At 30.5% G+C, this 115343-nt stretch carries 97 protein-coding genes, 7 tRNA genes and 3 rRNA genes (1 of these 107 running past the window's edge); 36 read left to right on the top strand and 71 right to left on the bottom strand.

Annotation, left to right across the window (positions count from 1 at the left end):
* The 11 genes from QPK10_RS03195 to QPK10_RS03145 all read left to right on the top strand — a co-directional run.
* Positions 1-1818, top strand: partial view of an AAA domain-containing protein gene (locus QPK10_RS03195; RefSeq protein ID WP_368486584.1) — the end only. Its footprint begins 1845 nt before the window's first position; 1818 of the gene's 3663 nt are visible here — the last part of the coding sequence; its start codon lies off the left edge, out of view; the stop codon is at positions 1816-1818.
* A gap of 9 nt (positions 1819-1827) precedes the next feature.
* On the top strand, positions 1828-3279 hold the full coding sequence (locus QPK10_RS03190) for a hypothetical protein (protein WP_368486583.1): 1452 nt from the start codon (positions 1828-1830) through the stop codon (positions 3277-3279).
* A gap of 456 nt (positions 3280-3735) precedes the next feature.
* On the top strand, positions 3736-5964 hold the full coding sequence (locus tag QPK10_RS03185) for a glycoside hydrolase domain-containing protein (RefSeq protein WP_368486582.1): 2229 nt from the start codon (positions 3736-3738) through the stop codon (positions 5962-5964).
* Positions 5965-5966: 2 nt separating this feature from the next.
* Positions 5967-8741 carry a hypothetical protein gene (locus QPK10_RS03180; RefSeq protein ID WP_368486581.1) on the top strand — a complete coding sequence of 925 codons (2775 nt, stop codon included), beginning with the start codon at positions 5967-5969 and terminating at the stop codon, positions 8739-8741.
* Positions 8742-8752: 11 nt separating this feature from the next.
* Complete coding sequence (locus QPK10_RS03175; protein WP_368486580.1) at positions 8753-9787, top strand: acyltransferase family protein; 1035 nt, start codon at positions 8753-8755, stop codon at positions 9785-9787.
* 142 nt (positions 9788-9929) lie between these two features.
* Positions 9930-10946 (top strand): hypothetical protein, encoded by a 1017-nt coding sequence (locus QPK10_RS03170; protein ID WP_368486579.1) that lies wholly within the window; start codon positions 9930-9932, stop codon positions 10944-10946.
* Between the two features lie 159 nt (positions 10947-11105).
* Positions 11106-11783: a ribosome-inactivating family protein gene (locus tag QPK10_RS03165; RefSeq protein ID WP_368486578.1), complete on the top strand. Its 678-nt coding sequence runs from the start codon at positions 11106-11108 to the stop codon at positions 11781-11783.
* Between the two features lie 131 nt (positions 11784-11914).
* Positions 11915-12700 carry a hypothetical protein gene (locus QPK10_RS03160; protein ID WP_368486577.1) on the top strand — a complete coding sequence of 262 codons (786 nt, stop codon included), beginning with the start codon at positions 11915-11917 and terminating at the stop codon, positions 12698-12700.
* A 12-nt stretch (positions 12701-12712) separates the two neighbouring features.
* Complete coding sequence (dinB, locus tag QPK10_RS03155) at positions 12713-14008, top strand: DNA polymerase IV (RefSeq protein ID WP_368486576.1); 1296 nt, start codon at positions 12713-12715, stop codon at positions 14006-14008.
* Positions 13956-14582: a CatB-related O-acetyltransferase gene (locus tag QPK10_RS03150; protein WP_368486575.1), complete on the top strand. Its 627-nt coding sequence runs from the start codon at positions 13956-13958 to the stop codon at positions 14580-14582. The genes dinB and QPK10_RS03150 overlap by 53 nt, the downstream gene beginning before the upstream one ends.
* Before the next feature lie 99 nt (positions 14583-14681).
* A complete protein-coding gene (locus tag QPK10_RS03145) occupies positions 14682-15647 on the top strand; it encodes a spiralin repeat-containing protein (RefSeq protein WP_368486574.1) in 966 nt (321 codons plus the stop codon).
* A 77-nt stretch (positions 15648-15724) separates the two neighbouring features.
* Here the strand turns inward: QPK10_RS03145 and QPK10_RS03140 are convergent, their stop codons facing one another.
* Complete coding sequence (locus tag QPK10_RS03140) at positions 15725-18055, bottom strand: hypothetical protein (protein WP_368486573.1); 2331 nt, start codon at positions 18053-18055, stop codon at positions 15725-15727.
* A gap of 287 nt (positions 18056-18342) precedes the next feature.
* Between QPK10_RS03140 and QPK10_RS03135 the strand changes: the two genes are divergently transcribed.
* From QPK10_RS03135 to QPK10_RS03100, 8 genes are all read left to right on the top strand, one after another.
* A complete protein-coding gene (locus tag QPK10_RS03135; RefSeq protein ID WP_368486666.1) occupies positions 18343-19173 on the top strand; it encodes a hypothetical protein in 831 nt (276 codons plus the stop codon).
* The gene (locus QPK10_RS03130; protein ID WP_368486572.1) at positions 19142-19468 is read left to right on the top strand and encodes a hypothetical protein; all 327 of its coding nucleotides are present in this window, start codon (positions 19142-19144) and stop codon (positions 19466-19468) included. Before QPK10_RS03135 ends, QPK10_RS03130 begins: the two co-directional genes overlap by 32 nt.
* Before the next feature lie 150 nt (positions 19469-19618).
* Positions 19619-20791, top strand: coding sequence for a hypothetical protein (locus QPK10_RS03125; RefSeq protein WP_368486571.1), 1173 nt, complete (start codon positions 19619-19621; stop codon positions 20789-20791).
* A gap of 32 nt (positions 20792-20823) precedes the next feature.
* Positions 20824-22632, top strand: a complete 1809-nt coding sequence (locus QPK10_RS03120) for an ABC transporter permease (RefSeq protein WP_368486570.1) — start codon at positions 20824-20826, stop codon at positions 22630-22632.
* 19 nt (positions 22633-22651) lie between these two features.
* Complete coding sequence (locus QPK10_RS03115) at positions 22652-23611, top strand: ABC transporter ATP-binding protein (RefSeq protein ID WP_368486569.1); 960 nt, start codon at positions 22652-22654, stop codon at positions 23609-23611.
* A 21-nt stretch (positions 23612-23632) separates the two neighbouring features.
* A complete protein-coding gene (locus QPK10_RS03110; protein WP_368486568.1) occupies positions 23633-25216 on the top strand; it encodes a lipoprotein in 1584 nt (527 codons plus the stop codon).
* A 102-nt stretch (positions 25217-25318) separates the two neighbouring features.
* Entirely contained in the window at positions 25319-26902 is a 1584-nt protein-coding gene (locus tag QPK10_RS03105) for a lipoprotein (protein ID WP_368486567.1), read from the top strand.
* Positions 26903-27241: 339 nt separating this feature from the next.
* Entirely contained in the window at positions 27242-28798 is a 1557-nt protein-coding gene (locus QPK10_RS03100; RefSeq protein WP_368486566.1) for a lipoprotein, read from the top strand.
* Between the two features lie 52 nt (positions 28799-28850).
* Here QPK10_RS03100 and QPK10_RS03095 read toward each other — a convergent pair whose 3' ends face one another.
* The gene (locus QPK10_RS03095; protein WP_368486565.1) at positions 28851-28982 is read right to left on the bottom strand and encodes a hypothetical protein; all 132 of its coding nucleotides are present in this window, start codon (positions 28980-28982) and stop codon (positions 28851-28853) included.
* A 457-nt stretch (positions 28983-29439) separates the two neighbouring features.
* On the opposite strand from QPK10_RS03095, the gene QPK10_RS03090 reads away from it, so the two are divergent.
* The 3 genes from QPK10_RS03090 to QPK10_RS03080 all read left to right on the top strand — a co-directional run bounded on the left by QPK10_RS03090 (position 29440) and on the right by QPK10_RS03080 (position 34422).
* Entirely contained in the window at positions 29440-30288 is an 849-nt protein-coding gene (locus tag QPK10_RS03090) for a glycosyl hydrolase family 18 protein (RefSeq protein WP_368486564.1), read from the top strand.
* A 206-nt stretch (positions 30289-30494) separates the two neighbouring features.
* The gene (locus tag QPK10_RS03085; RefSeq protein ID WP_368486563.1) at positions 30495-33479 is read left to right on the top strand and encodes a hypothetical protein; all 2985 of its coding nucleotides are present in this window, start codon (positions 30495-30497) and stop codon (positions 33477-33479) included.
* Between the two features lie 145 nt (positions 33480-33624).
* Positions 33625-34422: a hypothetical protein gene (locus tag QPK10_RS03080; protein WP_368486562.1), complete on the top strand. Its 798-nt coding sequence runs from the start codon at positions 33625-33627 to the stop codon at positions 34420-34422.
* Between the two features lie 26 nt (positions 34423-34448).
* Here the strand turns inward: QPK10_RS03080 and QPK10_RS03075 are convergent, their stop codons facing one another.
* The 9 genes from QPK10_RS03075 to QPK10_RS03035 form a co-directional block, all read right to left on the bottom strand.
* Positions 34449-35042: a hypothetical protein gene (locus QPK10_RS03075; RefSeq protein ID WP_368486561.1), complete on the bottom strand. Its 594-nt coding sequence runs from the start codon at positions 35040-35042 to the stop codon at positions 34449-34451.
* A 422-nt stretch (positions 35043-35464) separates the two neighbouring features.
* The gene (locus tag QPK10_RS03070; protein ID WP_368486560.1) at positions 35465-35992 is read right to left on the bottom strand and encodes a hypothetical protein; all 528 of its coding nucleotides are present in this window, start codon (positions 35990-35992) and stop codon (positions 35465-35467) included.
* A gap of 1 nt (position 35993) precedes the next feature.
* A complete protein-coding gene (locus QPK10_RS03065; RefSeq protein WP_368486559.1) occupies positions 35994-36623 on the bottom strand; it encodes a hypothetical protein in 630 nt (209 codons plus the stop codon).
* A 4-nt stretch (positions 36624-36627) separates the two neighbouring features.
* Positions 36628-37233: a hypothetical protein gene (locus QPK10_RS03060; protein ID WP_368486558.1), complete on the bottom strand. Its 606-nt coding sequence runs from the start codon at positions 37231-37233 to the stop codon at positions 36628-36630.
* A gap of 11 nt (positions 37234-37244) precedes the next feature.
* Positions 37245-38495 carry a hypothetical protein gene (locus tag QPK10_RS03055; RefSeq protein ID WP_368486557.1) on the bottom strand — a complete coding sequence of 417 codons (1251 nt, stop codon included), beginning with the start codon at positions 38493-38495 and terminating at the stop codon, positions 37245-37247.
* Positions 38496-39115: 620 nt separating this feature from the next.
* Positions 39116-42415, bottom strand: a complete 3300-nt coding sequence (locus QPK10_RS03050; RefSeq protein WP_368486556.1) for an FtsX-like permease family protein — start codon at positions 42413-42415, stop codon at positions 39116-39118.
* Positions 42416-42521: 106 nt separating this feature from the next.
* Positions 42522-42767 (bottom strand): hypothetical protein, encoded by a 246-nt coding sequence (locus tag QPK10_RS03045; protein ID WP_368486555.1) that lies wholly within the window; start codon positions 42765-42767, stop codon positions 42522-42524.
* A 64-nt stretch (positions 42768-42831) separates the two neighbouring features.
* A complete protein-coding gene (locus tag QPK10_RS03040; protein ID WP_368486554.1) occupies positions 42832-43710 on the bottom strand; it encodes an ABC transporter permease in 879 nt (292 codons plus the stop codon).
* Positions 43703-44608 (bottom strand): ABC transporter ATP-binding protein, encoded by a 906-nt coding sequence (locus tag QPK10_RS03035; protein WP_368486553.1) that lies wholly within the window; start codon positions 44606-44608, stop codon positions 43703-43705. The genes QPK10_RS03040 and QPK10_RS03035 overlap by 8 nt, the downstream gene beginning before the upstream one ends.
* 261 nt (positions 44609-44869) lie before the next feature.
* Here QPK10_RS03035 and QPK10_RS03030 point away from each other — a divergent pair, with 261 nt between their 5' ends.
* Positions 44870-45742, top strand: a complete 873-nt coding sequence (locus QPK10_RS03030; protein ID WP_368486552.1) for a sulfite exporter TauE/SafE family protein — start codon at positions 44870-44872, stop codon at positions 45740-45742.
* Positions 45743-45775: 33 nt separating this feature from the next.
* On the opposite strand, the gene miaA is transcribed toward QPK10_RS03030, so the two are convergent.
* From miaA to QPK10_RS02935, 19 genes are all read right to left on the bottom strand, one after another.
* Positions 45776-46711, bottom strand: coding sequence for a tRNA (adenosine(37)-N6)-dimethylallyltransferase MiaA (miaA, locus tag QPK10_RS03025; protein ID WP_368486551.1), 936 nt, complete (start codon positions 46709-46711; stop codon positions 45776-45778).
* Positions 46712-47076: 365 nt separating this feature from the next.
* Positions 47077-48591 (bottom strand): hypothetical protein, encoded by a 1515-nt coding sequence (locus QPK10_RS03020; protein ID WP_368486550.1) that lies wholly within the window; start codon positions 48589-48591, stop codon positions 47077-47079.
* Between the two features lie 193 nt (positions 48592-48784).
* Positions 48785-49411: a hypothetical protein gene (locus QPK10_RS03015; RefSeq protein ID WP_368486549.1), complete on the bottom strand. Its 627-nt coding sequence runs from the start codon at positions 49409-49411 to the stop codon at positions 48785-48787.
* A gap of 40 nt (positions 49412-49451) precedes the next feature.
* Positions 49452-50246, bottom strand: a complete 795-nt coding sequence (locus tag QPK10_RS03010) for a hypothetical protein (RefSeq protein WP_368486548.1) — start codon at positions 50244-50246, stop codon at positions 49452-49454.
* Between the two features lie 139 nt (positions 50247-50385).
* The gene (locus QPK10_RS03005) at positions 50386-51033 is read right to left on the bottom strand and encodes a GntR family transcriptional regulator (protein ID WP_368486547.1); all 648 of its coding nucleotides are present in this window, start codon (positions 51031-51033) and stop codon (positions 50386-50388) included.
* Positions 51017-51559, bottom strand: coding sequence for a citrate lyase holo-[acyl-carrier protein] synthase (citX, locus tag QPK10_RS03000; protein WP_368486546.1), 543 nt, complete (start codon positions 51557-51559; stop codon positions 51017-51019). The genes QPK10_RS03005 and citX overlap by 17 nt, the downstream gene beginning before the upstream one ends.
* A 1-nt stretch (position 51560) precedes the next feature.
* The gene (gene citF / locus QPK10_RS02995; protein WP_368486545.1) at positions 51561-53117 is read right to left on the bottom strand and encodes a citrate lyase subunit alpha; all 1557 of its coding nucleotides are present in this window, start codon (positions 53115-53117) and stop codon (positions 51561-51563) included.
* A gap of 12 nt (positions 53118-53129) precedes the next feature.
* Positions 53130-54014 (bottom strand): CoA ester lyase, encoded by an 885-nt coding sequence (locus tag QPK10_RS02990; protein WP_368486544.1) that lies wholly within the window; start codon positions 54012-54014, stop codon positions 53130-53132.
* Between the two features lie 14 nt (positions 54015-54028).
* Entirely contained in the window at positions 54029-54310 is a 282-nt protein-coding gene (gene citD, locus QPK10_RS02985; RefSeq protein ID WP_368486543.1) for a citrate lyase acyl carrier protein, read from the bottom strand.
* Positions 54300-54962 carry a bifunctional 4-hydroxy-2-oxoglutarate aldolase/2-dehydro-3-deoxy-phosphogluconate aldolase gene (locus tag QPK10_RS02980; protein ID WP_368486542.1) on the bottom strand — a complete coding sequence of 221 codons (663 nt, stop codon included), beginning with the start codon at positions 54960-54962 and terminating at the stop codon, positions 54300-54302. Before QPK10_RS02980 ends, citD begins: the two co-directional genes overlap by 11 nt.
* Before the next feature lie 22 nt (positions 54963-54984).
* Complete coding sequence (locus QPK10_RS02975; protein WP_368486541.1) at positions 54985-55866, bottom strand: triphosphoribosyl-dephospho-CoA synthase; 882 nt, start codon at positions 55864-55866, stop codon at positions 54985-54987.
* Between the two features lie 18 nt (positions 55867-55884).
* On the bottom strand, positions 55885-57963 hold the full coding sequence (locus tag QPK10_RS02970) for a 2-hydroxycarboxylate transporter family protein (RefSeq protein WP_368486540.1): 2079 nt from the start codon (positions 57961-57963) through the stop codon (positions 55885-55887).
* 17 nt (positions 57964-57980) lie between these two features.
* Positions 57981-59030: a [citrate (pro-3S)-lyase] ligase gene (gene citC, locus QPK10_RS02965; protein ID WP_368486539.1), complete on the bottom strand. Its 1050-nt coding sequence runs from the start codon at positions 59028-59030 to the stop codon at positions 57981-57983.
* Positions 59031-59155: 125 nt separating this feature from the next.
* Positions 59156-59875, bottom strand: coding sequence for a hypothetical protein (locus QPK10_RS02960; RefSeq protein ID WP_368486538.1), 720 nt, complete (start codon positions 59873-59875; stop codon positions 59156-59158).
* Between the two features lie 22 nt (positions 59876-59897).
* The gene (locus QPK10_RS02955; protein ID WP_368486537.1) at positions 59898-61181 is read right to left on the bottom strand and encodes a hypothetical protein; all 1284 of its coding nucleotides are present in this window, start codon (positions 61179-61181) and stop codon (positions 59898-59900) included.
* A gap of 215 nt (positions 61182-61396) precedes the next feature.
* Positions 61397-62293 (bottom strand): Cof-type HAD-IIB family hydrolase, encoded by an 897-nt coding sequence (locus QPK10_RS02950; protein ID WP_368486536.1) that lies wholly within the window; start codon positions 62291-62293, stop codon positions 61397-61399.
* Between the two features lie 52 nt (positions 62294-62345).
* Entirely contained in the window at positions 62346-63434 is a 1089-nt protein-coding gene (gene yqeH / locus QPK10_RS02945) for a ribosome biogenesis GTPase YqeH (protein WP_368486535.1), read from the bottom strand.
* Complete coding sequence (locus tag QPK10_RS02940; RefSeq protein WP_368486534.1) at positions 63421-64017, bottom strand: YqeG family HAD IIIA-type phosphatase; 597 nt, start codon at positions 64015-64017, stop codon at positions 63421-63423. The genes yqeH and QPK10_RS02940 overlap by 14 nt, the downstream gene beginning before the upstream one ends.
* A gap of 92 nt (positions 64018-64109) precedes the next feature.
* Positions 64110-65216, bottom strand: coding sequence for an SGNH/GDSL hydrolase family protein (locus QPK10_RS02935; protein ID WP_368486533.1), 1107 nt, complete (start codon positions 65214-65216; stop codon positions 64110-64112).
* Between the two features lie 263 nt (positions 65217-65479).
* On the opposite strand from QPK10_RS02935, the gene QPK10_RS02930 reads away from it, so the two are divergent.
* The 5 genes from QPK10_RS02930 to QPK10_RS02910 all read left to right on the top strand — a co-directional run bounded on the left by QPK10_RS02930 (position 65480) and on the right by QPK10_RS02910 (position 69819).
* Positions 65480-66280 (top strand): hypothetical protein, encoded by an 801-nt coding sequence (locus tag QPK10_RS02930; RefSeq protein WP_368486532.1) that lies wholly within the window; start codon positions 65480-65482, stop codon positions 66278-66280.
* Between the two features lie 16 nt (positions 66281-66296).
* A complete protein-coding gene (locus tag QPK10_RS02925) occupies positions 66297-67034 on the top strand; it encodes an ATP-binding cassette domain-containing protein (protein ID WP_368486531.1) in 738 nt (245 codons plus the stop codon).
* Positions 67035-67036: 2 nt separating this feature from the next.
* On the top strand, positions 67037-67807 hold the full coding sequence (locus tag QPK10_RS02920; RefSeq protein ID WP_368486530.1) for a hypothetical protein: 771 nt from the start codon (positions 67037-67039) through the stop codon (positions 67805-67807).
* Positions 67808-68449: 642 nt separating this feature from the next.
* Complete coding sequence (ispG, locus tag QPK10_RS02915) at positions 68450-69535, top strand: flavodoxin-dependent (E)-4-hydroxy-3-methylbut-2-enyl-diphosphate synthase (RefSeq protein ID WP_368486529.1); 1086 nt, start codon at positions 68450-68452, stop codon at positions 69533-69535.
* A gap of 134 nt (positions 69536-69669) precedes the next feature.
* Positions 69670-69819, top strand: coding sequence for a hypothetical protein (locus tag QPK10_RS02910; protein ID WP_158500493.1), 150 nt, complete (start codon positions 69670-69672; stop codon positions 69817-69819).
* 28 nt (positions 69820-69847) lie between these two features.
* Here QPK10_RS02910 and QPK10_RS02905 read toward each other — a convergent pair whose 3' ends face one another.
* Positions 69848-70321, bottom strand: a complete 474-nt coding sequence (locus tag QPK10_RS02905; protein WP_368486528.1) for a dual specificity protein phosphatase family protein — start codon at positions 70319-70321, stop codon at positions 69848-69850.
* A 5-nt stretch (positions 70322-70326) separates the two neighbouring features.
* Positions 70327-71253, bottom strand: a complete 927-nt coding sequence (locus QPK10_RS02900) for a deoxyribonuclease IV (RefSeq protein WP_368486527.1) — start codon at positions 71251-71253, stop codon at positions 70327-70329.
* Positions 71254-71341: 88 nt separating this feature from the next.
* Here QPK10_RS02900 and QPK10_RS02895 point away from each other — a divergent pair, with 88 nt between their 5' ends.
* Entirely contained in the window at positions 71342-72328 is a 987-nt protein-coding gene (locus tag QPK10_RS02895) for a hypothetical protein (protein ID WP_368486526.1), read from the top strand.
* An 8-nt stretch (positions 72329-72336) separates the two neighbouring features.
* Here QPK10_RS02895 and QPK10_RS02890 read toward each other — a convergent pair whose 3' ends face one another.
* From QPK10_RS02890 to QPK10_RS02830, 13 genes are all read right to left on the bottom strand, one after another.
* Complete coding sequence (locus QPK10_RS02890; protein ID WP_368486525.1) at positions 72337-73554, bottom strand: YitT family protein; 1218 nt, start codon at positions 73552-73554, stop codon at positions 72337-72339.
* 121 nt (positions 73555-73675) lie between these two features.
* Complete coding sequence (gene fib / locus QPK10_RS02885; RefSeq protein WP_368486524.1) at positions 73676-75214, bottom strand: cytoskeletal motor fibril protein Fib; 1539 nt, start codon at positions 75212-75214, stop codon at positions 73676-73678.
* 291 nt (positions 75215-75505) lie between these two features.
* On the bottom strand, positions 75506-75742 hold the full coding sequence (locus QPK10_RS02880; protein WP_368486523.1) for a hypothetical protein: 237 nt from the start codon (positions 75740-75742) through the stop codon (positions 75506-75508).
* A 14-nt stretch (positions 75743-75756) separates the two neighbouring features.
* Positions 75757-76023 (bottom strand): bacteriocin leader domain-containing protein, encoded by a 267-nt coding sequence (locus tag QPK10_RS02875; protein ID WP_368486522.1) that lies wholly within the window; start codon positions 76021-76023, stop codon positions 75757-75759.
* Between the two features lie 86 nt (positions 76024-76109).
* Positions 76110-76580 (bottom strand): transcription elongation factor GreA, encoded by a 471-nt coding sequence (gene greA / locus QPK10_RS02870; protein ID WP_368486665.1) that lies wholly within the window; start codon positions 76578-76580, stop codon positions 76110-76112.
* Positions 76581-76680: 100 nt separating this feature from the next.
* A complete protein-coding gene (gene udk / locus QPK10_RS02865) occupies positions 76681-77331 on the bottom strand; it encodes a uridine kinase (protein WP_368486521.1) in 651 nt (216 codons plus the stop codon).
* Between the two features lie 102 nt (positions 77332-77433).
* The gene (locus QPK10_RS02860; protein WP_368486520.1) at positions 77434-80040 is read right to left on the bottom strand and encodes a hypothetical protein; all 2607 of its coding nucleotides are present in this window, start codon (positions 80038-80040) and stop codon (positions 77434-77436) included.
* Positions 80041-80292: 252 nt separating this feature from the next.
* On the bottom strand, positions 80293-82077 hold the full coding sequence (locus tag QPK10_RS02855) for an APC family permease (RefSeq protein WP_368486519.1): 1785 nt from the start codon (positions 82075-82077) through the stop codon (positions 80293-80295).
* 233 nt (positions 82078-82310) lie between these two features.
* The gene (locus QPK10_RS02850) at positions 82311-82880 is read right to left on the bottom strand and encodes a hypothetical protein (RefSeq protein WP_368486518.1); all 570 of its coding nucleotides are present in this window, start codon (positions 82878-82880) and stop codon (positions 82311-82313) included.
* 148 nt (positions 82881-83028) lie between these two features.
* Positions 83029-83628 carry a hypothetical protein gene (locus tag QPK10_RS02845; protein ID WP_368486517.1) on the bottom strand — a complete coding sequence of 200 codons (600 nt, stop codon included), beginning with the start codon at positions 83626-83628 and terminating at the stop codon, positions 83029-83031.
* A gap of 116 nt (positions 83629-83744) precedes the next feature.
* Positions 83745-84050: an MMB_0454 family protein gene (locus tag QPK10_RS02840; protein ID WP_236681342.1), complete on the bottom strand. Its 306-nt coding sequence runs from the start codon at positions 84048-84050 to the stop codon at positions 83745-83747.
* A 14-nt stretch (positions 84051-84064) separates the two neighbouring features.
* Positions 84065-84622, bottom strand: coding sequence for an elongation factor P (efp, locus tag QPK10_RS02835; protein WP_368486516.1), 558 nt, complete (start codon positions 84620-84622; stop codon positions 84065-84067).
* 94 nt (positions 84623-84716) lie between these two features.
* The gene (locus tag QPK10_RS02830) at positions 84717-85823 is read right to left on the bottom strand and encodes an SPE_1075/MLC_0560 family membrane protein (protein WP_368486515.1); all 1107 of its coding nucleotides are present in this window, start codon (positions 85821-85823) and stop codon (positions 84717-84719) included.
* A gap of 254 nt (positions 85824-86077) precedes the next feature.
* Between QPK10_RS02830 and QPK10_RS02825 the strand changes: the two genes are divergently transcribed.
* Positions 86078-87271, top strand: coding sequence for a hypothetical protein (locus QPK10_RS02825; RefSeq protein WP_368486514.1), 1194 nt, complete (start codon positions 86078-86080; stop codon positions 87269-87271).
* 30 nt (positions 87272-87301) lie between these two features.
* On the opposite strand, the gene QPK10_RS02820 is transcribed toward QPK10_RS02825, so the two are convergent.
* The 10 genes from QPK10_RS02820 to QPK10_RS02775 all read right to left on the bottom strand — a co-directional run bounded on the left by QPK10_RS02820 (position 87302) and on the right by QPK10_RS02775 (position 97110).
* On the bottom strand, positions 87302-87586 hold the full coding sequence (locus QPK10_RS02820; protein ID WP_368486513.1) for a GIY-YIG nuclease family protein: 285 nt from the start codon (positions 87584-87586) through the stop codon (positions 87302-87304).
* A gap of 2 nt (positions 87587-87588) precedes the next feature.
* A complete protein-coding gene (locus QPK10_RS02815; protein WP_368486512.1) occupies positions 87589-89121 on the bottom strand; it encodes an ABC-F family ATP-binding cassette domain-containing protein in 1533 nt (510 codons plus the stop codon).
* 20 nt (positions 89122-89141) lie between these two features.
* Positions 89142-91286 (bottom strand): AAA family ATPase, encoded by a 2145-nt coding sequence (locus tag QPK10_RS02810; RefSeq protein WP_368486511.1) that lies wholly within the window; start codon positions 91284-91286, stop codon positions 89142-89144.
* Between the two features lie 18 nt (positions 91287-91304).
* On the bottom strand, positions 91305-92438 hold the full coding sequence (gene mnmA, locus QPK10_RS02805; protein ID WP_368486510.1) for a tRNA 2-thiouridine(34) synthase MnmA: 1134 nt from the start codon (positions 92436-92438) through the stop codon (positions 91305-91307).
* 84 nt (positions 92439-92522) lie between these two features.
* Positions 92523-94199, bottom strand: coding sequence for a hypothetical protein (locus QPK10_RS02800; protein WP_368486509.1), 1677 nt, complete (start codon positions 94197-94199; stop codon positions 92523-92525).
* Positions 94200-94368: 169 nt separating this feature from the next.
* Positions 94369-94839, bottom strand: a complete 471-nt coding sequence (locus tag QPK10_RS02795; RefSeq protein WP_368486508.1) for a hypothetical protein — start codon at positions 94837-94839, stop codon at positions 94369-94371.
* Positions 94840-95038: 199 nt separating this feature from the next.
* On the bottom strand, positions 95039-95248 hold the full coding sequence (locus QPK10_RS02790) for a hypothetical protein (RefSeq protein ID WP_368486507.1): 210 nt from the start codon (positions 95246-95248) through the stop codon (positions 95039-95041).
* Between the two features lie 49 nt (positions 95249-95297).
* Complete coding sequence (locus QPK10_RS02785) at positions 95298-95636, bottom strand: lipoprotein (RefSeq protein ID WP_368486506.1); 339 nt, start codon at positions 95634-95636, stop codon at positions 95298-95300.
* A gap of 23 nt (positions 95637-95659) precedes the next feature.
* Entirely contained in the window at positions 95660-96256 is a 597-nt protein-coding gene (locus QPK10_RS02780; protein ID WP_368486505.1) for a lipoprotein, read from the bottom strand.
* A gap of 209 nt (positions 96257-96465) precedes the next feature.
* Entirely contained in the window at positions 96466-97110 is a 645-nt protein-coding gene (locus tag QPK10_RS02775) for a lipoprotein (protein WP_368486504.1), read from the bottom strand.
* A gap of 298 nt (positions 97111-97408) precedes the next feature.
* Between QPK10_RS02775 and QPK10_RS02770 the strand changes: the two genes are divergently transcribed.
* The 3 genes from QPK10_RS02770 to QPK10_RS02760 all read left to right on the top strand — a co-directional run bounded on the left by QPK10_RS02770 (position 97409) and on the right by QPK10_RS02760 (position 100748).
* Positions 97409-98065 (top strand): nitroreductase family protein, encoded by a 657-nt coding sequence (locus tag QPK10_RS02770; protein WP_368486503.1) that lies wholly within the window; start codon positions 97409-97411, stop codon positions 98063-98065.
* Between the two features lie 212 nt (positions 98066-98277).
* Positions 98278-99852: a hypothetical protein gene (locus QPK10_RS02765; protein WP_368486502.1), complete on the top strand. Its 1575-nt coding sequence runs from the start codon at positions 98278-98280 to the stop codon at positions 99850-99852.
* Positions 99853-99920: 68 nt separating this feature from the next.
* Entirely contained in the window at positions 99921-100748 is an 828-nt protein-coding gene (locus QPK10_RS02760) for a GNAT family N-acetyltransferase (RefSeq protein ID WP_368486501.1), read from the top strand.
* Positions 100749-100817: 69 nt separating this feature from the next.
* Here the strand turns inward: QPK10_RS02760 and rrf are convergent.
* The 7 genes from rrf to rdgB form a co-directional block, all read right to left on the bottom strand.
* Positions 100818-100924, bottom strand: a 5S ribosomal RNA gene (rrf, locus tag QPK10_RS02755).
* Positions 100925-100996: 72 nt separating this feature from the next.
* A 23S ribosomal RNA gene (locus QPK10_RS02750) occupies positions 100997-103912 on the bottom strand.
* 312 nt (positions 103913-104224) lie between these two features.
* Positions 104225-105744 (bottom strand): 16S ribosomal RNA (locus QPK10_RS02745).
* Together the 16S, 23S and 5S rRNA genes form the textbook arrangement of a ribosomal RNA operon.
* Before the next feature lie 395 nt (positions 105745-106139).
* On the bottom strand, positions 106140-107795 hold the full coding sequence (locus QPK10_RS02740) for a Na+/H+ antiporter NhaC family protein (protein WP_368486500.1): 1656 nt from the start codon (positions 107793-107795) through the stop codon (positions 106140-106142).
* A 318-nt stretch (positions 107796-108113) separates the two neighbouring features.
* The gene (locus QPK10_RS02735) at positions 108114-108437 is read right to left on the bottom strand and encodes a single-stranded DNA-binding protein (RefSeq protein ID WP_047792019.1); all 324 of its coding nucleotides are present in this window, start codon (positions 108435-108437) and stop codon (positions 108114-108116) included.
* A 96-nt stretch (positions 108438-108533) separates the two neighbouring features.
* On the bottom strand, positions 108534-109055 hold the full coding sequence (locus tag QPK10_RS02730) for a tRNA (cytidine(34)-2'-O)-methyltransferase (RefSeq protein ID WP_368486499.1): 522 nt from the start codon (positions 109053-109055) through the stop codon (positions 108534-108536).
* On the bottom strand, positions 109042-109650 hold the full coding sequence (rdgB, locus tag QPK10_RS02725) for an RdgB/HAM1 family non-canonical purine NTP pyrophosphatase (protein ID WP_368486498.1): 609 nt from the start codon (positions 109648-109650) through the stop codon (positions 109042-109044). The genes QPK10_RS02730 and rdgB overlap by 14 nt, the downstream gene beginning before the upstream one ends.
* A gap of 82 nt (positions 109651-109732) precedes the next feature.
* Here rdgB and QPK10_RS02720 point away from each other — a divergent pair, with 82 nt between their 5' ends.
* Positions 109733-110518 carry a phosphotransferase gene (locus QPK10_RS02720; protein WP_368486497.1) on the top strand — a complete coding sequence of 262 codons (786 nt, stop codon included), beginning with the start codon at positions 109733-109735 and terminating at the stop codon, positions 110516-110518.
* On the opposite strand, the gene QPK10_RS02715 is transcribed toward QPK10_RS02720, so the two are convergent.
* The 8 genes from QPK10_RS02715 to QPK10_RS02680 all read right to left on the bottom strand — a co-directional run bounded on the left by QPK10_RS02715 (position 110508) and on the right by QPK10_RS02680 (position 111845).
* Positions 110508-111101, bottom strand: coding sequence for a DxFTY motif-containing membrane protein (locus QPK10_RS02715; RefSeq protein WP_368486496.1), 594 nt, complete (start codon positions 111099-111101; stop codon positions 110508-110510). The genes QPK10_RS02720 and QPK10_RS02715 overlap by 11 nt on opposite strands.
* 92 nt (positions 111102-111193) lie before the next feature.
* Positions 111194-111267, bottom strand: a tRNA-Gly gene (locus QPK10_RS02710).
* A 67-nt stretch (positions 111268-111334) separates the two neighbouring features.
* Positions 111335-111421, bottom strand: a tRNA-Leu gene (locus QPK10_RS02705).
* 3 nt (positions 111422-111424) lie between these two features.
* Positions 111425-111500: transfer RNA gene (locus QPK10_RS02700), tRNA-Lys, on the bottom strand.
* Between the two features lie 15 nt (positions 111501-111515).
* Positions 111516-111590, bottom strand: a tRNA-Gln gene (locus QPK10_RS02695).
* 6 nt (positions 111591-111596) lie between these two features.
* Positions 111597-111680 (bottom strand) — tRNA-Tyr (locus QPK10_RS02690).
* Positions 111681-111686: 6 nt separating this feature from the next.
* A tRNA-Thr gene (locus QPK10_RS02685) sits at positions 111687-111763 on the bottom strand.
* A gap of 6 nt (positions 111764-111769) precedes the next feature.
* Positions 111770-111845: transfer RNA gene (locus tag QPK10_RS02680), tRNA-Val, on the bottom strand.
* A gap of 322 nt (positions 111846-112167) precedes the next feature.
* On the opposite strand from QPK10_RS02680, the gene QPK10_RS02675 reads away from it, so the two are divergent.
* Together QPK10_RS02675 and QPK10_RS02670 are read left to right on the top strand one after the other, a co-directional pair.
* A complete protein-coding gene (locus QPK10_RS02675; RefSeq protein WP_368486495.1) occupies positions 112168-113007 on the top strand; it encodes a hypothetical protein in 840 nt (279 codons plus the stop codon).
* A 185-nt stretch (positions 113008-113192) separates the two neighbouring features.
* Positions 113193-114161 (top strand): hypothetical protein, encoded by a 969-nt coding sequence (locus tag QPK10_RS02670; protein WP_368486494.1) that lies wholly within the window; start codon positions 113193-113195, stop codon positions 114159-114161.
* A 47-nt stretch (positions 114162-114208) separates the two neighbouring features.
* Here QPK10_RS02670 and QPK10_RS02665 read toward each other — a convergent pair whose 3' ends face one another.
* Positions 114209-115252, bottom strand: a complete 1044-nt coding sequence (locus QPK10_RS02665) for an SGNH/GDSL hydrolase family protein (RefSeq protein ID WP_368486493.1) — start codon at positions 115250-115252, stop codon at positions 114209-114211.
* Between the last annotated feature and the right edge of the window lie 91 nt (positions 115253-115343).

The raw sequence follows: 115343 nt of genomic DNA, 5'->3' as shown, positions 1-115343 counted from the left end.
AATTTATTTAAAATTGAAGAGCAAGACACTATTCTTGCATTAACTGCTGAATTTACTAAAGCTGATTACTTTGTTAATCGGTTAGATATTATTGACCAAAATGATCGTCTTCGCCGGGAAGATAAAAATTACCAATTATATTTTTATCTTACTAACTATGTCAACCAGAAAGATGATGTTTACTTAATTTATCAAAATTATTTTGTTAATCAATATCAAGATAAGTATGAAGATGTTATTAAAATTGGTAATCTTAATTGACGGGAAGAATTAACTGCTTTAACAAATAAATCAATGGTTAACACCAACGATTATTTAGATTATTTATACCACCAGCAAGTACGAGAGTTAATCAAAGAAAATTATGCTGATCAGATTCTCAAAATTATTGAACAATGCAAAAAGAAAAATAAAAAATCAATTACTTCTTTTTTTAAAGAAAATTATTTATTAATGAAAATTTTATTTCCCGTTATGATGTTAACACCTGACATTGCTTCACAATTACTAGCTTTAAACTACCAAGAATTTGAACAATTAATTTTTGACGAGGCATCTCAAATTTTTGTTGAAAAAGCAATTCCAATTATTTATCGGGCTCAGCGAATCTTAGTTGCTGGCGATAAAAAACAATTAGGACCAACTAACTTTTTCGCAACGAGATTTGATTATGAAAATTGAGATAATGATGAAACCTTTTCTGAAATTGAAGCAAACTTAACAGATAAAAGTTTACTTGATTTTGCAAGCAAACAATATAATTCTAGTATGTTACGATTTCATTATCGTTCAAAGTATAGTGAATTAATTAATTTTTCCAATGCTGCTTTTTATGATAATAACTTAGTAGTTGTTTCTAATAAAACTAAAAAAGATTTCCCCTTGAAGTTAATTGAAGTCACGGATGGAGTGTGGAAAAATCGTGGGAATATTCCCGAAGCTAAACGAGTAGTTAGTTTATTAAAAGAAATTATTCAGCAAAGAAAGCATCATGAAACAATTGGAGTTGTTACTTTTAACGAAATGCAAAAAAATTTAATTTGACAGTATTTAGTTGAAGAATTTGAAAAAACTCCAGCGTTAGAACAAGAATTGCACCGGATGGTTGATGGTCGTAATGAAGGTTTATTTATTAAAAATATTGAAAATGTGCAAGGTGATGAACGAGACATTATTATTTTTTCAATCGGTTTTGCCAAAGATCAGGATAATAAATTTTCCCAATTCTTTGGTCCATTATCTCAAGCAGGTGGGGAAAATCGTTTAAATGTGGCGATTACCCGGGCAAAAGAAAAAATATATATTGTAAAATCGTTCCCATCCAGTTTAATTTCTGAGAATTCTAAGCATCCTGGTCCTCGTTATTTTAAATATTACTTAGAATATGTTGAGCAGTTAAACCGGGGTGGTGATCATGAGGATAAAGTTTTAGAAAAATTAAGTTCTGCTAAAAATGACCAAATTCATTTTAATCTTTCAAAAGATAGTAAGCAATTTGTTAAAGAAGTTGCTGAAATGTTAGAAGCTGCATTAAATAATAATGACCGCTATATAATTGCCACTCATACTATTCAGGGAACATATGATATTGATGTCAGTATTTATGATAAAAAGAAAGATTACTATGTGATGGGAATTATTTGTGATAACTTAACATATCCTCCCGGAATTGAACAAAAAGAATATGATTTTTATCGCCAAAAATATTTAGTTGAACGTGGTTGATTAATTGAAGCAATTTTATATAGTAATTGAAGAACAGCAAATAATCGTTTAGAAATAATTAATAAAATTGTTAAAAAAATCGATGGTAAGTAGGAGGGTGCAATGAAATTTAATTTAACTAAAATTAAAAAAATGGAAAGTTTTCAAGACTTTCAAGATTATTTATTAAAAACATATCTGCCAAAAAATAATAATCGAATTATTAAAGCTGAACTATTAAATATTATTCATGATTATTTTCCGCTAGTAAGTCAAGAGGAAGCTGATCAGTTTATTGAAACATTAAAAAATAATAAAGTTCTTTTTCTTCGTGGTTATGGTTTTGTTGGGAATGAAACTTTAGAGTTAGTTAGCAAAATTAAGCAAGTCCAAGCAAGTTTGACCAGTACCCAAATTTTTACTGCCGATGAAATTACTAGTGAATTACAACAGACAGAATTAAAACCACGGTTGAAAAAAACTTCAGCCTCAAAAAAAGCAACGACTGTTAAACAACCAACAATTGATCTTACTAATTTGCCATTTAATGAACGGTTTACTAATTTTATTCATTTATTATATCCAGTAAAACCGGATAAGGTCAAACCACAAATTACATTGCCAGATATTCCTGATCTTTTCCAAACCAAAGTTGAACCAGATGAGGATTTTATTGATCCAGCAAAACGAAATATTATTCCGAAAGCATTAGATGATGAGTTGCCAACTACTAAATTGCATCCTAATAAACATGAAAAATTGGTTTTTGATTTTGCAAATATTACTAGCTCAGAAGAAATTTGAGCTAAGATGGGGATTAGTGATTATCGTAAATATTTTTTAGCCTATTATCGAATTAGCCTCTTTCAGTACCAGGGGTTATGTAAATATTTTATTGATTATTTATTGGCTTTACCAATTTCGGATAAGTTAATTAATAAATATTTTAGTTCGATTTTTGCCAATAAAAAACATTATCAAGAATTTTATGATAATTATTTACGAAATCGGATCAAATATTCTTATATTATTGATTATAATTTATTTTATGATGTTAAATTATTCAAAGAAAAAATAACTAAGTATGAACCAGTTATTAAATTAACTGCTGAAAAATTAATTGTAAACTTATTTCTCCAATTTTTAACATCAACTTTTAATGTCGATGACCATAAATTGCAAATTGATCCGGTTGTCCTAACCAACCTGAAAAATCTTTACTGGGATTTTAATCAAAAAATGCATTTATTTGAATTTAAGGAATATATCTTTTCTACTAACCCAAAATGAAAAGAAGAATATGCAATGAACTTTATTAATTTTTTTGAAAAATATAAGTTTGCTTCTAATCAACAAGCAATTAATTTAATTACTAATAACCTTGAAAGTGGTAAATTACAAGAGTTACTAACAGCTAATCTTAGCAAGATTAATTTTAAAGATAGTACAATTAATGATAAAACCTTATGGTATGATGTTAAAACAACTTGTCGTTTATTAGATAATGAACTAATATATCTGAAAGGAAATTTATTAAATAATATGCAAACTATTTTTGAAGAAGCAAAACAATAAAAAAAATAACTTAATTTTTTAAGTTATTTTTTTAACCTTTAATTAATTTAAATATTTTTAAGACTAAATGTAATTGAGTTAGTTGTGTATAAATTTAAATTTTAGATATAATTTAAAATTGATATTCTCCATTTTAAAGTAATACTAATTTTGTAATTTTTAATTTTATCCTTGTAATCTATTTTTAATTAATGCTGCCTAAATTAATTTTACTAATTATTAAAATTAAATAAATTTTTAGTTTTAATTTTTTTAGTATTAAATTTTTAGAATGGTTATTGTTGGTAATAATGTCTTCTTTTTAAAAAAGAAAGATTAAAATTATAATTCATATTAATTTGTTATTTTATGTTTTCTAAATCCAAAATTTATTTACTCTGTGTTTTCATATTTCTTGCTTTTAACTATTATTTTATGTTAGTATTATACAGTAATTTTAAAACGGAGGCTTATTTTATGAGAAAACAAGTATTATCCTTAACAGCCATTACGACACTTATTTTTGTACCAGCTCAAGTTACGGGTTGCTTTTTTAAGTTATCAACATTAGTGACAACAAGTGAGCGAAACGATAATTTTCAAACTGGGTTTGTTAGTTCTCACCAGGGGGATCAAAAGGAAACCACTCCAATTCATACTTTTTTTGGTGATCCTTATCATTTATACTCAATTTATAATGTTAAAAAAAGTACTGTTCAAAATGGATTATGAAGCCCGGATAATAACTGGCAATTTTATGGTAATTATAATCAGCAACTAAAATATTTTAATAACCAAACCACAATAAAAATGTGGCGAAATGAAACTAGTTATGCCCAATTAATTGTTGTTAATAAAGATGTTCCCCTAAAAAATATTACTTATAAAATTATTAATAAAAATAATGCTGATTTCGCTGTATCAGCTAAATTTTTAGGATTTACCTATTCACAAAATCAAACAACAAAATCATCACAATGAGTAACAATTCCCACTAATCAACCTCAACGCGCCCCAGATTCGTTGCGTTATGACAGTTTAACAATTTTGCCGGGGCGCAGAGTCCAACCACTTTGATTAACTTTTAAAAGTTTTGCCACAACAACCCCCGGAAATTATGATTTTGATGTGCAAATATATAGCGATAATGCTCTATTAACAACAAATACAGTTACCATAACAGTTGATTCGCGGGTATTAGTTAATGACAATTCTTTTGCAACGGGTGGTTCCTATTCACCGTTTGCTGCTTCTGCGGCATATGGTGAAAAGAAGAACATGTTCATTAATATTGATGAGCAAAAGACAAATAATATTATTATTAACACCGATGCTGTTGTTCGGGGCTTAGATTTTTTATCAACAGAACATAAAAAATATATTGAAAAAGAATTATTAGATTTACGATCAGCTGGCCAAACGTATGTGACTGGTAATGTTGATCAGTTTTATAATGCTGATCAAGTTAACTATTATCGTGGGGGAACCAACAATGGTTTGGTTAATTGATACCAAACAGATGATAATTGTTCGCCGTTTTCTAGTTATTGTGATCAAAGTGTTAATAGTACTTGGCAATTTGATTTTACTAATTTTAATAGTTATTTTGAATATGCCCAAAGTTTAGGCTTCACAAAAATTTGGGCAAATGCCTTTGGAAACAACTTTGATGATACCCAGTCTAATCCATCGGGAACATTTCCTCATTATGCGTTGAAAAAAGATGGTTCGAAAAAGTTATTTTGAGATAAATTATATTATTATTCAAATCGTGGTCGTGATGCTCAAATCCAGTTTTTAAAAGCTTTTGCCGAAAATATTAAAAGTCATCATTGGGAAGGAAAAGTCTATATTGTTTTTGATGAACTATCACCGAATGGTTTTAAATACTATTATGACTTGTTTAAAAGTGTTGATCCTGACCATCAGATTTTTAAATTTCAGTATTATGCTGGTTGAAAATGGGTAACAGATTGAAATAACTCCGCTTGGGTTGATGCCTTATATGGGAATGTTAAAAATGAATATACAATTGATGAGTTAGTTTTAGAAGGGTATAAAATTCAATCAAATTTATTTGGTGATAATTTACCATTCCCAACATTAATTGAAAAAATGAATGACTTGGCTGCTTCCCGCCGGAAAAATGGTTTAACAACTGAAATGTATACAACACAATATACTTATCCCTCAAGTAATATTTTATTTGATTATGGTGAAAACTTATGAGGACCAATTTTTAGTTATGCCTTAGGATTGGATGGCTATGAAAAGTGAGCATTTAATTATTGGTTAACATGAGCAGGCAAAGATGAAAAAGCACTTTATACTAATCCTGATGAATTTGCTTATGGGCCATTGAACCAAGAGGAAAGTGCATATGGGATGCCAGTTGGACAAAATTTTATGATTTATCCAGCCCAAGCGGGGAGTTATCAATTCGTCTCTTCAGTTCGTTGAGAATTAATGAAATATGCTGTTCAACAAGTATGAAAAATTAACCAGTTAAAAAAAGACCCAATTACTAGTCAAAAAATTACGGAATTATTAAATAATTTATCGTGACCAAAAAATCCGTCTCAAGGAACACCAATTTGGTATGACCAGTATTATAAATTTGCTCGTGATTTTTATCCACAAAAATCAACAAACATTGTGACAACGAGAGAAATGATTGAATTTTTACAGAAAATAGGAGAATTATAATAATGTGAAAAAATAAGAAATTTATTACTAGTTTTATCTTCTTACAATTAGCATTATTAATTGTGTTATTTTTTGTTGTTTTTGCAAGTATTAATACCGTTATTATGCAAAATAAAACAACGACAATTACTGGTTTTCAAATTTTTAAAATAATAAATAATAATTTTCATTCGGGATATATTCCGATCCCTGGTTTTGTGTATGTCATTATTTATGGTAGTTCAAATTCGTTGGCAAATTTTAACTTTGATTATTGATGAACCCTTAAACTTAGTTTACTTTTAGCACTAGTTGTAGCACCAATATTACTAATAATTGGTACTGTTATGATGACAAAATATTTCACAAAAACTAGTCCCCAGGTTTATCAGTTTTTGATAAAATGTCGTAATTTTTTTAATTATAAACATGTTTTTATCCTTTTACTTATTATTTCCTTAATACCTAATTTAATTGCTCCGTTTTATTATAAACAAAATTCTCGTCAAAATGATAAAGCATTTATTCCTTTCGATTTGGCACAAATTAGGAAGCCAACTTCATCTGCTGTTTATTTAGGTGCTAATCAGGAAAGATGAACGACAATTTTTAATGCAGCAGTTGTTCAATATTTATCACAATTTGATCAAACTGGTACTTTTAATTCATCAGAACTAGTGTTTCAATACTACCAACAAGATAAGGAAATCAATTTGGCTGCTATTAAAGATGGGGATTTTATTACGGTTATTGTTAGTGGTCAAAATGATGCTAAAACAGTGGTTAATAAAACCCAACCATTACATTATCAAGTTTTTAATACAACGGTTGATTTAACCTCAATTACTGCGTTACCACCAATCCCCAAGCCAGTCGGGGCTTTAGATGCAACAAAAGTTACCCAAGAAGAAATTAAAAATGTTTTAGTAGAACCTGTTTTAGGATTATTACAACAGAAGAATTCTGGAATTAGTGCAAATGATTTTGATATCACAGTTTACCAGAAAAAAGATGCCAATACGGAAATTGAGACAATTAATATGAGTGATAAAGTTACAACTTTATATGTTATTATCACAGCTGATAGTCACAGTTTAATTTTAAATGGTAAAACAGGTTATTTAACAGTTTCGTTTCCAGCTATTGGAAGTGCCCAAATTGATTTATCAATTATTAAATTTTTACCCGATCAAGAGCTTCCTATTATTACCAATAATCCCCACCAAGTTTGCCATGCTGAAATTATAAATAATTTACAACATCTTATTAACCCGATTGTTTTACAGTTATATCATCAAATAACAATAAATGATTATACTTTTGAAATTTATGATAGTTTAAGTACAACAGTTCCAATTAGCACAATTGATTTATCCCAAGAAGTAATGATTTATGTGCAAATAAAAAGTAAAAATGATAGTTTGATTGTTAGTGGTGAAACAAATTATATTGCTGTTAATTTATTACATGCAACAAGTGAAAGAACTGAGTTATCAAAATTAGTTATGTTAACACCACTAACAACTGGAATTAAAGCTAATGATGTTCAGCAAGTTACCCATAATGAAATTATTACTGGTTTAAAAGACCATCTGCTAAATGATATTCAAAAAATTGATTATGATGTTATTAGTAATGATTATACTTATGAAATATATAATAGCCCTAATAACACTGATATTGTCACAACTGTCAATATGATTAACAGGGGAGTTAAACTATATCTAAAAGTTTTTGCGCAAGCAACAAGTAAGCAACTAACTGGTGAAAGTAATTTCTTAGAAGTGTATTTTCCTGCCGCAATTGGAGTTAAAACAAATTTAACAAATATTCCAAGTTTAGAACAACCTTTAAAAGGAATTAGTGCTTCTGATCCCACCGCGGTAACATATCAAGAAATCTTTCAAGCGATTGGTCCATTAATTTTAACAACTTTAACCCAGGTGAACCCCCAAACAATTGCTAGTGATTATACCTACCAAATTTATAATTCCCGTAATGCCAGTGATGTTGTCACAACTGTTGATATGAGTAAATCATACATTACTATTTTTGTAAAGATTAGCGCAGTTTCGAGTTCACAACATTGAACGGGAATTAGTAATTATTTAAGTGTAAAATTTCCGTTAGCAACCCAAGGGAAAAAAACAATTAGCACTATTACAACAATTCAAGCTCCCCGTGAAGGAATTACTACCACAGTTCCCAATGGGGTAAAACATGATGAAATTACTCGCGCATTAGATTCTAATGTTTTAGCCGCCGTCCAAATAATTAATCCTGCTGTAACAACTAAAGATTTTACTTATGAAATTTATCGCGATCAAAATGCTAAGGAACCAATTACTTTAATTGATATGACAGCAGAAACAACTATTTTTCTAGTTATTAAAGCAACTAGTGAGAGTGCCTTAATTAAAGACCACAGTCAAATTATTGCTGTTAAATTTCCGCCGGCAATTAAAGAACAAACTGATTTAATAAATTTAACAGCAATTGAAGAGTTATCAAAAGGAATCATCGCTGCTAATCCTCGTGCTGTTACTCATCAAGAAATCTATGATGCTATTAAAGCTAATGTGTTCGCCGCCGTTAAATTTTTAGATCCCGCCGCAACAGAACAAGATTATACTTTTGAAATGTACAATTCTCGCAATGCCAGTGATGTTGTCACAACTGTTGATATGAGTACCTATTGAATTACTTTATATTTTAAAGTTAGCGCCGTTAAAAACAGTAGTATTTTAAAAGGAGTTACTAATTATTTACCAGTTAAATTTCCATTAGCAAGAACATAAAAGGAGAATCAATGAAACAATATTCAAATTTAAATTTATTAAAAATTGTTGCAATTCTATTTGTAATTGGTCAACATACAATTTCATCTTTTTGATATAAAAATCTTGGTTTAACTTCAGCAATTTATCCAATCTTTTTTAACAATAATACATTATTTGCCTTGTTAACTGGTTATTTTTTGATTAATGGAAATACCTTACGAAGCAAATATCTTCAAATTGTATTGTATGGGTTACCATTATTATTAATTCATGGGTTAGGCGGGATGAACTACTCATTACCACCAAGTTTAGCTTTTCAAAATTTTATTCAAACAACATTTGATGATAGCTGGTACTATTACTCAATTATCATTGTTTATGTGCTAGCACCTTTTATTGCACATTTTTATCAAACAAATAAAAATGGAAAATATTGGGTTACAACATTATTTATTGTTTTTACAACAATCATTGTCTTAACAAATATTTTAACCAAAATTAATAGTAGTTTTAAATTAAGTTTTATGCCAAAAATGAGTTATGCTGGTTATTTTACTGATATGAGTTTTGTTAAGCTATTTATTTGATTTCAAGTGGGGGCAATGTTAAAAATTTATAATTTAACAGATTACACTAATTATAAATGATGAAAATTAAGTACCTATTTATTATTAATTCCAATTTGTTATGTTTTATCACATTATAGTTTTACGACCGGAAAAAGTAATTTTGAAAAAATTTGCGCTGCATTTAATCTTGTTATCACAACATTATTTTCAGTTGCATTATTTGGCTTGTTTGCGGCAGCACCATTTAATTGTCATTTTATTGATGTTGTTGCAGAAACAACACTTGTAACTTATTTATTACACAAATTACAAATTTATTGGTTGGCAAAATATTGAACTGGTACATTTGATCTTCGCAATATTGTTAGTTTAATTTTAATTCCAGTTGGTTTCGTATTTTGAAGCGGGGTTGGCTATTTATATAATCAAACCATTGGCAAACAAATTACAAAACTAGTTCGTGGCTGAGATAATAAGTTTTTGGTGAAGATTTAATTAAAAACTTCATTAGTAACCACATCCTTTATTCCAACTTTATGCATTCTAATCATTCTAACATCTTTAATTTAGGGCAGTTTTATAGTATAATATACTTAATTAAAAGTATGGTAAAACAAAATTAAATGGGGTGTTACAAGTGGCAAACAAAAAAGTTATTGATTATTGAAATGATGATGATAATTCTTACATTGACCCTGCTAAAAGACCAACTTCAATAATGAAAGAACCAACTGTTGAACTACTGCATGATAATAAACGCAAAATTGAAAATAATGTTGAATCATGGGATGATTACTATAATTATTCAGCAACTTTAATAGATGATAAAGTTAATAGTAGTGACTATGATGAACTAGCTACTGATGAGGTAATTACTCCTCTTCGTAATTTTAAAGATGCTGAAATTGACCAGAGTGAAGAATTAGGCGAACTTGATGAATTAAACTTAGAAAATAAAAATCGTTTTGTGAATGATGATGAAACTAATTATAATAATCCCCAACCAATTTTGAATGTTAATGAAATGCATGAACGATGAAAGGCTAATAAGCAAAATTTAGTCCAAGAGCGCTTAAATTTTTTGCGTAATCGTAGTCAAGAACCAAAAATTGAGGGGCGCCGAAAATATAGTTTTTTAGTTCCCGAGTCGTTAGCTGATATTATTAAAAAACCAACTCCCGTTGTAATTGATGCAACACCAACTGCGGGGAGTGATGAAGTTTTTGGTCCCCGACGATTTTTTAATAATACAAATTTAATTAAGAAAGTTCAGAGTCAGAATGAAGAAAACATCCCAGCAGAAGGAAAAACTAATTCTTTTAATGAACAGGAAAATAGTCTTAACCCATCATTACAAAATATTTTGCAAACCGCCAAAAAAAATATGACAGTAGTTAATAAAGAAGCAATTTTTATTAATGATGATGATTTTCTTGACCCGGATCATTTAACGCCAGCCCAACGGTTAAAATTATTAAAAGCCGCCAATGATCCTAATGATCAACAACGTAAACAAATTTTACAAATGAAATTAAACCGTGGGGTAATGGGTTCCTTATCCCAAGTTGTTAAAGAACGGCTACAGAAACTTGAAAATGGGGAATTAGAATTAGTTGAAGATACTAATGAAAATAGTGTGGATAATAAAAAATAAATATTTATTTTAAACTAAATAAATGTCTAATTTTATTAGATATTTATTTTTTTAATTGTCCTATAATTAGCATAGGAAAGTAGGGAAAAATATGAGAAACAAAAAATATTTTGATGACAGTGTGGTAATTGCTAAATATGAATTATCCAGGAGATTAACATGGAAACAATTGATAAAATATTAAGTAACCACTTTTTAAAGTCAATTAATGAATTACTAGAAAAATTTAAAGCCACAACTATTATTAGTAAACTAGAATTAAAAAATCACCATTCTGAATTTTTGTGGCTAATAAATTACTATAATAATATTAAGTTTATTGTTATTCATTTAAAAATTGATCATAATGAAAAATTAAAGTTAATTTTGAATTCCAAAACATTACACTTAGAAGGATTTATCAATGCCAATGCCAATAATACTTACTATTATTTTACTAACTCAACAATTACCCACCTGCCAAGTGATTATTGTCAAAATAACGAAAATTTAGGGTATAGTTCACATTATGAAGAATTAATTGGGGATGACAGTTTAATCATTAATAAAAAGGGGATTTTAAGTGCCATTGAAATTTTAAGCAATATAATACACTATAATGAACAAATTGTTAAAGAAAGTATTGTCCAAATTTTATTTATTACTAGTGAGGCGTTAAAATTTACTACTGTGCGCCATGAAGTTTGTGATATTTTAGATCATTTGAAAATTAGTGAATGGCAAAACTTTGCTCCCTTACTAACCAATTGAACAGATTATAGTAGAGAATATTTAAGTAATTTAAATTCACATCCAATTCTTAAAAATCTATCAATTTTACATCATAATGAAGAATAAAATATTACACAGGATTTTACAATAATCCTTTTCTTTTCTTAAATTAGCTTTCATTTAAGGTTATTAATTTTAAAAAATAGGGACTATTATTGAACTAAACAAGTTATAATTAAACAAAGGAGTTGAAAAAAATGTTCTTGTTTAATGATGAATTTAGTTTATCAATTTTAATCGCTTTTATTATTATCCAGGCATTTTTTTTAACTTATTTGCTAATTACTTACCAAAAAATTATTATTCCATATCCAAATGAAAATTATTCTTCGTCGAAAAACATAACTGCATTCCAAATTATTGATAAATACCTGGTAAAAAATAATATTACTAATTTAAATGTTGTTAGTCATCCCGAAATGCTTAAAATTAACCGGTGTTATCGTCACCAGACCTTTGTCATTAATGATTTGCAGATTTTTAATCGGCCATATACTTTAACCGGTCTCGGGTTAGACTATGTGTTGGGCAGACTATTTTATGCGAGTGAAATTCATCAAAAGAATAACCAGGTTCGTTTTTTAAGTTTTTGACTATATTGAGCTCCGGCTATTTTTAATATTTTATTTTATATCTTCGTTGCCTGCGGGGTTGCTTTTTACATATTAGTTAAAATTCGCAGTGACTTATTAAATAATAATATTATTTATATAATTAATAAACTGCATTTATTTACCTTATTAGCTACCATTTGTTTTGGGTTATTTTTATTAACAATTGGGGTTAATAATAAATTAAAACAAAATTTAGAAAATTTGTATGAGCAAAAAATGACAAAGTTTGTAAAAAGTGATTTTCCTGAGTTATACTATGATTGAGGGATTGCTCGGCGTTATTCGCGTAGTATCCATTTTACCTATACATTTGGCTGTTCTTGAATCTTTCAAAAAAATTATAAATATACGGGGCCATTTGGCTTATAAGGAGTTGAAAAGATGCGAGTAATTTTTCATATTGATATGAATAGTTTTTTTGCTAGTTGTCATAGTGCAATTAATCCTGAACTGCGAGATAAACCAATGGTAGTGAGTTCACCATCGCGCCGGGCAATTGTCGCCACTGCGAATTATGTGGCGCGTAGCTATGGAATTCACAGCGCGATGCCATTATATCAAGCCAAAAAACTATGTGCGGATTTAGTGATTGTTGACTCGGATTACCAATTATATGTTAACTTTGCCCAAAAGTTATTTGATTATATTGCTAATAACTATACCGACAAAATTGAGGTGGCTTCCATTGATGAATGTTATCTAGATGTGACAGAGCTTTATCCAAAATATCATAGTGCTTTAAATTTAGCAAAAGAAATTCAGCGCAAAATCTACCAAGATCTTGGGTTAAGTAATAGCATTGGAATTTCTTATAATAAAGTTCTGGCCAAACTAGCAAGTGACCTTAAAAAACCAATGGGAATTACTATTATTCGGGATAGTGATCTAGCAACAATTGTTCATCCCTTAGCGGTTAACAAATTATGAGGGGTTGGAAAGGTTACGACCCAAAAATTAGCAGCTGTAAATATTAAAACAATTGGGGACTTAGCCCACTATGATAATCCGAGTGAATTAGTTAAACTAATTGGAAGCCAAGCGTTAACTTTAATAGCTTATGCCAATGGTGCGGGCAATGATGAAATTAATTTAGGAAATAATAGTATTAAATCAATTGCTAATGAAACAACCTTAGAATATGATTTAGATAATTTTGAAGAAATTAAAGCTAAAATTACTTTTTTAGCTAACCAAGTTGCTCGGAGAAGTAACAAACGAACTATTATTGGCAATGTTATTTATGTTGTTTTAAAATATAGTGATCGCAAAAAACATTCCAAACAAGTTACTTTGTCACATTATACCAATGATATTAATGAAATCTTGCCCTTAGCCCTTAATTGTTTTGAAAAATTATGAAATGGTTCTCCCGTGCGGTTAATTGGGGTTGGCCTAGCGGGGATTATTAATAAATATGATTTAAAAGAACAATTAACCTGAGATAATTTTTTAACAGCTTCGTCCCCAAGTGATACTGAAAAGTTAATTAAAAAAATTAACCACCATTTTAAACAAGACCTTCTCTTAACCGGGGCGAAATTACATGAATTAAAATATTTACGTCAGAAGCAAAATCGTTATTTGCAAGCTGACCGTGTTGAAGTAGAAAGTGAGAAAAAGAAAAATGCCAAAAATAAAAATAAATCTTCCCGATCCGAATCAGAAATACCATCCTAAACTAGAAGGATTCTGTTTTATTAAAAATTTTATTACTAATCCCAACATTGAAATTGGGGATTACACATATTACTATTCTGAAGATGTCCAAGCGGCAATTGAATTTCAAAATAAAAGTATTCTTTATCATTTCCCAACCATTGGTGATAAGTTAATTATTGGGAAATTTTGTTCAATTGCTAAAGAAACTAAATTTATTATGAATAGGGCACATCATAATTATGCCAGTGTTTCAACTTATCCTTTTCATAGCTTAGCAGATAATGACACTTTTACCGCCATGCTAAAATTTTTACCATATAAGGGTGATACAGTGATTGGAAATGATGTTTGAATTGGCTATGGTGCAATTATTATGCCAGGGATCACAATTGGAAATGGGGCAATCATTGGGGCTAAAAGTTTAGTGACCAAAGATGTCCCTCCTTATGCAATTGTCGGAGGGAACCCGGCTAAAGTTTTAAAATATCGTTTTGACCAAACAACCATTGCTGAAATTGAAGCAACCGAATGGTGAAACTGACCACCAGAAAAAATCAGTGCCAATGTTGAATGGTTAATTACTAAAAAATAAATTTTATTCGACCAATATGATAAAATGCTTAAGAGAGAGAAAAAAATTAAAATTATTATTTATAAGGTTCGCAATAATATTTTCAAAGGAGTCAACAAAATGAAAAAATTATTAGCAATCTTAGGAGTAATTAGTTTTGTAGCAACAAGTTCTATCAGTGTTGTTAGTTGTCATCAAAAAGAAAGCAGTAATAAAATTGATTTAAAAACAATTATTAAAACGACGGATTTGGGAAAAATACCCAATGAAGACATTAATAATATTATTAATTTGCTTTGTGCAAAAAATCCATATTTAGATGCTACACAAATTAAGATACAACATCTTGCGGAAAATTCTGCGGTAATTTTAGCCAAAGATAATTCTTGAAAATATTTCGGGAAAGTTAATATTACTTTTGAAGTTGCCCATGCTGTTGATATTACCAGTGTAACATTGCCCCAAGAAACCATAAAAATTTTAGTATCGAACCAACAAAAGGTTAGTGCTGGTGAGTTAAACAAAATAAATACCGAACCAATCTTATTGCAAGATATTATTAAAGCAATTGATACTCAATTAGAAGTTAATGTTACTAACAATGATTTTATAGTTACTAATAATGCTCAAAGTGGAGATTATAGTAACCCCCAAACAATTGAAATTACAGTAACCAGTGCAACAACTTCATTTCTTATTAAGGGAGCATTTATTTTTACCGCACAATTATCAACAACTACTCAACAAACTGATATTAGTGGTATTACTAATTTAAAAACCCCGTCTTATTTTGGCGTAAGTAATCCATCGGAAGTTTTTACTGAAGATATTCGTCAACTATTAGATCCGATTATCACCGCTGCTGTGCAAAATATTAAAAGTACGCTAACAAGTCGTGATTTTACTTATACCTTAACAGTTAAATGAGATGGGCGTTATTATTGACCGGGTCATCATTGATGAGACCAATATCTTGATTTGTCTTCCAAAAGTAAAACTATCCAAGTTCAAATTAAAGGAACCGGTAATGCTACTGGAGAGACACCTAATATTAATGTGATCTTACCAAAAGCAGTTAAGAAATAATTATAAAAAATGTTCACTTTAAAATAAGGTGAACATTTTTTATAATGTTTATAACTTCCCCGGTTGGAAACTGATGACTAGCTGCCCCCATAAATTTTCTTCAGGGACTGTTTTCCGAACCATAAAAAATCAATTGGCTTAAATAGATCTGGTTTTGCTTTTTTAATGGCTTTCCCCAAGGCCTGCTCCGCACCACCTGTGAATAAAAAACTAGTTTTACCAATCTTAAAATTAATAATATTAGATAAATTAGTAGTTATGGTAACTCCTGATAAGGTCAAAATATTTTTTAAAGCTGGGTTTAATCCCACCACTTTTGTTAAAGCATCTAGTAATTCATTTGAATTTAAGTCAGGTTCCACAATTGAAGGTGAACTTGTTAAATCTTGGTTTCAATTGGTAATATCTGTTTTTGGATAAACCATAGCAACTAAAATAGTAGCTACGCCGCTATAATCAACAGCTTGACTAGCATCCACCGTAATAACAATATCATGGGTTAAATCATCTTGGGGTAATTTTGAAGTTGTGCTAACAATTACCTTCGGATCATTAATAGCACTTAGAATCACCGGATTAGTTTGTTTAATTTGTTTTAGTGCTTTTATTAACGCTGGTGAATCAACACTATTACTAATAATATTTCCATAACTAGTATAATTTCCCCCATCATTTGTAATATCAGTTTTACTTGTTTTGGTCATTAACTTAATTGTCGCCGTTCCGGTATAATCTAAAGTTTTATAGGCATTTAAGTTAATATCAATTTCATGTGGTAATCCATCATCTGGTAAATTAGAATGAGTGGAAATTAATAAGTTACTTTCTTTTAAAACATTTAAAGTGGTTTGGTTAATCCCTTGTACTTTTTGCAAAGCATCCCGTAGACTTGTGGGATTAGTATTTTGTTCAACCACTGGCGGTTTGGCCGTTAAATCTTGACTTAAACTATTAATATCCATTTTACCGGCAATTGCTTTTAAGGTAACTGTTAATTGCCCAGTATATGCTAAGGTATTATTAGCATTAATTGTTACTTTTAACAAATGGCTTTCCCCATCATTTGGTAATGGTGAAGTAGTTGTTAAAATAACATGGGGATCTTGCACAACAGCAATTAACTGGGAAGCCATATTAGATACTGAAGTTATTAAATAAACTAAACTATTGAAACTAGTATCAGTAATTTTAACCGGGGGTGAAGATGTGTAATCATTTTTTAAATTAGAAATATCAAATTTATCAGAAGTCAATTTAAGTTGACAATTAAGTTGTCCAGTAAAATCACTAGTGTTATTAGCATCTAATGTAAAAGTAATCAAATGTGGTTGACCATCATTAATGACTTTTCCATTAATATTATTAACTTGAATTCCAGTTTCTCGCAACGCACTGGCTAAATTAGGATTCAAATTTGGTAATAATTTTAATGCATTTAACAGACTAACACTATCAATATTGGCAATATGTAAAGTATTATCATGGGTAAAATCACCATCTAACATCGAAATGTCAAATTTATTGGCTTTAATATTCATCGTAATTATTGTTGACCCTTTAAAAATTTCTGAGTTATTGGCATTAATATTAATTTTCATTAAGTGATATCCCCCATCATATTGGAGAGAATCACTAGTTGATAAAATTGTCATTTGATCATTAATAGCACTTTGTAAATTAGGATTTAAATTGGGAATATGTTGAACAGCACTTCTTAGCTGGTTACTTGAAGTATTTTGAATAATTCCTTGCGCTTTATAATAGTCACCCCCATCATTATTAATATTTATACGGTGGCCAAGATGCGTAGGCACAGAATTTAAGTGCTTGTAAATTTGCCACCCACCAATTCCTAATCCGAAACTTAAAGTTAACACTAAAATAAAAATTATAATAAAGCGCTGGTTAGCTTTATGAAATAAGGTTTTAAAATAATGTTGATGTTTATTAAACAAATTTGCTTGGTAATTATGTAATTCTTTTTTGCTAAGAGTAAATTGGTTATGATTAATAGTTGTTAACTCAAAACTTTGTGAGAACGTTGATAATCATTCCGGAGTAGTTTTAATTAAATTAAAATTAATATTTGTCAATTTTTTATTAGTTTGTTTGAAAATCTTAATAACTAAATTAGTAGATAAGATAATCGTTTTAGTTTTCATATTAACTTGGAAACTATTTATTTTTAAATTTTTTTTAAAAAACAACCCAAAATAATGTTTTTGACATTTAAAAATAAACTGGGGACTAATTAAAGATACTTGTTCATTATCATCATTAGTTGGTTGGATATTATAAATTACCAAACTTTTAATTAGTTCCGGGTCTTGATATTCAGTTTGTAAAAAATTAATTATTTTATTTTGACATTTTTTGCAAATTTTTAATGGTGAATTTTCAATTTTCATAATTTCTTCCGTCTCTTTTCCATTTTTCACATAATAAATAATTGTTTGAATTTAAACAAAAAGTACCTAACAATTATGAAACTTGTTAGGTACTTTAAGTACTCAAAAAAATAAATTAATTACACTTTTAGTATAACATAAAAAAATATAATTATTTTTTAAACAAATTAAAAATTTAATATTTTTTTGACTTTTAAGATGTTTAAATTAAAAATTATTTGATTTTTCCTTTTTTAACATTAAAATTGTTAAAAATATAAAATTATTTTTTTTAAAAAAATGACGGGATTAAAAATATTAAAGCAATCTTTTTTAGTCATTTCGATACTGATCATTATGCCAATTTACCGAGCATTCTAAAAAACTTTCCTGTTGATAATATTATTTTTAATTATGAATCAAAAGAATTTTTTAATGCGTTTACAAAAATGATTGATAAGTCAACAAAAATATTACCCTTTGCACCAACATATCATTTTGACGGGATTATTTTTAATAATTGAAGTTATTATGCGAAAGATTTTTTGGCCACTGAGTATCAAAAAACACGAGTTAATCATAATAATTCAAAACTAATTTATGATAATGCTCCACACCCAGTTGATATTATAATTAATGCAAATAATACTGAACATTATAAAGGCCAAGCAAAAATAACTTTATTAGTAGTAGCAACAACAATTGATTTAAGTTATTTTAGTGGTGATTATTCCCAAGATGGTAGTTACGCAATAAATGGTACTAGTCAAGCACAATTAATTACGGCAATTAATAGTGATACCAAGATGAATCCGGTCATTAAAACTGCTGTTAACACGAAAGGAATTATTGTTGCAACAACAACCAAAATTCTTCCTAATAACCAACCAACTATTGCCCAAATTACGATTGATGGAACCAACACTAAAACATATTTTGGTAAAGCAATTATTAAATTAACCGTTAAAAACAATGCCAATGATCCTTTTACAATTAAGATTGGGATAATTAAGTCGGATTCATTTAATGGAACTTCTTCATCTTGATATTATTCACAGAGTGAAAATTTTGTCGACTATTTAGATTATGCAGATAGTATGGATAGTTTTGCAAAAAAAATATCCGACAACAACAATTAATATTTCTGGTGACTTTTATGCTTGAAAAGAAAAGAAATATCTTAGTGTTGTAACTGTTCCAACTTCCACTATAATAGCAAATCACGCAAATTGATTTATTGACTTAAAAGTTGGTGGTTATTTTGTTTCAGCACAACAACTTATTGAATTTACTTTTGGAATTTATAATAATTATTATGATTCTTCACAGCATCATAATCTTTACTGACAATATACAATTAATGAATATTCTACGACATGTGACGAAGGAGTTTCTTATAATTTAAATATTGATAGTATTAGTTTTAGTAGTTAATTAGATATTTTCTTAGAATAAACAAGTTATTTACCAAAAGGTGGTTATATCCAAAAAAATTTCAAAATAACTTGTTTTTTTTTTTTTTTTTGTGTACAATTTTTAAATATAAAGGGATTTATTAATTTATTAAACCGAAGGACAAAAACTATGAAAGATATCAGTCTTAACTTTTTGTGTCAAACATGTACACAAGAATTAACAAATAAATTAAGCTTAATTCGCGAGACCCGGCCTGATTTTTTAAAAAACTTAATATTTTTAGAAATAAAGGATAAGAGTTTAGTAGAGATAAAAGAAGAATACAATATTAAAATTGTGTTATATTTACGGTGCGCTAATCGTCATTTTGGGTTATTTGTAAAAAGTTCATTATTTGCTAAACAAGGAGTTTATAAAGATATTGTTTTAGAAAATGTCATTAATAATGAAACAAATAACATCCCAAGTCCTGAACCTTCCGAATTTAAATTAGCCCCATCACCGGTAGAAGAACCAGTTCCGGAATTAACTCCGAATTTAACTCCTGAACCAATTGTTAATGATAATAGTAATAAAAATATTAAAGAAAATTCCAAAAATGATTCTAACCATATGATGCGAAAATTCTTTATACAATATAATAATTATTTAAATAAACGATTTAAAAATTGATGATATTTATTTTGAACATTTCTTGGGGTGTTAATTTTATTATCCGCTGGAGTTGTAATTACGGTTTGACAAGTTGGTCAACATTCTGGGCAAAAACAGCAAACTGTTATTAACATTAATCAATTTAGTGGGGACTATACTACTAATCAGTATATTGTTGATGATACTTCTAGCCAGCAATTAAAAACAGCAGTGTTATCAGTTCCAACTTTAAATAACACTCTTAAATTGGCCGTTAATGATCCAAGTTCATTTTTAACAACTAAATATATTTTATCTTATGATGGCAAGTACCATGATGTTCCAATTGAAATAAATGCTAATAATACTTCTCGTTATACTGGTACAGCAATTGTTACGATGAAGTTACGGGCAAAAAAAATTGATATTAGTATTTTTAACCAAGACATTAGTAGTTTAGGTAATGTTGAAATTAAATCGGGAACACCCCAGAGTGTTTTAGAAGGGTTATTAAATTCTCCACTTGTCTATAGCAATATTTCTAAAACATTATATAGTGCTTTACAAGATGGCAAAATTATAATTACCTTTGATCAAACGATTCCTAATGATGGGGCACCACATGTAATAGAGGTTAAAATTGATGGGGGACAAGCAGAAAACTATTTTGGAACAGCAATTCTAAAAACAAGTCTTATTATTAAGTAAAATATTAAACAAAAAGTGAGAAGGATAAAACTATGGGCCTAAAAGAAAAAGTATTCGCTGGACAAACAAAAAAATTTAAGCGAAAAGCTTCGAGTCTTTCAATTATTAAATTTGCCATTGCACGCGTTAAAAGTTCAATTATTATTTGAGTTTTATTGGGTTTATCTTCCGCACTATTTATTGGAATTGGTTTAATGCTCTTTTTATCATCGGCAACGGCTGAAAGTTTAATAATTAATTTTCAGTATGGGGTGTTAATTTTTAATAATATCTTTTTAATTTTATTTATTTTATTAGTAGTTACAAAAATATTTAGTCAAGAATTTGCGAATGGAACATACTTATTAATTTTATCAAAACCATATTCTCGCTTTAGTATTTTTCTTTTAAAGTTATTGTCAGTCTGACTAATGGTATTTTTTTTCCTTGGTTCTAACATGTTAATCGCATTTTTAATTGGTTATCTTGGTGAAGTTATTACCAATAATGAAAATTATTTTAGTTTATATAAAAATTTAATTTTAAAATTATTAATTTATTCATTAATGTTAAGTTACTTTACGATTAGTGGGACAATTTTTACTTCAACTTTTTTAAATTCCCAAGTGGTATTAATTATTAATGTTATCTTTTGTAGTTTGTTTCTAATTGGTGGAATGCCATATTCATTAATTATGAATATTGGTAATAACATTAGTTTAAATTTTGAAAATGTGACCCAAGATTATCAAGTCAAAAATATTAAAAATGCATTATTATTTAATAAAAATGTTGAACAGGAAAATGTTAAATATCCAAAAATCTCAAAAGCCATTTATGATTTTTATATGCAAAAAGATTTGCCAACAATTAACTTAATCTTAGGTAATAATGATGATAATAATTCTCGCACTGAGCGGTTAGATAATTTATATCACCAAGTTTTTGATTTAACAAAATCACAACAATTAAATAAACTAACCGGAACTGATGTTTCAGCTTGAAAGGGAACTTTTAATGGGCAGTCAATTAGTAGTATTATTACTGCCAATGTTGCCAATGGCAAAGATACCAATATTAATGTTACAGTTACCAACAAGTTTGCTTTTAAAACGATTGAGGAGTTTGATGATAATAACCCTTATCAACAAGAACTCAAGCAATTAGTTAATTATTATGCAAAAAACTTTGACTGAAATACATATTATAATTTAAGATTATTTTATTTTAATTCCTTAGTAACTTTTGAACCTAACGAAACTTATTTTAATGTTTATGGGAGCGGGGATCCCGAACCTACAATCAATGATAAAGGTATTGATCCAATAGACATTTTTCAAACTTTTTATCAACAAGATAGTGGTGGTTCGTTACCTTACTATGTTATTAATGATCAAACATTTAAACAAAAATTTAAAGATTTTTTTCAAAACCCAGTTTTATTTGTGACTCAAGAACTTGAAAGAAATATCCTGCAAAAAGTTTATGATTATAAAATAATTCAAACCCAACCAGTAAAAATTACTAATAATCTAAAACAATATCAGTCATTGTCTGAAAAATATAGTTTAATTTCAAAAGTAAATATTATTGAGCATTGAAACCAAATTTGAACAAGTTCGCTTTCTTATTTACCAACTGGCTTTGCACCGTTAGAAAATAGTCATATTGATTTTGATAACCAAAAAAACTTACTAATGAGTTACCAAGATTTTCCTTTGCAATTAACAGCTGATAATAAAATTGCTCTTAATTATCAGCCTTACTTAAACATTACCTTGATTCGCGATATTTATCTTTACTTAGCAGCCGGGTTAATTATTTTATCGGCGTTAATTTTACAACGTAAAAATATTACATAACACGGAAGGGAGGTGAAGTATGAGAAAACAAAATATCACAAAGGTAACTAATGCACCAGTTATTGTTTCATCAAAACAACCAGTTATTATTGTTGATAATTTTGTTCGAAAATTTAAAAAAAATACAATTGGGCCCTTTAATTTCACTGTTACCAAAGGAAAACTCCATACTATTTTAGGAGCATCAGGAAGTGGAAAAACAGTTTTAATTAAATCATTAATTGGTGGTTTAAAGGGATACAAGGGTTCAATTACAATTGAAGGTAAGAAGGCAGGTAAAATTGCCGCTAAACAAAAAATTGGTTATGTTCCCGAATATATTACGTTCCCGGAAAATATTAGTGCCTGAAGTTTTTTAAAAAACTTTGGGAAAGCTAACGGGATCCACGGGAAATATTTAAACTATCGGTTGGAATACTTGATGAAGTCCTTAGGAATCTGAGATTCTCGCAACAAAGATGTTAATTCATTTTCATCGGGAATGAAAAAGCGGGTGATGATAATTCAGGGAATTATCCATGATCCCGAAATCTTAATCTTAGATGAACCAGAAGCAGGATTAGATGTTGAAAACCGGGAAAAAATTATTAAATATTTAAAAGCATTAACATTACGAGGGAAAACAGTCTTCTTTTCATCGCACTTGTTAAATGAAATTAAAGATTATATTGATGAATTTACAATGGTGATGAATGGCCAGCAATATTATACTGGTAATTTCAAACAGTTTAACCTTAGTAATACTTACTTTATTGAATGTAAACGTCCGGATTTAATTTCGCGGTTTCTAACAATCAATAGAGCAGCTAATTGGTATGATAAAAATACTAATCGGTTATTCTTTATCATTCCCTCACCCTTATCACTATTTTATATCACTAATTTTGCACTTAAATATAAAATTCCGGTCACAAAAATTTCAACTGCAGAGTTTACCTTTAATTTTTTAAATCAAAAAATTACTCATAACCAAAAATAACTTATCAAAGGAGAGGATAGCATGAAAAAGCTATTAACAATTTTAAGCACCTTAAGTTTAGCAACAACAACTGCAACAACCATTGTAGCTTGTTCGCATCATAAGGATAGAAATGTTGAAGCTGAATCATCAGCTTCGTTAGATGCCAAAGTTTTAAATGATATTGTTAACAAAACTAATAAATATTTTTTAGACTTTTTAAATTCTAACCAATATGTTGATACTACCCAATATGGTTCAGAGGTGTTTGCTAATTTCTTTAATAAAGTTAATAAACAAGAACCAACTGCGGTTATTGATATTGCTGATAGTAATTTTAATCAGGGGATTAATAATATTAATACTATTTTTAAAAACTATTTAGATCAAATTAATATTAAAATTGCTCAAGAATATTCCAATGTCTATGTTAACAGTTATCCGTTAACTTGAAATCTTGACAAAAATATTAGTACGCTAAATTTTATTAATTTAGAAGATTTAGATAAATTAAATCCGGGAGTCGGGATTGATGGTTTACAAGCTGTTAACTACCAGCTTAATATTAACTATACAGTTAAGTATAAAGCAATAACTTCGCTTAATAAGTTTACCTTTAGTTTTATTGTGACAAATAATCCAGATAAAATTAAACAATTTCAAACTGAATCAATGGCGAAGTTATCAGGGAATATTGTGAAATATTTTAGTGGGGGTGATATTATTATTGATAAAAATCCAAAATACCAACGGTTATATGATAAATTTGATATTAATTATTCGCGTGCCCACATTAGTTTAGATAATATTGTCCAAACAGAATTAATTGACTTTTTAAATAAAGATCCTGACTTAACTGATTTAATGCAACATGTGACTTGAAATGATGATAAATCAATTTTAACCTTATTAAGCGGGGCCTTAAATGATGTTACAAGTGGAAAAGCTGTCCCTTCATTACCCCAAAATAGTTCTTATGTTTGAGCGGGGGAAGGGCCATTTGATCCTAATAAAGTAACCGCGGAGGTATTTTATAAATTTTTAATTAATTTATTACAAGTCTTTAATATTAGCGATGATGAATTACAACTAGCTAACTTTAATGTTAACTTAGCAAAAATTAGTGTAGCGGGAATGCCTTTATCCGGCGCGGTTAGCAAAGATGGCAAACCATTAAATGTTATCATTGGAATTTCGAAAGAAGGATTAAAACAAAAACTAATGAATTATTCCCAAATTGTTGTTTCTTTCTATAAGGAATATCGGATTGAATCTTATAAAGATCATCAAATTTTGCATGTCTCAAGTAAAGTTTTTGATGAATTAAAATCAGCCCCAAATTATACTGAATCTTTACCATTTTTATTTAATGATTTCTTAGAAAAGGAAAACATTAAAAACCTCCCTGATATTGGTTTATTTTATCTAGCTGATGCTACAATTAGTAATACTGTTGGTTGACCTGGTCGTTGAACAACTATTAATGAAAACCAATTAAAATATAAAGATGGGGGTCATGGTTATAGTTTTAGTTTTATGTTTGGGGATCATACTTTTGATAACTCAATTTCATACTCACCATGGTCAAATACTTATCTTCCTAATTTATATATTAATCGAAATTAAAATAACTTAATTAATATAATAAAAATTTTTAAAACAATCTTACTAAAACAACATACATAACAAGACAATTTATTAAAATATAAAAAATAAGGAGAGGAACAAATGAAAAAGCTATTAACAATTTTAAGTACCTTAAGTTTAACAGCAACCACTGCCACGACCATTGTTGCTTGTTCTTCACACAAAGATAATAAGAATGAAGGTGAATCATCAGCTTCCTTAGATGCCAAAGTTTTAAATGATATTGTTAATAAAACTAATAAGTATTTTTTAGACTTTTTAAATTCTAACCAATATGTTGATACTACTCAATATGGTTCAGAGGTCTTTGCTAACTTTTTCAATGAAGTTAATGAACAGGAACCAACTGCTATTATTGATAGTACTGATAGTAATTTTAACCAGGGGATTAATAATATTAATACTATTTTTAAAAATTATTTAAACCAAATTAATATTCAAATTGCCCAAGAATACTCTAATGTCTATGTTAACAGTTATCCGTTAACATGAAATCTCGAAAAAAATATTAGTACCCTAAATTTTATTGATTTAGAAGATTTACATAATTTAAATCCCGGAGTTGAGATTGATGGTTTACAAGCTGTTAACTACCAACTTAATATTAACTATACGGTTAAATATAAGGAAATAACATCAATTAATAATTTTACCTTTAGTTTTATTGTCACAAATAGTCCGGATAAAATTAAACAATTTCAAACTGAATCAATGGCCAAATTATCGGGGGACATTGTAAAATATTTTGGTGAGGGTGATACCATTATTGATAAAAACCCAAAATATCAAAAATTATATGATAAATTTGATATTAATTATTCGCGTACGCATATTAACTTAGATAATATTGTGCAAACAGAACTGATTGACTTTTTAAATAAAGATCCTGACTTAACTGATTTAATGCAACATGTAACTTGAAATGATGATAAATCAATTTTAACGTTATTAAGTGGGGCCTTAAATGATGTTACAAGTGGTCGTGCGGTACCAAAACTGCCCCAAAATAGTTCTTATGTTTGAGCGGGGGAAGGGCCATTTGATCCTAATAAAGTAACCGCGGATGTCTTTTATAATTTCTTAGTTAACTTATTACAAGTATTTAATATTAGTGAGGGTGACTTACAACTAGCTAATTTTAATGTTAACTTATCAAAAATTAGTGTCGCTGGAATGCCGTTATCGGGAGTCGCTAGCAAAGATGGCAAACCATTAAATGTTGTGATTGGAATTTCCAAAGAAGGATTAAAACAAAAACTAATGAATTATTCGCAAATTGTTGTTTCTTTTTATAAAGAATATCGGATTGAATCTTATAAAGATCATCAAATTTTGCATGTCTCAAGTAAAGTTTTTGATGAGTTAAAATCAGCCCCAAATTATACTGAATCTCTACCATTTTTATTTAATGATTTCTTAGAAAAAGAAAACATTAAAAACCTTCCCGATATTGGTTTATTTTACCTAGGTGATGATACCATTGTTAACACTGTTGGTCGCCCTGGGAGTTGAACAACTATTAATGAAAACCAATTAAAATATAAAGATGGGGGTCATGGTTATAGTTTTAGTTTTATGTTTGGGGACCATACTTTTGATGGCTCAATTTCATATTCACCGTGGTCAGCTGTTTATCTTCCTAATTTATATGTTAATCGCAACTAAAAATAACTTAATTAATATAATATAAAAATTTTTAAAACAATCTTAATAAAACAACATAAATAACTTTAAAAAGATTATATTTTAATTTAATATAATCTTTTTTTTAGTAAATTTATTTTAATAATCATTTAGGATTAAATTTATCAATAATTTTCATAAAAAAATAACTTAAATTTTAAAAAAACTTAAATGCCAGTTTTTTTTTTTTTTTTATTACAATATATTTATATCTTGATAAATCGACAACATAAAAGAAAAATTAATCCTACAATGAGAAGCAAAGGTTTTGAAAAGGGAAAAAATTGTTAATGCAAAAAAGCAGAATAAGGAGAGAACTCTATGAAAAAATTATTAACAATTTTAGGTACAATTAGTCTCACAGCCGGTGCAACAACGACCCTAATTGCTTGTACTGGTTCTAAATCAAATAACGCTACTCCAGATACTACCACAACCAAGGATGCTAAAGTTTTAAACGATATTGCGAATATGACAACTAAGTATTTTTTAGATTTTTTAGGTTCAAACCAGTTTATTGATGCTACTGAATATGGTTCGCAAGTATTCAAAAAATTTTTTAATAGTGTCAGTGCTGCGCAACCAACAGTCGCAATTAAAGCGGATGATTCAAAATTTCAAGAGGGAATTGCCAGTATTAATGCAATTTTTAAAACTTATCTAAACCAAATTAATATTAAAATAGCGCAAGAATATTCTAATGTTTATGTTAATAGTTATCCGTTAACTTGAAATCTCGATAAAAATACTAGTATGCTTGGTTATATTGACTTAATTAAATTAAGTAAACTAAATCCAAGTGTTAATATTAATGGTCTCCAGGCTGTTAATTACCAGCTTAATATTAGTTATACTATTAACTATAAAGAATTAACGGCAATGAATAATTTTGGTTTTGATTTCATTGTTACAAATGACCCGCAAAGAATTAAACAATTTCAAACGGAATCAATCGCTAAAATATCGGGAGCGATCTATAAGTACTTCAACAATAATGATATTATTATTGATAAAAATCTAAAATATCAAAAGTTATATGATAAATTTGATATTAATTATACAAAATCCCATTTAGTCTTAGATAATATTGTGCAATCAGAATTAATTAGTTTTTTAAATAATGAGCCAGATCTTAGTGAAATTATGCAGCAAGTAACTTGAAATGATAGCCAATCTATTTTAACATTATTATCTTCTGCGATTGACCAAACAACAAATGGAATGGGGGTTGCAGATCCTAAGTATTCTTCTGATCGCTGAGCAGGAGTGGGATTTCAACCAGAACAAATTACCCCAGAAAACTTTTTAAAATTTTATACTGACATGTTAAAAATCTTTAAAATCACCGAAGATCGATTACAATTAGCTAGTTTTAATGTTAATTTAGCAAAAATTAACATTGCCGGAATGCCCTTATCAAGTGTGGTCACTAATAGTGGTAAGCCATTAACTGTGACTATTGCCATTTCCAAAGAAGGATTAAAACAAAAACTATTCAATTTTGCAACGATTGTTACTAGTTTTATGAAACACTATCGCATTGAATCAGCAAGTGATCATTGAACAATTCACTTGCCAAAAGAACTATTTAATAAAATTAAGGCCAAAAAATATGATGGGGCTTTAGTTGAACTTAATAATGATTTTTTAGCCCAGGAAGATATTAAGAAATTACCCGACATTGAAATGTTTGCCCTTGGCGATGAAACAAAAAGTAAACATTCATGAGTTACCCGCGATGCGCATACCATTGGGATTAATAAAAAATGATACTGAAGTTTTGATCTAATGTTTGGTAATAAAACTATTGATAACTCAATCTTTTATACTCCGTTAACCTCTTGATATTTTTACTTAAATTTTAAAGATGATTTATAAAAATAATTTTATTAAAAAAGATTATATTTAATATAATCTTTTTTTGGTTACTTTATTTTCGACTATGATCATCATTTGGTTTGCATTTTGTACATTCACTACATTTGGTTCCGTTGGCGTGTTGGGCTCCTGATAAGTTACAACTACAATTGCATCCTGTACATTGATTATTACAATTTCCCATATTTTTTCCTTCTTTCTATTTTCATTATAACTCTATAAATAATTATTTTTTCAATTTTTTTTAAAAATTATCGGGTTAACTATAAATTATTAGATTTTTATTATTAAGATAGCCTTCATAAGAATAGAAAATTTTTTAATTAAAAATAAAAAAATTAGATAAATAATAAAAAATAGTTATATAATGTGAATTAGGAGGGTAAAAACTTCCTATTAATGAGGGTTGTATTAAAATTGAGAAGTTTAAAAAACGTTTAAGGCTAATAAATATGACCATCAAATAAATTATTAGAAATACTTTCATAAGGAGGGAAACATTATGAAAATTTTATTAACTTTATTATCATCTTTATTATGTAGTTCTTCAGTGAGGAACAGTTACTAGTCATTCAATTGATCCGTTAGCAAATAAACCATTATTAGTTGGTTATTGGTATGAATGAAATGATCAAATTAGTATGAAAAATGTTGATCAAGCATATAATGTAATTGATGTTTCATTCATGACAACAATGACTCCGGGGGCAATTCCTACTTTCACTCCCCAAGCAAGTGATTTTATTCAACAAATTGAATATCAACACAGTTGAGGACATAAAGTATTGCTTTCATTAGGGGGTGCAACTGCTAATATTAAAATGGCACTATCACAACAACAAGCTTTTGAAAATCAAATCAAAACATATGTTAGTGAATATGGCATTGATGGAATTGACATTGACTTAGAAGGTGGTTCAATTACTGCTGGGGATAATGAAAAAGTTATTGTGCAATCATTAATTAATTTAAAACAATATTATTCAACTCAAAATAAATCATTTTATATTTCGTTAGCACCCGAATTTCCATATTTAAGAGGCGCAACGGGGGGTTATGTTTCTTATATTAATGATTTAAAAGGTTATTATGACTGGGTAAATCCCCAATTTTATAACCAATTTGGCGATGGTATTAGTGTTGAAGCTGCTGACCATGATGCAATGCCATATTTACCATGGTGGCTAACAAATGATAATACTCAATATAAAGGGGAATTCTTATACCTAATTACTAAATATATTGCAAATGGTGGGGGAATCAATAATTTTGTCCAAATCCCTGCTGATAAATTAGTAATGGGCCTTCCGGCAACTCCAAGTGCCGCTGGTAGTGGGTATGCTACTAACGCTGATATTAAAAAAGCTTATGACCTTTTAGTTAATAACCATGTTAATGCCCGTGGATTAATGACATGAGCTGTTAATTATGATGCAAAAAATAACTGAAATTTTGCGAATGCTTTTAAAGAAACTTGGGGAAAACAATAAGTTATTTTATGAATATAAAACATCATTAACTAGTTTTATGTAACCTTTCGAAAATATTCATTGCAAAATTGATTTTTTTCAATTATAATAAAAGCAGTTAATGAGAGTACGAAAAGTACCAAACAGATTAATTTTTGTTTGGTACTTTTCTTTTATTAACATCTAAAAAAATGAAAAACTTGCATAATATAAAGGAGGGATAATGAATGGAAAACCAACATAATCAATCCAAATTATGTAAAAAATGTTACCAAAAAATTATTAATTTTTTAAAAACAAAAAATGATATTAAAAATTTAATTATTTTTAGCGTTGCTACAACTGATAATTTTAATGAAGAAAATAACATTCAACCTGTTATTATTTTTAAATGTCAAAAGCATTATTTTGGATTATTTATAAGAAATAATTTAAGAGAAAATCCACGCCAAGTTAATTTTCAAACTAAAACAGTAACTTTACCAACTAGTTTGGTCATTAAGAAATTTAAAGAAAGTAAGAAAAATCTTGATGCTAAAGGAAGTAAAAATGCGCTTGTTAATATTAAACCTTGACCACTTGTTCCAGTTAATTCACCATTTGCTTTAGAACCAACAAAAAAAGAATTAGCATATTTTAATAAACAACAATTAAAATATTATAAAACAAATGTTTTTAACCAACATAAACATTATTTTAAAACATTATTTTTAAAATCAAATCATCGTTTTACTATTATTTCATTATTAATTGGAACTTTACTGCTGGGGTTAGGAATTGGTGGGTGACAACTATTTGAAGATTTAAATCATTCCCAACCACATATTGACCGGCGAATTAATATTTCGCAAGATGGGGGCGATTATTATAAAACCGAAGCAATTATTCATAATACTTCCTCGAAAGAATTATTATCTGCTGTTCAACATATCCCTAATTTAAATCCGGATTTACAAAGTGCAATTAATGATAATACCACAATTTTAACAACTAATGATCCTCTACAGTATGATGGGGGATACCACTTAATGAAAATTAATGTTAATGCCCAACATTCCGAGATTTTTAAAGGAATTACCAGTTTGACGATGAATATTAAAGCGAATAAATTTGATATTTCTTGATTAGATGGTAACTTTACGCATAATAATGCTGTCCATATTGCTAACATTGATCCCACTAATTTATTAAATGCCCTAAAATTATTACCTAACTTAAATCCGAATCTAGCAAGTGCCTTACGTGAGAAGGGGATGGAAGTTATTAATATTAAGGGTAAAATGATTGATGATGGGTTACCCCACCCAATTAATTTTACACTTGATGCTAATAATACAAATGACTTTAAAGGACAACTTAATTGTCAGTTAAATTTAATTTCCGATAAATTTGATATTTCGCATTTAAAAAATGATTATACAACCTCATCACCAGTGACAATTCATGATACTAGTTTTAATAGTTTAGTTTACTTAATAACTTCGGTGATGGGGATGGATCACCATTTAATTGCGGCTGCTCAAGATCCTAATATTATGTTAACTACCACTTCCCAATTACCGGATGATGGACAAAGTCATTTATTAAAAGTAACAATCGATGCTACTAATACCCTGGTATACAGTGGCCGATTGACAATTACAATTCCAGCTATTGCTGGTAAAATGAAAATCAACACTCTTAGTCAAGATCTAACAGCAAAACCACCGGTTGTTGAACCAAATACTGATGACGAAAGTTTACGAAATGCGTTGCAAAAAGTCCAAGGAATTAACCAAACAACTTTAAATGTTTTAAAAGAAAGTAACTTATTAATTGCTACTCATTCTAATTTACCAGATGATGGATTACCACATGAAATTGATATTAACTTAAATGCCTATAAAACTTTAGATTATACCGGAACAGCAACTATTAAGTTAATGGCGAAAACAAGTAAAACTGATATTACTAATGATGGGGGAAACTATACTAGTTATGGAAATATTATTAGTAATAGTGTTGACTCAGCAGCTTTGATTAAAGCTCTCAAACAAATTAAACAAACTAATCCAGTGATTCTAAGCGCCATTAATGATCCGAAGGTAATTGTGAGCACAAAGTCAAAATTACCCCAAGATGATTTAATCCATGATATTGAAATTACTATTAATGCCGATCAATCACAAGATTACACTGGAACGGCAAAAATTTTAGTTTCAATGGTTTATCCCAAAACAGATATTACCAATTGAAACCAAGATTTAACAAGTTCACCGCCAATTGTGGAACCTGACTTAAATTCAAAAGAATTATTAGATGCCTTAACAAAAGTGGATGGGCTAAGTTCTGATCTAAAAAATATTTTAACCTTACCAGGGTTGACCATTACAACAGATTCAAAACTAATTTATGATAATCAACCCCACCCAATAACAATTGTTATTAATGCTGATAATACTAAACATTATAAAGGACAAGCTAAAATAACATTATTAATAACTGCTAATACCATTGATTTAAATTACTTTAACGGTGATTATTCAGCAGATGGTGATTACACTATTAATGGTGTTACTCAAGAAGAACTGATTAAAGCAATTACCAGTGATTCTCATATGAATCCGGTGCTGAAAGCTGCCGTCCAAACCACTGGAATTATTATTAGCACAACCACAAAAATTCCTCCTAACAATAGTGCAGTGAAAACTACAATCACAATTGATGGAACCCACACAAAAAAATATTTTGGCCATGCCACAATCACAATGACCTTACGAAATAATTCAACTGCTCCGTTCCAAATTAATATTGGTTTTAAATCGCATCAATCTTATAATGGGACTTCTTCTAGTGATTTCCATACAGAAACTCATATCTTATTAGATTATTTTGATTATGCTGATAGTTGAGATAGTTTTGTTAAGAAATACCCCTATGTAACCTTAAATGGTTCGTTAAGTGTTCGTGCCTGAGGAGAAGATGGAAGTCTTACTAACATGAAAACGACAACAACAAATATTGCTTTAAATAATCCTAAAACATCACCGGCCACTTGAGAATGTGAAAAAAGTGGAAGTGTTATTGGAAACCAATTTATGGCGGTTTGATTCTATCTATGACATGATGATCACAACATTTATTGAGCGTTCCAACGCCAAGAAGATTCGTTCTGATGTAGTTCAGGAGCATATTATTATGCTAATTTAAATAATATTTATTTTGGAAAATAAAATAATTTAATTATAAAAAGCTGATTAAGAGGATCACCATCAGCTTTTTTTATTTTCAAGAATGCAATTTGTTAAAAAAATAAAATAGGTTATAATAATATTAAGTAATAGGGTAGTAAAACAACAGAAAAGGGGAATCAATGTTATGGGAAAACCAACTTTTTGTCCAATTCATTTAAAAATTCATGAATGTTCAGAAAATACAAACCGGGCAATATCGTCAGCTAATGAAACAAAAATTAAAGCAAAAATGAATCGGATGTTAAATCCAACAGCTGCTACTGTTGAAACAGTAAATGCCGAAAAGGGGACAATTCAATATATTCTACAAAATGCGAAAAAAAATAATGCCTCGTTAAAATCAAAATTAGGTTTAGAAACAGAAGAGGGGATGTCAACCGGAGTTGATGAAAATGATATTAAAGCAAAAATGGCTCGTTTAAGAGCAGCCGTTACTGGACAACCAGCTCCTGTGGAAAATAATTTGGATAATAACTCCCCTGCTCTTAATTCATCAAATTCAGGCTTAAGAGAAATTATTGATCATGCTTACCAAGCTAATCGTCATTTTAATCAAAATATTGCTAATAATCAAGATGACAATAATAATACCTTATCAGCTGCAATCTTAGCGGATGCTGATTTGGATCAATTAAATGCTGAGATGACAAAAAAACAATCAACAGCTAAAAAACAAAAAAAAGCTGGTTCTCCTGCATCGAAATCAAAAGCAACGGATAAACCATCATCTCAAGTTGTTAAAACGGCTAATAATAATGGTAAAACAACAGCAAATAAAAAAACAGCACCAGTCAAACCAACAACTAATAAAAAAGTAACTAATAAAGAAGCAGTTAATAAAACTATTGTGTTATCAATTGATGAAGTTGAAAAATTAATTGAAGCTGCTGTTAATAAGGCAATTAATAAAAAAAATAAATAAAAAAAATAATAGGGGACTTAAATTATTTAATTAAGTTGATATAAATATAAATCTAACCCCCCTATTCAAATTTTATTATACCGATCACAATGAAATATTTCAGTTTTGTTTTTTAAACTTTCCTTAAGATATAATCATCCTCATAAATATCCAAAACTAAATAAAATCCCAAATACTAACATGGAAACAATTCATACTCCTATTGTCCTTTGATTAACTCTTAGTTTAGTATCTTCCTGGATTTTCATAAAGTTATCATCATATTTATTAAAATAATTTTTATCTCATTTTTTTGTTTGTGATAAGCACCACATTCCCAAAATATTAATTGTTAAAATACTAAATATTAATAATAAATTAGTATGTTTATTGAGAAATACCAGTGAACTATATTGTAAAACCCGAAAAAAAATAAAATATTGAAAAAATAAAATACTAATACTTAAAAAGACAAATGTTAAAATAAACAGACTATTATCTTTTTTAATAAGTTTAGGAATAATGAAAAAACTAAGAAATAAACAAAAAACTAATAAAGCAAAAAATGCAATAATAAAAATAATGAAATTTAGTATTGATATTGCAATACTATAAATACTTTTTTTTACTTTCTTTAACATATTTAATTAGTCCCCTATTTTTAATTTTAAAAAAATAATCTTAACATTTTTATTTAAAGCAAAATTCTCGTTATTATTTTAACATACTAATTAAATAATTGTTTGTAAAATATTATAAATAATTTTTAAATAATAGAAAATATTATTGTAATTTTTAAGAAACGGAATATAATATGGGTATGGGAAATAATAATTTCCTAATAAATTTAGCAATTTTTATAGAAATATTTACTAGCTTTAATTTTTATATTTAATAAAATAAGAAACTATCTCTCCCCTTTTAGTTTTAAATATCTCTGATTAAATACAATATAATTAATTATAAAAATAAGTTTATTTTCAATCTTTTCACTTTTAAAAAGTAAATGTTTCTATTATATAATTGTCATAAAGATAAAATTCGATTAGATTCTAATCGAATTTTATTCATTATTAGGGGTTTTTATCGCTTGTAAGAAGGAAAAAGTTTTTTTACCAATAATTGTTTTTTTATCAGTTTCCCCGTCAACATTATAAATTAATTTTTTGGTAATGCCCTTAACAGCAATCCCAACGATCGCACTAAGAGGAATTTCTTCATCTAAAAAGAAGATGGCATCGTCATTAACTTTAATTCATAAACTATTTAAACATTGGGTTTGGATGATTAAATAAATTAGGATTAAACCATAATCAATTAGACCAATAATAACATATAAGTAAGAAAAAACCGGGGCAATATCAGGGATGGTTAATAATAAAATATAATCAACAATAATAAAAATAATAATGGGGGTTAAAACAGCATAGATAAAAATAAAAATAAAACGAATCATCGCTGTTCAGCGAAATTCTTGGCGATAGTCTTTAACATCCCGTTGACGATGATATTGCACCATGAATAAAAAATTAAAAACATACAATGCTAAGGCTAAAATTAAGGTAAAAACTAATATGATATGTAATTCCATTTTAACTTCCCTTCTCTGTCGTAATTAATTTTTGTTGTTGTAATAATAGTTTATAGAGGATCATTGATATTTTAACATTTTTTGTTAAAAACTTATAAATATTATCCTTCGTACTAATGAAAAAACCAACTTCAAAGGTACTATTAAGATTAAAAATACTTGGATAACAATAAATAATATCTTTGAGCCAGATTGTTTTATAAGTTTTAATATCATCAATTAACACTCGTTTATTAGTAACATATAGATTCCCATAGTATCTTCTGGTGCGGTGCGGTGATTTTAAGTTAATATAACCATTTAAATTTTCAATTTTATATTGGGGTTGCTCAGGTTTCACTGGGGGATATAAATAAAAGCTATTATGGTTAATTTCTTTGGTGTTTTCTAAGATATATACTTCAACTTCTTCTTTCGCATAACATACTTCATCAACTGGGAGTTGATAATCAATGGTAATTGCTTGTAAAGGGGTTGTTAGTTCTTGGCGGTGATCATTAATTGCCGTTTGAAAACTACGATAAACTTTTTTATAATTTTGAATTTTAACTTGTTGGAGTATTCCTAAAATTAAGGTGACCCCTACTGAAATCCCCATGACACCAAAAAAAATAATAAATCCAATTTCCATATTGCTACTCCCCTTCTGTTTGTACTTTTTTAATTAAATATGGTGTTTTTAAATCATTACTAATGATAAAATACTTATTTTGTTCATAATATAAGAAAAATCCCTGGTATAAGCGCTGATTAATCCGGATGATTGATAATTCTAAGTTTGTAATTTTTGCTAGTTCCCAAATGGTAGTAATTTCGGGGTTAACAATTAAAATTCGTTGGTTGGTAATAAATAAATACCCTTCTTGAAAAACAACTGGGGTCGTACTTTTTAAGAACCGCGTTTTCCCCGCATAACCAACGTTAATTCCCCCCGGAAATTCAATTACATATTTAGAATGGTTACTAACTTCTTTTTTATCTAATAACGGCATTAAATAACTGCTAATTGCGGTTGTATAATAGACCACTTCATTTGGTTGCAGGTTAATTTTAACTTTAATCGGACTCATGGTTAAATGGGGATAGTCATTATTAATAAAACTTTGGTTATCAACTTCTAATTTTTTAAAAATTTCAAAAATCAGGTGTTTTTTCTTATAGTTAAACCATATTAAAAAACCAAGAAAAATTAGTGTTAAACCGATAAATAAGCCAATAAATACTCACCCAATTGTTGTCATGTTATTCCTTTCTATTTAATAATATTAATTCCTTTATTAAAATTATTAATAAATGTTTGTAGCATTAATTCTTCCCCACTATTGCGCGGTTGTTCAAAGCGATTGTAATAATAAATATTAATTAACTCTTTTGTTTTACTATTTAATTTATCATAATACTTTTGGTTAATTAAGATGTGGTTAGTTTGGTTAATAATTAAACTTGAACTATAAGTTAACCATTCTTTGTCGGTTTTAATTTTTTCTGTTCATTCATTAAAGTATAAATTATAGATCCGGTTATTTTTATGATAATAAAAGTTAATAACCCCAGTGTTATTTTCAACCGTATTAATTACAAATAATAATTTATTTGGCAAAAACGGGTTGTTTGGCGAATTAATTGCTTGAAATGTAATTGGGGTAATCTGGGCTAATAAAATATCATTAATTGTAAATGAAGTTAGGGGTTTTTTGAGCACAATTTGGTGTTTAAGATAGCTTTTATTAGTATTATCTAAATCATTCACTAAACGGTATAATTCTAATTCATAAATTAAATGGAGTTTAATAAGTTTCCGTATTTTTAAAGTTAAAATTACTTGTTCAGCAACACTTAATAACTGGTAAAAATTAATAAAGGTTTCATAACAAACCTGGTGGTCAATTAAATTATCCCCAATGTTCATTAATAACGCTTTTAGCTGCGGAGTTAATAACTTAGGATTATTTAGATATTCATCACTATGATTTTGACAAAGTAAATAAAAATAATAAGGACAATCGCCAGGACCTTCTTCTAAGGCTAAAAAGTTATTTTTAATATTTTTAAAAAAATGTTTTTCTTGATAACGATCAATAAAATAATTACCTTTAATTAACTCCGGGTTATAAAGGTCATTGCGAACAACTGGATTTTGACAATCTCTTAAAATACATTCATTTTGTTGTTGTTGGTTGCGAACGTTAGTATAATGTTCTTTCTCTTGGTAAAGATACTGTTCTTTTAACTGGGGATCACTAATTGCTTGTAAAATTGATAAATATTCATCCCGCGCATGGGGAGTTGCTAATACTAATGGTTTACAACAATCTTGGTATTTTTTCCCACTGAAACAAATGCAATCTTCATTATCCGCAATCGTAAAAATTGGTTTATAGTATTGATGCAAATAATCCAACTGGTCATCATCTAAAAAATAACTCTTTAGCAAAGCATCAAACATTGATCGTTCTTGGCCTTTTAAATTATCATTGAAATGTTTTTCGATTTGATCACTCATTTTGAAACCCCTTTTTCCTAATCATTATATATTATAAACTAAAATTAAGATTTTAATGCTGGTTAGGAGGTTTTTTTCTCCCCTATCGGTCAAAAAACCTCCCCTTTCCACTAAAAAAGAGCCTCTTGTAAAAGAGACCCCCAAAGGCAACATATAGATTTTTTTAGTACTTATATTGTTTAATGAACTTTTATTATTTTAACAAGCATTTTTTACATATAAATAAATTATTTATCCAATACAGACAGCATATTTGACCTTAAATTTTTATACTATTATCATTATTTCTCATCAAAACAATATAATTACTTCTCAATTTTGTAGTCTTGATAGCAAGGTTAAACCTAGAATCAATTATTTATTACATGGACCGTGAATTAATAAGTAATATTTTCCATAGTTTTAACCGTTTCTTCTTAACTACAAATTCATTATATCGCAAATTTTGTAAAATTCATAAAAATTTTCAAAAAATTTTAATTTTTTTTATTAGTTTTTTATAAAAATATTCAAGATTTTATAAATTTATAATATTAAATTACTATTCTTACCTTATCATATTCCAGATTGCCTGTCAAATAACTAGTAAAATATTTAAAAAACACTCCGTGGAGTGTTTTTTATCCTTTTGTTAAGTCAATTAACCGGTGTTTTTTCATTCGTAATAAGATAAAGACTGTTTCTGCCACGGTTAACGCTAATAATGCTAACACCACAATTACAATACTTTGTCATGAAAAAGCAAAGGTAAAGAGAATTCCTGTCATATTAAAGATCAAGCGGACAATAATAATTCAGGCGCCATAGGAGATTAGGAATGGTAATCCAAGCCCTATGGCAAAGGCAAAGATATATCAAGCTAAAACATAGGTTAAAACCTTACCATTGGAATATCCCATTGCTTTCATGGTTGCCATAATTATTTTATTTTCTTCAATTGTCATGTTAATTAAAACCACTAAGATAAAGGCTACAATAATGAAGGTAAAGATGGCGGTAATTTCTAATAATAATATAACATTCCCAAACACTTTTTCTAACGCTTCCTGGACCATTTTTAATGGCGAAATTGTATTTTGCCCATTTAAAATACTCATGTTTAGCATTGATTTCATCACGAGGGCTGGTTGTGTCGCACCCGGAGGAGTCGCAAAGAACTGATAATTAGCACTCGCGGTTCCTAGTTTTGAAAACATTGTTAAAAAAGCTTCTGGTTGGAAACTATTTGCCCGGCGCGAAATAATAACATTATTACCAAAATAAGGGTGACTATCAAACCACGTATCATCATTAGGATCATTTGGATTATGAACCCCCATTAAACGTCGCAAGGTTTGAATATTCATAAAAATATTTTGGGTCGAAGTATCATTAGTGACATAACCAACAATTTTAACTTTTACTTTTATTGAATCACTAGGGGTAATTCGTAAGTTCCATTCAAATGGACTATTAATTGGCACTTCCCCACTATATCAAATCCGTTTGGCCACGACAATTGGAATGGGATCGGTTGTTAAGTTAATTGGAGTAAAAATCTGATCAATATTACTTGTTTTATCATTAAAATTAAAGTAATCTTTAAAATCACTGTTGGGATCTAACCCATAGACATCAGCTCTTTTAATTTTAGTATCAGCACTAATTGCATTCGGAGTTAACGCTGAATTTAACATTGATAAGTCTAATTTTTTATCAATTACAAATTTACTAAAAGCAACATTTGGGAGCTGGCTAGCAGCTTTGGCACTTTGTAAAAATGTTGTTAAAGCAACCACTTGGTTGGGAGGAATCATTGTTTTTAAAATATCAATTAGTTGTTTAAACGACCCACTATGAACAGCTTGTTTTAAATAATCACCATTCATACAAACATTCATCATTGAACGTTGTAAAATATCTTGAATGTTAGGGTCAATCACCCCTTCTTTATCTTGACGATCACGAAAATGAATTGGTAAGTTCTGGTTTGATCATTCATACGAACAGTTAAAAGCACTTCAGGCTAAACTACTACTAATTTCTTGTTGTTCTAACCAGGTGTAGTTTCATTTATCAGGATTATAATCAATTTCTAAGTGTTGGTTCGGCTTCGTTGAGGTTTGATATTGAAACTGCGATGGTAAATTAACAATTTGGGTAACATTATGACCATAGCTACGCATTAAATCGTTAATATAACCATTAAATAAGTCAATCACGTTAAATTCAAATAATAACACCAAACAACCAAATAAGAAGGTTATTAAAACCGTAAACCATTTGGAAATTGATTTTTGGGCAAACGAAGTTGTTAACCGGATCCCAAACGGTAAGAATATTAATGGTTTGCGAACATATTTAACTAATTGTTTTGACCGTTTAACTTTTACCCGTTCGCGTTCATTAATTAAATCTAATGGTTTGGTACGCAAAATAATAATTGTAATTAAATATGTAATACTAGCAAAAATAGTTGGGAACCCAATAATAAAAACAGCAAAAATAATTCAATTATTATAAACATTATCAAATGGTAGTAATGCTACTGGTTTGTTTAAAATAGTAAAATAAGCAGATACTCCTAAGGATCCTAAGTAACCAAATAAACAAGCCACAAAAATTGTAATAATAATTGGAACAACAACTCCAAATGATAACTCGGGAGTATGATATCCCAATGCTTTTAAAATTCCTAAGGTTTTTCGTTGTGATTTAATATCACGTTTAATAAAGAAATAAACAATTACTAACACTACAATTGAAGCAGCTAAACACACAACAGAAAACATAATATAATTTAGTTGAATAAATGTTTGTTGCTGACCAGCTTCTCCCACATCATTATATTGGGTAATAATCTGGTATCAACTAGCGGTAAAATAATTAAAAATTAGTTCATTTAAGTAATTATAGGCTTGGTTAAAATCATCTTCCGGGGCAAACTTTAAATAGCCCTGGTAATTATTTGTTAAACTTGGATTATAGGACATAATCTTATTAAAATCATTGTTAGTCATGTAAACTAACGCTGTTTTAACATTCCCACTTCCAGCAAAGTTTCCCGAGGCGGCCCCAAAGGTTTGGTACATAATATCACTATAAGCATATCCTTCACCCATAATTTGGTAATAATTAGGATTCCCGTCACTATCCTTCCCAATAATAATCCCGTTTCCTAAACTATAATTCATTTCTTCTAAGAAATAACGGTTAACAATAATTTGGCCATCAGTAATATTATCGGCCGTTACTAATCCTTTATTAATATAAGGAATATTAAGGTTGGGATTAGTTCAAATCGCATCACTAGAATTTTGATAAGCATTCACTAAATGATAATCAATATTATCAACAACTAAGTCCGTACTATTATTAACAACTAAGTCTCACGCTGGTAAGTGCAGATTGGGATTGGCATTAGTTTTAATTAATTTATTAAAACTATAAGATACATAGTTACAGTTTAATAATTTAATGTCCCGTAAAAACATTGCTTTTGTCTTGCCCGGTTTAAAAGTTAAACCATTATCACTAATAAACTTATCAAAAAGTTTATCTAACCCATCATTGCTAGTACTATCAAAACAAACACTTTTATTATTATTTGTTTGAGTAATAAAATTAATTCAGTCAGAAGCGGCTTTATCATTACCAGCAAAATTATCAAACCCGACTCAATCATTAGCAATTTTTGAATACGTAAAAGTATTTAAGTCTAACTTATTTAAATTAACATGGACATCATAACGTTTCGAATTAATTAAGGCCTGGTTATATAAATGGTCAAGTTGACTATTATAAGTAAACATTCCGCCAAAGACAGCAACGGATAACAGTAACAAAATAAAAATTGATAAATAATTTAAAATTTTTTTATATAAATTCTGAATTGAATTTTTTATTAATTTTTTAATACATATCCCTCGCCCTCTTTTCATAAGTTTCGTTAATAATATTTTAATATAAAAATCCCTATTTTTATAATCTTTTCTAAAATTCTTATTAAAAATAAAAAAAGTCTACCCCGAGACTTTTTTAAATAAACTATTGATGTTTCCCTTTTGCTTGGCTTAAAACTGAGGCAGCTAATTCTTTTTCAATTTTTGATGAATTAGGATCAGTTAAAACTTTTGAAGCAAAGGTTGCTTCTTCATCCCCAGTATGTTTTTCTGAATTTGACTGGGCTAATGCTGAGGCGGCTAATCTTTTTGCCGTTGGTGTTGCATTAGGATCATGTAATACTTTAGCCGCAATGCTTGCCTCATTATGACTTGTTTTTTTATCTGACATAGTCTTTCCTCCTTGTTAATAATTTTATTATATCAATTACTACTAGAAAGAAAAGATATTTTAATTATAATGCCAGGTCCTTATGGATAACAATTAAATTACCACCATAATAGCCTCCAGCCCCAACAATAATCATCACGGGCATTTGCCACGCAAAGTCTAAGGCATGAATTGGTTTTACTTCCGCATAGATTGTCCCATGAAAACCAGCTGGAATTGAGGGATCATGGACATCTGGTAAATCACCAAAATTAAAAGGTAGATTAAAGAATGAAGTAATAGTAAAATATTTAAAATATTTTAAGAACTTAAATTGGGCATCAATCCCTGACATCTGACTTAAAATAGCACAAATAATAAACCATGTTGATACTCCAATGGCAACTGATAAGGCGGCTCCTGGTTTATTAAAAAATCCCATAATAACTCAGTTAATAGCTGTTCATAAGAATGATAAAAATAGAAAACTAAAACTTGCTAAGACAATATCAACTTGTGCTTGGTGGTGAAAATCACGATAAAGCGCAGCAAAGAAGATTAATTGTAAAATTAACATTACAATATTAACCATCATAATTGATGACAAAATAACAAATAATTTTGAATTTAAAATTGTTCTTCTGGTCATTGGAGTTGTTAGCCACGAAGCTAAATAACCCCGGTCCGTTTCTTTTACTAGTAAAATATGGATTAAGACAATTCCAAAGGCAAACATTAAAATAAACCCTGGGATTCCATACAAAGTTGATGGCAATAAAATTGCGCCTCCTAGTTCACCCGAACTTTCCGGACCACCGGAACCAGATTTGTCAATTGTAATTCCGGGCGCAAAACTATTTAAAATTAACGCTGGAATTAATAATACAACGAATAAAATAAATAAAATAATAATTGGAATAATTACACTTTTAAATTGGGCTTTAACAAATTTAAAATTAATCATTGAATTGCACCTCATCTTTATAAAATTTAATAAAATGTTGTTCTAAATTAAAAGGTAATTCCTTAAAGTATTCCAATTGATAATTTGAGACTTCTTTTAAAAATTTATTAACATCGGCGTTTTTAACTTCGACTTTAATAATTTTAACCATTTGATCAGTGCCAATAACTCGTCAGTTTGTTGTCGCAAAATTATTATAATCATTTAAAGTACTAAATTTTAATTCATATATTTTGTCGGCATTATTTTTAATTTCCCGGACATCAACTTCCGAAACAATTTTTCCCTTTTTAATAACCGCTACTTTATCACAAGTACTATCAATTTCGCCAAAAATATGAGAACTCATAAAAATAGTGGCTTCTTCTTTTTGGGCATTTTTAACTAACGTATCAAATTTTTGTTGCATTAAAGGATCTAACCCACTGGTTGGCTCATCTAAAATTAATACTTTTGGTTTATGCATAAATGCCGCAATAATCGCCACTTTTTGTTTCATCCCTTTTGACATTTTTTTTATTTTCCGTTTAGGATCAAAATCAAAATAGGCAATTAATTTTTCGACATATTTTCAATCAACATTGCCCCTTATTTCCGCAATAGTTTTTAAATAATTAATCCCCGTCATGTATTCTGGTAAGCTAACTTCCCCTGCTAAATACCCTAAGTTTTCCATAATGTTTTTTGTATCTTTTCAAATATCATGGCCAAGAATTGTCCCCGTCCCCTGGTCTGATTTGATAAAGCCAATCATTTGACGGATTACCGTTGTTTTACCAGCACCGTTCGGACCAATAAAACCATAAACTTCCCCTTTTTTAACGGTAATATTAATATCAAAACACCCAACATTTGGACTGTATTCCTTGGTTACATTTTGTAATGTAATAACATCCATTGTCTTGTCATCCTTTCATAGTTATGGCGTAATAATTATATCTTAATTTATAAAAAATATAAATCTAATCGCTTAAGATTTGATATAATTTACTTGCTAGAATATGGAAAATATTCTATGGTCTTATTCTAAAAAAAAAAAAAAAAGTCAATATTTTTTGCTTTTTATTAACAGATTTAATTAACTAATTAATAAATTTTATTCCTCAGAATCAGAATGATATAATTAGCAAAAATGAGAATTGAAAGGAATAATTTAGCGATGTTTTTTAATAGTGCTCTTAGCTCCTTGTCTCCCGTTGGCTATATTATCTTATTACTAATTTTTGCGGGGGCAGTTGCTTTCTTAGGGAATTTATCGGGTGTTGGGGGTGGTGTTTTACACATCCCTGTCATGGTTTGAGTATTAACCATTCCCGTCAAAGAAATTAAATTTGTCTCCACAATTTTAGTTTTTGCTAGTGCGCTAATTAGTACTGCTATTAGTGCAATTAAGAAAAAACTAAACTATCCCGTAATTTTAGTGGCCCTGGTGGTTGCCATCCCAACTGTTTTCTTTGGGAACTGACTTAATAATAAAATTAATGAACGCATTACGACCATTATCATTGTTGTTCTTTTAAGTTATATTTCAATTCAATTAATTATTAACCAATATTTATTAAAAAAGAAAACGGTCGTTCAAAAAGAACTGGTTAAAAAATGGTACCATATTGTTTTAAATGATAATCCACCAAAATATTTAAATATTTTTTCTTTAGCTGCAATTTCTTTTATTGCTGCCATGATCACTTCCTTAACCGGAATGGGGGGCGGGGTCATTATTATGCCCTTCTTATTACTATTTGTGAAGTTAAATATTAAGGATTCCACTCCAATTTCGCATTCAATTATTATGATTACTAGTTTATTAGCAATTATTATTGAACCAACCATGGGTGACCACAACTACTTTTTAGATACCCCAGTGATGACAAATGTCTTAGTCCCTATGCTCGTGGGTGCTGTGGGGGGAACAATTAGTGCTATATTTGTTAAAAAATATATAAAGCAAGAAAACATTATTTTATGAATTTTAATTATTTTAATTTGAATTTCAATTGTAAAAATGATTGTTGATTTAGTGATGGGCTAACAAAGTAATTTTTTTAAAAATTACTTTGTTTTTTTATATGGAAGTTAAATAATTACTAGCTAGCAAATCATTAATAATCTGCTCTGTAATGGTTAAAAAATCTTGATAATAAAAATCATATCAATTAGTAGTGGGTAGTTGGTTTCGAAACCATGTCAACTGTTTTTTCGCATAGATTTTATTAGCGTGCACCATCTGGGCAATTGCCTGGTGATAAGTAATTTGTCCCTTTAAATAAGCAATGATTTCTTTACACCCTATTATTTTCATACTTTGTTTAGTTTCATCAAAGTGGCAATATTCATAAGCCGCTGCTACTTCAGCAAATAATCCCCGGGCAGTTAGTTTGTCAACCCGAGTAGCAATTCGCTGGTGTAATTCTGTTTTATCAGGATTCAAACCAATAATATAAGGTTCATAATATCATCTATTCTGAGCATCATCATTGGCTGATTTTAAGGTTTTATTTTCTTGAAAATATTGTAAAGCTCTTAGAACACGTTTGCGGTTATTAAAATGCGTACGCTCAGCTTCTATGGGGTCAATCCTTTGCAATAATTGTCATAAACCAAGATTGGAATATTCTTGGTATTGCTGAGCAAAGTGCGGATCACGCTGATGAGAATCAAAATGGTAATCTTTTAGTAACGCATTAATATATAATCCACTTCCCCCGACCACAATGGGAATTTTATTGCGCGACCAAATATCATTAATTATCTTTCGCCCTTCTCGTTGAAAATCACTAATTGAATAGTCAGCATTTAAATCAATTGTTGATAATAAATGGTGGGGAATATTATCTTGCTCAGCTGGTAATATTTTATTCGTCGCAATATCTAACCCATTAAAAATTTGGGTGGCATCAGCATTGATACATTCACCATTAATTTTTTTGGCTAAAATAATAGATAAGTCTGTTTTACCACTAGCTGTTGGTCCAACCACCACAATAATTGGTTTGCGCATTTTTTTCCTACTTTCTTTTGCTAATATCATATATAAATATATCCTATTTTTTAGGTTTTTTTAATATCTAGTTGCTAAAGATCATATTCTTTTTTGTTGTTAGTTTGCATTAAAAATATCGCAGGAGAAATTTCTGAGATATTTACCTAAATGATATTTAAATTAAAAAGAGTTATTTTAAAAACTAACTAATCTCTTAATTGGCTTTTAAAATAACCCTAAACCGCTTTAAGTGTCTGGGTGTAGAGTCATTGATTTATATAGCGGTTAATAACCCCAAACACACCTTAACGTTGTATAAAAACGTAGAAACTGTCCTTACGGACAATTTAATTATACTATATTTAATTATAAAAAGCAGCAATTTACTTAATAGCTAAAATTATTGGTTCCAAGGCAATTTTATCATTTGTTAATTTTTCCTGGTGCTGTTGATTCTGGTTTTTTTTAATTTTAATATCATTTTTCTTCCTTGGTAAGTTAACAACATTAACATTATCCAAACTATTATTAGAAAAAGTATTAATAATCTTTGCAAATTCAGGCAATAAATTGGGGTCATGATTTTTTAATTTTTGAATAAAATCTTGGCGCGGATTATTAATTATAATGTTAAAGTTGTTATCCTTTTGGCCATTTACAATCGTATCTTCAAAAAGTATTATTAATTTTCGAGCATATTCAACTAGTTGTTTATCAAATACCTTTTTTTCAGCCTTAATTTTATTAATATCTTTCATAAAACTTAGATAGCCCCTATTAATTAGTTGAGATTTATTAACCAAGGCTTTTGGTCAGTGGCTAAAACAAATTTTAAATGTCGCTAATTCAATAATTTTAGTAATATTATTAATAACAAAATTTAAGAAGACCGCCGGAAAAACTTCAGCATCTTTAATAAGATTAAGAATTGGTGGAGATTCTTTTTTATTATTTAAAAATAATAAAATTTTTTGCTCATCAAAAATCCTATTTTTGTAAAACAGCACAATATCCTTAAATTGGGTAATTAATTCCTGATCTTTGGGTGGATTTTCAATCATCAATAATAAAAAATTTAATATTCTACTAAGATCTTCCTGCTCTTGTTGATTGATTTCTAATTGATTATTTTTTAATAATAAGCTATTTTCTTTTCATATATTAACCATAAAATTATTTAAAAAAAATAATAATAAAAATTTAACTTCAAAATAATATTTTGTTTTTTTCAAATATTTATTAAGATTTTCTCATTGTTTTTGCGGATGTTTATATTGTTCAAATAATAAGATATCTAATCGGTTAATATCATCAGCAAATCGATAATCATAATTTTTGTGCCGTTTAAATAAATAAAAATTAAAAATAATATTATCTTTTAATTCTGCTAATTGTTGATTAAATATCTGTAATTTTCCCCCAACTTCAATAATTTTATAACGATTTTTTAATAGCAAATAATTATTTTTATTATTTTCAATTTCAGCTAACACCACCGGATCCTCTAAATAGTATATTAAAGTGAATTTGTTATTAATAAAATATTTTTGGTTAACAAGATTATTAATTACATCTAACAATTGTGAATTATTAACAAATTTATTTAAATTATCAATAATTAATTCTGCTAATTTATTTATCTTAATTTCCTGGACTAAAAATTCTTTAATTTTTTCATTAGTAGTTTCATTATTATCATAATTTAATATTAAATTAATAAATGATGCGGTCGCTATTTCTTGCTGTTGAATTAAAGTTTTATATTCTAATCAATAATTATTAATATTATCTAGCAGCATAAAAAAATTAGTAAACTTTGGTGCTAAATCTAAAAAGCTATTAAAATTGTTTTTAAAATCTTGATAAAATTTTTGAAATTTTTCAATTTCGAAATTCATATTGTTCCTCCCACCTAAGAATAACAAGTCCCGAACAGTATTCTTTGCATAATTAGTAGTATTACATAAACAAATATTTTAGCTAGGTACATTTGTTATTAACTATCTCTATCAATAATGATAAAAAATAAATATGTTATTTAAAAAGTTCACTTACGGAAACAGAATTTTTATGATCATTTGTTAATTGTTGCTAGCGTTGCATATTTTGATTTATGTTATGGCTAATAGTATATGAATCCTCTAAACTTGGAGAAGAATCCTTACTATATTTATTATCTTCTAATATTATGATAATTTTCTTAAATTCTTCAAATAAATTTGGCTGATTTTCTTGTAATTGTTGGATAAATTTTTGTTGGGGATCAGTAATTTCAGTTTGGTCTTCTTTTTTGTTATTTGCATGAATTTGAAGATAATCATTAAAAATTCTCATTACTTCATAGGCATATTTAGCCAATTCCTCATTTATTTTGTTTTTTTCAGAATTAATTTCAAAATTTTCTTTAATAAAATTTATTTCGCCTTCATCAATTAGTTTTGATTTATTAATCAAGGCTTTTGGTCAGTGGCTAAAACAAATTTTAAATGTCTCTAATTCAATAATTGAATCAATATTTTCCAAAATAAAATTATAAAATATGTTAGGAAAATTTTTAGTTGTTTTAAACTCAGAACTTATTTTATTATTTAAAAATAAATTTGATGTTTCTTTATTAAAGGATCTTGATTGGTAAAACATAATAATTTCATGGAATTCCTCAATTGTTATTTTTTCAGAACTATTAATATTACTCATTCATAATCATAATTGCTGCATTTTTTTCAGATATTCTATTTCTTGGTGTTGGATTTCATTACTACTTTTTTTTTAATGATACGATATTTTCTTTTCATATATTAACCATAAAATTGTTTAAAAAAAGTAACAATAAAAATTTGGCATACAAAACTGGTGAATTTAAATTATCAGATTTTTTATTAATCTTTGTAAAATTTGGCTCCTTTTTAGCAATTGATTTCAATACTATGATGTGAAATTTATGAATTGCTTCCGAAAATTTTAAATTATAGTTTTTATTTCTATGCATTAAATAAAAATTATAAATATTATTATTTGCTAACCACTGCAGTTGCGTTTCAAAAGTATTAAAATCATTGTTAAACTTATTAATATCATTAATGTTCGTTATTAAAGGATAACGAAGATGGTTGGATGCACTGTTTTTGAGTTCTAGTAATACCTCGGAATTTTGTAAAAACTGATATGTTAAATGCTTTTTTTTCTTAACCTTATTTTTTTGTTCTTCAAGTTGCCTTATTAAATGCAATAATTTTGAATTATTATAAAATTTCTTTAGTTCATCAGTAAACTTCTTTTTTAAGGTATTTATTTCAATTTCATTAATTAAAAAATTTTTGATTTTTTGATTAATTATGGCACTGTTTTTATAATGTAAGATTAAATCTATAATAATAGGAATATTTTGTTTTTTTTCATAAACTAATTTCTCGTATTGCTCCCAATAATTAGTAATTTCCTTTATTCGCATCAAAAAATTGTCAAACTCTGGTTTATGGTTTGTGAAAAATTGGTAACTATGTTTAAATTTCCGATAACTTTCGTTAAATTCATCAAGGATTGTTGATTTCATAATTTTTTCTCCTTTAAAATAAATAAAAAGTACCTAATATGCTAGGTACTTTTAGTACTCTTTTACACTTTTATTATATTCTTTTCTCACTAAAACAAGTAAATTATGAAAAAATAATTTAGACTTTTAATTTGTATAATTATTTAAAATTATATTTATTAATAAAATGATTTTTAGCATTTTCTAAATGCTCTCTTAATAATTTTTCAGTGGCTACTAAATCTTTTGCTAAAATTGTTTGACAAATTGCAATATGTTCAAACACCGCTTCAATTCGGCGCTTACTTTCTGCATCATAATTGGTAAAATTTCGTAAATAAGCAAATAAATTAGTTAAGGTTGCATAATAGGTATCAATAATTCTAAAATTAGCTAATTGGAGCATTGTTTTGTTAAAAAGATCATTTGCTTGGGCAATTAATTTTGTATTGGTCAAATCAACTGCTTTTAGAATCGCAATTAAATTAGTAATTTTAGTATCTAACTCTGGGTTCATATTTTCAATAATGTAAGTGTAGATCATTAATTCTAAATGATAACGTAATAAATATAACTCATCAATTTCTTTAATCGTAAAGATTTTTAACTGGGCTCCCGCATTGGGAACAACAGTTAATAAGTTGTCATTTTCTAATAACCGAATAACTTCTCGAATCGGGGTGCGAGATGTTCCATATTGTTGCGCTAATTTTTCCTCGCGTAATCTTTCGCCAGGTTGGAATTTACCAGTTAAAATATCATTTAAAATTAGAGAGTATAATTCTAATTTGTTATTTTGCTTTGTCATTCCGTTCGATTTCCTCTTCTATTACATTATTAATATAACATAATAATTCACTAATTAAATGAGTTTTTTGCCGAGCACATCATTTGGCTGGTTCAGCACAAAGATAACATTTTCGCATGGGGAGGTTTAATTGCTGACGACTAATTGCTTGTAAATGCTGATCATAAATATCAAAATCTAACAATTGATAAATTTTTGCCTTCATCTCAAAAGCAATTAATAATTCTTTCATGTGAAGATAATTTGCTAATTGTGGTAAAACAATAACTAGATAATCCCCGGTTTCATCATAAATTTCTTGACTTGTTTGATAATTAATCCCCTTGCTTTGTAAAAAAGCAAACAGTTGGGGTTTAATAATTGTTTGGAAAAAATGATGATATTGTGGCTGTTGCTTATGGGCCCCCGGAATGTTTAAATTTACCGTTAGTAATCCTGCTTGGTATTTATTAACCAATTGTTGTTGGAGAAGATAATGTTGTTCACGGTTTAAAAGAATTTTATTTGTTGGTTTAAACTCTAACATCTTACTCTAAAATATATGGTTTTACTTTGTAAATAATATCAATCACACTACCATCTCGATATTCAACAATGGCCACCGGATGATTTTTATCATACTCAATCATTTGTGGTTCACCAATAATAGCATAAGCTTCATCGCGAAGCTGGTCTATTGTTTTTAGCGTCACCCCCGCCTTGGTTAGAATTTTAATTAAATCCTGGCGTAATGGATTTACTGCGATTCCCGTTTCAGTTACCACAACATCAACAGTATGACCAGGAGTAACTACTGTTTGTACTTTGGTAGTAACTGATGGAATACGCCCCCGAATTAAAGGGACTGCGACAATTGAAATATCACTCCCAAAAGCAACATCCGAGTGCCCCCCTGAAGCACCTCTAATGTAACCATCTGCCCCCGTTAACACGTTAATATCAAAATTAACATCAACTTCTAAAGCACTTAAAATCCCATAATCTAACTTATCAGTAGCACATCCTTTAGTATGGGGATTAGCATAAAACGAAGCTGACATTTCTAAATGGTTTTCATTTTCTTTTATTGATTTAGCAGCTACCAAGTCAAAAGATTGAACATCTAATAATTTATTAACAAGCCCTGCTTCTAAAAATTTAACATGTTCACCAATAATTCCTCCTAAAAAAAACCCCGCAGTAATATTACGTTTAATCATTTCTTCCCGTAACATAATTAAAGAAGATTGACTAGCGCCCCCAGTTCCGGTTTGATAAGAAAACCCATTTTTAAAACCAGGAGTATTGGTGATAACCTTGACAATATTTTGAGCAATTTTAATTTCTTTTGGACTAAAAGTAGTATGGATTTCTCCTGATGAGATTTTAGAAGTATCCCCAATTTCATCTACTTTAACAACATAGTCGACATTCGTTTGAGGAATTGAAATTGGACTATTGGGATATGGTACTAGGGTATCTGTAATAATAATTACTTTATCAGCATGTTGAGCATCAACCATCGGATAACCAAACGCTCCAACACTAGATGGACCATGTGAACCGTTGGCATTTCCCATTTCATCACTAGTAGAAGCCGCTAAGAAAGCAACATCAATATGTGATTCTCCACTTTCAATAGCCCGTGCGCGCCCACCGTGTGATCGGATAATTGCTGGTTGGGGTAAAATTCCTTCGGAAATAGCGTCCCCTAGTTTCCCCCGTAAGGCTGAACCTTCTAAACCAGTCACTACCCCTGATTTAATATAATCAATTAAACAATCATGAGCTTTGGTAAAAGAAGAAGCTGAGATTGTTAGATTTTTAATTTTTAATTTTTCAATAATTTTTAAAACCTGGGCAACTGTTTTATCCCCGTGACGAAAATGGTGATGAAAAGAAATTGTCATGCCATCTTTTAAACCAGCATTTAGGATTGCTTCTTCTAAAGAAGCAACAAGTTTAGTTTTCCGTTTTCCATAATTTGGTAACTCCCTTTGATGATTAATAAATTTTGAAGGATGACTTTTTGTTGAATCATAACTTTCATAATGGTGGTTTTTATTAATTTGTTTTAACTGTTCGTCATTTAAATATTTAGCCATAATATCCTCCTGTTAGTTTTCCATTGGGTTTTTTACATTTGCCATTTGCAAAACAATTTCGGCATTATCAATAAATGGTTTATCAATCATTTGGCCATCAATAGCAAAAACCCCTTTTTGTTCTTTTGTAAATTCTTTATAAGCAGTTAAAATTTTTAAAGCATCGTTAATTTCTTTTTCACTTGGTGAAAAAACTTTATTAATAATTTCAATTTGGTTGGGATGAATTGCTGATTTGCCACTAAAGCCAAGTTCACGCACAAACTGGGCTTCTTGCTCTAACCCGTCCAAGTCAGTGGTATTACCAAAGATACAATCAAAAGCATCAACTTTTGCAGCACGAGCAGCATGGACAATCATTTGGCGAGCAAATAATAATTCATGGCGGTCTTTTGTCTTAACTGCTTTTAAATCAAACAGATAGTCAACCCCCCCTAAAGCAATTCCTTCAACACGTGGTGACGCAGTTGCAATCTCATAAGCATTTAAAACTCCCTTGGCACTCTCAATAGCACAAAATAAAGTTATCTTTTCTTTTCTTCCAATTATTTGTTCAATTTTTTCAATGTCCTGGACAACTTTAATAACATCATCTTTAGTTTCTACTTTAGGTAATCGAATCATATTAACATTTGAACGAACAATTGTTTCTAAATCTTCTTGATAAAATTCAGTATCCCAACCATTAATCCGCACGGCTGTTTCAATTCCATATTGATTATAAGCAAAGAAATCTAGCATTCTTTTAGTTAGTTGGCGGGCAGCATCTTTTTCATGAATATGAATGGAATCTTCCAAATCAAACATTACTGTATCAGGATGAAAAGCAATCACATCTTTGAACATTCCCGGATTATTTCCTGGAACAAATAACATATTTCTTCTAATTTTTTTCATTTTCCTGATCCTTTCTAATAGCGAATAACACTTTCTGTTGCCCGTTCTAAGGCTGTAATAATTCTAGCAACTAACACTTCATCAATTGCTCCCTGGTCTTGAATAACAAGATTACAATTTTTAACTTGTAAATTTGTTAAAGTTGTTAAAGCAATTTTTTTCATTTGTTGTCCAAACTGACGAATAAATGGTGAGTTAATTGTTAAATTAATTTTTTGATCGTTATTTGGTTCAATGGTAACTAAAACATCACTTGATTCTAATGAACCGGCAGTTGCCATTTTTTTAATTTCCATTTTGTTCATCCCTTTCTTGCATAATACTTTCTAATTTATTAACATATTGTTTCGCTAAGGCTGCAATATCTTCATCGCGATCGTTATCATTTGCACCGCCTAATTTTCCGGTGATCCCAACTGCTAAAACTCCTGCATTAAAATATGCTCCCATATTTTCTAAACTAATTCCCCCCGTTGCTAAAATTTTAAAATTAGGGAAAGGATTAGCAATTAATTGTAAAACTTCGGTTGGTGAAGATATTGCCGGATAAAATTTTAATAACTGAGCACCCGCTTGATATGCTTGATACATTTCATTAACTGTCATTACTCCTGGCACATATAAAATATCATTTTTTAAAGATCATTTTAAAATTTCCGGTGAATAAACTGGTGATACTAAATATTGTGCTCCTGCCTTGATTGCTTCTTGTGCTTCTTTTAAAGTTAAAACTGTTCCGGCCCCAATAATTGCAGTTGGAAATTCTGTGCGCGCTTGGTTAATAACTTCATAAGCTTCGGGAACTGTTAAAGTTACTTCAACAAATTTGAAACCATTCATAACAGTATTTTTAATAACCCGATAAGCATTTTGACGAGTACTTGTTCGAACAATAACTGATAGTGGATGTTTAATTAATGTGGTAATATGTTCAGTAATTTTTTTCATGGTGGTTTTCCTCTCTTAATTATTAATCAATCAATTGTGCTAAAAATAATGTAATCACACAAAGATCAGCACAACCTCCTGGTGAAATTTTTTGTTGTTGATATGATAAATTATGTTCTAAAATAATTTCATAGAAATTTTGTCAACCAGTTGTTGCTAAAATTTCTAATCATGCTTGTGCTTTATTAGCAATTTCCATACTTCGTTGATACCCTACTTTAACAATTAAGGTTGTATCCTTAATTTTACTTAAATAAAAAACTAATAATAATAAACTGTAATCTTCATTAGATAACTCCGGGTATTGTTTTTGGTAATGTTTTAAAAATGGTAAACCCTCTTCAAAAACAATTTGGTAGCCACTAAGTGCTAAACCGCGAGCACCAGTAATATTATGGAGCTGGTATAATTTTTCCCCATAAGTTTGCCCAGTAAAATTTTCAAAATCTTTTTGCAAAGGAGCTGTTAATGTTTTAATTAAACTACTCCACTTGTTAATTGGAATTTGATAATGGATGCCATAACAAGTTATGTAAAAAATAATTCCAAAAGCAAAGATTAGTCCTTTATGAGTATTAACATTATTAGTAGCACTTAACATCCGTGCTTCTTGATAACATCCTAACTTTCGCAAGGTTGCAAAATCTAATTTCGGATTAGTTAAGACTAAATTAATAATGTCATTAAAATAGTATTTAAAAGTTTTACTAGATTTAAGGAATGTTTTAATATTCATATCCTGGTGGCACCCCGAATCTTTCTTAGAAACAAGACCAAACGAAGGATAACTATTTGCTTCGGTGGTAATACATTCAATGGCCCAGGCTATTAATTTGTTTCATTGCGGATGATAAGGTTGATAATTTTTATTTTTTTTCGAATTAATAATTAAATTTGTTATCATCTTGACGGTTCCTTTCTCTTACCCTGTAATTCCCGCTTGAGTAAAGACTAAGAAGATAGGGGCCGCAACAATTAAGACAATCCCCCCACCAATCCGACAAGTAATTTGTGAATAAGGTAAGAGATCCATTCGTTTTGCTGCTCCTAAGACTGCAAGTGAACCAGCACCTCCTTGCGCGCCCATACAACAACCAGCGGCAATCATACTTTCTAAGGTGTAAAACTTAATTAAATTAGCCACTAACATTGGTCCGAGAATTAAAGCAACATCCATTAATAAAATTAAAATAATATATTCTCAGTGGGTAAATAACGAAGCAAATTTATTTAAATCAGTCATACATAAACCAACCCCCGCCATTAAGAACCAGGTAAATTGTTTAGAAAAGAATTTATTTAAAACATTACATCCAGCTTTTAATTCTTTCGGTAAAATATTTAGTAAATTAATTAATAATGAAATGACAACTGCTCATGCAAAAGCGTTAATTTCTACTCCCGTTGATTTTTTAATTTCTACTTCAATAAATTTACAAAAAACATAAATTACCACACAAAGAGCTAATCCTGCGGCAATGCTACGATGCGATGGTTCAATCTTTTCATCACGAATGTGGACTTCTTTTTTTACTAATTTGCCGTTTCCACTTAAGGTTGGTGATTTTGATAAACTAGCAGTTAAAATTGCAGCAATGATAATAACAAAAATATTACTTACACTACTTACAGCTAACGCAAAACTCATATAGTCTCCCTGTGGCATGTAACCATATGATTGACTCATTGCTGATAATGGCTGGACACCACCGCCGTTACCATCTGATAACAGTGGTAACATAATTTGTAAAACCGTTTGGTGATTTGGCAATCCCATTAAGTTTCCAAAACCTCAACCAAATAAAACTGCTAATCCGGTTCCTGAAATTAACAAGACCATAAAGCCCCCAAATGAACGTAAAATCAATTGGCGAGGAATTGTTAAGATTGAGCCAACAATTAATACATTAATATATAAATTTAGAAAACCTCCTTTTGAAAATCATGCTTTGACCGCACTAACAATTTCGGGTGGGAAAGCATTGAAGGTTCCTAAAAAAGCTCCCAGGAAAAAGACCCCCATCGTTCCCCCACCAACAAATGTTTTTCAAATTGGTAAGCGATTAAAAAATTCACCACCAATGATGGCAATTACAAATAAGACTGCCATTGCTCCCATCGCTTCGGCTGGTAAAGTTTTCGTATAAATAGCAACTAGTGTTGCTGCTAACATTAAAATATATAAGTAAAAAGGAATCCCAAACAACTTAAATTTAATAAAATCTTTTCAAGTTAAGTATTTTAAATTATGAAGATTTTGATAATAATTATTGAAAGTTGTTTTTAAATTATTCTTTAGATGTTGCTGCTTTTCATATAAATTAACTTGTCATGGTTGATAACTTAAATTATTTTCTGCCACTATCGTAAATGGCAATTGGTGTTTTTGATGAACAAGATCTTTTTTAACCAGTTCATCTGTTGTTATTTGAATCATATTGTTAAGTTCTTCGGTTTGACTGGTTAATTGTTGATGATATATTTTTTTATCAAAATGACAATTAATTTTTTGCCGTCCTGTCGTTTCAAACTTATCAACATTTTTTTGTAACGTATCTTGAAAATTATTCAGATCTCAATCATAATCTTCCATTTTTTCTTGGTATCATTTTTCTAATTCTTGTAATTTAATCGCAAACCGTTTTTGAAATTCAGTTTGGTTCTTTTGGTGAGCTTGTAAAAGCATACTCTTCTTATGTTCAAAATTATTATTAATTTTTTGTTTTTGATAATTAGCGCAGGGGTGGGCTAACTTTACTTTTCACTGCTTATTATATAATTCTCCTTTGGTAAGGTATCATTTTTGATCAGCTGTTTTTTTCTTGGCAACCCATAGCTCTAACTTTTCTTTTTCAAGATGATATTTTTTAGTAGTTTGCTCTTTTTGGTTTGCTAGCTTGGTTTGATAACTAGTAATTCTTAACGCATTGCTTGCTTGTTTACTGGCAACCTTTTGTGCTAACTGCGTGAGTTCAGTTTCACGCGATAAACTTCTTTCCATAAGTCCTCCTTGGATGCTTAATAATCCTTCTCAATTAATGCTTTGATATTTGGTATTTTTTGATATGATAAATAATCTAGTTTTTTTAAAAAATTAAATGTGGATCAAGGAACAATTGCTTGTAATTGTTCAAAATCCCCAGTGATAAATAATTTTCGAGCAGTTGTCGCTGAAATTGCATGATTGTTAAATGTTAAGCGAGGAATAATAACTAAATTAAAATGATTAGCTGCAAAAACTGTGGCCATCATTTTATTATATTCATTAGTAGTTGTTGAATATGGTTCATCCCCCACAAATCGCGTCGTTACTTGTAACGCCTTGGCAATGTAATCCACAAAAATATGAGCGTCTAAATTAGTTTGTTCGCTAATTACCGCTTGAGGTGAGGGTAAAAAATAAGCGGGAAAGACATTTTTTGATACTAAATAATTGCTGCCTTCTAATACTTTCACATTCTTAAATTCTTGAACCCCTTGTTCAATCATTTTTTTACGCTCTTGATAATTAAATAATGATCCTTGTTCTTTGACGGGAATAATATAAACAAAATCACTTTGTAAACTAGCTTGTTGAACTAAATACCAATGACCTTTGGTAAAGGGATTAGCATTCATTACAATAACACTCGCATAGCGATGATTATTTTTTTCCTTTGCTAAATAATCTAAATAATTCTTAAACAAATCATATCGATTAGTTAGAAAAGCAAAATTATTATTTTGGTAGATAATATTAAATCCTAATTGTTGAAAAACTCCAAAATAATCAGGTTTCGTAAAAACAAAAACTTCATTTCATCCTTGCTGATATATTTTTTGGATCATATAAGTAACTAATTTATTTGCTAAATTATTGCCTTGATAATGTCGATCAATTGCTAAACATTTTAATGTATTTAAATAACGACTAACTGTTGCAATCACATTTTCATTTTCATCATAAATAACTGCACATTCATCAATGATATCTTGTTTTAAATTAACACTTTTCAACAGTTCCCCTACTTTTGATAATGTTAACTTATCTGTCATTTTAATATCATGTATTTGTCAAATATTGTCCATGTTTCACCTTCTTTACATCGACAATATAAGTATACTCTTAAATAAAATTGTATACAATATATTGTATACAATTTCTTAGATTTGTTTTTATTTAAAAAAACTGATTTATTTTAATAAATCAGTTTTTAATTCGATAATAATTTTAATTCTTTTAGGGGTGCTGTCTTTGTAAATAGCAAGCCAAAAAACTTAATTTGTTCAAACATTGTTGTTAAATCACCAATTCCCGTAATTAAATGCTGCAAAGTTTTATTTAGCAGATTATTTTTTAGTTTATGAACTTTGTTTTCAATTTCTAATCAATTTATAATTTTTTTATTTAGTTTGTTAATATTTCGAACTAAGAATTTAAAATTCCCTTCTTGGTCCTCAAAATGGAAACCACTAAGAGTTGGTAGTGCACTAAAGTGGTCATCCTCAATTTGTGTTTGGATCCTATCTAACATTGCATAATATTCAGTTATTTTATGATTATAATTATTTAATTTATTATTAATTTTAATAAATTTATTTTGAAAATAATGTTGAATTTGCTCAGCATTATTTTGATATTTATTTTGGATAGCCCATTCATTATATAATAATTTTACTTGTTCAATATTTTTATTTTTACTTTTAATGCCATATTTAAATAAAATTTGGTCATAATTTTTAAAAATAAAATTAAATTCCTGGGTAAAAATATTAATTCATTTAATTTTAATATCAAGTTTTTTAGTAATATCAAGTTCTTTTTTTATTAATTTAATCTTAGTAAAAATTAAATTATTTTTAATAGTTTCAACCTGATTTTGATTTTGATTAAAATCACTAATTTTTTCTAGTAAATTATCAATTGTTTTCATAATTTTAAACCTTGGTTACTAATTAAAAAACAGGGTATGAATACTCTGACGTAGGTTTATTGGGATCGTCGTGGTCATTTTCTACTACTTCTATTAAGTTCTTGCGTTCAGTACTGTTTATACTTAATCGATCATCATTCAACTTTTTGCGAGTAAAAATTTTTTTTAATTTTGTCAAATTTGATTCCTGATTAGAGTTTTCAGAATTATTTTTTTTGAGCGTATTTGTTAAAATTTCTTCTATTTTTTTAGTAGTAAAAAGTTCATATTCTATGGCATTAAGAAAAGGCAAATTTTTATTAAGTACTAAACAAGCATTTTCTTCATTTACTTCTTCACTTACTTGTTCAGCATTTAAACATGAAGATAATCATTTAATTTTTTCTTGGCCATAACTTCAAAGACTAGAACAAATATTAAATCCTATTTGAGCTACTGGTTTTGTTAAACCAAGCAAAGAGACACAAATAGTTGTTAATTTTTGCTGACGAACTTGTTCATCTTGTTCGGCAGCTACTACTAAGGTTCAAATTTCAGAAATTGCATAATAAACTGATGTCGCTGTTCCTAAAAATAATGCAGTTTGTAAATATTGTTTAGCTTTCGCTGCTCGTTGTTTCTTTTCTGGATCAATATAAACAAAATTTAATCCAGTATTTACTTTATCAATTAGTCCTCCTGTAGTGAAGAACATACTGATATTATTTCAAAATACATTTTGGAACCAGTCTCAACCATGACGATCAATATTAGCGGTGTAATTATAGGCAACAGTGATCCCATCACCACTAATATTTCCTAATATTGATAAAATTTGAATATTTTTTAAAACTGCTTTAATTTCTTGAGTAGTCAAACATTTAGCATAATCGTTTAAGAAGTTACCCAATGCTGGCATTAAGACACCATTTAGGGTTCCGGCAATTTGGGTTGGGGCAAAAAACCAAGGCATAAAATCAAAATAAATTAAACCTGCGGCACTAGTCGGAGCTGAAATACTAGCAAGAATTGAAAAAAATGCATCAATTGGATGATTTTTTATTAAATTGTTTAAAGCTGGCATTAAGTATTTATAAAAATACATTTCTGTAAGTTCAGGTTTCTCCTGTTTAAAATCCTTAATCTTTTTATTTAAATAATCAAAAATTTCTTCATTAATTACTTGATTATTTTCAATAGCAATTTTATTAAATATACTAATTAAATTTTCATTCTCAAAAAGAATAAATTGTAATTTTGCTTTTAAATCCGGTGATTCATATTCAGGTTCAATAGCAATATTTGTTGTACTTTCTTCTAAAGGCATAAATAATGTTTCCTTTCTAATATTGTATTTTTGAAGAATCCTTAAAGAAAAAAGCATCTAATAAAATTATTTTTATTAGATGCTTTAAGCATTCAAATATAGTAGTTCATTGTATTTCGTTCAAAAATACACTTTTATTATAAAATATTTAATTAAATTTTAATTAAAATAAAATTTATTTTTTAAATATATTTTTAGTTAAAATTTGATAATGCTTAATCTCATTTTTTATTTTTAACAGCAATAAATAATTGGGCAAGATCAGCTGGTGCTAAGACTTTATTAATAACGTGGTAAGCTACCCCATCTTCATTAATATCTAACGTAACTTCCTTGGCAATTTGTTTTAATTCATTAACCGCATTCCCCATTGCCACTGGATAACCAACGCTTTGCGCTAGTTTAATATCATTATGGTTATCACCATATGAAATAAACTGACTTGGATCATAGCCCTTAATATCACATAAAATTTTAAAAGCAGAACCCTTACTAATGTTTAGCGCTTGAATATCATATAAATCTTTTTGTGAAAAAACACATTCTAAGTGTTCATTAAATGGATCAGTTATCTTTTTAATTTGGGTTAATTTTTCGGGACTGTCAAATGAAAATAAAATTTTTAATGGTTGAATTTTATTTTGCCGCACAAGTTCAACAAAATCACTAGTAGTGTCCACTTCAATTTGGTATTCTGGTTTTGATGCTGTCTTATTATAATTCAAAACCATTTGAATTCGGTCAGCCTCTTCAGGACCATAAATCATGTTGGCGGTATAAATCACCGGATTTAAACCTTGGCTAACTCCAGCTGTTAAAATTGCTAAAGCAATGTTTTGGTCAAGAGTTCTTTGAAATAAAACTTCGTGTGTAATACTATCGCGAATTAAAGCTCCGTTACAAGAAATAATTGGCATTTTAATTTGTAGTTTATCAGCATACTCCTTGGTCATTAAATCTAAGCGTCCCGATGCTAAAATTAATTTATAATCACTAGCTAGTTGATACATTCTTAATGCTTCATACGTTTTATCACTAATCGTAAAATCTTTGCGGGTAATTGTTCCGTCTAAATCAGTAATAATATAAGGATACTTGGTAATTAAACTCATTATTACTTCCCCCTTTTTAACTCTCAATAAGTATTATAAAACTATTTACTAATTAAATAAATCTTTTTGCTAAAGTAATTTTAATATTTTTATTTGTGGTAATTAATAATTTTTGACCAGGACTCCCTTGAAAAGTAACTCACCCTAATCCAGAAATTCATAAGGAATAATTATTTGCTTGTGAAATTGTAATTTCAGTTGTCTGGATGTCAGCATAATTATTTAATTGTAAACTTAGTTTATCTAAATTATTTTGCCAGTACTGGTCTTGATTTTGATATTTTGTTCGGTGCAAGATAATATTATTATTCTTATAAAAATGGAAACTAGTTTTATCTCCTGCTAGGTATGTAACACTACCTAACCCTTCATAAAAAATTGTTTGTTCAGCATTTAGTTGAAAAGTTATTGGTCGTAAAATCTTGTTAACTAATAATTTTTTATAATTATTTTTATTAACATAATTCAATAAATTAGTTGTGTTAAATACCCCCGGGGTATCATAAATTTTAATTGGTAAATTAAAATCTAAGGCAATGTTATCTAAGGTAGTTCCAAAATGGTTCGAAACCACAATTGGTTTGTTATTATTATTAACTAATTTAATTAAGGAATTTAAAATACTACTTTTACCAGTATTAGAGCAACCAACAACATAGAGATCTTTTTTTTGCTGAGTAATATATTGGTATAATTCCTCGATATGATAATTTTTTAACGAACTCACCAAAATAATGTTTTTAATGTTGCGGTTAATTATTGCCGCAGAAAAGATATTCTTAACATAACTAATTATTTTTTGTTCATTAATTAATTTATTAACGAGATCAACTTTATTAATAATTAACGTAATTTCATTATGTTGAATAATTTCTTCTAAAGCAATATTTCGGGTTCCGGGTAAGTCATAAATATCTAATACATAAAAGTAATGGTGTTGCAAGTTATTATTATTTTTAAGTTGGGTTAAAAATTGCTGGGGATCAACATCATAATCAATAATTTCATTATAATTCATTAGTCGAAAGCACCGCAAGCAATAATCCTGGGTAATATTTTTAACAAACCCCGGGTGGTTCTCTTCAGTTGTTTGAAGAACAACACCACAGCCAATACATTTTTTATTATTATAAGATGTCATAGTCTACCCCATATTCTCCTTCATCAAAGAAACCTTTATGTAAAATATTTTTTTGGGCTAAGCGTTTATAAACTAAATTATCTAACATCCGGATGATCCGACTTGATTCATCTACTCCAGTCACCGGAACTACTAAGATACTTTCAATATGGGCGCGGTTAGCAAATAAAATATCAGTAATTAACTGGTCACCAACCATAATCATTTCATTTGGTTGCACATTAAATTGTTTACTAATTACTTTAAAATATTTTAGTAATGGTTTTTTTGCGTTCCAATAAAAATATTTAATCTCGGCCTTTTGGGCAAATCGCTCTACTCGTTTCCGAGCATTATTTGATAATAAAACAAACTTCATTCCTAATTCTTCTACTTTCCGAATTAATTGGAAATTATCCGCATTTGGAATGCGTCGGTAAAAAGGGGCTAAGGTATTATCTAAATCACAAATAAAAACTTTAATCCCATGTTTTTTTAAAGATTCTAAATTAATTTTATTAACATCTTTCACATAAATTGATGGTTTAAAATAATTTAATAATAAGTTGCGGTTTTTCTGTTTGCGAAAAATTTTATTTGCCATTGGTGAACCCCTTTCCTATCTTCAATATTATATCTTAAAATTTAACAAAAAGAAAAGCATCCCGATTGAAATGCCTTTCAAAAATAATTTTATTAATTTCAGTTAGCTACTAATTGATATAATTGTTCTCCCACTTGTTGATGGGCTCACTTGGTTGGATGGACATCATCAAAGAAAAAATGATTATTAATATTGCTATCATCACATCCAGAAACATAAGTTGGGGTTAATTTTCCCTTTATAATATCACTAAAATTAATAGTTACACACTGGTCAGTAGTATTATTTTTCTGATCTAATGTCCCAAAAGTAGTTAGTAATTTACCAAATTCAGTAAATAAATCATATTCCTTAACTGTATTAGGATGATGAGCATTTACTTCAGCAATTACTGTGGAAAGCTTTTGATTGTATTCTTTTGTAATTTGAGTTGCTAGTGCACTTTGTTGGCTGTCTTTATTAAATGCTGGAATTTTACCAATATCAGGAACATTCATAACCACAATATGACGTTCTTGATGGTTAGCTAAGGCAAATAATGCTTGGCGCTCATTTTTAATTGCTAAGTCAATCATTTGGTCTTGTTTATAATGTTGTTCTTCTTGGGATGTGGCTGTTTCTTTTAAAAATTGCATTACATCATTGCCCCCGATTTCTAAAAAGGTTAAATCAGTTGGTTTAATTTGATGTTGCTTAATTAATGCTGTTGTTTGATCATAAATTTTAAAATTATTTAAAATTATACCTTGAATCGGATCAGTTACTTCACCACTGGTTGCTCCCGCAATCGCATAATTATTTCCCTGAAAATTATAATTACTAAAATTTCAACCAGTTGTTAAATTAATTCCTAATTTATCACTTAATACTTTGCCAGCAACTTTTCCATTCGTGAAAGAATCATTCGCAAACGGAGGATCCATTTCAACGGGACTACTGCGACCTAAAATCTTACTGGCAACCTGGGCAATTCCTCCGGAATCAGATAAACTATCTCCTAAAATATAAAAGTTAGTAAATTTTCCCGAATAGTTTGAATCATTAATTGCCTGGGAAGTATCAATATCCATCCCAATCGTGCTGGTATCATCACTAGGAGGTGGTGACACATGAGAAGTTTCGGGATGACAAGCAACTAGATTACCGGCAATACCAAAAGATAATGTTGCTGCATAAAACATTATAAATAATTTCTTCATATTTAGTTTTTTCTCCTTAATTAATTTTTTTAAATTTGTTTGTAGTTATGGTTAGATTTTGTTTTTAAATTTGAGTTATGAAATATTAAAATTAATATTTCATAATAAGATTTTAGCAAAAATTTTTAAATTTTAAGTTTTTTCTCAACCATTTTAACTACTAATTTTATTAAAATTTTTGTTGGGAAAAGCTGGTTATTTTTGAGAATATTTTTAAAACCCTTCTATTCTAGTGTAAAATGTAAACAAGGAGTTGGAGATTTGTGAAATATTTGTATCGAATTTTATTTTTTAATTATTTTCATAGTATTTTTGGATTTTATCTTGGTTTTATCGGCCCAACTTTATTTGCCATCACCCTAATTGGTTTTCGATTCACAAATGTTGTTACAATCCCCTCATTTATGGCCTTAGTTATTATTCGGAATGCTACTACTAACTTAGCAGTTTCTTTAACCCAGTTGCGCTTATCAGGATTTTTTTCCCGATTAGCAACAACCCCGTTTGCCAAACCCCGCTTAAAATTTAAATTTTTTGCGGTGATTATTATTTTTAACGGGGCTTTATCCATTTTTATTGCCTTATGAATTTTATTATTATCTGTTATTATGCAACCAAACGCTAATATCTTTGCAAATGTAAATTGAGGTTATACAATCCTAGGCTTTATTTTATTATTAATAATGTCTTTATTATTAGGATTATTAATTGGTGGGTTGGCCCGAAGTAATGGTGTTTCACGAATTATTGGTTTATATTTATATTTATTATCAACCTATTTATTAGGTATTGTGTATGGATATAACTTAATTAATAAGTATGCCCCGGCAATTAACATTATTACTTTATTTATTCCGTTTGATTATAGTGTCTCTATTATTCAAGTTGGCTGGAGTGGTAATGTTCACAATATGACAATTCCCTATTTTGATCACATTACTAACACAACAGTTAATTATACAGTGGGTTTACCGGAAATGTGGATTGCAATTTTAGTTTCTATTATTATTATCATTCTCAGCGGTATTGGCTTTTGACAAACTTTTAAATATTATCAAAAATAAGGAAGGAACCAAGGAAATGAAAAATCGAAAAAAGAGAACCCGCGAAATATTAACCGATGCGGTTGTTGAAATTAGACATATTAAAAAAAGTTTTAATAAAAAAACCATTTTAGAAGATATTAACGCCACTATTTATCCTGGTGATCGAATTGCCTTGGTTGGGGCGAATGGTAGTGGAAAATCATTATTATCAGAAATTATTGGCCAATTAATCGAACCAACCAGTGGTAAAATAATTTATCGTTTTGATAATCCTAAACGGCACATTGGGATGTTGTTAAATGGTCTCGACTGGCCTCCCGGGGTGCGGGTGTGCGATGCTATTAATTTATACCGCTGAATTTATAAAGATTTAGATGAAACTTGAATTAATCTATTAATTGCCCATTTTAAACTACAAACTCATTATAAAAAATATATTACCCAATTAACTCCTGAATATAAACAATTATTTAACATGGTAATTTCAATTATTCATAATCCTAGTTTAATTATTTTTGACCGCTCGCTAACCGATGTTGATTTACAATGACAATATGTAGTACGGAAAATTATTTCAGAAGTTCTTTTTAATGATAATACCCGTTCTGCCATCTTTATTACCCACCTGGTAAATATTATTCAAGATTTATGTAACCGTATTTGATTAATTCATGAGGGAAAAATCCTCATTGATGATACAGTAGAAAATATTGTTGTCAAATATGGTTCGGTTGAAACTTTCTTAGATAATTACTTTAAAGGAAATTTATAAAGATGAGATTTTTTCGGATTTTATTATATCATTTCTTTCATAAAAGTAATGTTTTCAACCTCTCAGTCTTATTTGGCTATCCATTATTAATTGTGATTGTCGCTTGTTCTTTACATGCTGATTTTCCGATTACCTTACCAACTTATATTTCAGTCGGTATTATTATGGCAACTGTTATTGTCTTACCAAATTTTTTAATTCAATACCGAAAAAATGAATTTATTTACCGGTTAAAAGCAACCATCATGAATATTTATTGAATAATTGCAACCATTTGTTTATTCTTTCTATTTATTGTGGTATTAATTACTATTTGAATGTTCTTATGAGCAATGATCTTTCCCCAACAACGAATGCTGGTCAAAACTATTAACTGAGGAATTTTCATCTTAGGAATTTTATTAACAACAGCAATGGGAATTGCAATTGGCTTTTGTGCTGGGGGAATTTTTAAAAGTAACTCGGTTTCGTTAATTATTATGTTTTCAATGTTCCTAATCCCGCTATATTTAGGAGGAGTTACGATCCCCTTAGATATTATTTATAATAAAGCACCCTGGTTATTCTATTTAACCCTCGCTATTCCCTTTAAATACCCCGTCAGTATCCTCCAACTAGCTTGGGGGGGAGATATTAATGGAATGAAAGTTATTAGTAGTACTGGTCACTTAATTAATGTTGGTTTCCCCAATATTTGAATTGGAATTATTGTTTCCCTCGCTATTAGCGGATTATTAATTTTCTTAGGCATTAAGTTCTTCCGTTTACGTTAAATCTCTAATATTAGAGATTTTTTTATGCCAAAATAAAAAACAACCCGGGTGAGGTTGTTTTTATAGGGTATCCATGAAGTATAAGAAAATATAATACAAAGTATGGTCATATTCTGATAGGGCTAAACTTGTGCTTTAAATTATTATTAATTAAAAGAACAAATCTTATACTTCTCTAGACACTTTTTATTATATATGGGTATGAATAAATTTCAACAAAAGTTAGCAAACTTTTTGATATTTTTTTAATTTTTGGAATGAATTTGGAACAAAAATGGAATATAAATGGAACAAAGATGAAATTATTATAAACCCTTATAAATAAAGGCTTTTTAACTCTTGGCAAGATAGAATTAACCTGCAAAATTATCTTTATTTTTTTAAACATAAAAAAATATTTGAAATAGTTTATCCCCACAAGATTGACTATTTTTCATTTTCAAAGTATGATGGGTGTATTATATAAATATCATTCAAGAAGATATATAAATAACTAAAAATAAGCAGAATGGATCATGCTAAAATAAATGCAGTAAAATCAAGGGTTTTAAACTCCCCTACCGAGTTCTCCAACTCCCCTACCGCATCTTATTTCCTTTTTTTCTCCTGATTATCTTTAGTTATCATAAATAGAGGGATAAAATGACAAAGAGAGAACAAACAAGAAAAGTTTATGTAGGTAACATTCAAATTGGAGGTCAAAATAAAGTAGTTATTCAATCAATGACTAATACAAAAACCCATGATATTGCTGCGACCTTACAACAAATTAATGATTTATATAATAAAGGTTGTGAAATTGTCCGGGTTGCAGTTCTGGGAATTGATGATGCCTATGCTTTAAAAGAATTAGTAGCAAAATCACCGTGTCCATTAGTAGCTGATATTCACTTTAACCATGAATTTGCTTTAATTGCTGCTGATGCCGGAATTAGTAAAATTCGAATTAACCCTGGAAATATTGGAAAAATTGAAAATACTCGAAAAGTTGTCGAGAAATGTAAAGAAAAGAAAATCCCGATTCGAATTGGGGTCAACTCGGGAAGTTTACCATTAGATTTAGTTGAAAAATATGGTTGAACTCCGAAAGCAATGATTGAGAGTGCCCGCCGTCATATTGAAATCTTAGAAAATGAAGGATTTTATGATATTATTTTATCTTTAAAAGCAACCGAACCATTAATGGCAATCGAAGCTTATACCCTAGCTAGCCAAGAATGAAATTATCCTTTGCATTTAGGAATTACTGAAGCTGGTAGTTATCAAAACGGGACAATTAAATCAAGTGCTGGGTTAAGTCCCCTACTATTAAACGGAATCGGTGATACTATTCGGATTAGTTTATCTTCAGATCCCATTAATGAAATTGAAGTTGCTAAGCGTCTATTAAATTCATTAGGTCTCTATGATAACATTGTCGATGTGGTTGCTTGTCCAACTTGTGGTCGGTTAGAATTTGATTTATTTGATGTTGTCCACGAAGTTGAAGAGTATGTCAAAGAAATGAATTTTCCGTTAAAAATTGCGATCTTAGGTTGTGTTGTTAATGGTCCAGGTGAAGCAAAACAAGCTGATATTGGAATTGCCGGAGGAAAAAATGGTGGGATCATTTTTAAAAAAGGTAAAATTTTCAAATCCTGCCCCCAAGACCAGTTGGTTAGTGAATTAAAACTATTAATTGATGAATATTATCAAAATTGAAAAACTAGTCAAAATATTAATAAATAAGACCAATAATCAAAGTATTTACGTATTAAATTTAACCACTAGCAAAAAACGAGATTTCCTGCTACTTATGTTATAATTTATCTATCAATTTATTTAATTTCAAATAAATTTACAATAAGTTGGGAGGATATGATATGGCCGTGTGTTGTCCAGCTAAAAATCATGAATGTAGTACTTGTCGTACTTGTAGTAAACCAAAAGTTGGTTGTCGTTCATGTTTAGTATGTATATCTTGCATTAATTGTGTTAATAAAGAGTGTGCATGCTGTAAAGATAGTCGCTAAAAAATAACTTATTTAATAAGTTATTTTTTTAATTAGAAATTAAATGGTTATATGGAAATTCATTAACTAAGAAATCAAATCATCCCGGGTTGGGGTTAATATAAGGATAAATCCGTTCAAATTGTTCAAACGCATTATCAAAGTCTTCATCATTAATATATCCCTTTGCCACTAAATACATAAAAACAATCGAAGCACTACGATTTACACCCCAAACACAATGAACATAAATCTTTTTCGTTTTGATATTATTATCAATGATTTTTAAGGCTTGGATAATGGTATTGGGATCTAATTCTTGTCAAATTGGATAATCTTTAAAATTAAAATAAACATGTTTATCATCAGTCCAAGCATATTCATCTTCAGTTTTAGGGATTTTATGCTTAATAACTTGTTCACGAAAAATTTCTTCGGCACAAGAAATTACTAAATCAGCATCAGGAGGAATATTATGGCGATCACCTAAATATAAATTATCTAAAATTTTCTTTGCCGACATTTGTATTATCTCTTTTCTATTGGTGTTTTCCCATATTTTTGAAAGGGATCAGTAAATTTTTTATTTTTAATCATTGTAATTTCTGCTTGGTATGGGGAATGCATTTTACCATCCTGGTCTTTAACATATGGTGTTTCTAAAATTTTAACCATATTATTTAGGCGGGGATGATAAATAATTTTAAGTAAATTATCAAACCCTAAATAACCATAGCCAATATTTTCATGGCGATCTTTTTGAGCATTTAAGGGGTTTTTACTATCATTAATATGCAAACATAATAAACGATCAAGACCTATTAACTGGTCAAATTCATCAATAATAGCATCTAAATGCTCTCCTAACTGGTAACCACTATCATGTAAATGACAAGTGTCTCAACACACCCCTAGTTTATCTTTTAACTTAACATTATCAATAATATATTTTAATTGGGTAAAATTAACTCCTAATTCACTCCCCTTACCCGCCATAGTTTCTAAAGCAACAAGTGCTTTTTGGTCAGCGGTTAGAACTAAATTTAAACCTTCCACAATTCGGTCTAACCCAACTTGTTCTTCGGCGCCGACGGCACTACCTGGATGTAAAACAATTGTTTTAATGCCAATTTCATCCGCACGAGTGATTTCTTTTTTTAAAAATTCAACCGCAATCTCAAAAGTTTCTTTTTTAAAACTATTTGCTAAATTAATAATATAGGGGGCATGAATAATAACATTATCAATACTTAAATTATTAGCTTTTAATTGTTGATGAAATTCAGGGATAAAAAAATTTTTAACATCAACTCGAATCGTGTTTTGGGGCGGACCGGTATAAATCATTAGGGCATTAGCCCCATTATTAAGCGATTCATTTAAAGCTCCCAATAAATAATTATCTTGTTTATTCATACTAACATGACTACCAATAATTAAATTATAATCTTTCATTTTTTTACTCCTTATTTTTTAACTTACTTAACTTATAATATAATATCATATATAATTAAAATATTGATATTTAAGAAAGGAAAATCTGATGATTAAACCTCCTGAAATTGATCAAATTGAAAAAACAGTAAGTAAAATTTATGATAATATTGTAACGAAAAAATCCGAAAAATTCTTGGCTTGGCAATGAATTAACCTAGTTTTTATTTGTTTAATTAGTATTAGTCTTTTTATTGCAATTTTTTCTTATATTCAATGTTTTGATCCCCATTTTAAAACAAATCAAGACTTATTTTTACCCTTAGCAATTGTCTTTAATGGATTATTTGTGGGCTTACTAATTGGGCTGCTGCTAATCCGGCGGGGACAAAATCGTTTAAAAGAAAAAATTAAGGATAATTTTGACCGCCGGATGATTATTAATATTTATGATCAGGTTTATCAGGAACAAGATAATAACTTAAAATTAAATGATTTAAGTTACCAATGGACCATTACCCCGCTTAATTTACATCCGCATGATAATTTTTTAATTAATGATCTTATTTTAGATGGGGTTTATCAGCAGTACCATTTTAATATTGGTTCAATTAGTGAAGCTACTAATACTGTGGTTGATAATTTAGAACCCAGTTTAGCACCCCAACCGTATAGTATTAATTATTATCGCTATTTATATTTAACAATTAAAAGCGAGCAGTTCTCAAACCAAACATTAGAAATTACCCGGAAAATTAAACCACAAAAAAATAACTTAACTTTTGATAACTTCTTTATTTATGATCATCAAAATCCCCATATTACTGAAGAATTTAAAGAAAAAGTAATTGCTAATATGATTAAAACAAAATTAATCCCTAATCTTAAAATTAAAAATAACATTTTATCAATTAATTTAGCAACAATTAGTACTAACGGTTGAAATGATAATTATGATAGCTTTATTAACTTAGAATTTAGTTTAAATAAGCGGATGATGATTGAACGAATTATTGCTACCATTCAAAAAGATTATGTCACTTTACAAAAAGCCTTGGTGTGGTTTAATTTAATAAATGAAAAAACTGGTCGTTAACCAGTTTTTTAGTATTTGGAAATTGAGAAATTACCAATTAACTTGTCGAGTTTATGGGACAAGATTTTGGCATCGGGATCCGACACCATAATCGCAGCCTTTACATATTTATATTCTAATAAGGAGGTTGAACAAATTAAAACTTCGTTATTAACATATTGACCGGCAATATTATCCCGAACCGGAATCCGAATAATGTCATTAGAATATTTAATAAATTGGAGTCCAGCGACAATAGCATCACCTTTTGAAGTTACAATCATTAAACTACGGTATTTAAATTTGGGGAAGATTAAATCCGTTACAATTGATTGAACGATCACAAATAAATATGACGCAAAAAGAACAGGACCAAAGAAGTATTTAATTTTATAAGTAATTAAAGCATCACCATAAAAACCATTAATTTCATCAAAATTACTTGGGTCTAAACCATTGCCATTGGCTCAAATTTCGTTGACATGGTTCCGTCAATTTGTTCCAAAGTAAACTTCGGTTAAGGCTTGGCGACTCATTAATAACGTGTGGATTAAAACCATAATAATTACAATAAAATAATTAATAATCCGATTATAATTAGCAATTGATTTTTTATGCTTAACAGAATAATATGCTAAAACAAAATCAGTTCCCGCCGATGAACTGCCACCTTTATATAATAAACCATAGGCCACTCCATTTAATAACCCGGCCGCTCCAGCAAAGACAAATAATCAAATTTGATACATTCCCCCGGAATTTTGGTATAAGTCTAAATTAGCATAATCAACAATAAAGTGAAAACTACTTGGATTAATAAACGGAATGTAAGCTAAGGCAAAGTGGAAACCATTCTGTAAAATAATATACACAATGGTGCGGATTGAAAACCGTCACCCCACTTTAATAACGCCAAACACAAATAAGGGAAAATTAATACAAAAATAAAATACTCAATACATTCCGGTTTGCATTGTTAATTGTTCAGGTTCACTTCAAATATTAACAGCGATCCCCCGCGCGATCGCCGCAACTCCACTGGGGGTAATCCCGTTACTAGTTGTGGAAGCAATGAAATAATCATAAGCAATAACTCCCACTAAAGCAGCTAATACAATATAAGTATAGTCCCGAAATCGGCGCGACTTAAAATATTCTTTAAAACGGAGGTTAAACTCTCTTCTTGTAATCCGCTCACGATTTCTAGTTTTTCGCGTTATTTCTGTTGTCTCAGATTTATTGTCCATTTCCTTACCTTCTAAACTTTTCATCCAATTATCTGGTGTCATTTTTAAATTTTATACGTTGATAATTATAACACCTTTTTAAAATAAAAAAACAATCTTATCGATTGTTTTTAAAAATTAATTACTCACTTTTTAAACGAATAGTTACTTTGAATGAACCAACTTTGATTGGGTCATAGTCATTTCTTGTAATATCAACCACAGTGTAATCTCTTTGTAATCTTTGGTTTAGGTTTCCAAATTTAATTCCACGACTTGCACCTTTTGTTGAAGGAATAAAGATTGGAATTTTACGGTAATCCAATGCTGGTACTGTCATGTAAATTACAACTTGTTGGTATGGTGAATCAACATCTTTTAACGCTTCGTTTAAGTATTTAACAAATTCGTTACTTACTAATTGACTACCAAAGTGTTTGTCTTCAACAAACTCATGTGATTGGTTATGAGTAATGTAGAATGAAATTCTAGCATCACAATTAACTAATAAGTATTTTTGAGGAACAGTAGCTCCGTTATATGTGTATGATGATTTATCTTGGGCTTTTTCCGCAATAGCAGCGGCAATTTCGTTAGCCACGGTTTCCACTTTATATAATTTTTCAGTGTTTAAATCATATTTAGCTGATTTATTTCATAATAATTCATCATCATTAACACGAACTTGTTCTAAGAATAATAATTTACGTAATCATTTTTTAGGAGCATTTTTTCATTCATCTTCTCCTAAAATAACTTTACTTGGTCCTTCGTTGTCTTTAACTTTATTCTTCATAACTTGAATAATGTCTAACGCAACTGGTGATTTTTCTTGTTTATCAACTAACATTAATGATGGTCCAAATCCTGATAATACTTTATGAGTATTTGGTTTGAATAATTTAATTCAATCATCATGTTTAATTTCAAATAATTCGTTAATTGAATCTAAATCATCTGCTGATGATTGTGATAAGTCAATAATGTAACGTGAACTTAATAAGTTGAATAATCTTCTTAATAAGTATTTTAAAGTATTAACTGTTTCATACATTTTAAATTTATGTAATGGATCATTATCTCATGGTGATAATGCATTGTTATAAATAATTTTTAATGCTAAGTAATTAATACTTGATTTTTTTGCTACTTGGGCGATTGCTCCTGCTTCAGTATCAATCACATCAATAGTATGACCATATTTGTCAACCATTTCTTTAAATTGTTTTGAGTTATAGATCAACATATCAGCTGTTCCAGTAACCCCTTCAGTTAATCCTAATTTAAAGTCTTTAATAACTTTGGCAAATTCACCATCAAATTGGAATGATTCTGGTTCATTAACAATTTGTCCATATTTAATGTCTTTAAATACTGTTAAATCAGCATCACGATAAATAAATTTTGTTGAAATTGTCGTATCAGCAGTATCATGTTTATCATTTGTTGATAACGCTAAGTCAATATTGATAATTGTTTGTAATCCTGGGTATTTTTCTAATAAGTAAGTTATTGCCATCGCTGCATTAGCTTTTCCATAACCTACAGTTGCAATAATAAAAGTTTTCCCATGGTATTTTAGATGTTGGATCACACAGTTTTTTCACCAATACTTTTTAATAGTCTTAATGCTGTGTTTGTCTTTCATCGTGAAATACGCAGTTGAAATAACTCCAATCATATCTTCACCTCAATTTTCCCTTATAACTAATTTCCTATGTTGTGCCTTACACAAGGTTTGTTTCCCCTGCGAAATACAACTAGATATATTTTATCTTAAAATGACTTTTTTAGCAATATCTTTAATAAAAAAAACAAAAAACAAAATTTTCTTCTTGAAAAACAGAACTAATTATGATTAAATTATTGATTACAATAATTAATTCCTTTCTGTTTTTTAAATTTTTATGGAAATAAATATGGTGATGAATTGATAAATTTATTGCTCTTAAAAACCCAGTAAAATTAAGGTTTAAGTTAATAAAAAATTATTAATCATTTGTAACTCGTGTTCCATTGCTGTTTGGTTTTGCCGTTGAGCAGTTTGGTGTTGTTGTAATAATTTTTGTTGTTTTTGTTGAATAACAGTACTACTAATTTGGGCCCCCACTTGGGCTAAGGTCCCAACGCACGACATTATTAAGGGAATTAACATTCAAAAAAAGCCCCCTTTAATATTTTGCGTTGCTGAGATGGATAATTTTTGCATTGGTAACTTCCTTTCTAGACAAATAGTAAATCATGGTGGCTATTATTGACCGCACTATTTTTATCTGATCAGGTTAAAGCATTTCCATTGGGTGCTTTGTAGCTGCCTTCACAACGAGCATCATTTTTAATTGCTAAATAAGCACCAACCCCGCTCGAAACTAAATTACCAACCGAATTGGTACAAGCATTTACAAGCGCGGCAATTCCGGTTAAGAAAGCACCACTGAGAGCACCACCTTTCAAAAGAATGGTTTGTTGACTAGATAATTTTTGCATCATAATCACCTGTCCTTTCTACTTCTTATTTAACAAATGGTGAGGGGTTTTCCTTGTAAAAATAAAAAAATAATTATTCGTTAAAATAATTATTCAACATTATTAATACTTATTTTATAAGGAGTTTGAATACCCTTAATTTCAACAGTATCGCCAACTTTTTTCCCAATAATTGCTTTAGCAATTGGTGACTCATTAGAAACCGTGTTTTCAAAGGGGTTGGCTTCGACCGCTCCGACAATTTTAATTTCAAAGTTCTTGTTAATGGCTAAATTAGTAAAACTAACTTTGCTTCCTAATTTTATAACCCCAGTTTTTGATTTAACTTCTTTAATTTCTTTTGCTTTTGTTAAAAAAGCTTCAATTTCTTTAATCCGTCCTTCCACTTCTGCTTGGCGGTTACGAGCAGCATCGTAATCAGCATTTTCGGAAAGGTCTCCCTGGGCACGGGCTTCTTTTAACTCTTCAATTACCGCGGGGCGGACGACATTAATTAAATTATTTAACTCCGCTTTTAATTCTTCCATCCCTTCCTTAGTTAATAAAATTTCTTCATTAATACTCATTTGAATGTTCACTCCTTTATTATTTTTAACAACCAATATTATAACATTAATCTTAAATAATGTCTTATTTTTCCATTAATTTTAGTTGTTTTCCCTAAAAAATTGCTTTCTTTTTTAATAATGACTTAATTTTAGTGGCAATCATGTCAATTGCAATTTCATTTGCTTCATAATACGGGACAATAATATCCGCATATTTAATACTTGGTTCAACAAAATACTCATGCATTGGTTTCACCGTTGTTAAATACTGGTTAATGACACTGTCAATGCTCCGACCCCGTTCGTTAATATCGCGCATTAAGCGGCGAATAAAACGAATATCATCCTCAGTCTTAATAAAAATTTTAATATTTGCTAACTGGCGAATTTGTTCAATTGCTAAGGCTAAAATCCCATCTAACATAATCACATCTGCTTCGGCAATATGAACAGTTTCAGTTGTTCGCTGGTGTAAAGTAAAATCATAAATCGGACGGTCAATTGGTTCATTATTTTTTAGTTTATTAATATGGTCCACAAGCAATTCAATGTCAATTGAATCAGGATGATCATAATTAATTAACTTGCGTTGGTCAAAAGTTAAGTCGGGTCAGTCTTTATAGTAATTATCCATTGTTAAGTAAACAATTTTTTGTCCTTTTAAAATATGGGCAATTTTGGTTGCCACTGTTGTTTTCCCACTCGCGGTTCCCCCGGCAATTGACACTAGTTTCACAGCATGGTTTTTTCCCCCGTGTTCCAAACCATCTTCCTCCTTTACATTTTTAAATTAATAAGATAAAACCTTTTTTATTTTAACATAGAATAAAAAAAGTTTAACCTTTCTGGCTAAACTTTTTGCGGGTTAATCATTCCGACGCATAATTTCTTCATCACTGGCCGAAGCTTTGGCTGGATGTTCCGGATGATGTTTTGCTTTTCAAGCTTGGTATCATTTAAATTGCCCTTCTTCGGGATAACGCGCATTAACTTTTTCGCGAATTTTATCCATTTCCATGAATGGTAATTTTGATCACATTGCTCGGTTCGTTTTTGGATTAACATATTGTTCTAAATGCTCTTCCACTAAAATTGTTGCTAATTTTTTACTATTGTGGGTTCCGTAGAACATTTCCCGGTTCCGTTGAATTGAAACCCCTAACCCAATTGCTAGGAAACCAACAATTCAAACTAGTAAAATTGCAAATTGTTGCAGAACATACGAAGCATCCGTTCAGTTTGAACCAACAATTCCAATACTGTAAATGATGGCTCCTTGGGCATGAATTGAATAAGTATATGGTGCTAAGTAACTGATTACATCAAAGAACCCTGCTTGCATAAAGGTTGGGAATGTTCCTCATCCCGATGATAAGTTAATAATCAATAAGATCACACATAAGAACTTCCCGATCGTTTCGTCCCGTAAACTAAACCATAAGGCCTGTTCAATAATAACAAAGACGGTGACGGTAAACATCATTCATAAATAAACTAAGCCAAAAGTTGGTCCAATCATTGATCATCCTAAACCATAGACTGTTAACATTAAGATTGTACATTGAATTCAAGCCGTTACTAACATTAAGGTTGTTTTACCTAAATATCAGGCAAATGGTCCGGCTGTTTTAACTCTTTTAGCGCGGTCAAAGACAAATGTTTGCATTAGAGTCCCTACTCATAACCCAATACATAAGAAGAATTGCCCCAACCCAATTCCATAAGGATTAAAGTCACTTCCCACAATATTGGTTTGCATAATGCCCCCTAAATCAGGGAATAATAAGGAATTAATTCCTCCACCTAACGCTGATAATAAATCCCCTGCTTGGCTAGCAACCGTATTGTCCCCAGCGACGTTACCACCTAAAATTAATTGTGATAAGACATCAATATTTGTTTGGAAATTACCAATAAACGTTCCCTTAGCGGGGTTGTTAAGATCACCAAAGGCTAGCACATAAGCATTTTGTGGCGTTTTACTTGGTTTACCATCCCCTAGTAAACTTACTAAGCCCATTTTACTAAAGGACCCCATTTTTGTTCCCATCGTAATTAAATCTTTATAATTTTTAACAACAACACTAACTGCTCCTTTTCCAGAAATTGGGAAATTATAAGCAGTATTAGGAATAATAGCCCCCTCTTGTTCTAATAATCCCGCAATATTTCCTGCTGATCCGAATAGTTTTTTCACTCCATCCGCATCAATGGCTAAACTTCCTAAGCCGGTTGGTAATGCCGCAGTTAATTTTTCGGAAAGTTTAGGTGCTAAGGCAGTTGCTAATAAATTACCAGTGTCACCACTCATTAAGGTATTTCATAAATTAGCAATTTGACTTAAAAAACCATCTGGTTGTCAGTCTTGGGTAATATCCGTTCCGGTTGTTCCTTCTAAAGTTAAACTTGGTAAAGTTCAACTTGGATATTTTGCTTTAATTGCGCCAAGCATTTCCTGGTTACGAATAACATATTCCTGGTCTTGAATAATGTTAAAATCAACCGTTTTGGCAGTTGTTGAACCATGACCAGCTATGGTTAATTGTTCATTAACTGTTATTGGTGCTTTAAATAACATGTTAGCTTTCACATCATTTAATTCTTTTTCTAATAATAACTGAATTGTTGTTTGTAAAACTTCCGGACCTAAATCAACTAGTAAACTACTTTTAAATTCATTAAAAATATACATAAATTGTCCAAATAAAAAGTTATGTTTATAAGTTGATCAAAAGTTAATACCACTATGTTTTAAATCATTAATAAAATCAGTGGGACTTTTTTGATCTGGCGTTGATTTGCCAGCAATTTCACGCAGCGTGGCGTCAATATAGCCAATTAAGTCACCAGTTAAATTTTCTGGCATTTGTAACTGTACTCAGTATTTATCTTGGTCTTTAACATTTCATGACCCATCGCTATTTTGACTAGCAATGTTGGCAGCGGCTTTGCCACTTAAATATTTCAAATTAGTTAATTCCATGTTGTCATTAACTTTGACCCTAAATTTATCCTGGTCTTTGTTATAAGAAATATTTGGTACTTTATTTTTTTCTCACGATGACACTAAATCATCAACAACTCCCGCTTTACTATGAATTGTGGTTGCTGCTTTTTCAATTACAGTCCCACTAGTTGTTGTTATTTTAGTACCATTGGGAATACTATTTCAGTCCGTGTCAATTGTAATTGGTACTTGTGTACCCCCAGCATCAGTATAGTATTGGCCAGCTCCCAGCGCTAAATTACCATCAACTGATTTTCCGGCAATTAACACCACCGGTTTATCGTTGTTAATAATTGCCATTGGGGCCGAACCAATTTGGGGAATCGGGTTTCAGAATGCTCAAATACAAATAAAAGCATACAAAAAAGGAACAAAACAAATTGCGACAAACTTAATGACCCTTTTTCTGCTACTAAAAACACGTTCTCTAAACTCGGCCTGAACAGTATCTAGATATCCTTTCATAATTTTCTTCCTCTCTTAATTAAATTATTTAGTACACAATATTTAATATATCACTTCTAAAAAGTTTGTCTAGGTTAATACCCAGAAAGTTTTAAAAAAATTAGGAATAATTCTTGCAAATTAGGGTAATTTTTATAAAATTATCAAATGGTCTAATTTAGACTTTCTAAGCAAAATTAACAGCTATTCTTAGCCAAAAATAAAAAAACATAAATAATACTATAATATGTATTATTTATGTTACAGTTTTTGCTAATCTTCATGGACTTCGGAATCTTCCGCGGCTTCTAATTCATTATAACGATCAAAGATAATGTTTAATTCCTCAAGCATATGGAGAGCATCCTGACGATTAGGATTGTCCACTCCGGCATGTAAGGCTTGATTTCGAACTAGATAACTTCGTAATTCATTCCGAATTTCTTTGGAAGTATATTTTCAATCATCCACCACTTCAAATTCAGCATCCAATTTTGCTTGTAACTCGGGACGAGTTTGCATTCTTTTCAAGTATTTGTGACGATAGTATGTAAAGTACCATAATGTTCCAAACCCAGCGGAACTTCCAACAAAGGCAAGTTCAATCACAGCTCCAATTAAATGGCTTTCAAATTCATCACCCTTGGCAGTTACCACCCCATTAATTAATGAGTAGTAGTGCCATACAAAGGCAAACGCTAAGATTACAATAATAATTGGGAATGCTATTCACTCTCACACTTGCATTTTAACTTTTTTCGTTGCTGCTAATTTTAACGTAACCGCGACAACCATTCCATAAATAAAGATGGTAATTGCCGAAGAAGCTTCGGTTAAAGAAGAAATATCAAATGGTTGTTTATAAGTCATTGCTTCTTCAACAGTACACATAAACCCAAATTGATGAGTTAACGAAGCCCCCTTAACAATATCAGGGATTGCTAACCAAATAAAGATCATCAAGGCGGTAATTGTTAAGTTTAATAAACTTGCCCGCACTGGCAACCCATCTTTGTTTAATTTTCGAAGACGATCGGGTAAAAACCCTTCTTTGGATAATGGTTGTAAACTCGTTCCTCCATATAAGGCGTTCTGCATCGCGACGTTCATCTTTAAGGCGAAGGCACTTAAGATCATGATAATCGGTCCGCCGTATAATATGACCTTATTGGAGAACTTGTTTCAACTTCCCATGTTCATATTTTGCACAAATTCATTAAAAGCGGCAAAGAAGATAATTGAAATTACAATATAGAAAATTGTACTAATTAACATAATTAGAATAATTCCCCGGCTAATATTTTTTTCCGGTTTGGAAATATTCCGTCCGGCAGTTGAGAAAACCTCAAATCCGGCAAAGAAGAAGAAACATGAATTAAAGGCCTTTACAAATCCTCCTAATGAGAACTTACTATTTTGCGACCAATAACTTAAATTGTCCCCCCCATTTTGACAAGCTAATACTAACCCCGCCAAAATTAAGAACCCGGCAGTAATTCATTTAATAATTCCGGTTCCACTTGCTAATTTTTTATATAATTTCATTCCACCAAAAATTACTAATGCAGCTGACATGTAAATTACAATCCCGATTAAATCTAATCATAAATCACCAAATGCCCCCCAGTCCGCAGCATACCACGGTACTGTTACACTGCCATCCGGGTTAACTGTTGAAATTCAGTCGGCCCCAAAAGTACCACGAATTAACATCATAACTTGAATTGTAATTAAAAATGGTAATGAAATATATTGCATAAAAGCAATAAAAATTCCTCAGAACTTCCCAAAACTAGTTCGCACATAAATATATGATGCCCCGTTGTTATCGGAATGGTGAACTCTCGCCATTTTTGCAAATGCTCAAGCACAAATCCCGGCAATTAATCCTTCGACGGCGAATAACCAAATCACGTGGATTCCAATTGAATCTGGATGGTTAATATTTGAAAGAATGGCAAAGTTTCCAATAAACCCGATTCCAACAGTATAGTTAAATCCCAGTCAGACAAAATCAGCTAAACTAAATTTCTTAGTTTCTTTTTTTTGTTTAACCATAAAAAACTTTTTTACTCCTTTCCAATTGTATTATTCTCGCTTACACCAACATTCTTAATATAAAAATATTATAAATAACATTACTATTAAGAAAAATTCTACTATTTTTTTCAAAATAATATGCTTTTTATTATAACCAAAAATAACAATAATGCAAATAAAATTAACAATTTTTTTGAAAATAATTATAGATTTTTATTTTTTTTGCTGTTTTCTTCAAAAATGGCCGCTCGTTAAATCGCCAGGAGAGAATAATCATAACAAATTGTTAGAATTAAGATCAAAATCAAAATCAAATAATATTTTCCCGAACGGTTATTAAAACTATTAGTTGCCAATCATCTTACTTTTGCCAGTTTATAACCTGGCCCTGGAAAGATGTGTTCATGACGGTCTTGTTCAGGAAAATTAATGCTAACAATTTTGTTCAGATTGTCAGCGTTACTTGGCGGTTTACCCTGACAACTAAATTTTTTGCGGGAGTTTTTTGTTAAAAAAGTTCTTAAAATACTAATTGGTAAAACAATTAAGCCTTCTGTTCATGATATCTTTTTAATATATGGATTATTTTCTAATTGCGACTTTTGAAATAAGCCCGCATTTTCCCCGTTGCATTCAAAATATAGTAATAAATCCAAATCAGTAATTCGTTGTTTAGTATAATCTCACTCAACTTTTAAAAAAATTAAATCCTCTTTGTTATTTCAGTAAAGATCATTATTTTTAATTTGCTTAATAAAACGATAATATCTTTTTTTACAATTTGAACAAAGAAGCTTAATAATTGGTTGATTATTAATCATCTTCCTCAGCACTCCTTTTAAAACAATATTTTGTTTTAAGTTCAATAGTTTTTTCATTTATTCTTTGTTCAGGGTTTTACTGATTCAATTTTTGGAAATATTAGGTTGTTGTGATTTCAAAATAGCTTTTTCTTGGAATTTTTATTATTTAATTAATTAAAATTTGTTTTCAATAATCAGTAGCTGTTGCAATATTTTTACTTTTTTGGCTTTTTAAATTGGCATAGACATTAAAAAATGATTGGTGGTGTTCTCACTTAATTCCTAAATAGTTGTTAACAAAAATTAGTTTGTCTAGTAAAAATTTTCAGAGGTTTAAAAGCAGAAAATACATAAAATTAAATAGTTGAATAATTAAGAATATTATTAATTCAACTGCTCCAATTATCAAAACAGTATAAAAACTAGTATTGAAAATTCCCAGGTCTTTTAAATTTCAGTACATGTTAACTAAGAAATGGATGATTAGTAATTTAATTAAAGCATTATGTTCTAGTAGTAAATATAAATAAAAGATAAAAATTAAAGAACCAATTAAATAACCAACCCCACAGATGTTTTGAAAAATAATACTACCAAAAAACTTTTTGTGTTTTGATAAATTGGGCATTTTGGCTAATAACCGGTGTAAAAACAAGCGAAACGCACGAAAAAACTGTTCAGTCAATACAAAAAAGACTGTCACAATAAATATCCAAGATAAAATTAAGCCATTAAAAGACGTAAAAATAGTGGTCCATAACATCATCGTTTCATTCCTTAACATCGTAGTTTTTTCGTTATTTGTATGCTAATACGTTTATTATACACTAATTATTTTTTGTATACAAAAAATAAAAAACCACTCCCGGGGGAATGGCTATCTTAATGATGAAAGTTAATATTAATATTTTTTGGTTTAATTTTTAAAGTATAATCTAATTCTTTTTTAATTGCATCATATAATTCTTGGGCTAAGACTGGTAAGTTTTCAGCTTGTAAAACCTTTCCACTTACAAAAATGTGTAAGAAGTTATCTTCATAAATTCGACACTTAATTTGATCAGCAAAGAACTGTTCAGTCATATCCCGTAAAGCATATGAAACAATTTTCCGAATCACTAATAAACTAACATTTAAATTACCGCGATAATTCTTATCAATTAATAATAAAGTATTATTATCCATCATTTCAAACTCCTTAATTATGCGCGACCCGCATATTTACCATCACTGGTATTAATACTAATGATTTCCCCTTCTTTAATAAACAAGGGAACTTGTAATTCCCAGCCAGTTTCCACAATGGCTTTTTTCATTGCTCCCGAAGAAGTATCACCCTTCACGGCCGCTTCTGCTTCAATAACTTGTAAATCAATTTTATCAGGAAGAAGAACTCCTAAGACTTCTCCTTCATATTTGGTAACACTAGCAGTTACCCCTTCTTTGAAAAAGTTTTTTTCTCAAGTTAAGCGTTCAGTCGGAATTTCAACTTGGTCATAAGTTTGACTGTCCATAAAAACTAGGTTAACCCCATCATCATAGAGGTATTGCATCTCAACTTTATCAATCATTGCTTTTTCAACCTTATCACCACCTGTAAAGGTAATCGAAGTAGTAGCCCCGGTGCGTAAATTCTTGGCTTTAGTTTTAACATGGGCTTGTCCCCGCCCTGATTTTGAATGTTGGGCTTCAATTACAACATAAATATTACCTTCATATTGGAAAGTCACCCCTGGTTTAAAGTCATTTACATTAATCATATCTTTTTCCTTTCTTGGTAATTAATATCAATGGCAATTATTAAATCTCTCCTAATTATAAACTATTAAGTGCTTTTCGCCAACCAAAAATGAGTTATTTAATTGGAAGATCAATAATTTTAGCATCCCGATTTTCTGATAAAAAGTTATCTTTAATTAACGCATTATATTTGGCAAAAATTTCATCTTGTAAAATTCGTCATTTAATTTTTTGTTTTTTATTATTAGTATTCATCATTTTAAATTCTCGTAAAACTTCTCTGCGTAATTTTTGGTATAATTTTTTATCAATATCTAATAATTCTAAACGAATGTAATTATTAAAGAAGGTTAAAATTAAGGCAATCACTGGCCCCGAGAAAAATGCCATTAAGATGGTAGCATAGCTAATCCACGAGTATAGATGGTTTAAGCGCTCTTGTAAAGGATAATTGCCCAGAAATAATAACCCAACACCTAAGACAATTAACATACTATCAACAATAATCCGACAGGCCGGATATGGTAAACGGGTAATTTGCGATAATTCTGATGATAACCCATTATAAGGTCCCGGGAGCATTTTGGTAGCCACAATAATTCCTAACCCCAAACAAAAGGCTAAGTAACTAGCTCATAAAATTCAACTTCGTACTCATTCATTTCAGATAGCCTCATTGCCAGTCATATTAGTTGGATCAATTGGTTTAATATTTCAATCGGGATTAACAATTCAAATATTAAGTTCCACTGCTAAGGGCCATAAGAAAACTGGAATTAAATCTAGAATAATTTTAATAATTTCATCAAAAATAATATTTAAAGTTAAGATTTTTTGTTTCTTAAATTGAAAAATTTTAATTGTTTTAAAAAGAACAACGACTAGTCAAAAACAAGTATAAATAATTAATAGCGAAATTGAATAATACTCAGCAATATTACTGCCTCCTTTTACTCAAATATCAGCAGCTAATGAAAAAACTAGCAAGTCTTCATTGACAACCCCTAAGTTTAAGTCCATATATAAGGCATTTGCCAACCCAAAAATATAAACTCCTAACAAGTAAAATAAAAAGCGAACTAAAATTGATCGATAATGACTCTTAAAGAATACTTTCTTTTCATTAATATATAATTGGAAGGCCTTTGTTTTTTCATGAAATTCTTTTAATACTAAGTACTTTTTATAACGAGTTTTAATTTTTTTATTTTTATTATCCATTGTTTTTGCACATCATTCATCCTCGGCCCCCAAATATTTTCTAAATTAACAATATTATTATTCTTATTCCCAATAATTCTTATCAATAATTATCTTACTTATAATAATTTTAACATACATTCAAAAAAGTCAAAAAAGAAAACAAAATTTTTGACAAAAAGACTTTTTTTTTTTTTTTTATTCCATTACAATTAAAACAATTATTATTCCCTTGTCGAATAGCTATTAACACCTAGAAAGGAAACTCTATCACCATGAAAAAGTTATTAACTTTTTTAACTTCATTAACAATCATTCTCCCCTTACCAACAACCTTAGTATCTTGTCATCTATTATCCCATTGGTGGGATAAAAAACCATCTGGTGCCCAGTACAGTGCCTGTTTGCTTTACAAGGATCATCAACCAACAAAAATTGTTGATGATCGTGCGGGGCGGGGTAAATTATGATGACAATTAACAAATCCCCAGGATGGTTTTCATATTCGCCAACAACAAAAAATTAGTTTATCACGATTAACCACTGCAGACCAACAATTTGTTAATGCTTGTGAAAGTAACATGCTTTACCAAGCAAGCCCGGACAGTATTAATCGTTTTCATCAATTAACAACTACTAGTTTTTATGGCGATATTCCAACCTTAGCTAATGCGATTCATCCATTAAATGCGCCTTATTCTTTAGACTTTCAAGGGTTAATTGACAATGCAACAAATTTAGCGGGATTAAAACTAACTAGTCAAGAAAAAGAAGAGTTTGCAAACCAAATCTTAACCTTTTTTAATATTATTACTAAGGTATACGGTCAAAATGTCATTAATAAATTATTGTATGAATTAATGAGTGGGACCACAATGAGTAATCCCAATGTTGTGGCCGCCACCGGGTTTGCCTTATGACAAATGGGAGGAATCCAAGGAATGATGTTAGGTCCCCAAAGTGCTAGTTTAAAACTAGCACAACAACAATATGACATTGGTTATTGAAGTAACCAGTCAATTGCTGGTACGCTAGTTCATGAAATGGGACATACTATTTCCCAATATGCGGGTCTCGCACCCCCTTCCCGTTATTATCTTAATAATTTTGATCCAAATATTATTGACCCCCAAACAGTTCCCCACCTCGAAGATATTGTTTATCAAAATCCTAGTGATGGCAATCCAATGCTATTTTATAAATTCCGTCCCGGTGATGCACTGGTTGAATATCTTGGTGCTAAAGTGGGAATTAGTGATGACTATCCAGTTCAACAAAAATTAGCAGCCTGGTCCTTTATTCAATCTGGTTATGGTCGGGGTGGTAACCAAGATGGTGGGAATGAAGAATTATTTGCTGAAGGCTTTAGTCAGTGGTTATTAACTCCTGATTATTTAAAAGGTTTAAATTGAGAAGCATTAAATGAGTTTTATACTAGCCATTTGTTAGATGTTTATCAAATGAATTAAAAAGATCAATTCGCTTTAGAATTGATCTTTTTAACTGCAATCTTTTAAAATATTAGGATGTGTTTGTAAATACTGGTTTTTTTCCCGGCGAGTTAATTGTTTAAAAGCATATTCTTGTTGCATCGCCAATGACTTAGTGGGATATTGTTCAGCATGAATTAACTGGACAGGACGACGAGTAGTAATTTTGGTATATTTTGCTCCCAACCCCGCGTTGTGTTTATCAACCCGCGCTTGTAAATCAACAGTATAACCAGCATATAAAGTATTATCAGCACATAATAAAACATAAAAATAAAAATTTTGCGTTGCCATTATTATTGTAATTCTTCAAAGTCCAGAATTTTATTTGCTCAATTAGTGCTGAAGTTAATATCATGGGTAGTAATCAAAACGGTTCCAGGGAAGGCTTCAATTGCTTCTAGCAAAGCTTCCTTGGCTAAAATATCAATGTGATTGGTTGGTTCATCAAGAATTAATAAACTACAAGGGGTTAAGGATAGCCCAGCCAACCGAGTTTTTGTTTGTTCGCCCCCGGATAATTTTGCCATTTTATTATGCATTAGCGTAGTTTTTAAACCAAAGTTTGCCAAAGTTGTCCGAATGATTTTATCATCTAAATCTGGACTAATTTTCTTTAAATATTCAATCGGGGTCAGGTCACTAATTTTTTCAGTTTGTTTAAAATAAGCAACCTGGACATTGGCCCCTAAGATAACTTCGCCCGCTAACGGTGGAATCTGGTGGGCAATTGTATTTAAAAAAGTAGTTTTTCCAATTCCGTTCCGCCCTTTGACAATACATTTTTCACCCTCGCGAATTTCAAAAGTTAAATTTTTAATTAAGGGTAATTGATAACCAATTGTTAAATTAGCTGCTTTAATAATAACAGCGGTGGCTGGGCGCTTATATTTAAAATTAAATTTTGGTTTTGTTAATTTTTCTTGTTTCTCTAAGATTTCCATCTTGTCCAATTGCTTTTTGCGTGATTGAGCCATTCGCGCGGTCGATACTCGCGCTGCATTTTTAGCAATAAAAGTTTCTAACTTTTTAATTACCTTTTCTTGTCCTTTGCGTTCTTTTTCATATTGTTCAATTCGTAATTGGCTTTGTTCTTGATACTTAGCAAAGTTACCAACATAACGATTTAAAGTATAGTTTTCAATAGCATAAATAATTTTACAAGTTTTATTAATAAAATCACGATCATGGGACACCAGTAAAAAAGCACTATTATAATTTTGTAAAAACTTTGCTAACCATTCAACTTGGGTTAAGTCTAAAAAGTTAGTTGGTTCATCCAATAATAAAAAGTCATCTTCTTGTAATAATAATTTTGCTAGCAAAACTTTCCCCCGTTGACCTCCCGATAAAGAACCTAGTGGGTGGTTTAATAAGGTGGGATCAATCCCAAGACCGTCAACTAAACTGCGAACTTTTTTATTAATTGTTTCAAAATCATTTTTATCTAAGTATTCTTGTAATTTTAACGCTTTGACTAAATCTGCTTCCTGATAATCAGTTGCCATTCCTTCATATAGTTTTGTAATCTTATTTTCAATATTATACAGCTCTTGATAAGTTTCTTTTAAATATTGGTCAACAGTTAAAGTTAAATCAACAGCTTGGTGCTGGTCTAAGTAACCCATTTTTAACCGGGGATGCAAGTTAATAACCCCCTGGTCGGGAGTAATTTTATGGGCAATAATATTTAGTAAGGTAGTTTTACCAGCCCCATTAGGACCAACTAAAGCAATATGCTCACCCTTATTAATTTTTAACTCGGCATTCTTATATAATAATTTTCCCCCATTACTATGGGTTAAATTTTCAAGATGTAAAATACTCATTATTAACTCCTTTACATATTTTAATAAAATTTCTTAATGGTTTCAGTTAAAGTTGTTTTTCGTTTTTTTGGTAAATTATTCACCCCATAAATAAAGGCCTGACTATCCCCAAATAAATATAATTGATGTTTAGCACGGGAAATGGCTGTATAAATTAAATTGCGCTGTAGCATAATTCAAAAAGAGCGCGTTACCACAAATAAAATATGGTTATATTCACTACCTTGTAATTTATGTACACTACAAGCATAGGCTAAGGTAATATCATAATATAGTTCTTTATTATATTCAACAATACTTTCATCATATTCAACTAAGATGACCGGGTTTAAATTCTGGTCTTTTTTAATATCTACAATAATGCCAACATCACCGTTATAAATTTCTAAATCTGGCCGGTTTTTTAACTGCATTACCTTATCACCAACTTTAAAAAGCCGGTGCCCAACCTTACAAGTTGGTTGCCCATAATCCGGATTTAAATTTGCTTGGAGATATTCATTTAAAATATTAATCCCTAAGTTACCATTATACATTGGTGATAAGACTTGAATTTGATGGTGATCATTATCCTCTTGCGTTAAAATTTCTTGGTACTTATTTTTAATTTGGCGCAGGATTTCTTGGGGATCAGTATTTTCATAAAATTTAACATCCGCTTTATTAAACAAGTTATAGTCAAAATTATCATTTTGAATTGCATAACTTAGTTCTAAAATATCATTTCCCTCAGTCTGACGATAAACTTCATCTAATTTAACAACATCAAAAACATCACTTTGAATAATATCTTGTAAGACATCACCACAAGCAACCGATGGGAGTTGGTTGGGATCACCAATTAAAATTAATTTTTTCAACTTTAAACTAGCTTTAGCAATGGCTGCTAATAATAAACTATCAACCATACTTACTTCATCAATAATTAAAATATCATATTCTAACGGGTTGGCACTATTATAAAAAAACTGGTTAACAACAGGGTCATACTTTAACATTTTATGAATTGTCACGGCTTTTTGGTTTGTTTTTTCTCGTAACCGCTTGGCGGCTTTTCCCGTGGGCGCTGCAAGAATAATTTTATCCTGAGGATAAGCACGACGTAATAAGCGCACAATACCATCGACCACGGTGGTTTTTCCGGTTCCTGGTCCCCCAAAAATAGTTAAAAAGTTAGTGGTTAAACTTAGCCGTAATGCTTTTTCTTGTTGGGCATTATAAATTACCCCATGATTAAAACTAGTTAGTAATTCACTAATCCGTTCCTGGGTAAAATTAGTTGGTTGGTTTAAATTAACTAACATGTGTGCAATATCAAGTTCACTATGATAAATATCACTGACATAAATTTTTTCATCCTTAAAAATTAAAATCCCAATTTGTTTAGCAAACATTAACCCCGCTAAAATAATTTCCTTGGTTAGTTCGGATAAATGTTTTTCCAAAATTTTTGATAAGGTTGGCAAGTCAAGATAAGTGTCACCAGTCGTGTTACAAAATTCTTTTGCATAATATCAAGCATAATAGCCAATTCGGATATTTGAAGTTGGAGTTTTGGTAAAAGTTAAATAAATCTTATCAATTGTTTTAAAACTAATATTATCTTTTAACAATAATGAATAAGGATCTTTGGCAAAGATTGCCATAATCTGATCAACATCATACTTTGTTTTTAATAAGGATAGCACTTGTAATGATAAGTTATTACTATTAAAGAAATGGATTAACTCATCATCTTTATTCATATTAGCAAAAGTATCTTTAATAATGGCAATTTGTTTGGGTGTTAATCCCGGAACATTGCGCAAACTATCAAAATCCGCTTTGATTTTGCTAATCACATTATCTTGGTAATAATCAATAATAGTTTGGGCTGTTTTTGGACCAATGGTGGGAAATAAATCACTAGCTAAATAACGTAAAACTTCATCTTGTCCCTGCGGTTCAATCTTAACAATTTTTTTAACTTCAAAGTTTTGACCATATTTTTCTAAGGTTACAAATTCACCAGTTAGTTCATATAAATGATCAGGTTGTAAACTACTTAAAAAACCTTTAATAAAAATAAAATGTGATTTATCCTTTTCTAACTGAAATTTACAAATCCGATAACCATTCTTGGCTTCAAACACAATTAGTTTTAAATACCCCCGAATTACTTCCATTCCTATTCTTTTCTCCTTTTATAAATACCATAGTTTTTGACCATTTAAATAAGCTTCGTTAATAATTCCTCCTCCTAAACAAACTTCCCCATCATAAAAAACTGCTTCTTGGCCAGGAGTTATTGCTTTAACTTTTGTGGCAAAACTAACTAATGCTTGGTTATTTGGTAAGACTTCAACTTGCACTGGGATGTCTTGTTGACGATAACGGAATTTTGCTGTGCAACTAAATTTTTGCGCTGGTAAGCGATTGATTCAGTTAAGATCACTAACTAAACAACCGGTTGAAAATAATCACTTATCTTCACTCCCCTTGCTAACATATAAAATATTATCTTTAATATTTTTACCAACGGTAAAATAGCGTTCATCCATTCCCCCCAGGTTCAAACCTTTACGTTGACCAATTGTATAATACATTACACCCGTATGACGGCCAACAATCTCATTAGTCTCAATATCAACAATATCACCTGGTTGGTTTGGAATATAGTTTTCTAAGAATTGTTTAAAATTTCGTTCACCAATAAAGCAGATTCCCGTTGAATCTTTCTTGTGGGCGGTTGCTAAATGTTGTTCATCCGCAATTTTTCGCACTTCATCCTTTGTTAGTTCCCCAATTGGAAATAATGTTTTTGATAACTGTTGTTGATTTAGTTGACATAAAAAATAAGTTTGGTCTTTATTAGCATCAAGTCCACGTAATAATTGATATTCTTGTAATATTGGGTTAAAACGAACTCGGGCATAATGACCCATCGCAATTTTATCAGCTTTAATGTTATCTAAGGCATACTTTAAAAAATAATTAAATTTAATATATTTATTACATAAAATATCAGGATTGGGGGTACGGCCATTTTGATATTCACGTAAAAAATAAGTAAAGACATAATCTCAATACTCTTTGATAAAATCGACCCGGTTTATTTCAACCCCTAGTTCTTTTGCCACTGTTTGCGCATCATTATAATCAATTTCTTGGGGACAAATAGAACTCGTGAGAACTTTATGTCCTAAAATATCATTATTTAAATTACTATCCCAATTTCGCATAAATAAGGCACTAACTTGATATCCAGCTTTTTTCAATAAATATAAGCTTACCGAAGAGTCAACACCCCCCGATAAACCAACAACAACTTTTTCCATTGTGGTGATTCCCCTTTTTAATAAAATTTAGCAATATTATTTTACAATAAAAAAACTAAGTTTAAAATGAAATAAACCTAGTTTTTACTGGAATTTTAAATTTCGCATGGCAAGAATAAAACTTCCCACTGCTAACATTAAGAAAAATAAACTTAACCATTGAAAGATACAACGTACTGGTTCAAAATTAGCATCCCAATACGCATAACCATAAATATAAATTACTAACATAAAAAGAATTGCTAGGATGTTAATTGGTAAAATAACATATACTAAACTTTTTTGATGATTAATACTTACCAACGGAATAATTGCGAGTGCTAAGTAAATTGCTAACACAATCATTAAAAAAATTCGGTTGGCAGTTCAATAACTACTCTGATCACTTAAAAAACTAACATCAGCACCGGCTTGTTTAAAAAAAGTATATAAATCAAAACTACTTGCTTCACGTCAACTATCTCAAACAAGGGTTAAAATTAGTAACATTATAAACCCCAAAAGTAAACTAGCTCGGCTAAATAATAAGATTGGACTATTTCACATTAAGTTTGGAGTTTTGGTAACTCGTTTTATTTTTTGCCGACCATTTGCTAAGCGTTTAATTTTAAAATTATGGTTAAAAGCGGCTGATGTTTCATAAATTGTTTTATTCACAACTCCTCCAGAATGGCTAGGAGGTTTGCTAGTGGCTGGATTATTATTTTTTGTCTTAACTTTAATCCGACGAAATGATTTTGGTGCCGTTGGCTCAGGATCGCCGGTAAATAAGTCAGCCGCTTCATCATTAAATAACCGGCTATAAAAATTACTAAATTCAAGTGGTTTATTTGGATTAGCTGGTGGTGGTTCCTGTTCTTTTATCTTTGCAAGTTCACTTTTAAAAGCTTGTTGGGTTAAAATTGCTGGTTTTTCAACTTTTTCAACCGGAGGGTTACTGTTTAAATTTGGTCGTTTACTAGGATCTCATTCCATTACATCTGCTTGCGCATAATAATTTGGTTTTGTAATTTGCAAATCCAATCCCTGTTCTTTTTCTTTGACGATGGGGGAAGTTAAAACTGTAGAATTATTTAACACTGGTGTTGGTTCATGAGCAGGGTGTTTACTAACTTCCGGGTCAAGATCATTGGAACTTTCACTATATTTAACCTCTTTCATTCGAGGGCTAGGAACTGGAGGTTTAAATAAATTAGGAGCTGGTTGCTTTACCTTGGCAAACGCTTCGGATTTTAATTTAACAGCTTGGTTAGTTGCTTGTTCTTTTGCAAGGATTTTTTTAGCAACCATCCGTGCTTGTTCTCGCAGATTAGCTTGGTCAATTGGTGGTTGTTCAGTTTTTGGGGCCTGCTTTCCAAGGTTGGAATTTAAGTTAACTGGTGCTTTATTATCCTGGTTAAAATTTTTTAAATACTCATCATTTTTATCAAAGGCGGCTTCATCAAAAACATCTTGAATTTTATTAACACGTTGGTAAAAATTTAACTGCTCTTGTTCTAAATGGTTAGCTTGTTTTTTTAAAATATTAATGGCGTTCGGATTATCTAAGTTAATTTTAACTTCGCGATTATGAAATGTTAATGGTTCTGATTGGTTAACAGGAGTTGGAATTGGGCCAGTTGCAGTAAAAACAGAAGATTGGTTTAAAAAATGACTATTTGGATGATTACCAACCACTAATGGTTGGTCAGAATTACTGACAGCGTTTGTAGTTTCCTTAATGGGTTTAATTTTTAAAATTTTAATTTCGTTACTCTTCATAGACATGCACTTCTCCAATATCAATCTATGTTAATTATATCCGAAAATGACTAAAATTTAAAGATTATATTATACTTTAATTTATTTATTTTTCAATCATTTTTATTATTTTTATTGGATAAAAATTTACAAATTAAAAAAAGAACTCTTGTCCAGAAGTTCTTTTAGATTATTTGCTTACTTGTTCAAGTAATTTATATCATCGTTGTGATTCTTTTGCTCATGATTCTTTTGATAAAACTAGTTTACGATCACGCATTGCTGATTTAACTCGGGAAATATTGTATTCACGAGCTCTTTTTTTCGCTCTTTCTTCAACTAAAGCATTATTTTTAGCAATTTCTTCTTTGCGTTTTTGTTCTAACAACTGGATTTTTGCTTCATCAACTTTGCTAGCTTCTTTTTCTTTTAAAGCTTCTTTTTCTGATTTTGCTTTTGCTATCGCAATTTTTTCTTCTCATTTTTTTTGTTGAGCAATACAAGCTTCATTATTTTTTTTAATTCATTCTTCACGAGCTTGTTGTTCTTTGATTGCTTTAACCTCTTCTTTGGTTTTTAAATCTTTCCCATCTTGAATAATTTGCTCAATTAAATCAGATACATCTAAACTAGCTGTTGTCATGCTTCGTTTTACTGCCATCGACTAATTCCTCACTTTTCTCTATTAATTACCTTATATTACATAGAATATACATATTATAGCAAAAAAAATAAAAATTGAAATGGTTAACTATTTTTTTTCAAAAAAATGAGATTTTTAACTAAAATTTGCAGAAAATATTAGTTTTAATAACTAAAATTATTAAAAATCCTACCATCTTGATAGAATTTTTCTTAACTTAATAGTTTGTTAAAAATTCTAATGCGGTTGGGGGAATTAAGCATTCACCTTGGCTTTGATACGGAAAATATGTATCACCTTGCCGTAAGATTAACTGTAAATCCCATGTTATTTTTAGATGTTTTAAATTTTTAACAGTTTCTTTTGTAATGACACTAGTAGCAAAATCATAAATTTGTAAACTTTTTAGGGGAAAATAATCAATCAACCCATCATTTGCTTTACCAATATTTATTTTTTTAAATAGAGTACTCGCTTTATCAATAAATAAATAAATAAATTAATTTATTAAAATCAAAATTTTGATTACCGACTTCTTTTCAAATTGCTTTGGTTATTTCTTCAGTGGGCTGACTAATTTTACATATTTCATAAGTTAATGGCCCCGTTTGTAACTTAAATTTTTGATTATTCTGATTATAAGCAAAAAAGCATAAATTAAGAGCTAAGGTACTTAAAATATCATAATCATAATTAATCTTGTCATTGGTTTGGTCATTTGACTGATTTTTGTTTTCATCGTGGCAAGCTATAATATTGCTGGTACTAGTAACAACCAATCCAAATGATCCTAAAATAGTAATTATTTTTTTCATTTTTCCTGTCCTCCTCTTTTAAACTACTTATTAAGTAAAATCTCTAAGACTACAAAAGGGATGATACAACTCCCCGCAGTATTTAAAGATAATTGGTGATCTTGATGTTTTAATAAAAATTTTAGATTTCAATTAAGATTAACATTATTAGGATGGGAATTATCAGTCATTACCATTGTGGATGGCGAAAATTCAAAAATTTCTAAATTTTCTAATGAAAATACCTGCTGACCAGCAATAGTTTGAAGAGCAATCCCTAATTTTGCAAAAAAAGCAGTGATTTTATCAGAAAAATAATAAATCAATTTACTTAACATAAATTCCTTAGTCCCTAAAACTTTTCAAATTTTTTCACTAATTGCTTGGGAATCTTGTAATAAGAAAATTTTTTGCTCTTTTAAATCACCATGACGTAAAGTAAACTTTTTAGTAGTTTGGTCATATTGAAAAAAACATAAATAAACTGCAAGATCACTTAATTTTTCATAATCATAAGTAATATTGGTGGGTTGGGGATCGGGTTTTGGTGTTGTTACCTTTTTGTGGTGACAAGCAACAAGACTACTTGCTCCGGTTGCTGTTAAACCTACCGCACCAAAAATTGTTAATAACTTTTTCATATTAATCTTCCTTTCTCGTGGCAAAGTTTTAAATATTATAGTTTGTTTCTTATTTGTTGTATTAATTGCTATTGAAACAACAAAAAGATAATTGTTTCTTAAAAAAATCTTAATTTAATTCCATTAAAAAACAATAACTTTCATAATTTAGAAAAAAGTTAATTTATTAAATAAAAAATCTAAATATTAAAATTTAGATTTTTTAATTTTTAAGATTTTTTCGGAATATCAACAAAATTCATATCACCAGCACTATTAAAATCAGTTGAATATATTTTTCCATCACTCGAATCTTTACGACTTAACTTAATACTAATATTTCATATGATTCCCGTCACATCTGATTTATGGGTAAATTGATATTTATTACTATTACTTAAAGTATCAATAGTAATGTTATCAAAATCTCAAACATCAGTCTTAAGTTGCTCTTCATAAGTTTTATTAATATGTAAGGCAGTAGCTAATTTTTTATATTCTTGTTCCAATGATGTTATCCATTGAATTATGTCAAAATTCTTCCCAAAAGATTTTACAATTGCCGCTGACTGCTCAGTAGTAGGCTCAAAATCAATTTTAGTGCGCATTATAAAAGATGTATTTTTAAACAAAGGCGGGTTGCTTAGATTATCCTTCGTATCAAAAAAATTTAATCCAATTATTCCCTGCGCTAATCTAGTATAATCTTGATCACTATAAGTTGGATTAGGATTAACTGGGGTTGGTTTTGGCCCTGGTTTAATATTGTCGTTTTTCTTTTCTGCTTTATTATCATGATTATCACAAGCAACAACTGATGATGCTCCGGTTGCTGTTAAACCAACAGCCCCTAAAATTGCTAATAACTTTTTCATATATTTATCATCCTTTCATCATTTTAATACTTTTTTAAAATAATAAATTGATAATTAATATAGAAACAGTTAATGAAAAAGAATCATTATGTTTCGTATTTTTTATTTTAAATTAAAATATCTAAAATACAATATTTTTCTAAATATTTAAAAAGATTTCCTTAATATTATTGATAAATCCATAAATTTATTATTTAATATAAGTATTAATTTAAAAAATTAAATTAATACAAAATAATTATCTAAATAATAAAAGGCAAAAATTTTGATAACTATTTTGTTATTTTGGGAGGATAACATGGAAAGTAAAGTAGTTAAAATATTAGCAGAAAGACGAACAGCTAAAAGATATATTCCAGATTATAAATTAACAGATGAACAAATTAACACTATTGTGGAAGCTATTCGTTTAGCACCCAGTTCGTTTGGGGTTGAACCTTATCACATTGTTGTTTTAACAAATGATTCACCAATTAAAGAAGAATTATTTGATGCTTGGTATGAACAACCAGCTCTAAAACAATCAAGTGCCTTATTTATTTGAATCTCTGATAAAGAAGAAATCTTGCGCAATAAATTGTTAGAAGAAAGAATTAGTCGTGAATTTCCAGAAGGTTATAAACAATTAATTCCCCAATACTTACAAGGAGTTAGAATTACAATTGATGGAAATAATTATGATATGACAGCATGATCAAAACAACAAGCTTATGTTTCATTAGGAACCGCAATTTTAGCAGCTAATGAAATTGGATTAGATGTTACCCCAACTGATGGATTTAGTCATTTACATGTTGGGCAAATTTTAGAAGCTCACGGCCTAATGGATACTAAAACTCAAATTGTGACAGTTGGAATGTTTGTGGGAAAAAGAGATACTTCAGATCCACATTCATTATTCTTTTCAAAAGTTCGTCGTGAACAAAAAGATATGGTTAAAATTGTTAAAAAATAACCTAGCTACTGCCAAAAGATGATAACATCTTTTGGTTTTTTATTTTTCTTAAACTAAAAAAAGTTTAAAAAATAAGTTATTTTATTGTTAAATCCTTGTGACTTATCTTTATAATATAAACGAAACCAAAATTAATAAAGAGTTTTTAAAAAGCCAAAAGTTCTAGATTACTTTTGGTTTTTTATTTTAAATTTGAAAGGAAACTTTAAATAATGAGTAACAAAAATAGCGTTATTCGCAGAGAAACAAATATTAATGGTGGGAAAATAATTCAATATCTTAAAACTCCCTCCACTAACATTGTACAAAATAAGATTATTGACCCCAATGAAGTCAAATACAAATTTACCCTTACTTTTTCGGACCGAGAAATTACAAATTGACAGCAAAAATATGATCAGCATTTATTTGAATTAGCAGCAAAACAAAAACAGTGAAAAGAAATTAATGATAAAGAAATAGATCAATTAAAGAAAGAATTAAAAGCGCTAGAAGTTCAGATGGCTTATAATAGTAGTCCGCAACAATTAAAAGAATTATTTAACGAAAAGAAGAAATTAGAAGACTTACAGAATATTTATAAAAATGAATTGAAAAGATTAAAAGAAGAAATTAAAAAATTAAAGGCTAAGCAAACAACCCATGTTAATTATTTGAATGAAGAAGCGCAAATATACACATATTTAATATCTAATAAAAAAATCGCTAATGATAATTTAGCAATTAAAGTTCGTACTCTATTTATGCTATTTTTAAATAAGTATACTTTTTATTTTCTTAAAAGTACTGAGGATATTTTACCATCAAAAATTAATGCCAAAATGAATGACATTGATTATTTACAATTATTAGAAATATATGAGAAATTAGTTGAGATTAGTAATAATCTATCTACTAATAACGAATCTATAATAATAGATGACAACAAATTCCAAGCGAAAATTACGAACTGATTATTATATATTAATATGTATACTTGCCATTTAAAGACAGCGATCAGTAATTATTATGGGCAAAAAACATTAACAAAAAAATATAGTGCTCATCTTAGAATGAATAATTTATTTCTACAAAAATTACATCTTGATGATAGTTTGTATGATATTTTACAGGGTTTTAGAAAATTATGACAACCAAAAGAAAATAATTATATTATTGAATATTTCAACAACTTTAAAGTTAACCAATTAGCATTAACAATTACGGAAGAAATTAAAACTCAATTTACTAAATATTTTTCTTTAACAACTTCTTTTTTTCGTTGTAAAGAACAATACCTGGAATATCTTAGAAAAAGTTATCATAATGTTTTAACCGAAAATTATCACAAGGAAATAAAGCACTTAGAAAAAATAAAATCACATTTTAACACGCATCAAATAGAACTTATCAAAAAAAATTCAGTTAATCAAGAACTAAGGATGAAGATTGACCTAATTACCGACAAATATAATATTTATGAACGACTAATACACCAATTTTACGATTTTAAGTTAAAAGCAACAGAAATTGCTTTTGAATTGTTCCAAACCAATAAAATTTTAATCTCCCAACAAAAAGGAAATAACTGGTTTGCTAGAAATATTAATACTAATCACTGATTTGACTTCTTACCAATGAATGTTAAAAAATTTCAGCAAGAACAAAAAGAAATTACTAATAAAGTTAACCAATTATTTCAAGTGGAAAGAAATGATCCGCAATTTCATTTTAATTTATTAGAAAATTACATTAATGAAGTTTTTAGTGAATTAATTAATAAATATAGTTGTTCTGCAAATCGTTAGCATCATTTTATTATTTTCCTAATTTAATCAATGATATAATAAAAGGAAAGAAAGTGAGAATATCAACAATGTTAAAATTTAATGATCCTAAATATGATGAACTAGTCGAAAACTTTATTGCTTATACAACTGATCCTGATCATAATGGTGGTCAACAAAAAGTTAAAATTGATTTAACAAACAAATTTCATTATGTTTCTTCAATTAATGCCCCCAGTAATCTAAACATTGTCATGAGTGGGGAAATTACAACTCCTGACCAAAAAAAGGCCGCGCAAGAAATTGTGAAACCTTATTTAGAGCAAGACTTAGCTTTTACATGGTGTACAATTAGTAAAAATAATAGTGCAGAAGAAAAGCAATTTATGACCGCCATTGGATTACACTACCATGAAACAGACTTAGGAATGATTATTAACTTAGATGAATATCATGAAAGAACTTATGATTCTCATCCCGATCTGGTTTTTACCAAAGTAACCACCCCAGCGGCGGTTGCAGATTTTCGCAAGGTTATTGAAAACGCCTTTGAACTTTCGTTAATTGATCTCACAAAGTACCCCACCTTATTAAAACTGAACCAACAAGATAATATTAGTCACCTGGTAATCCTCTATCAAAATGGCTTACCAGCGGCCACCGGGCACTTATATTTCCAAAATAATTTGGCAATCATTGATGATATTGCAACCCATGCTGATTTTCAACGTCAAGGGTTAGCAACCAAAATGTTAAATTACTTATTAACCTTAGCAAAAAAACATGGTTATCATAATGCCGGATTAATTGCCACAACTGATGGTTATCCCGTTTATAAAAAAATTGGGTTTGAACCGATTGAAATTTTCTTTAATGTTTATATTACCAAAGAAAACTATGCCCCTGAGAACTCTTAAATTTTATTATTTATTAATAAAAACCAATAAAAAAATGAATCTAATTAACTTAGATTCATTTTTTAAATAACCTGGCATCGCCCTATTTTCACTCGAAAGCTATCGTCGGCGTAATAGTGCTTAACTTCTGTGTTCGGGATGGGAACAGGTGTGACCACTATGCCATAGACACCAGATTAAATTTGCTGAGCGGAATTATCCCCTCAAAACTAGATAATAGACATTTCTAAACTTTGTAAATGAGTTCTTCATTGAAGTCCTCGACCTATTAGTATTGGTTAGCTGAACACGTCACCGTGCTTACACACCCAACCTATCAACCTTGTCGTCTTCAAGGGGTCTTACTCCACGAAGGATGGGAAGTCTCATCTTGAAGTATGCTTCTCGCTTAGATGCCTTCAGCGATTATCATTTCCACACATAGCTACCCAGCTGTGCCACTGGCGTGACAACTGGAGCACCAGAGGTGTGTCCATCCCGGTCCTCTCGTACTAGGGACAGATCTTCTCAAACTTCCTACGCCCACAACAGATAGGGACCAAACTGTCTCACGACGTTCTGAACCCAGCTCGCGTACCGCTTTAATGGGCGAACAGCCCAACCCTTGGAACCGACTTCAGCTCCAGGATGCGATGAGCCGACATCGAGGTGCCAAACCTCCCCGTCGATGTGAACTCTTGGGGGAGATCAGCCTGTTATCCCCAGGGTAACTTTTATCCGTTGAGCGACGGCCCTTCCACACGGGACCGCCGGATCACTAAGCCCAGCTTTCGCTCCTGTTCGACTTGTAAGTCTCACAGTCAAGCACCCTTCTACCTTTGCGCTCTATGTATGATTTCCGACCATACTGAGGGTACCATTGGGCGCCTCCGTTACACTTTAGGAGGCGACCGCCCCAGTCAAACTACCCACCTGACACTGTCTCTGATCTGGCTTACAGATCTAGGTTAGGATTTCAATATAACAAGGGTGGTATTCCAAGGATGACTCCATAACAACTAGCGTCGCTACTTCAAAGTCTCCCACCTATCCTATACATGCTATACCAAAACCCAATATCAAGCTATAGTAAAGCTCCATGGGGTCTTTCCGTCTAGTTGCGGGTAACCTGCATCTTCACAGGTACTAAAATTTCACCGAGTCTGCAGCCGAGACAGCGAAGGGATCATTACGCCTTTCGTGCGGGTCAGAACTTACCTGACAAGGAATTTCGCTACCTTAGGACCGTTATAGTTACGGCCGCCGTTCACTGGGGCTTCGGTTCAAAGCTTCGCCTTGCGGCTAACAAATCCCCTTAACCTTCCAGCACTGGGCAGGCGTCACCCCCTATACGTCGTCTTACGACTTAGCAGAGAGCTGTGTTTTTGCTAAACAGTTGCCCCTTCCTCTTCACTGCGGCTCATATTGCTATGAGCACCCCTTCTCGCTAACTTACGGGGTTATTTTGCAGAGTTCCTTAGCTACAGTTATCTCGCTTGCCTTAGGATTCTCTCCTTGACCACGTGTGTTCGTTCTAGGTACAGGCACCATAAAGATAGTGCTAGAAGTTTTTCTTGGAAGCGTGGCGTCATATACTTCGCTACTAGGCGAACCGTTCACTCCCCATCACACTTCAAGGTTAATGCAAGGCGGATTTGCCAACCTTACCCTCTTTGTGCTTAGCCCGGAATCCAATAACCGGGATATACTAGCCTTCTCCGTCACTCCATCGCTCAATATGGTGGTACAGGAATATCAACCTGTTGTCCATCGACTACGCCTTTCGGCCTCGCCTTAGGTCCTGACTAACCCTGGGTGGACGAACCTTGCCCAGGAAACCTTGGTCAAACGGCATGGAAGATTCTCACTTCCAAACGTTACTCATGCCGGCATTCTCACTTCTAACCAGTCCAGCAGTCCTCACGGTCTACCTTCATCCCTGTTAGAACGCTCCCCTACCGCCCTGTATATTGCTATACAAAACCCATAGCTTCGGTATTATGCTTAGCCCCGGTACATTTTCGGCGCAAAGTTACTCGACTAGTGAGCTGTTACGCACTCTTTAAAGGGTGGCTGCTTCTAAGCCAACCTCCTAGCTGTCTAAGCGACTTCACATCCTTACACACTTAGCATAAATTTTGGGACCTTAGCTGATGATCTGGGCTGTTTCCCTTACGTGCATGGACCTTATCACCCATGTACTGACTGCCGAGTATACAATAATGGCATTCGGAGTTTAATTGCATTCAGTACCCCTAGGTGGGGCCATCATACATTTAGTGCTCTACCTCCATTACGCTAACCTCGACGCTAGCCCTAAAGCTATATCGGGGAGAACCAGCTATCTCCAGGTTCGATTGGAATTTCACCCCTAGCCACAAGTCATCCACGGTCTTTTCAACGAACGTTGGTTCGGTCCTCCATCAAGTGTTACCTTAACTTCAACCTGCTCATGGCTAGATCACCTGGTTTCGGGTCTACGACTACATACTAAACGCCCTATTAAGGCTCGCTTTCACTACGGCTCCGTGTCTTCCACTTAACCTTGCATGCAATCGTAACTCGCCGGCTCATTCTACAAAAGGCACGCCGTCACCCATTAACGGGCTCCGACTTCTTGTAGGCATATGGTTTCAGGTACTATTTCACTCCCCTCCCGGGGTGCTTTTCACCTTTCCCTCACGGTACTGGTTCACTATCGGTGAATAGGTAGTATTTAGCCTTACGCGGTGGTCCGCGTGGATTCCGACAAGATTTCACGTGTCTCGCCGTACTCAGGATCCCATTTCGAGACTTGTTTATTTCGTATACGGGACTATCACCCTCTGTGGCATGGTTTCCCAACCATTTCTACTATAAACAAGTTTTGTAACTCTACTAACATGGTCCTACAACCCCAGATAAATCTGGTTTGGGCTGTTCCCCTTTCGCTCGCCGCTACTGAGAGAATCGCATTCGCTTTCTTTTCCTCTAGGTACTGAGATGTTTCAATTCCCTAGGTATACCTTCACTATAACTATGTATTCATTATAGGATGATGAGAGATTAATCTCACCGGGTTTCCCCATTCGGAAATGTCCGGATCAAAGCTTACTTCCAGCTCCCCGAACCTTATCGCAGGTAGTCGCGTCCTTCATCGTCTCCTATTCCCAAGGCATTCACCATACGCCCTTTGTAACTTCAAATTTGATCAATCAATTGGTTTAAATAACCAAAGGTTTTTTTGTTTTGAGAATCATTTACAAATAAATAACTGTGAAATTTCAGTTTTAAAAGTTAATTTTAAAAATAACAGAAATTTGATTGTTAATTTGTTATATAAATAAATTTATATAACTAGATGTCTATTATCCAGTTTTCAAAGAACAATTCATAGTAATTTAAAAATACTGTTTGACGAGTATTGATTTTCTTACTATCTGAGAGAACTAACCTCTCAAAACTAAACATAACACATCACTAAAGCCTTAATACTTAGAAGTATTTAAACTCCATAGAAAGGAGGTGATCCATCCGCACCTTCCGGTACGGATACCTTGTTACGACTTCACCCTAATCATCAGTCCTGCCTTGGGCAGCTCCCTCCTTACGGTTAGGATACCGACTTCTGGCATTACCAACTCTCATGGTGTGACGGGCGGTGTGTACAAGACCCGAGAACGTATTCACCGCGGCATTGCTGATCCGCGATTACTAGCGATTCCGACTTCATGAGGGCGAGTTGCAGCCCTCAATCCGAACTGAGACCGGCTTTTTCAGATTAGCTCCCTCTTGCGAGATCGCAACTGTTTGTACCGGCCATTGTAGCACGTGTGTAGCCCAAGACATAAGGGGCATGATGATTTGACGTCATCCCCACCTTCCTCTAGCTTACACTAGCAGTCTCGTTAGAGTATCTCAACTTAATGGAGTAACTAACGACAAGGGTTGCGCTCGTTACTGGACTTAACCAAACACCTCACGGCACGAGCTGACGACAACCATGCACCACCTGTCTCAATGTTAACCTCTACTGTATCTCTACAGCTTTGCACTGGATGTCAAGCCTTGGTAAGGTTCTTCGCGTTGCTTCGAATTAAACCACATGCTCCACCGCTTGTGCGGGTCCCCGTCAATTCCTTTGAGTTTCACTCTTGCGAGCATACTACTCAGGCGGAGTACTTAATGCGTTAGCTGCAGCACCGAACTTAGTCCGACACTTAGTACTCATCGTTTACGGCGTGGACTACTAGGGTATCTAATCCTATTTGCTCCCCACGCTTTCGTGCCTAAACGTCAGTGATAGGCCAGTTGACCGCCTTCGCCACTGGTGTTCCTCCATATATCTACGCATTTCACCGCTACACATGGAATTCCATCAACCTCTCCTACACTCTAGTCTAACAGTTTTCAAGGCGAACTGGAGTTGAGCCCCAGTCTTTAACCCCAAACTTGCTAAACCGTCTGCGCACGCTTTACGCCCAATAAATCCGGATAACGCTTGCCACCTATGTATTACCGCGGCTGCTGGCACATAGTTAGCCGTGGCTTTCTGGTAAGGTACCGTCAAACAAATAGCATTTCCTATATTTGCTGTTCTTCCCTTACAACAGACCTTTACAATCCGAAGACCGTCTTCAGTCACGCGGCATTGCTCCATCAGGCTTTCGCCCATTGTGAAAAATTCCCTACTGCTGCCTCCCGTAGGAGTTCGGGCCGTGTCTCAGTCCCGATGTGGCCGATCACCCTCTCAGGTCGGCTACGTATCATCGCCTTGGTAGGCCATTACCCCACCAACAAGCTAATACGCCGCACCCTCATCCATTAGTGGTCCAAACGGACCTTTCAACCTTCAAAGATGCCTCCAAAGATATCATGCGGTATTAGCAGTCGTTTCCAACTGTTATCCCCCGCTAATGGGTAGATTAGATACGTGTTACTCACCCGTTCGCCACTGGGTGCAAGCACCCCGTTCGACTTGCATGTATTAGGCATGCCGCCAGCGTTCATCCTGAGCCAGGATCAAACTCTCATGTAAAATAATTATTTTTTCCTAGCTTTAATGACGGATATAATCATTGATTAAATGTATATCATAATTGTTATGTTTAGTTTTCAAAGATCGTTCATGTTTGTTAGTGTCTCTATAAAACACCTTACAAATCATACAAAATTTAGTAATTATTGTCAACATTTTTTTTAAACTTTTTCACAATTTTAATTAACTTTTTTGTACATTTGGTAAGCATTTTATACTAATAAATTATAATTCTGCATTATTTTTATTAAGCTTATCGAACACCTTAATAAGTATATAAAATGTTGAGTTTTTTGCAAGTGTTTTTTGCAAAAAATTTAATTTTTTTTACTTTTTTTATTAATTATTTAAATTGCCCTTAAAATTAAGGGTTTTTGTCAAATAAAAAAGCACCCTTAGTCATTAGGATTGCTTTTTTTAGAGTCTGCTTCCGTGTTAGCTTGTTGTTTTTTCTTAATTCGCAAGATTTTTAACCAAAATTGTTTAAACTTAGTTCCGAAGGGATATGTTAAGATACGCTCTCAAGAACTAAAAATAATAAATAACATCGCAAAGGCAAATAATAAATATAAATATCAACTATAAGCCCAAACATCGAGAAAAGAAATGGCAGGAGTAGAAGCATCAACATACGAATTAGCAAGCCCTACTAACATTAACATTTGGGCCCCATACGGAATTAAACCTTGAAATACCGCGGGAAAGATTGAAACAAAAGCAGCAATTTTATTCTTATTTAACTGGTGAGTTTCCCGGATTTTTTTGGCGACCGGTCCCGCAATAATAATTGCAATCGTATTATTTGCTAAGGCAATGTCACTAACACTCGTTAACATTGCAATTCCAAATTGGGCACTCTTTTTTCCTTTAATTGCTTTGTTAATTTTTTGAATTGCTCATTCAACTCCCCCGGATAATTCACTTAACCCGGCTAATCCTCCGGTAAATAATGCTAAGAAAATAATTTCGTTCATATTAATCATCCCATTTTTCATGGCATCAATCGCCACTAAGAATTTATCAACACCGCTTAGCAAGTGACCATGAGGATCAAAACTACCGTTACTCATTAGCGCGGGAGTTAAATTTGGTAAATAATTAGTGGTTAAGTCACTACTATTAGGAAGGGTTCAATAATTAAATTGGTTTAAACTAAACCCAATAATTAAGGCCATTATTGTTCCAAGGATTAAAACAATAAACACGTTAATACCAGCTAGTGCACTAATTAGAACAATAATGAAGGGCAAAATCGTTAATAATGCTTTTCACCAAATTCAAGTTTGCGCATGGGACTGGGCATCTTTTAGATATGTTAAGGTAAAATAAAGGACAATGGCAATTACTGCCGGAATTAATAAAATTTTAAAATTAACCAGAAAACGTTTCCGTGGCTCCACATCTTGGGTACGACAAGAAGCAATGGCAGTATCGGAAATTAATGATAAATCATCACCAAACATTGCTCCACATAATAAAGCGCCCCCAATCATTGCGGGGTTAATGTGGGCTTCCTTGGCCATTCCAAAAGCAATTGGTCCAAAAGCAACAATGGTCCCCACACTTGTTCCCATCGCGGTCGAAATAATCGCACTAATAATAAAGACCCCTCCCACAAGAATACTTGGCGGAATAATTTTGAAACCTAAATATCCAATTGCACTGGAAGCCCCAATGGTGGTCATTAGTTGGGAAAACATACCTGATAATAGATAAATAAAAACCATTAGTAAAATATTATGATCACTGCTACCTTTTAAAAAGGCTTTTAATTTAAGATTAAAATCACCATTAATAATAATAAAACCAATAATAATTGGAACTAAAATAATAATTGGAGCAAAAACTAAGTAAAACCCCATCGGATTATGCTTGGAAAAAATTTGGTATTTTAAACAATCCAACACAATCCCAGAAATAATAAATAAAATTACAAATAATAAGAGCGGAATTAGACCCTTAAAAGAAACTTCGCGTTTTAAAGTTAAAATCTCTGAACTAACTTCCTGATTAGCTAGTAATTTGTTAATTTTCGATGTTTTTCTTGCCAAAATAATCAACCTACTTTCTAAAAGATGATCTTCTTATTTTGGTTTTAAATATTATCTGGTCATTATAAATAACTAGCGACACATTATCATGTTGGTTGAACGAGCGCTACTAATTCATTGCATAATAAATGTTTTAATGTGATCAGTGCAAAGCATTAAATAACCCTCCTTCAATAAAATATTGTGTTAATGATAATATATTTTTTTAATAAATTCAAGAAAAAAAACGACAATGTTAAAAAAATAAAAAATCACTTATCAAAGATAAGCGATTAATGTAAAAAGCTATTTAATTATGGTGTGCATATTAATTTTAATTTAATTAAAACTTGTTAAATAGGTAACCCGATCGGCAATAATATCGTTGTAGTAACTCTCATCATCAAAATTATTTGCTTTAAAAGACTGAATCCGCCCTTTGACCGCAATAATTGCTTTATCCCGTAAACTAACATCTAAATCATCAATATTGTTAGTTCATACTTTGACATTAACAATATCTTCATCATAATTACCTTCCCGGTTTTTGAAAGGTCGTTGAACCTTTAATAAGAATTTCATTAGTTTGCGTTCTGTCTCTTTTTTGTCATAAACAATTTCATAAGGGCCCTCAACTTGACCAACTAACATTACTTGGTTCACTTCTTTTCATCCTTTCTTAATTAAAATAGCTTGTTACTCTTGAATTATAAAAGGAATCATTAGAAAACAGCGAAAAAAATGCCCCCGGTGCATAAATTATTTTAAATAATCAGCGCCCTTTTGAATTTCAACTTTTGATAAATCTGGATAATCTAGTTGGCGCATAACTTCATACGCAACAATTCCTACCGACGATGCCACATTTAAACTGCGGACATTGGGATGCATTGGAATTCGAAAACAACGTTCTAAATTATCATGTAAAATTTCGTGGGGAATCCCCGTTGACTCGCGACCAAACATAATATAAATTGGTCCATCATGGTCCGCAAAATTAATGGCACTATGGGGTTGTTTAGCATAACGTGTTGAACAATATAATAGTGCCTCAGGATTTAAGGTTAAAAATTGTTGTCAATCATTATATAATTGATAATCACTAGCATGGATATAATTAGCACTACTACGGGTAATAAACCGTTCATCGAAAAAGAACCCTAACGGCTCAATGATATGTAATTTGGCATTAACAGCAACACAAGTCCGAATAATTGCCCCAACATTTTGGGCAATTTCTGGTTCATATAAAACAATATGTAATTTTTTAGTTGTTGGCATGGTGTTCTCCTGCTTGGGTATACCAGTCCATAAATAGTTTGATTGCTTTGCTTCGGTGTGAATACTGATTTTTTTCATGCAATGATAACTCACTATAAGTTTTATTTAACTCTGGTAGTAAAAAGATGGAGTCAAAACCAAAAGAAGCTTCCCCACGGGGTTCTAAAACAATTTCTCCGTTGGTAACTCCTAAAAAAGTTTTGGCAATATTATGCTGACTATCAACATAACTAAGAGCACACACAGATCTTGCACTACGGTCCGTTAAATCCTTACACTTTTCTAATAATAAATTATTAACAATCTTATTATCTAAAATAGGGGCGGCTCATCTTTTTGTATAAATTCCCGGAAAATTATTTAATCCAATAATTTCTAAACCAGAATCATCGGCTAAAACTGGCACCTTTAAAAACTCGCTTAAATATTGAGCTTTAATTAAAGAATTTTCTTCAAAAGTTGTTCCCGTTTCATCAATTTCACCAATAAAATCAAAATCTAAAAGGGATTTAACATTAATATTGAACAGTGCAAATAATTCTTGATATTCTTTAACTTTATTGACATTATTAGTGGCAATAATAATCTCTTGCATGTTTCTTTCCTCCTTTGGTTCTCTTAAATCATTAATAATATTGTATAATAAAATTGATTATTTTAGAAAAAGAGTTGAGAAGATGAAATTTGAACAAGGTAAAAAATTAAATAAGGGATTAACTAACATTAATTATCGCTGGGGTGAATTCTTTGTTCGTTATGAGCAACCTTTTACCCGGGTGTTTCTAGACCATGCTAACGAAATAAAGGTCATGAATGCTTTACAACACCAAAATATTAATTTGGAGATTGTGGAAACTGGTTATGATGATGATCATTTTTATGTTATCACCAAGTATTATCCTAATTGTTTAACCCTGGGACAAACAGGTCTGGGACGTAGTAATTTAACGCGGGTTAGTTATCTAATTAAAAAACTGCACCAAGTGGATGTACACAATTATAATATTAAAACCTTTAATCCCCGTGAGTTTTTACAAACCATGAAACAACACATCAAAAAAATGATTTATAATTTAGACCAGGAAGAAAATCGCGTTAACCCTGCGTTATATCAACCAATTAAGAATCCTGTTCTCTGTCATAATGATTTAACAAGCGATAATTTTATTTTCATTGCTAATCGTTTATATTTAATTGACTATGAATATGCAATGCTTAATGATCCCCTGTTTGATATTGCTAGTTTTGCTTCTGAAACCCTTACCCAACCAGCTGACATTAAATACTGGTTTGAGCAGTTTAATCTAACAACTGCAGAATATCAACGGGTTGGAGATTGAATGTATTACCAAAATATCTTATGAATCTATTGAGCTAATTATATGTATGAACACACTAATAATGCAGCATTTTTAAAAATTATGGAAGAAAAATACCAAAAATTAAAAAATCCTACTCTTTAACAGGAGGATTTTTTTCTGTGGTCTGGGCTGCTTCAAAATCGGCGCGAGAAGCTTCAATAATTTCATCTTCGGGGTTTAATACCCGCCCTTCGCGTTTTGCTTTTAAATACTCGGCAATATTACGAATTCACACTGCCATAAAAGTTCCAAAGAAAACAGAAAATAGTAAAAACGCCATTGCCACTAAACAACGGTATAAAACCTTATCTCACCCTCACCAGTAACCAGTTAAGTAAAAGCCAAATAAAGTTCATGATAAGGTAATGTTGTAAGTAAACTGGTCAGCTTTATGACATTTTAAAATAAAGCCCAGTACGGTTAAGAGAAAAACTCCCACCACATATAATAGTCCAAAGCCAATACCACCCCCGACTTCGTAATGGTCAGCATATGATAAATCGGGAGATGATAAGAAAAATAACAAAAAAAATGGCGCAATTCCTTCCACAATAATTGCTAACAAACTTTTTCAAAAAACAGTTCGCGTTGATTGAAATTCAAGATGTTCTTTAACTTCGGGTGCTAAATGATTATCATCGGGTGTGTTATTTTCCGCATTATTTTGCTTATCAATGATTTTCACGATCTTCTCCTACTTCTCTTTTATATTTGCTTTATTTTATCATAAAACTAGCCTTTAAAATAAAAAAAACTTGTCAAAACAAGTAAAAATAATGGAGCGGGTGAAGGGAATCGAACCCTCACAGTCAGCTTGGAAGGCTGAAGTTCTACCATTAAACTACACCCGCATCTTTAATTAACCTAGTAATATATATACCATATTTACATCGTAAGTCAATTATTTTTTTAAAAAAATGGTACCCGAGGCCGGACTTGAACCGGCACAGTCGCGAGACCGACGGATTTTAAGTCCGTTGCGTCTACCTATTCCGCCACTCGGGCACATGGTCTCCTGTAAAGGACTTGAACCTTTGACCCACTGGTTAAAAGCCAGTTGCTCTACCAACTGAGCTAACAGGAGAATTAAACAAATAAATGGCTGGGCTAGCTGGATTCGAACCAGCGCGTGAAGGAGTCAAAGTCCTTTGCCTTACCGCTTGGCTATAGCCCAATGGAATGGTGGAGAGGGAGGGATTCGAACCCCCGAACCCGAAGGAACTGATTTACAGTCAGTAGCGTTTAACCACTTCGCTACCTCTCCATTTAATGGTGCTGGCTAGAAGAATTGAACTCCCAACCTACTGATTACAAGTCAGTTGCTCTACCAGATTGAGCTAAGCCAGCAATAAATGGTCGAGTGTAACGGACTTGAACCGCTGACCACCTGCTTGTAAGGCAGGCGCTCTCCCAACTGAGCTAACACTCGAAAAATGTATTTGTTTATTGTGTTAAACCTTTTTTATTTTATATAAATCAACTATTTTTGTCAATTAAATTTCCTTTCTTTTTTAAGATTTTGATAATTTTGACCGCCAGTTTTTTAATGTTAAAAAATAATAAACGAAAGTATTATGATTTTTTTTCCAATAAAATAAATTTTTTTCTAAATTATGAAATCTCTTGTTTTACTGCCTAATTTTAATTAGCATTGGAAATAAGAAAAAATAATAAATCTTATCATTTGACAGCTGAATCCCTAAATTAGTATTTGTTATTTTTTCTGTTTTTAAGGGAGGAATATTTATTTAATGAAGAAGTTAATAGCGATTTTAGGGGCTGGAGGCTTAATGTTAGCAAGTACGAGCAGTGTCATTGCTTGTAATGATAAAACACCAGCTAATAAAGAAAGTAACAATGATTTAGTAAATTCATTTAAATCAAGTTATGACGCGAATAATACTGGGATTGATCTAGGCAATTATGGTATTGAACAAATTGCCGATTATTTCAATTTTACCTTTAGTAAGTTACAAATTAATCTTCTTAAAAATATTATTATTCCTAACAAAGATGCAACGGTAACGAAAGTTGATGGACCACAAATATTACAACAATCTTCGCCCGCTGCTAATAGTAAAATTGCCATTATAGAAGGTATTAACCAATCAAAATTGCATGTAGTTAATGGTATTTTACAAATTAAAATTAATTTGCAACTATACCAAGCATTAGCACACAGCGACGGGACAATTACCTACCAACGGCAAAATGAAACCATGATAATAACCATTAATCTAAAAGCAAAATTTAACATTGGGCTAATTAACTCCATCCCCGCCATTAGCAAGGATGAGTTTCAGGTTCAAAACTACCAACAAGTTACTAAAAAAGAGTTGGATTTAAGTTTTGCGGATAAAATTTTAGCGGTTGTTCGGCAGTATGTGCCCCAGGCAATTTATGATGATATTAATAATAATGTTGGTGACTTTAAGTGAACATGATATCTTGAAAACCACCAGGAGTTGACAAAACCCTTAGATTTAACTACTTCACCGGTGCTTTTCATTAAAATTTTATCTGAACCAGCAAGTGACCTGTTAACGGGAGCAACTGATTTTATTAAAATTGTGCTTCCCAGTGTAAAGTAATAAAAAGCAATTATTGATTGCTTTTTATTTTGCCAATTTTTGATAATTCTTGCTTCAAAACAGAAATTTAACCGCAATTTCTTTAAAAAGGGCCTTCGCAAAATTTGATAAAATATCGATTTCCCTAAAAATAAGATATAATAATTTTGTATCTAAAAAACGATAACGAAAGGAAAAGTGATAACATGCGCCAACCAAGAAGTTTTGGTTTTACAAGGTTCTGAATTATCTTCTCTAGTATTTTTGGAATTATTGGGGTAGTTATTATGAGCATTGCTTATTTTTACTACTTAGATAAGTTCAATAACGGGACTCTTAACAATGTTGACCCCAATACTGCTGAGATCTTTTTAATGAATTCATATTCAGACTTAGGAAGTTTTAAAGTAATCTTCTTAATTGCTATTATGTTTACATTATTCTCAACAATTATTTGTAACATTGGGTTAATCCGTTATGCCGCGAAAGGTAGTGATGAAGAACTATGTGCAAATAAATGGAGCTTAGCAGTCTTGTCGCTATCTTTAGGAGGGTTCTTTGCCCCTTTTGCCTTAACATGACTACCAGATACTGATGTTAAAGCAACTAAAAATGCCCGTGTCACAATTGTTCGTTACTTAGGAACATCGTGATTATTAGGAGCTATCTTTAGTATTGTGGCAATTATGGCCTTTTATGCTCGTGCCAACGACCATTCATGAACAAAAGTTGGGGACTACTATCCAGCCAACCCAAAACAAGTTTTTACCGCAGTCATTGCCGTGTTAGCGGTTGCCAGTGTGTTAAGTCTGTTATTTGTCCCTTGATTTTACAATCAAAATACTGTGGCCCACATGATTGCCGAAACTAGTTTAGGAAAATGATACCGTTTTGTTTCAACCTTATATACGGTAATTGTAACAATTTTATTAATTATTCAAATTATCACTGCGGTGTTAAAATTAATCGAAATTTTTACAAGTATTTTCCAAAACAATCAAGGAGCAGGATCAGCCTTTATCAATATTATGCGTTTCACAATGTCATTAATTAGTACAATGTTTATGATTTATCTAATTGTCAAAGTTATTGCAGGATTATGAAAACGTTCAGATAACTATATGATTTCAATTCCCCAATACCGGGAAGCTGACCAAACCAGAACAACATACTAGAACTTAAATTTAAAAAGAGTATCTTCCAAGAAGATACTCTTTTTTTGTTATCAATTTAAAGCCAAATTATATAAATCTAACCCGACCATTTTGTGCACTAATGCGGTTGGATGAACATCATCAAAGAAGAAATAATTATTAATATTATGGGGATTACAATTATTAATATATGTTGTTTTAACATGTCCCGAGTACAGCACACTGACTAGATTTTCTTTAATACAAGCTTCTGTAACATTAAAACCCTGCGCGGCAAATTGTTGCCGGTATTTATTAAAAGCGTTGAAAAGATTATATGTTTTAATTTTGTGGGGATACTGGTGCTGTAATTTATTAATAATTTGACTTCACTGATTATTATACTCAGTCGCTAAGTTAGTGGCTGTTTGTTCTAATGGTGTTTGATAATAACTAGGAGTTTTTCCCATATCAGGAACATTGGTTACAATAATGTGGGCAGCATGGTTAGCAATTAACTCTCTTAAAATTTTTTCTTCGCTGCTAAGAGCAGTGGTAATAATTGTTTGTTGCTCATAACTGTTTTTTAACCCAATGGCCGCAAACAAATCATTATTACCCCCTTCTACCACAATTAAATCCTGGGGTTGGATGGTATGCTGAAGGAGCAAGGTTTGCAACTGGTTGGCCAGTTCAAATCGATTGGCAAAAAAATAACCAGTTCAAGTGTTAACATCCCCAATATCAGCTCCTCCAATGGCATAATTATTCCCATATTGCTCAAAAGTTTCGGTATTTCAAAAAGCAGAATATTTTCAACCCGGAGTTAAGGATAAATGAAGTTGATCTGCTAAATATTGCACGGCCACCGGACCATTACTAAAAGAAACATGGTTATAAAAAGGACTATCAAAAGTAATTGCTTTAATTTGGGGTAAAAATCATTTTCCTTTAAAAAAATCTGTTCCCGCCCCGACCAGACCACCTGTATCCGATAAACTATCTCCCAAAACATACAGGTGTGAATATGTTAAATTTCGATAACTATCGTGATTATAACTACTACTAAAGGGGTTTAATAATAGTGGAATCGCTGTAATAATACTTGTTAAAATGAAATGTGGCTTTTTCATATTTTACCTCCTCAATCAATAATTTTCATAAAAAAATAACTTAAATTTTAAAAAAACTTAAATGCCAGTTTTTTTTTTTTTTTTATTACAA

The organism is Spiroplasma sp. DGKH1 (assembly GCF_040940205.1).
Classification (GTDB): domain Bacteria; phylum Bacillota_I; class Bacilli_A; order Mycoplasmatales; family Mycoplasmataceae; genus Spiroplasma.
This window is presented reverse-complemented; position numbering and strand designations above follow the sequence as displayed.